The 112,397-nt window shown below is 64.8% G+C and carries 111 protein-coding genes and 2 pseudogenes (1 of these 113 only partly in view); 65 read left to right on the top strand and 48 right to left on the bottom strand.

All coding sequences use genetic code 11. The annotated features are described in order from the left end of the window. The 4 genes from ACUXH0_RS12785 to ACUXH0_RS12770 all read right to left on the bottom strand — a co-directional run. Positions 1 to 943, bottom strand: partial view of an NAD(P)H-dependent glycerol-3-phosphate dehydrogenase gene (locus tag ACUXH0_RS12785; RefSeq protein ID WP_024973709.1) — the 5' portion only. It extends 74 nt beyond the left edge of the window; the window shows 943 of its 1,017 coding nt (coding positions 1–943); it begins with the start codon at positions 941 to 943; its stop codon lies off the left edge, out of view. A 107-nt stretch (positions 944 to 1,050) separates the two neighbouring features. Further along, positions 1,051 to 1,569, bottom strand: a complete 519-nt coding sequence (gene secB, locus ACUXH0_RS12780; protein ID WP_024973710.1) for a protein-export chaperone SecB — start codon at positions 1,567 to 1,569, stop codon at positions 1,051 to 1,053. Positions 1,570 to 1,729: 160 nt separating this feature from the next. Continuing rightward, positions 1,730 to 1,987 carry a glutaredoxin 3 gene (grxC, locus tag ACUXH0_RS12775; protein ID WP_004633497.1) on the bottom strand — a complete coding sequence of 86 codons (258 nt, stop codon included), beginning with the start codon at positions 1,985 to 1,987 and terminating at the stop codon, positions 1,730 to 1,732. A gap of 18 nt (positions 1,988 to 2,005) precedes the next feature. Next, entirely contained in the window at positions 2,006 to 2,428 is a 423-nt protein-coding gene (locus tag ACUXH0_RS12770; RefSeq protein ID WP_137911039.1) for a rhodanese-like domain-containing protein, read from the bottom strand. Between the two features lie 174 nt (positions 2,429 to 2,602). Here ACUXH0_RS12770 and gpmA point away from each other — a divergent pair, with 174 nt between their 5' ends. The 3 genes from gpmA (at position 2,603) to ACUXH0_RS12755 (ending at position 5,903) form a co-directional block, all read left to right on the top strand. Beyond that, positions 2,603 to 3,349: a 2,3-diphosphoglycerate-dependent phosphoglycerate mutase gene (gene gpmA, locus ACUXH0_RS12765; RefSeq protein ID WP_024542061.1), complete on the top strand. Its 747-nt coding sequence runs from the start codon at positions 2,603 to 2,605 to the stop codon at positions 3,347 to 3,349. Positions 3,350 to 3,467: 118 nt separating this feature from the next. Further along, on the top strand, positions 3,468 to 5,084 hold the full coding sequence (locus ACUXH0_RS12760; RefSeq protein ID WP_024973711.1) for a S41 family peptidase: 1,617 nt from the start codon (positions 3,468 to 3,470) through the stop codon (positions 5,082 to 5,084). Between the two features lie 69 nt (positions 5,085 to 5,153). Further along, a complete protein-coding gene (locus ACUXH0_RS12755) occupies positions 5,154 to 5,903 on the top strand; it encodes a HesA/MoeB/ThiF family protein (RefSeq protein WP_182594059.1) in 750 nt (249 codons plus the stop codon). A 65-nt stretch (positions 5,904 to 5,968) separates the two neighbouring features. Here the strand turns inward: ACUXH0_RS12755 and bfr are convergent, their stop codons facing one another. The 10 genes from bfr to ACUXH0_RS12705 form a co-directional block, all read right to left on the bottom strand. Further along, a complete protein-coding gene (bfr, locus tag ACUXH0_RS12750) occupies positions 5,969 to 6,448 on the bottom strand; it encodes a bacterioferritin (protein ID WP_004637092.1) in 480 nt (159 codons plus the stop codon). 148 nt (positions 6,449 to 6,596) lie between these two features. Beyond that, positions 6,597 to 6,872, bottom strand: a complete 276-nt coding sequence (locus ACUXH0_RS12745; RefSeq protein WP_004637090.1) for a (2Fe-2S)-binding protein — start codon at positions 6,870 to 6,872, stop codon at positions 6,597 to 6,599. A gap of 230 nt (positions 6,873 to 7,102) precedes the next feature. Next, complete coding sequence (ptsP, locus tag ACUXH0_RS12740; protein ID WP_004637088.1) at positions 7,103 to 8,854, bottom strand: phosphoenolpyruvate--protein phosphotransferase; 1,752 nt, start codon at positions 8,852 to 8,854, stop codon at positions 7,103 to 7,105. Positions 8,855 to 8,898: 44 nt separating this feature from the next. After that, a complete protein-coding gene (locus tag ACUXH0_RS12735; RefSeq protein ID WP_012761041.1) occupies positions 8,899 to 9,168 on the bottom strand; it encodes an HPr family phosphocarrier protein in 270 nt (89 codons plus the stop codon). Continuing rightward, positions 9,137 to 9,592, bottom strand: coding sequence for a PTS sugar transporter subunit IIA (locus ACUXH0_RS12730; RefSeq protein WP_024973713.1), 456 nt, complete (start codon positions 9,590 to 9,592; stop codon positions 9,137 to 9,139). Before ACUXH0_RS12730 ends, ACUXH0_RS12735 begins: the two co-directional genes overlap by 32 nt. Before the next feature lie 119 nt (positions 9,593 to 9,711). Further along, positions 9,712 to 10,683: a glutathione synthase gene (gene gshB / locus ACUXH0_RS12725; protein WP_004637075.1), complete on the bottom strand. Its 972-nt coding sequence runs from the start codon at positions 10,681 to 10,683 to the stop codon at positions 9,712 to 9,714. A 32-nt stretch (positions 10,684 to 10,715) separates the two neighbouring features. Beyond that, positions 10,716 to 12,011, bottom strand: a complete 1,296-nt coding sequence (gene gshA, locus ACUXH0_RS12720; RefSeq protein ID WP_004637074.1) for a glutamate--cysteine ligase — start codon at positions 12,009 to 12,011, stop codon at positions 10,716 to 10,718. Between the two features lie 365 nt (positions 12,012 to 12,376). Continuing rightward, complete coding sequence (locus ACUXH0_RS12715; protein ID WP_004637072.1) at positions 12,377 to 13,924, bottom strand: ammonium transporter; 1,548 nt, start codon at positions 13,922 to 13,924, stop codon at positions 12,377 to 12,379. 30 nt (positions 13,925 to 13,954) lie between these two features. Beyond that, entirely contained in the window at positions 13,955 to 14,293 is a 339-nt protein-coding gene (locus ACUXH0_RS12710) for a P-II family nitrogen regulator (RefSeq protein WP_004637070.1), read from the bottom strand. 46 nt (positions 14,294 to 14,339) lie between these two features. After that, positions 14,340 to 15,155: a TorF family putative porin gene (locus ACUXH0_RS12705; protein WP_009239214.1), complete on the bottom strand. Its 816-nt coding sequence runs from the start codon at positions 15,153 to 15,155 to the stop codon at positions 14,340 to 14,342. Between the two features lie 34 nt (positions 15,156 to 15,189). Between ACUXH0_RS12705 and ACUXH0_RS12700 the strand changes: the two genes are divergently transcribed. The 5 genes and pseudogenes from ACUXH0_RS12700 to ACUXH0_RS12680 all read left to right on the top strand — a co-directional run. Further along, positions 15,190 to 15,408, top strand: a complete 219-nt coding sequence (locus ACUXH0_RS12700) for a hypothetical protein (RefSeq protein WP_182594060.1) — start codon at positions 15,190 to 15,192, stop codon at positions 15,406 to 15,408. Positions 15,409 to 15,687: 279 nt separating this feature from the next. Then, the gene (locus tag ACUXH0_RS12695; RefSeq protein ID WP_004637064.1) at positions 15,688 to 15,945 is read left to right on the top strand and encodes an accessory factor UbiK family protein; all 258 of its coding nucleotides are present in this window, start codon (positions 15,688 to 15,690) and stop codon (positions 15,943 to 15,945) included. A 177-nt stretch (positions 15,946 to 16,122) separates the two neighbouring features. Beyond that, positions 16,123 to 16,635: a hypothetical protein gene (locus ACUXH0_RS12690; RefSeq protein ID WP_004637063.1), complete on the top strand. Its 513-nt coding sequence runs from the start codon at positions 16,123 to 16,125 to the stop codon at positions 16,633 to 16,635. Positions 16,636 to 16,849: 214 nt separating this feature from the next. After that, positions 16,850 to 17,728 (top strand): annotated as a pseudogene (locus ACUXH0_RS12685) (YifB family Mg chelatase-like AAA ATPase); the annotation flags it as partial. 346 nt (positions 17,729 to 18,074) lie between these two features. Further along, a pseudogene (locus ACUXH0_RS12680) lies at positions 18,075 to 18,731 on the top strand (ATP-binding protein); the annotation flags it as partial. A 60-nt stretch (positions 18,732 to 18,791) separates the two neighbouring features. Here ACUXH0_RS12680 and ACUXH0_RS12675 read toward each other — a convergent pair. Together ACUXH0_RS12675 and ACUXH0_RS12670 are read right to left on the bottom strand one after the other, a co-directional pair. After that, on the bottom strand, positions 18,792 to 19,433 hold the full coding sequence (locus ACUXH0_RS12675) for a LysE family transporter (RefSeq protein WP_004633832.1): 642 nt from the start codon (positions 19,431 to 19,433) through the stop codon (positions 18,792 to 18,794). 90 nt (positions 19,434 to 19,523) lie between these two features. After that, entirely contained in the window at positions 19,524 to 20,093 is a 570-nt protein-coding gene (locus ACUXH0_RS12670) for a hypothetical protein (RefSeq protein WP_004633831.1), read from the bottom strand. An 84-nt stretch (positions 20,094 to 20,177) separates the two neighbouring features. Here ACUXH0_RS12670 and ACUXH0_RS12665 point away from each other — a divergent pair, with 84 nt between their 5' ends. The 3 genes from ACUXH0_RS12665 to ACUXH0_RS12655 all read left to right on the top strand — a co-directional run bounded on the left by ACUXH0_RS12665 (position 20,178) and on the right by ACUXH0_RS12655 (position 22,230). Continuing rightward, positions 20,178 to 20,690, top strand: coding sequence for an O-acetyl-ADP-ribose deacetylase (locus ACUXH0_RS12665; protein ID WP_004633829.1), 513 nt, complete (start codon positions 20,178 to 20,180; stop codon positions 20,688 to 20,690). A gap of 102 nt (positions 20,691 to 20,792) precedes the next feature. Then, complete coding sequence (locus tag ACUXH0_RS12660) at positions 20,793 to 21,353, top strand: TlpA disulfide reductase family protein (RefSeq protein ID WP_004633828.1); 561 nt, start codon at positions 20,793 to 20,795, stop codon at positions 21,351 to 21,353. A 139-nt stretch (positions 21,354 to 21,492) separates the two neighbouring features. Beyond that, positions 21,493 to 22,230 (top strand): DUF2278 family protein, encoded by a 738-nt coding sequence (locus ACUXH0_RS12655; protein ID WP_137911014.1) that lies wholly within the window; start codon positions 21,493 to 21,495, stop codon positions 22,228 to 22,230. A 57-nt stretch (positions 22,231 to 22,287) separates the two neighbouring features. Here ACUXH0_RS12655 and ACUXH0_RS12650 read toward each other — a convergent pair whose 3' ends face one another. The 3 genes from ACUXH0_RS12650 to ACUXH0_RS12640 form a co-directional block, all read right to left on the bottom strand. Then, positions 22,288 to 23,604 (bottom strand): sigma-54-dependent transcriptional regulator, encoded by a 1,317-nt coding sequence (locus ACUXH0_RS12650; protein WP_004633824.1) that lies wholly within the window; start codon positions 23,602 to 23,604, stop codon positions 22,288 to 22,290. A gap of 25 nt (positions 23,605 to 23,629) precedes the next feature. Then, the gene (locus ACUXH0_RS12645) at positions 23,630 to 25,648 is read right to left on the bottom strand and encodes a sensor histidine kinase (RefSeq protein WP_004633822.1); all 2,019 of its coding nucleotides are present in this window, start codon (positions 25,646 to 25,648) and stop codon (positions 23,630 to 23,632) included. 84 nt (positions 25,649 to 25,732) lie between these two features. Then, positions 25,733 to 27,022, bottom strand: a complete 1,290-nt coding sequence (locus ACUXH0_RS12640) for a dicarboxylate/amino acid:cation symporter (protein WP_182594061.1) — start codon at positions 27,020 to 27,022, stop codon at positions 25,733 to 25,735. Positions 27,023 to 27,473: 451 nt separating this feature from the next. On the opposite strand from ACUXH0_RS12640, the gene ACUXH0_RS12635 reads away from it, so the two are divergent. The 4 genes from ACUXH0_RS12635 (at position 27,474) to ACUXH0_RS12620 (ending at position 30,101) form a co-directional block, all read left to right on the top strand. Continuing rightward, positions 27,474 to 27,803 carry a (2Fe-2S) ferredoxin domain-containing protein gene (locus ACUXH0_RS12635; protein ID WP_004633818.1) on the top strand — a complete coding sequence of 110 codons (330 nt, stop codon included), beginning with the start codon at positions 27,474 to 27,476 and terminating at the stop codon, positions 27,801 to 27,803. Positions 27,804 to 27,838: 35 nt separating this feature from the next. Then, a complete protein-coding gene (locus ACUXH0_RS12630) occupies positions 27,839 to 28,486 on the top strand; it encodes an alpha/beta hydrolase (protein WP_182594062.1) in 648 nt (215 codons plus the stop codon). A 92-nt stretch (positions 28,487 to 28,578) separates the two neighbouring features. After that, positions 28,579 to 29,781: a D-alanyl-D-alanine carboxypeptidase family protein gene (locus ACUXH0_RS12625; RefSeq protein ID WP_004633814.1), complete on the top strand. Its 1,203-nt coding sequence runs from the start codon at positions 28,579 to 28,581 to the stop codon at positions 29,779 to 29,781. Between the two features lie 20 nt (positions 29,782 to 29,801). Then, entirely contained in the window at positions 29,802 to 30,101 is a 300-nt protein-coding gene (locus tag ACUXH0_RS12620; protein WP_004633811.1) for a YbeD family protein, read from the top strand. An 89-nt stretch (positions 30,102 to 30,190) separates the two neighbouring features. Here the strand turns inward: ACUXH0_RS12620 and ACUXH0_RS12615 are convergent, their stop codons facing one another. Next, positions 30,191 to 31,153 (bottom strand): transcriptional regulator GcvA, encoded by a 963-nt coding sequence (locus tag ACUXH0_RS12615; protein WP_004633806.1) that lies wholly within the window; start codon positions 31,151 to 31,153, stop codon positions 30,191 to 30,193. A 150-nt stretch (positions 31,154 to 31,303) separates the two neighbouring features. On the opposite strand from ACUXH0_RS12615, the gene ACUXH0_RS12610 reads away from it, so the two are divergent. The 3 genes from ACUXH0_RS12610 to lipA all read left to right on the top strand — a co-directional run bounded on the left by ACUXH0_RS12610 (position 31,304) and on the right by lipA (position 33,557). Then, entirely contained in the window at positions 31,304 to 31,663 is a 360-nt protein-coding gene (locus tag ACUXH0_RS12610; RefSeq protein WP_004633805.1) for a DUF2917 domain-containing protein, read from the top strand. 160 nt (positions 31,664 to 31,823) lie between these two features. Then, entirely contained in the window at positions 31,824 to 32,513 is a 690-nt protein-coding gene (gene lipB / locus ACUXH0_RS12605; protein WP_004633803.1) for a lipoyl(octanoyl) transferase LipB, read from the top strand. Positions 32,514 to 32,555: 42 nt separating this feature from the next. Beyond that, entirely contained in the window at positions 32,556 to 33,557 is a 1,002-nt protein-coding gene (lipA, locus tag ACUXH0_RS12600; RefSeq protein WP_004633801.1) for a lipoyl synthase, read from the top strand. Positions 33,558 to 33,633: 76 nt separating this feature from the next. On the opposite strand, the gene ACUXH0_RS12595 is transcribed toward lipA, so the two are convergent. Together ACUXH0_RS12595 and ACUXH0_RS12590 are read right to left on the bottom strand one after the other, a co-directional pair. Beyond that, a complete protein-coding gene (locus tag ACUXH0_RS12595) occupies positions 33,634 to 34,095 on the bottom strand; it encodes a hypothetical protein (protein ID WP_137911013.1) in 462 nt (153 codons plus the stop codon). 493 nt (positions 34,096 to 34,588) lie between these two features. Next, on the bottom strand, positions 34,589 to 36,691 hold the full coding sequence (locus ACUXH0_RS12590) for a phosphocholine-specific phospholipase C (RefSeq protein WP_009239223.1): 2,103 nt from the start codon (positions 36,689 to 36,691) through the stop codon (positions 34,589 to 34,591). A 608-nt stretch (positions 36,692 to 37,299) separates the two neighbouring features. On the opposite strand from ACUXH0_RS12590, the gene ACUXH0_RS12585 reads away from it, so the two are divergent. Then, on the top strand, positions 37,300 to 39,267 hold the full coding sequence (locus ACUXH0_RS12585; protein ID WP_182594063.1) for an NRPS-independent rhizoferrin synthetase: 1,968 nt from the start codon (positions 37,300 to 37,302) through the stop codon (positions 39,265 to 39,267). Further along, on the top strand, positions 39,264 to 40,508 hold the full coding sequence (locus ACUXH0_RS12580; RefSeq protein WP_182594064.1) for a rhizoferrin export MFS transporter: 1,245 nt from the start codon (positions 39,264 to 39,266) through the stop codon (positions 40,506 to 40,508). Before ACUXH0_RS12585 ends, ACUXH0_RS12580 begins: the two co-directional genes overlap by 4 nt. Here ACUXH0_RS12580 and ACUXH0_RS12575 read toward each other — a convergent pair. The 5 genes from ACUXH0_RS12575 to ACUXH0_RS12555 are packed head-to-tail and all read right to left on the bottom strand — an operon-like array spanning position 40,496 to position 45,442. Continuing rightward, complete coding sequence (locus ACUXH0_RS12575) at positions 40,496 to 41,761, bottom strand: VanZ family protein (protein WP_182594115.1); 1,266 nt, start codon at positions 41,759 to 41,761, stop codon at positions 40,496 to 40,498. The genes ACUXH0_RS12580 and ACUXH0_RS12575 overlap by 13 nt on opposite strands. A 38-nt stretch (positions 41,762 to 41,799) precedes the next feature. Beyond that, positions 41,800 to 42,465, bottom strand: a complete 666-nt coding sequence (locus tag ACUXH0_RS12570) for an ABC-type transport auxiliary lipoprotein family protein (protein WP_009239227.1) — start codon at positions 42,463 to 42,465, stop codon at positions 41,800 to 41,802. A 9-nt stretch (positions 42,466 to 42,474) separates the two neighbouring features. Then, positions 42,475 to 43,443 (bottom strand): MlaD family protein, encoded by a 969-nt coding sequence (locus ACUXH0_RS12565; RefSeq protein ID WP_004633784.1) that lies wholly within the window; start codon positions 43,441 to 43,443, stop codon positions 42,475 to 42,477. After that, positions 43,443 to 44,321: an ABC transporter ATP-binding protein gene (locus ACUXH0_RS12560; RefSeq protein WP_009239229.1), complete on the bottom strand. Its 879-nt coding sequence runs from the start codon at positions 44,319 to 44,321 to the stop codon at positions 43,443 to 43,445. Before ACUXH0_RS12560 ends, ACUXH0_RS12565 begins: the two co-directional genes overlap by 1 nt. After that, positions 44,318 to 45,442, bottom strand: a complete 1,125-nt coding sequence (locus ACUXH0_RS12555) for an MlaE family ABC transporter permease (RefSeq protein WP_004633779.1) — start codon at positions 45,440 to 45,442, stop codon at positions 44,318 to 44,320. Before ACUXH0_RS12555 ends, ACUXH0_RS12560 begins: the two co-directional genes overlap by 4 nt. 185 nt (positions 45,443 to 45,627) lie before the next feature. On the opposite strand from ACUXH0_RS12555, the gene ACUXH0_RS12550 reads away from it, so the two are divergent. The 3 genes from ACUXH0_RS12550 to ACUXH0_RS12540 all read left to right on the top strand — a co-directional run bounded on the left by ACUXH0_RS12550 (position 45,628) and on the right by ACUXH0_RS12540 (position 48,275). Then, the gene (locus ACUXH0_RS12550; protein WP_182594065.1) at positions 45,628 to 46,509 is read left to right on the top strand and encodes a biotin--[acetyl-CoA-carboxylase] ligase; all 882 of its coding nucleotides are present in this window, start codon (positions 45,628 to 45,630) and stop codon (positions 46,507 to 46,509) included. After that, positions 46,506 to 47,387 carry a type III pantothenate kinase gene (locus tag ACUXH0_RS12545; protein WP_182594066.1) on the top strand — a complete coding sequence of 294 codons (882 nt, stop codon included), beginning with the start codon at positions 46,506 to 46,508 and terminating at the stop codon, positions 47,385 to 47,387. The genes ACUXH0_RS12550 and ACUXH0_RS12545 overlap by 4 nt, the downstream gene beginning before the upstream one ends. Positions 47,388 to 47,489: 102 nt before the next feature. Further along, the gene (locus ACUXH0_RS12540) at positions 47,490 to 48,275 is read left to right on the top strand and encodes an SPOR domain-containing protein (protein ID WP_009239232.1); all 786 of its coding nucleotides are present in this window, start codon (positions 47,490 to 47,492) and stop codon (positions 48,273 to 48,275) included. A gap of 4 nt (positions 48,276 to 48,279) precedes the next feature. On the opposite strand, the gene rfaE2 is transcribed toward ACUXH0_RS12540, so the two are convergent. Further along, the gene (gene rfaE2 / locus ACUXH0_RS12535) at positions 48,280 to 48,777 is read right to left on the bottom strand and encodes a D-glycero-beta-D-manno-heptose 1-phosphate adenylyltransferase (protein WP_009239233.1); all 498 of its coding nucleotides are present in this window, start codon (positions 48,775 to 48,777) and stop codon (positions 48,280 to 48,282) included. Positions 48,778 to 48,851: 74 nt separating this feature from the next. After that, positions 48,852 to 49,706, bottom strand: coding sequence for a ferritin (locus ACUXH0_RS12530; RefSeq protein WP_004633768.1), 855 nt, complete (start codon positions 49,704 to 49,706; stop codon positions 48,852 to 48,854). A 405-nt stretch (positions 49,707 to 50,111) separates the two neighbouring features. On the opposite strand from ACUXH0_RS12530, the gene ACUXH0_RS12525 reads away from it, so the two are divergent. Then, positions 50,112 to 50,807, top strand: coding sequence for a glutathione peroxidase (locus tag ACUXH0_RS12525; protein ID WP_137911008.1), 696 nt, complete (start codon positions 50,112 to 50,114; stop codon positions 50,805 to 50,807). Here ACUXH0_RS12525 and ACUXH0_RS12520 read toward each other — a convergent pair whose 3' ends face one another. The 5 genes from ACUXH0_RS12520 to ACUXH0_RS12500 all read right to left on the bottom strand — a co-directional run bounded on the left by ACUXH0_RS12520 (position 50,808) and on the right by ACUXH0_RS12500 (position 56,097). Continuing rightward, positions 50,808 to 51,992, bottom strand: a complete 1,185-nt coding sequence (locus tag ACUXH0_RS12520) for a patatin-like phospholipase family protein (protein WP_009277188.1) — start codon at positions 51,990 to 51,992, stop codon at positions 50,808 to 50,810. It abuts the gene before it with no gap. A 3-nt stretch (positions 51,993 to 51,995) separates the two neighbouring features. Next, a complete protein-coding gene (locus ACUXH0_RS12515) occupies positions 51,996 to 52,889 on the bottom strand; it encodes a PhaM family polyhydroxyalkanoate granule multifunctional regulatory protein (RefSeq protein WP_137911007.1) in 894 nt (297 codons plus the stop codon). A gap of 56 nt (positions 52,890 to 52,945) precedes the next feature. Beyond that, a complete protein-coding gene (locus tag ACUXH0_RS12510; RefSeq protein WP_137911006.1) occupies positions 52,946 to 53,764 on the bottom strand; it encodes an enoyl-CoA hydratase/isomerase family protein in 819 nt (272 codons plus the stop codon). An 80-nt stretch (positions 53,765 to 53,844) separates the two neighbouring features. Beyond that, positions 53,845 to 55,008 carry an ABC transporter substrate-binding protein gene (locus tag ACUXH0_RS12505; protein ID WP_137911005.1) on the bottom strand — a complete coding sequence of 388 codons (1,164 nt, stop codon included), beginning with the start codon at positions 55,006 to 55,008 and terminating at the stop codon, positions 53,845 to 53,847. A gap of 84 nt (positions 55,009 to 55,092) precedes the next feature. Further along, positions 55,093 to 56,097: an LLM class flavin-dependent oxidoreductase gene (locus ACUXH0_RS12500; RefSeq protein WP_137911004.1), complete on the bottom strand. Its 1,005-nt coding sequence runs from the start codon at positions 56,095 to 56,097 to the stop codon at positions 55,093 to 55,095. Between the two features lie 103 nt (positions 56,098 to 56,200). On the opposite strand from ACUXH0_RS12500, the gene ACUXH0_RS12495 reads away from it, so the two are divergent. Further along, complete coding sequence (locus tag ACUXH0_RS12495; protein WP_137911003.1) at positions 56,201 to 57,109, top strand: IclR family transcriptional regulator; 909 nt, start codon at positions 56,201 to 56,203, stop codon at positions 57,107 to 57,109. 8 nt (positions 57,110 to 57,117) lie between these two features. On the opposite strand, the gene ACUXH0_RS12490 is transcribed toward ACUXH0_RS12495, so the two are convergent. After that, entirely contained in the window at positions 57,118 to 58,110 is a 993-nt protein-coding gene (locus ACUXH0_RS12490; RefSeq protein ID WP_137911002.1) for a fumarylacetoacetate hydrolase family protein, read from the bottom strand. Positions 58,111 to 58,186: 76 nt separating this feature from the next. Between ACUXH0_RS12490 and ACUXH0_RS12485 the strand changes: the two genes are divergently transcribed. From ACUXH0_RS12485 to ACUXH0_RS12470, 4 genes are all read left to right on the top strand, one after another. Beyond that, the gene (locus tag ACUXH0_RS12485) at positions 58,187 to 59,065 is read left to right on the top strand and encodes an IclR family transcriptional regulator (RefSeq protein WP_009239240.1); all 879 of its coding nucleotides are present in this window, start codon (positions 58,187 to 58,189) and stop codon (positions 59,063 to 59,065) included. After that, positions 59,031 to 60,167 carry a DUF3108 domain-containing protein gene (locus ACUXH0_RS12480; RefSeq protein ID WP_404944691.1) on the top strand — a complete coding sequence of 379 codons (1,137 nt, stop codon included), beginning with the start codon at positions 59,031 to 59,033 and terminating at the stop codon, positions 60,165 to 60,167. Before ACUXH0_RS12485 ends, ACUXH0_RS12480 begins: the two co-directional genes overlap by 35 nt. 1 nt (position 60,168) lies before the next feature. Continuing rightward, positions 60,169 to 61,008: a 3-oxoadipate enol-lactonase gene (gene pcaD, locus ACUXH0_RS12475; protein WP_009239241.1), complete on the top strand. Its 840-nt coding sequence runs from the start codon at positions 60,169 to 60,171 to the stop codon at positions 61,006 to 61,008. 319 nt (positions 61,009 to 61,327) lie between these two features. Further along, positions 61,328 to 61,585, top strand: a complete 258-nt coding sequence (locus tag ACUXH0_RS12470; protein WP_004633745.1) for a BTH_I0359 family protein — start codon at positions 61,328 to 61,330, stop codon at positions 61,583 to 61,585. A gap of 113 nt (positions 61,586 to 61,698) precedes the next feature. Here ACUXH0_RS12470 and ACUXH0_RS12465 read toward each other — a convergent pair whose 3' ends face one another. After that, positions 61,699 to 62,091 (bottom strand): rhodanese-like domain-containing protein, encoded by a 393-nt coding sequence (locus ACUXH0_RS12465; protein WP_009239242.1) that lies wholly within the window; start codon positions 62,089 to 62,091, stop codon positions 61,699 to 61,701. 151 nt (positions 62,092 to 62,242) lie between these two features. Here ACUXH0_RS12465 and ACUXH0_RS12460 point away from each other — a divergent pair, with 151 nt between their 5' ends. The 7 genes from ACUXH0_RS12460 to ACUXH0_RS12430 all read left to right on the top strand — a co-directional run bounded on the left by ACUXH0_RS12460 (position 62,243) and on the right by ACUXH0_RS12430 (position 68,725). Then, complete coding sequence (locus tag ACUXH0_RS12460; protein ID WP_137910897.1) at positions 62,243 to 63,283, top strand: homocysteine S-methyltransferase family protein; 1,041 nt, start codon at positions 62,243 to 62,245, stop codon at positions 63,281 to 63,283. 1 nt (position 63,284) lies between these two features. After that, entirely contained in the window at positions 63,285 to 63,638 is a 354-nt protein-coding gene (locus ACUXH0_RS12455) for a bleomycin resistance protein (protein ID WP_009239244.1), read from the top strand. Beyond that, positions 63,635 to 66,373 carry a methionine synthase gene (gene metH / locus ACUXH0_RS12450; RefSeq protein ID WP_259393697.1) on the top strand — a complete coding sequence of 913 codons (2,739 nt, stop codon included), beginning with the start codon at positions 63,635 to 63,637 and terminating at the stop codon, positions 66,371 to 66,373. Before ACUXH0_RS12455 ends, metH begins: the two co-directional genes overlap by 4 nt. Positions 66,374 to 66,614: 241 nt before the next feature. Next, complete coding sequence (locus tag ACUXH0_RS12445) at positions 66,615 to 67,028, top strand: hypothetical protein (protein WP_004633737.1); 414 nt, start codon at positions 66,615 to 66,617, stop codon at positions 67,026 to 67,028. 310 nt (positions 67,029 to 67,338) lie between these two features. Beyond that, a complete protein-coding gene (locus ACUXH0_RS12440; protein ID WP_009277190.1) occupies positions 67,339 to 67,971 on the top strand; it encodes a response regulator in 633 nt (210 codons plus the stop codon). 102 nt (positions 67,972 to 68,073) lie between these two features. Then, positions 68,074 to 68,514 carry a response regulator gene (locus ACUXH0_RS12435; protein ID WP_004633733.1) on the top strand — a complete coding sequence of 147 codons (441 nt, stop codon included), beginning with the start codon at positions 68,074 to 68,076 and terminating at the stop codon, positions 68,512 to 68,514. Between the two features lie 70 nt (positions 68,515 to 68,584). Then, on the top strand, positions 68,585 to 68,725 hold the full coding sequence (locus ACUXH0_RS12430; protein WP_004633731.1) for an entericidin A/B family lipoprotein: 141 nt from the start codon (positions 68,585 to 68,587) through the stop codon (positions 68,723 to 68,725). An 85-nt stretch (positions 68,726 to 68,810) separates the two neighbouring features. On the opposite strand, the gene ACUXH0_RS12425 is transcribed toward ACUXH0_RS12430, so the two are convergent. Then, entirely contained in the window at positions 68,811 to 70,253 is a 1,443-nt protein-coding gene (locus tag ACUXH0_RS12425) for a sensor histidine kinase (protein ID WP_009239246.1), read from the bottom strand. Positions 70,254 to 70,476: 223 nt separating this feature from the next. Here ACUXH0_RS12425 and ACUXH0_RS12420 point away from each other — a divergent pair, with 223 nt between their 5' ends. From ACUXH0_RS12420 to ACUXH0_RS12410, 3 genes are all read left to right on the top strand, one after another. Then, on the top strand, positions 70,477 to 70,650 hold the full coding sequence (locus tag ACUXH0_RS12420; protein WP_004633727.1) for a DUF1328 family protein: 174 nt from the start codon (positions 70,477 to 70,479) through the stop codon (positions 70,648 to 70,650). Between the two features lie 213 nt (positions 70,651 to 70,863). Beyond that, a complete protein-coding gene (locus ACUXH0_RS12415; protein ID WP_009277192.1) occupies positions 70,864 to 71,223 on the top strand; it encodes a DUF883 family protein in 360 nt (119 codons plus the stop codon). Positions 71,224 to 71,256: 33 nt separating this feature from the next. Next, positions 71,257 to 71,814 (top strand): ferritin-like domain-containing protein, encoded by a 558-nt coding sequence (locus ACUXH0_RS12410; protein ID WP_004633723.1) that lies wholly within the window; start codon positions 71,257 to 71,259, stop codon positions 71,812 to 71,814. Between the two features lie 127 nt (positions 71,815 to 71,941). Here ACUXH0_RS12410 and ACUXH0_RS12405 read toward each other — a convergent pair whose 3' ends face one another. Next, positions 71,942 to 72,265, bottom strand: coding sequence for a DUF1840 domain-containing protein (locus ACUXH0_RS12405; RefSeq protein ID WP_004633720.1), 324 nt, complete (start codon positions 72,263 to 72,265; stop codon positions 71,942 to 71,944). Positions 72,266 to 72,439: 174 nt separating this feature from the next. On the opposite strand from ACUXH0_RS12405, the gene argS reads away from it, so the two are divergent. The 5 genes from argS (at position 72,440) to ACUXH0_RS12380 (ending at position 77,573) form a co-directional block, all read left to right on the top strand. Beyond that, positions 72,440 to 74,230 (top strand): arginine--tRNA ligase, encoded by a 1,791-nt coding sequence (argS, locus tag ACUXH0_RS12400; RefSeq protein WP_137910899.1) that lies wholly within the window; start codon positions 72,440 to 72,442, stop codon positions 74,228 to 74,230. 60 nt (positions 74,231 to 74,290) lie between these two features. After that, entirely contained in the window at positions 74,291 to 75,001 is a 711-nt protein-coding gene (locus ACUXH0_RS12395) for an SPOR domain-containing protein (protein WP_137910900.1), read from the top strand. 160 nt (positions 75,002 to 75,161) lie between these two features. Next, a complete protein-coding gene (locus ACUXH0_RS12390; RefSeq protein WP_004633713.1) occupies positions 75,162 to 75,818 on the top strand; it encodes a thiol:disulfide interchange protein DsbA/DsbL in 657 nt (218 codons plus the stop codon). Between the two features lie 112 nt (positions 75,819 to 75,930). Next, a complete protein-coding gene (locus tag ACUXH0_RS12385) occupies positions 75,931 to 76,731 on the top strand; it encodes an SDR family oxidoreductase (protein ID WP_137910901.1) in 801 nt (266 codons plus the stop codon). Then, the gene (locus tag ACUXH0_RS12380; protein WP_137910902.1) at positions 76,728 to 77,573 is read left to right on the top strand and encodes a helical backbone metal receptor; all 846 of its coding nucleotides are present in this window, start codon (positions 76,728 to 76,730) and stop codon (positions 77,571 to 77,573) included. Before ACUXH0_RS12385 ends, ACUXH0_RS12380 begins: the two co-directional genes overlap by 4 nt. Positions 77,574 to 77,638: 65 nt before the next feature. On the opposite strand, the gene ACUXH0_RS12375 is transcribed toward ACUXH0_RS12380, so the two are convergent. Further along, complete coding sequence (locus ACUXH0_RS12375) at positions 77,639 to 78,025, bottom strand: antibiotic biosynthesis monooxygenase family protein (RefSeq protein ID WP_004633708.1); 387 nt, start codon at positions 78,023 to 78,025, stop codon at positions 77,639 to 77,641. A 34-nt stretch (positions 78,026 to 78,059) separates the two neighbouring features. After that, positions 78,060 to 79,139 carry an MBL fold metallo-hydrolase gene (locus ACUXH0_RS12370; protein WP_137910903.1) on the bottom strand — a complete coding sequence of 360 codons (1,080 nt, stop codon included), beginning with the start codon at positions 79,137 to 79,139 and terminating at the stop codon, positions 78,060 to 78,062. Positions 79,140 to 79,323: 184 nt separating this feature from the next. On the opposite strand from ACUXH0_RS12370, the gene ACUXH0_RS12365 reads away from it, so the two are divergent. The 21 genes from ACUXH0_RS12365 to ACUXH0_RS12265 all read left to right on the top strand — a co-directional run bounded on the left by ACUXH0_RS12365 (position 79,324) and on the right by ACUXH0_RS12265 (position 101,110). After that, a complete protein-coding gene (locus ACUXH0_RS12365) occupies positions 79,324 to 79,821 on the top strand; it encodes a MerR family transcriptional regulator (RefSeq protein WP_009239251.1) in 498 nt (165 codons plus the stop codon). 177 nt (positions 79,822 to 79,998) lie between these two features. Beyond that, complete coding sequence (locus ACUXH0_RS12360) at positions 79,999 to 81,180, top strand: isovaleryl-CoA dehydrogenase (RefSeq protein WP_004633702.1); 1,182 nt, start codon at positions 79,999 to 80,001, stop codon at positions 81,178 to 81,180. A gap of 155 nt (positions 81,181 to 81,335) precedes the next feature. Next, a complete protein-coding gene (gene aceK / locus ACUXH0_RS12355) occupies positions 81,336 to 83,171 on the top strand; it encodes a bifunctional isocitrate dehydrogenase kinase/phosphatase (RefSeq protein WP_004633701.1) in 1,836 nt (611 codons plus the stop codon). A 23-nt stretch (positions 83,172 to 83,194) separates the two neighbouring features. Beyond that, positions 83,195 to 83,875 carry a carbonate dehydratase gene (gene can, locus ACUXH0_RS12350; RefSeq protein WP_004633699.1) on the top strand — a complete coding sequence of 227 codons (681 nt, stop codon included), beginning with the start codon at positions 83,195 to 83,197 and terminating at the stop codon, positions 83,873 to 83,875. 688 nt (positions 83,876 to 84,563) lie between these two features. Next, positions 84,564 to 85,745 (top strand): acetyl-CoA C-acetyltransferase, encoded by a 1,182-nt coding sequence (locus tag ACUXH0_RS12345; RefSeq protein ID WP_024973744.1) that lies wholly within the window; start codon positions 84,564 to 84,566, stop codon positions 85,743 to 85,745. Positions 85,746 to 85,754: 9 nt separating this feature from the next. Then, positions 85,755 to 86,468 carry an SDR family oxidoreductase gene (locus ACUXH0_RS12340; RefSeq protein WP_137910904.1) on the top strand — a complete coding sequence of 238 codons (714 nt, stop codon included), beginning with the start codon at positions 85,755 to 85,757 and terminating at the stop codon, positions 86,466 to 86,468. A 10-nt stretch (positions 86,469 to 86,478) separates the two neighbouring features. Further along, positions 86,479 to 87,609 (top strand): acyl-CoA dehydrogenase family protein, encoded by a 1,131-nt coding sequence (locus ACUXH0_RS12335; protein WP_137910905.1) that lies wholly within the window; start codon positions 86,479 to 86,481, stop codon positions 87,607 to 87,609. Between the two features lie 41 nt (positions 87,610 to 87,650). Continuing rightward, on the top strand, positions 87,651 to 88,256 hold the full coding sequence (locus ACUXH0_RS12330; protein ID WP_137910906.1) for a 2-hydroxychromene-2-carboxylate isomerase: 606 nt from the start codon (positions 87,651 to 87,653) through the stop codon (positions 88,254 to 88,256). Positions 88,257 to 88,319: 63 nt separating this feature from the next. Next, a complete protein-coding gene (locus tag ACUXH0_RS12325; protein WP_004633689.1) occupies positions 88,320 to 89,009 on the top strand; it encodes an HAD family hydrolase in 690 nt (229 codons plus the stop codon). Beyond that, the gene (locus ACUXH0_RS12320; RefSeq protein ID WP_137910907.1) at positions 89,009 to 89,449 is read left to right on the top strand and encodes a YchJ family protein; all 441 of its coding nucleotides are present in this window, start codon (positions 89,009 to 89,011) and stop codon (positions 89,447 to 89,449) included. The genes ACUXH0_RS12325 and ACUXH0_RS12320 overlap by 1 nt, the downstream gene beginning before the upstream one ends. Before the next feature lie 28 nt (positions 89,450 to 89,477). Further along, positions 89,478 to 91,085, top strand: a complete 1,608-nt coding sequence (locus tag ACUXH0_RS12315) for a carboxyl transferase domain-containing protein (protein ID WP_137910908.1) — start codon at positions 89,478 to 89,480, stop codon at positions 91,083 to 91,085. A gap of 31 nt (positions 91,086 to 91,116) precedes the next feature. After that, on the top strand, positions 91,117 to 92,055 hold the full coding sequence (locus ACUXH0_RS12310) for a dienelactone hydrolase family protein (protein ID WP_004633684.1): 939 nt from the start codon (positions 91,117 to 91,119) through the stop codon (positions 92,053 to 92,055). Next, positions 92,052 to 92,846 (top strand): enoyl-CoA hydratase/isomerase family protein, encoded by a 795-nt coding sequence (locus ACUXH0_RS12305; RefSeq protein WP_137910909.1) that lies wholly within the window; start codon positions 92,052 to 92,054, stop codon positions 92,844 to 92,846. Before ACUXH0_RS12310 ends, ACUXH0_RS12305 begins: the two co-directional genes overlap by 4 nt. A 43-nt stretch (positions 92,847 to 92,889) precedes the next feature. Continuing rightward, positions 92,890 to 93,972 (top strand): biotin synthase BioB, encoded by a 1,083-nt coding sequence (gene bioB / locus ACUXH0_RS12300; RefSeq protein ID WP_137910910.1) that lies wholly within the window; start codon positions 92,890 to 92,892, stop codon positions 93,970 to 93,972. A gap of 649 nt (positions 93,973 to 94,621) precedes the next feature. After that, positions 94,622 to 96,646 (top strand): acetyl/propionyl/methylcrotonyl-CoA carboxylase subunit alpha, encoded by a 2,025-nt coding sequence (locus ACUXH0_RS12295; protein ID WP_009239257.1) that lies wholly within the window; start codon positions 94,622 to 94,624, stop codon positions 96,644 to 96,646. A gap of 86 nt (positions 96,647 to 96,732) precedes the next feature. Then, a complete protein-coding gene (locus tag ACUXH0_RS12290) occupies positions 96,733 to 97,674 on the top strand; it encodes a 2-hydroxyacid dehydrogenase (RefSeq protein WP_009239258.1) in 942 nt (313 codons plus the stop codon). Position 97,675: 1 nt separating this feature from the next. Continuing rightward, positions 97,676 to 98,605 (top strand): hydroxymethylglutaryl-CoA lyase, encoded by a 930-nt coding sequence (locus ACUXH0_RS12285; RefSeq protein WP_137910911.1) that lies wholly within the window; start codon positions 97,676 to 97,678, stop codon positions 98,603 to 98,605. Between the two features lie 22 nt (positions 98,606 to 98,627). Then, positions 98,628 to 99,128, top strand: coding sequence for a YbaK/EbsC family protein (locus ACUXH0_RS12280; protein ID WP_027678443.1), 501 nt, complete (start codon positions 98,628 to 98,630; stop codon positions 99,126 to 99,128). Between the two features lie 10 nt (positions 99,129 to 99,138). Continuing rightward, positions 99,139 to 99,405, top strand: coding sequence for a DUF1289 domain-containing protein (locus ACUXH0_RS12275; protein ID WP_137910912.1), 267 nt, complete (start codon positions 99,139 to 99,141; stop codon positions 99,403 to 99,405). Positions 99,406 to 99,417: 12 nt separating this feature from the next. Continuing rightward, positions 99,418 to 100,371 (top strand): MBL fold metallo-hydrolase, encoded by a 954-nt coding sequence (locus tag ACUXH0_RS12270; RefSeq protein WP_137910913.1) that lies wholly within the window; start codon positions 99,418 to 99,420, stop codon positions 100,369 to 100,371. A gap of 61 nt (positions 100,372 to 100,432) precedes the next feature. Next, positions 100,433 to 101,110: a TetR/AcrR family transcriptional regulator gene (locus tag ACUXH0_RS12265; protein WP_137910914.1), complete on the top strand. Its 678-nt coding sequence runs from the start codon at positions 100,433 to 100,435 to the stop codon at positions 101,108 to 101,110. Positions 101,111 to 101,116: 6 nt separating this feature from the next. Here the strand turns inward: ACUXH0_RS12265 and ACUXH0_RS12260 are convergent, their stop codons facing one another. From ACUXH0_RS12260 to ACUXH0_RS12225, 8 genes are all read right to left on the bottom strand, one after another. Then, positions 101,117 to 102,703, bottom strand: a complete 1,587-nt coding sequence (locus tag ACUXH0_RS12260) for an AMP-binding protein (protein ID WP_137910915.1) — start codon at positions 102,701 to 102,703, stop codon at positions 101,117 to 101,119. A gap of 85 nt (positions 102,704 to 102,788) precedes the next feature. Next, complete coding sequence (locus tag ACUXH0_RS12255) at positions 102,789 to 104,783, bottom strand: acetyl/propionyl/methylcrotonyl-CoA carboxylase subunit alpha (RefSeq protein WP_182594067.1); 1,995 nt, start codon at positions 104,781 to 104,783, stop codon at positions 102,789 to 102,791. A 3-nt stretch (positions 104,784 to 104,786) separates the two neighbouring features. Then, positions 104,787 to 105,944: an acyl-CoA dehydrogenase family protein gene (locus ACUXH0_RS12250; protein ID WP_009239266.1), complete on the bottom strand. Its 1,158-nt coding sequence runs from the start codon at positions 105,942 to 105,944 to the stop codon at positions 104,787 to 104,789. 49 nt (positions 105,945 to 105,993) lie between these two features. Further along, positions 105,994 to 107,613: an acyl-CoA carboxylase subunit beta gene (locus ACUXH0_RS12245; protein WP_137910917.1), complete on the bottom strand. Its 1,620-nt coding sequence runs from the start codon at positions 107,611 to 107,613 to the stop codon at positions 105,994 to 105,996. Continuing rightward, positions 107,600 to 108,487, bottom strand: coding sequence for an SDR family oxidoreductase (locus tag ACUXH0_RS12240; RefSeq protein WP_004633659.1), 888 nt, complete (start codon positions 108,485 to 108,487; stop codon positions 107,600 to 107,602). Before ACUXH0_RS12240 ends, ACUXH0_RS12245 begins: the two co-directional genes overlap by 14 nt. Before the next feature lie 21 nt (positions 108,488 to 108,508). Beyond that, entirely contained in the window at positions 108,509 to 109,663 is a 1,155-nt protein-coding gene (locus ACUXH0_RS12235; protein ID WP_137910918.1) for an acyl-CoA dehydrogenase family protein, read from the bottom strand. Between the two features lie 14 nt (positions 109,664 to 109,677). Next, a complete protein-coding gene (locus ACUXH0_RS12230) occupies positions 109,678 to 111,450 on the bottom strand; it encodes an acyclic terpene utilization AtuA family protein (RefSeq protein ID WP_137910919.1) in 1,773 nt (590 codons plus the stop codon). Position 111,451: 1 nt separating this feature from the next. Next, positions 111,452 to 112,231, bottom strand: coding sequence for an enoyl-CoA hydratase/isomerase family protein (locus ACUXH0_RS12225; protein WP_009239271.1), 780 nt, complete (start codon positions 112,229 to 112,231; stop codon positions 111,452 to 111,454). Between the last annotated feature and the right edge of the window lie 166 nt (positions 112,232 to 112,397).

Here is a 112,397-nt window from a genome sequence, read left to right as displayed (position 1 = left end):
ACAGGACTTCGCAGACGGTAAAGGTGATCGGCATGTCCACGCCCTTGGCGCGCGCGAGCGCCGCAACGGCACGCGCACAACGCACGCCTTCGGCGACGTGACCGAGGCTGTGCAGGATGTCGTCGAGCGTGCGGCCCTGCGCAAGCTGCATCCCGACCGTGCGGTTGCGTGACAGATCGCCGGTGGCGGTCAGCAGCAGATCGCCCACGCCAGTCAGCCCCATGAATGTTTCCAGCCGACCACCGAGCGCCAACCCCAGGCGCGTCATCTCGGCCAGCCCGCGCGTGACCAGTGCGGCGCGCGCGTTCAGCCCGAGGCCCAGGCCGTCGGCGGCGCCTGTCGCAATGGCGAGCACGTTCTTAACGGCACCGCCCACTTCCACGCCGACGAGGTCATCGCTTGCATACACGCGCATCGCGTGATGGTGAAAACCGCGCTGCGTGAGCTTGCACAGCGCATCGCTGGTCGAGGCGACCGTCATGGCGCACGGCAAACCCTGCGCGACTTCCTTGGCGAAACTCGGCCCCGACAGCACCCCGACAGCGAGGTCGGTACGGCCAGACGCCTTCAGCACATCGGCGACGATGGCGTGCGGCAGTGCGCTGGTTTCGGGGTCGAACCCCTTGCACAGCCAGATCACGTTGCGCACGCCGCCGTGCGCGGCAATCGTGCGGGTCAGGTCAGCCAGCCCGGCGACAGGTGAAGCGATGACGGCGAGCGCGTCGTCGCCCGCCGCATGGTCGAGCGCGGCTTGCAGATCAGCAGAAAAATGCAACGACGCCCGCAGCGTCATGCCCGGCAAATACGGCGCGTTGATGTGTGTGGCGGCCATCTGCGCGACGAGGTTCGCGTCACGCCCCCACAGCATGACGTCGTGCGATTGCGCGGCGTGGCTGGCCAGGGCAGTGCCCCAGGCACCGGCACCCAAAACGGAAATTCGCATGCGCGTGTTCAACATCGGTCAGGCAAAGGTCGAGCAACAGGTCGGGCAAAAAAAAGCCCGCGCAAGCGTGCGGCTGGCGCGGGCCTCTGGCGCAGTGCGCCTCGTACTTAGTGGGTGGCCTTCGAGCCGTCCGGCATCACCAGACCAGCGCCACCGGCTTGGCCTTGCTGCTCCATGGCAGCGGCCAGGCGTTGTTCGTACAGCGCCTGGAAGTTGATCTCGGCCAGGTGGATCGGCTGGAAGCCGGCGCGGCCGATGGTGTCGGCAATGTTCGAGCGCAGGTACGGGTACACGATGGTCGGGCAGGCGATACCCAGCAGCGGGTCCATCTGTTCGGCCGGCACGTTGCGGATATCGAAGATGCCAGCTTGCTTGGCTTCCACCAGGAACGCCACCTTCTCTTGCACCTTGGTCGTCACCGTACCGATGACGGTCACTTCGAACACGCCTTCAGCCAGTTGCGAAGCGGCGACGTCGACCTGCACTTCCACGGACGGCTGTTCCTGCTCGAGAAAGATGTGCGGCGAGTTCGGTTGCTCCAGCGACAGGTCCTTCAGATAGACGCGCTGGATGTTGAAGAACGGCTGGCCATCCTGGCCCGGTTGCTGCTGTTGCTGGTCGCTCATGACTCGCCTTCAAATGGGATGTGGACAGTGCTTGGCGGAAGCGTCCGCCGCGCAAGACGCGTATGGTACATGACCAGATGGTGCCCGCTATGAGAGCCGGCCTGAAAGTACAACGCCCGGTCTAAGCCGGGCATTTCTGTGTGGTGCGCAGTCCGCCAAATCAGGCTGCCAGCAACGGAACCAAGCCACCTTCGCGGTCCAGCGCAGACAGATCGTCGAAGCCGCCGATGTGGCGCTCGTCGATGTAGATCTGCGGAACCGTGCGGCGGTTCGTGCGCGTCATCATCTCTTCGCGCTTTCCGGGTTCGCGGTCGATCAGGATCTTCTCGATCTGCTCAACACCGCGCTGCTTCAGGAGTCGTTCCGCTGCCACGCAATAGGGGCAGACGGTGGTGCTGTACATGACCACGTGCGCCATAACTTCAACCTCGTTTCTTTATTTCACAACCGGAAGGCCAGCTTGTTGCCAGGCGGCCAATCCGCCCTCCAGCGAATACACCTCACTGTAACCGGCCTGCCTCAGGACTGCTTGGGCCCGCCCAGCGCGCTGGCCGGTCTGGCACACGAGGATGATGGGGGTCTCTTTGTTCTTTGCAAGCCCGGCAGCCTTGCCTGCAAGCTCCCCAAGCGGCGCGTGCTTGGCTTGCGGCAGATGGCCGGCGGCGTATTCAGCGTTTTCACGCACATCCACCACCACGGCATTGCGGCGATTAATGAGCTGGGTGGCCGCCGAAGCACCTACCTTGGCGCCACCGCCGCCCGCAATGCGGCGCTGGATGGGCGCCCAGAGCAGCAGCAGACCCGAAACGATGGCGACGGCAAGCAGTGCGAGGTTGTTGTAATCGGCGAAGAACTTCACGGTATCGGTTTCCTGGGATGGGTCGAGCAAGTCTACTGGGCGAATATCAGCCGAACGATTCGGGGGCCCAATGCCCGCGGCATTATAAAATAGTTGGTTTCAGCGGCTGCACGATGACGTACGACACGTCGCCACAGCCCCGCGCAGGTTTTCTCACTTCTCATCATGGCAGTCATGCATAAGCTCGTCCTCATCCGCCACGGCGAATCGACGTGGAATCTGGAGAACCGTTTCACCGGCTGGGTCGACGTCGACCTGACCGACACGGGGGTCGCCCAGGCCCGTCAAGGCGGCAAACTGCTGCGCGAAGCCGGCTTCACGTTCGATCTGGCCTACACCTCGGTGCTCAAGCGCGCGATCCGCACGCTCTGGCACGTGCAGGACGAAATGGACCTGATGTGGATCCCGACCCGCAACGAATGGCGTCTGAACGAGCGTCACTACGGGGCGCTGTCGGGCCTGAACAAGGCAGAAACCGCCGCGCAATATGGCGACGAGCAAGTTCTCGTCTGGCGCCGCAGCTACGACACGCCGCCGCCCGCGCTGGAGCCCGGCGCCGACAACGACGCCTTCGGCAACCCGCGTTACGCGGGACTTACGCGCGAGCAGGTGCCCCTGACCGAATGCCTGAAGGACACCGTCGCACGCGTCATGCCGCTGTGGGAAGAATCGATTGCACCGGCCATCAAGAGCGGCAAGCGCGTGGTGATCGCCGCGCACGGCAACAGCATTCGCGCGCTGGTGAAGTACCTGGACGGCATCTCCGACGCGGACATCGTCGGCCTGAACATTCCCAACGGCACGCCGCTTGTGTATGAGCTGGACGCCAACCTCAAGCCGATCCGCCATTACTACCTGGGCGACCAGGAAGCGATTGCCGCGTCGCTCGCGGCGGTGGCCAGCCAAGGCAAGTCGAAATAAACCGTAACGGGCGCTGCGGCACTCCAACGCCTTTATACTGTCGAAGCCTGTAGCCCGGGATGTGCGCGAGCCGTCCCGGGCCATGTTTATCTACTGTTCCCACGTCCACGCTCGACACATGCGAACTTCGCTCAAGAACATCAGCTTGATCGCCATCGGCCTCGTCACCGGGGTCCTGGCGACGCTCCAGCTCTCCGCCACCGCGCAAAACGCGACGGTCGGCCCGCTCCCGCTGGAAAAGCTCAGGCTCATGGCGGACATCTTTGGCCAAATCAAGCGTGAATATGTCGAGCCGGTGGACGACGACAAGCTGCTGACCGAAGCCATCAAGGGCATGGTCGCCAGCCTCGACCCGCATTCGGCTTACCTGGATAAGAAGGACTTCCAGGAGCTGCAGGAAGGGACCCAAGGCCGCTTCGCCGGTCTGGGCATCGAGATCTCGCAGGAAGAAGGTCTGGTTAAGGTCATCAACCCGATCGAAGACACCCCCGCCTTCCGCGCCGGCGTGCAGCCGGGCGACCTGATCACCCGCATCGACGACAAGCCCGTGCGCGGCATGCCGCTGGAGCAAGCCGTCAAGCGCATGCGCGGTGCCCCGGGCACGAAGGTCACGCTGACCATCTACCGCAAGAAGGAAGAGCGCACGTTCCCGCTGACCATCACTCGCGCCGAGATCCAGGTGCAGTCGGTCAAGGCAAAGATGCTGGACAACGGCATTGCCTGGGTGCGCATTACCAGCTTCCAGGAACGTACTGTGCCGGACCTGGCTAAGAAGCTCAATGACCTGGCGAAACAGGACCCCCACCTCAAGGGCCTGATCCTGGACCTGCGCAACAACGGCGGTGGCGTGCTGCAGGCAGCAGTTGGGGTGTCGGCTGCATTCCTGCCGCCGGACGCGACGGTGGTGTCGACCAACGGCCAGGTGCCAGATGCCAAGCGCACGTACAAGGCGACCTTCGCAAACTACCGCTTGAGCAACTTGGATTCCGACCCTCTGGTGGGCCTGGATCCCGAGTTCAAGACCGTGCCGATCATCGTGCTGACCAACGCCTACACGGCTTCGGCCTCAGAAATCGTGGCCGGCGCGCTGCAGGATCATCACCGTGCCAAGACGATGGGCAAGACGACCTTCGGCAAGGGCTCGGTGCAGACGGTGCGTCCGCTGTCGAACGACACCGGCATCAAGCTAACCATCGCCTACTACTACACGCCGTCGGGCAAGTCGATTCAGGCCAAGGGCATCCGCCCGGATATTCCGGTTGACCAGAACCCGGACGGCGACCCGGACGACGCGCTGATCACGCGCGAAATCGACACCGAACGCCACCTGCACAACAAGCAGGAATCGGAAGAAGCCGAGATGACCGAGCGCGAAAAGCGCCGCGTTGAAGAGCTGCGTCGCCTGGAAGAAGAAAACGCCAAGAAGACGCCCGAGCAGCGCGAGAAGGAGCGCAACAAGAAGCCGATCGAGTTCGGTTCGGCCGAAGATTTCATGCTCCAGCAAGCCCTTGCCGACCTGAAGGGTCAGCCGGTCAAGCGCTCGAAGTCGGTGCTGGAAGCCGCGGCTGCCGCGGTGCCGGACAAGGCGGTGAAATCGCCGGCGGCCAAGGATTCTAGCGCCCCGGCCAAGCTGCCCAAGGGCAAGGCCACACCGGCTTCCGAGCCGACTGCACCGAAGCCCAATGTTCCGGCCAGCGGCGTGCAGCCTGCGCCGGAGCCCACCGGCGCACGATAAGACACCTGCCGGCAAACACTGGCAAACTTACGAGGCCGTGCACTGCACGGCCTTTTTCATTGCACCACCATGAACGACGATCAACTGCTGCGCTACTCGCGCCATATCCTGCTCGACGAAATCGGCATCGAGGGGCAGACGCGCCTGCTTGAAAGCCATGCGCTTGTCATCGGCGCGGGCGGGCTGGGCGCTGCGGCCCTGCCGTATCTGGCGGCGGCGGGCATAGGCACGCTCACCATCGTCGACGACGACACGGTGGACCTGACCAACCTGCAGCGCCAGATCATCCACACAACGGAATCGGTCGGGCAGCCGAAGGTGGCATCCGCGCAGGCGGCCATCGCCCGGCTGAATCCCGACGTGCGCGTGCATGCCGTGCAGCGCCGGCTCGATGCGGATGCCATCGGCGCACGCCTTGATGGCGTGAGCGTGGTACTGGACTGCTCCGATAACTTCGGCACTCGCCAGGCCACCAACCTTGCCTGCGTGCGGGCTGGCGTGCCGCTGGTGTCGGGCGCAGCCATCCGTTTCGACGGACAGATCAGCGTGTTCGACAGCCGCGCCGGCGGCCCCTGCTACGCCTGCCTGTTCCCACCCGACGAGCCCGCGCCCGACGTGGCGTGCGCAACGATGGGCGTGTTCTCGCCGCTGGTGGGCATGGTGGGTACGGTGCAGGCCGCCGAGGCACTCAAGCTGATCGCCGGCATCGGCAGTTCGCTTGCCGGCCGCCTTCTGATGCTCGACGGTTTAACGATGGAATGGACGACGATGCGCATCGCTCGACAGCCGTCCTGTCCGGTCTGCGGGGGCATGCACTGACGCGCCGGTACACGCACGACAAAAAAGGAGGCCGAGGCCTCCTTCTTTTTTGCGGCTGACGAGCCTTATTCGCCCTCAGGCTCCATCTGCGATTGCAGGTAGTTCTGAATGCCGACCTTGTCGATCAGCTCAAGCTGCGTTTCCAACCAGTCGATGTGCTCTTCGGTGTCGTCCAGGATGTCGACCAGAATTTCGCGGCTGACGTAATCCTTGACCGATTCGCAGTAGGCAATGCCCTCGACCACGGTGCCGTGTGCTGCGCGCTCAAGCTTCAAGTCGCATTCGATGATCTCTTTCGTGTCCTGGCCGATGAAGATCTTGCCCAGGTCCTGCAGGTTGGGCAGGCCGTCGAGCATCAGGATGCGCTCGATCAGGCGATCGGCATGCTTCATCTCGCCGATCGACTCCTTGTATTCGTGGTCCCCGATGCGCTTGAGCCCCCAGTGGCCGTACATGCGCGCGTGGAGGAAATACTGGTTGATGGCGGTCAGCTCGTTCTTGAGCTGGGCGTTCAGATATTGGATGACCTTCTTATCGCCTTTCATTCTTGGGGCTCCAGCAAAGTGCAACTGCGGTGATGGACGCACGCACGCGTCCGTTCAAGGCGAGCCCCGTGCCTGACTAGAAAGCAACAAATGCCACCGAGGCTCAGCGCCTGGGCGGCAATTCGCGGCGACAGGAAAAGACGGGAGATCAGGCAGCCAATGCACCAGCCACGATGGCCTGATCATTGGCGACGGGCTCGTCGCGACGTTCGATTATGGCATGCGTGCTGGCACGGCCCAAGGTCTGGTCGACAGGGATGCAGCTCACCGCCTCGGCGAGCACCTGCTTGGCGCAGTCCCGGCATTGTCCGCAGCACGTTCCCACGCCGAGCGTTTCGGCGAGTTCGTCCATCGTCGACACGCCCAGACGGGCGGCGCCATGGATTTCGCGGTCGGTCACTTGGTTGCAAATACAGACGTACACGGGATTCCTCCGCAGCGCTCAGAACGCGCTGTGGAACCAGAATAACAGAGAATGGAAATGAGAACAATTCTTGTTCTACCCCATTTCGTGCGGAGGGCCATGCAGGTGCATGTGGGCCGTCTTTTCAGAGAAAGACGTGCAATTTCAGTCACTTAGAGCGAGGTCATGCCCGTGGAAGGCGATGCGCCGGTGCGACACTCGGTGCAGCCGGCGCTTTTGAGATGCGCGCATCAAGCCCGCGCCAGCGCGCCGAGCGCCTCTTCGATTTCGGCCGGCTCGCAGGCGTGCAGCAGGCGGTCGGCCTCGCGCATCAAGCGCGGGCGGTCCGAGCGCAGGATCTGCTGCTTGACACTCAGCAACTGCGACGGATGCATCGAGAATTCGGTGAGGCCCATGCCGAGCAGCAGGCGCGTCATGGAAGCGTCGCCCGCCATCTCGCCGCACACGGAAACGGGCTTGCCCGCCTGATGCGCTTCGCGGATGGTGCGCGCGATCAATTGCAGCACCGCTGGATGCAGCGGGTCGTACAGATGCGCGACGGCGTTGTCGGCGCGATCGATGGCGAGCGTGTACTGGATCAGGTCGTTCGTGCCGATCGAGAGAAAATCCATGCGGCGCAGGAACACCGGCAGGATCAGCACGGCGGCCGGTATCTCGATCATGGCACCGACCTTGATGCCCGGATCATAGGCCAGGCCGTCGGCGTCGAGCGAAGCCTTGGCGCGTGCCAGCAATTCGAGCGTCTGGTCGATTTCGCGGGCGTGCGCAAGCATCGGCACGAGAATCTTGATCGGCCCAAACGCAGATGCCCGCAACAGCGCACGCAACTGCGTCAGGAACATCGCCGGCTCTGACAGCGACCAGCGGATCGCCCGCAAACCCAGCGCCGGATTGGGCGCGGTCTCGAACACGTCGTCGCGGATGTCCAGCGGCTTGTCGGCACCGATGTCGATGGTGCGGATGGTGACGGGCAGGCCCATCATCGATTCAACGGCGGTACGGTACGCGCGGAACTGTTCTTCCTCGTCAGGTAGCGCGCCACGACGGTTCATGAAGAGGAATTCGGAGCGGAACAGGCCCACGCCCACGGCGCCGGCTTTGACAGCGGCAGCCGCATCTTCGGGCATTTCGATGTTCGCCTGCAGTTCGATTTGCGTACCGTCGAGTGTAACGGTAGGCGTATGACGCAGACGTTCGAGACGCTTCTTCTGCAGCTCGCCTTCGCTGCGGCGGTGGCGGTATTCCTCAAGGATGGACGTGCTCGGATCGACAATGACGATGCCGTTGTCGCCGTCAATGACGACGATGTCATCCTGCCGAATCAGCGTACTCGCGTTATGCACACCTACCGCCGCCGGAATGTCGAGGCTACGCGCCACGATGGCGGTGTGCGAGGTGCGGCCGCCCAGGTCGGTCACGAAGCCGGCGAAGGTCTGGCCGCGGAACTGCAGCATGTCGGCCGGCGCAATATCGTGCGCGACGACGATCATGCCGGCATCCGGATCGCAACCAACCGCCACCGGAGCCGGTGCCAACGCGGGCGCGCCGGCCAGTACCTTCAGAATGCGTTCAACCACCTGCTCGATGTCGGCCTTGCGCTCGCGCAGGTATTCGTCTTCGATTTCACCGAACTGGCGGATCAGCTCTTCAAGCTGCGTTGTGAGCGCCCACTCTGCGTTGTAGCGTCGCTGGCGAATCAGCGTCTCGGGCACCTGCGAGAGCAACGCGTCATCCAGAATCATCGCGTGCACATCGAGGAAGGCGCCCATCTCTTCGGGCACATCGCTGGGGAGGTCGCGCTTGAGTGCGGCCAGTTCGGAGCGCACGGTGGCGCGGGCACTGCGCAAGCGCTCGACCTCGGCGTCAAGCTTGTCTTCGTCGACCAGGTAGTGCGACACATCGAGCGCCGCACGCGCCAGCATGTGGGCGCGGCCGATGGAGATGCCGCGCGAGACCGGAATACCGTGAAGGGTAAAAGGCATAGACGCTGGCCGGAGCGGCGTTGAAGTGGAGTGCGGCGGGCGCTTTATTCGCCTTCGCCGAAGCGATCGTTGATGAGCGCGACGAGACCATCCATGGCGTCGTGCTCGTCCGGGCCTTCGATCTCCAGCGTGACGGTAGAGCCAATGCCCGCGGCCAGCATCATCACGCCCATGATGCTCTTGGCGTCGACCTGACGGCCGTTGCGCGACATCTTGATCTGGCTGTCGAACTTGCTGGCGAGCTGCGTGAGTTTGGCGGAGGCTCGGGCATGCAGCCCGAGCTTATTGATGATGGTGATATCCCTCTGCAGCATATTTGTCCGGATGGTTGGCAACCTGGTTCTGAACGGCTGTCGAGCCGACCTGCAGTACGCCTTGCGCGCCGCCGGCCAGGGCCTTGGCGGCAAGTTGTTCGAGTTTTTCGGAGCGATAGCAGATGGCGCGCACGAGCATCGGCAGGTTCACGCCGGCCAGCACGCGCACGCGGCCCGGATCAGCCAGGCGCGAGGCGATATTGGCGGGCGTGGCCCCGAAGATGTCGGTCAGCACCAGCGCGCCGTTGGCTTCAATGAGTTCGGCGAGCTTGTCGCGCGCCTGGGCCAGCACGGCAGCCGGCTCGGCATCGGGCAGGACATCGATTGCGCCCAGCCCTTCAGGCTCTCCGCAATAGACGTGTGCAGCGCAATCGCGCAGTGCGCTGGCCAGCGGCGCATGAGCGATGATCAGAATCCCTGCCATGATTGAAAAGCGAATCGGTGTAACGCCGATTGTATCAGGGCCATTTGGCGCAATTGTGCAGCCGTGCTCCAGACTTCCCCCTTGTGGAGGACCCTCGGCGGAAGGGCCATGCCGCCCAATCAGGCGGGCTTGCGGCCCAATCCGCTGCTCTTGCCTGCGGCGCGCTCCAGCGCGTCGATGAACATTCCGGCCACATTGAAGCCCGTCTGCTGCGTGATTTCCTGGAAACACGTCGGACTGGTGACGTTCACCTCGGTGAGGTAATCCCCAATGACGTCGAGGCCGACGAGCAGCAGACCGCGTTGCCACAGCACGGGCGCAAGTGCGTGTGCGATCACCTGATCGCGCTCAGACAGCGGCTGGGCCCTGCCCGTACCGCCAGCCGCCAGATTGCCACGTACCTCGCCCGCCATCGGCACCCGCGCCAGCGAATGCGGCACCGGCGACCCGCCGATCAGGAGAATGCGTTTGTCGCCCTCACGGATCGCCGGAATGTACTGCTGAGCCATGATCGTGCGCGCGCCGTTGTCGGTAAGCGATTCGATCACCGCCCCGAGGTTCAGGCCATCCGGTCCCACGCGGAAGATGCCCGCACCGCCCATGCCGTCGAGCGGCTTGAAGATGACGTCGCCCTGCTCGGCGTGGAATTCGCGCAGACGCTTGGCATCGCGGGACACGATGGTCGGCACGGTGAACTCGCGGAACTGCGCGATGGCGAGCTTCTCCGAATGGTCACGAATCGCCTGCGGCTTGTTGAACACGCGCGCGCCCTGCCGCTCGGCAATCTCCAGCAGCCACGTGCTGGTGACGTATTCCATGTCGAATGGGGGGTCCTTGCGCATCAGCACGGCGTCAAAGCCGGTGAGCGGGAGCAGGCGAGCATCGCCGGCGCGATACCAGTCGTCCTCATCGCCGGTCAGTGCGATAGGCGTGGCAACGGTTTCGACCACGTTGTTCGCCAACGTGAGCTGCGACTGCAGGCACGTGTAGATGGCATAGCCGCGCGCCGCCGCCTCGCGCATCATCGCGAAGGTGGAATCCTTGTAGGTCTTGAACGTCGACAGCGGATCGACGATGAACAGGATGCGCATGGCGGTTCCTTCTGCAGCGGGGATACGGCCGATCAGATCAGCGGGTTCGGGTCGGTCTTCTCAAGCTCGAGCGATGCAGCCAACAGCGCCAAGCGCGCCACGACGCCGTACATATAGAAGCGGTTCGGCTCACCGGCGCCCGGCTTGGCATGGCTGTCCGGCAGCGAATTCGACGCAAACGGCAGCGGCACGAAATGCATGCCTGGCGCGTTGAGATTCTCGTCCACGCCGCGGCCCGTGTGAACCCGGTAGAAACCGCCCACCACATAGCGGTCGATCATGTAGACGACGGGCTCGGCCACGGCTTCGTTGATCTTCTCGAAGGTGTGCACGCCTTCCTGCACGATCACTTCGGAGACCTCCAGGCCCTCCTTGACCACGCTCATCTTGTTGCGCTCCTTCCGGTTGAGGCCCTTGACCTCGGAAGGATCGCGCACGGTCATCACACCCATGCCATAGGTGCCGGCGTCGGCCTTGACCACCACGTAGGGGGTCTCGGTCACGCCGTATTCCTTGTACTTCTTGGCGGTTTTCTTCAGCACCGTCTCGACCGCGTGAGCGAGTTCCTCCTCGCCGGCGCGCTCATGGAAGTCCAGTCCGCTGCATTTGGTGAAGTACGGGTTGACCATCCACGGGTCGATGTCGATCAGCTTGGCGAACTTCTTGGCCACTTCATCGTAGGCGGCAAAGTGGTTGGTCTTGCGGCGCTGCGACCAGCCGGCATGGAGTGGCGGCAGCAGATATTGCTCGTTGATGTTCTCGAGGATGGGCGGCACGCCGGCTGACAGATCGTTGTTCAGCAGGATCGAGCACGGATCGAAGTCTTCCATGCCCAAGCGACGGCCCTTGGTACCGATGCGCTTGATCGGTTCGACCACTAGGCGCTGTCCATCGGGCAGATCGATCGGGGTCGGCTCGGTGATGTCTTCGGAGAGCGAGCCGAGACGCACATTCAGCCCCGCTTGGCGCATGATCTGCGACAGGCGCGCCACGTTCTGCAGATAGAACATGTTGCGCGTGTGGCGCTCGGGGATCAGCAGGAGGTTCTTGGCGTCGGGGCAGATTTTTTCGATGGCGGCCATGGCGGCTTGCACAGCCAGCGGCAGCATCTCGGGCGCGAGGTTGTTGAAGCCGCCCGGGAACAGGTTCGTGTCGACCGGCGCCAGCTTGAAGCCGGCGTTGCGCAAATCGACGGAACAGTAGAACGGCGGCGTGTGTTCCTGCCATTCCAGGCGGAACCAGCGTTCGATGGCGGGCGTGGCGTCAAGAATCTTCTGCTCGAGCTCAAGCAGCGGCCCGTTCAGCGCGGTGATCAAGTGCGGAACCATACCCTTCCTATTGATGTTATTTATCGCCCACTCCAATTGTAGAGGAACAGACAATAGCTTGCAGACGACAGCGGGCTATCGATATGCGGTCAGGAAAGAGGATTCGCAAGAGGCGCTGTGCGGCAGTGCAGCAGGCCACACAAAAAAACCGGACAAAAAAAAGCGCGGGGCTGCCGCGCTTGGGGAATAGCCTGACAGATACGGGGAGCGTTCTGCAGGTGGAGGAAACCACGTCTGCAATGTAAGCGCCCGCATAACGAGAGGCAATTGAAGCTTTTTTACATCGGACTTAAGGACGTCCGGCTCAGGTGGCGACACAAAAAACCCGGCGCGCGGCCGGGTCTTTTGCGGGATGACGCAGACGATCAGTCTTCGTAGGCAGTTTCGCCGTGGGACGTGATGTCCAGGCCCTCGCGCTCCTCTTCTTCCGGCACGCGCAGGCCAACAATGGCATCGACGATCTTGTACGAAATGAACGCCACCACTGCAGACCAGATGACCGTGGTCGCCACGCCCTGGAACTGGATCCACAGCTGGCCGCCGATCGAGTAATCGTCGGCTACCTTGTTGGCGACATAGTCGTAGATGCCGGTGCCGCCCAGGCTCGGCGCCGCGAAGACGCCGGTCAGCAGCGCGCCGAGGATACCGCCCACGCCGTGCACACCGAACACGTCCAGCGTGTCGTCCATGCCCAGCATGCGCTTGAGGCCATTCACGCCCCACAGGCACAGCAGGCCGGCGATGATGCCGAGCGCGATCGAACCCATCGGGCCGACAAAGCCGGCGGCCGGGGTGATGGCCACCAGGCCAGCCACGGCACCCGATGCGGCACCCAGCATCGAAGGCTTGCTCTTGCCGAACCACTCGCCGAAGCTCCACGACAGCACGGCAGCGGCGGTCGCCAGCAGCGTGTTGACGAAGGCCAGCGCGGCGCTGCCGTTGGCTTCCAGGGCCGAGCCGGCGTTGAAGCCGAACCAGCCGAACCAGAGCAGCGAGGCACCGACCATCGTCAGCGTCAGGCTGTGCGGCTTGAGCGCCTCACGGCCAAAGCCGATGCGCTTGCCGAACAGGAAAGCGCCCACCAGACCCGCCACAGCAGCGTTGATGTGCACCACGGTGCCACCGGCAAAGTCCAGCGCGCCCTTCTGGAACAGCCAACCCGACTTGGCCGTCATCACCTCGGCCGCCTTGGCGTCGGTAAAGCCGTCCGGACCCGGCCAGAACCAGACCATGTGGGCGATCGGCACGTAGCTGAAGGTGAACCACAGCACCACGAACAGCAGCACGGCGGAGAACTTCGCACGCTCGGCGAAAGCACCGATGATCAGAGCGCAGGTAATCGCCGCAAACGCGCCTTGGAAGGCGAAGTACGCGTATTCCGGCACCACCACGCCTTTGCTGAAGGTGGCGGCAACCGAATCGGGCGTCAGACCCTTCAGGAACAGGCGATCCAGCCCGCCGAAGAACGCGTTGCCCTCGGTAAACGCAAAGCTGTAACCGTAGATGGCCCACAGGATGATGATGAGCGAGAAGATGCCCATGCACTGCATCAGCACCGACAGCATGTTCTTCTTGCGCACCAGGCCGCCATAGAACAGCGCCAGGCCCGGCAGCGTCATCAAGATGACGAAGGCGGTGGAGACCAGCAGCCACGCCGTGTCGCCCTTGTTGGGGACGGGCGCAGCAGCGGCGGGCGCAGCGGCAGCTGGAGCAGCTGCGGCGGCGGGGGCTGCAGCCGGAGCTGCGGCTGCCGGTGCGGCAGCGGCCGGCTCGGAAGCGGCGGCCGCGGCAACCGGCGCCGAAGCTTCAGCCGCCGGCTTGTCCTGTGCGGCGGCCGGCGCCGAGATCACGGCGCCTGCGAGCACGGCAGCGACGGCCCCAGCCGTCAGGAATCGTGTGAACCAGGTTTTCATGTTTTGACCTCTTCCTTGGCGGATTGGGGCTTATAGGGCGTCGCCACCGGTCTCACCGGTGCGGATGCGGATGACTTGTTCGACGTCGGCCACGAAGATCTTGCCGTCGCCGATCTTGCCGGTGCGCGCAGATTTTTCGATGGCCTCGACGGCGCGCTCGACCACGTCGTCAGGCACGGCCACTTCGATCTTTACTTTAGGCAGGAAGTCGACGATGTACTCCGCGCCGCGGTAAAGCTCGGTATGACCCTTCTGACGTCCGAAGCCTTTGACTTCCGTGACGGTAATGCCCGATACACCCACTTCGGACAATGCCTCGCGGACCTCGTCGAGCTTGAACGGCTTGATGATGGCCATGATGAGTTTCATGCTGGTTCCTCCTCGGTCGGCGGCACCGGGGCGCCGCCCCGCATCGTTATTGGAAAGTCTTGGTGATCGACAGCAGGGCCGTGGCCTTGCCCATGTAGTTGCCGCGCGTGTTCGTATAGAACGCGCGCGAAGCGTTCGTATCGATGTAGGCCAGCGACGCCGCCCAGCCGTTGCCGAAGTCTTTCGTCACGCCGACCTTCCAGTCGGCATACGAAGCGCGCACGGTCTGATGGGGCACTTGCTGGTAGCCCGCATGCAGGTTCAGCGTCAGGCCCCAAAAGCCGGTATCGAAGTTGCCCGACAGATCGAAGTACTGGCTGTGATGCGAATCGGGCGTGCCGAACAGGTTCGAAAACGCGTGCGAATACTTGAACGTGACCGGGCCGTAGCCGATCTGCGCATAGCCTTCGGTCGTGTGCGGACGCGTGAAACCGTCGGGATAGCTGCCCGGGTAGTAGTACTGGAGCACGCCCACGTCGATGGGCACGTCCTTGACGATCTCGGTCTTGTAGCCGCCGTAGAAGTCCATCTCGATCGGTGCGGAGACGTTCGAGTTGGAATCGCTCAACCAGCTGATCGACGAGTTCCAGTTACCGATGTAGAAACCCTCGGGCAACACACCGCCAGGAATGGCGTAGTCAAAGCCGCCCTGAATGGCCGGCTTGTTGTTGGTCTGCATGATGCCGCGGTAGCGGTATTGGCTGGCCAGCGTGACGTTGGCCGTGAGTGCGGCCGGCGCGGGCGCCGGTGCGGCGGCCGGTGCATCAGCCGCGGGTGCGGACTGCGCGATGGCGGTTTGGCTGACACCGGCAACGGCACCGGTCAGCAGTACCAGACTGGCTGCGTACGCAAACTTCTTCATAACGGCTCTCCCCCTTTAGACAGTCGCAACGGAATTGAAAAAAATCGCACCAGTTCTGCAACTGTCATGCCATGTCGATGTCGTCAGCTTGGAGGGCGCCTTCGGTTACGGCCTCGCGTTGCGCCATAGCGCAAAGGCGGAGGAAATTGGGGACGGGTTTCACCTGGCAACGCCTGCTGCCCGTGAACAGTTGCCGCAGGCGGGTTCACGCCATGGCGGCCTACGCCGTCATGGCGCGATAAAAACCATGTGATAGAGTGATTTGAGCCCCATGCGGTGGCGCACAGGGCGCGGCGCGGAAGCTGCGACCATCCGTTCTGTCCCCATTTGGATGGGGACGCCAATGCCGCATCGCAGCGAGATTTGACGCAAGGTGTGCCGTTCACAGCGCTCAGCCGGTACCATCTCGGCCAGCAGCACCGAAACCACGCGCCTGACGCGGGCCTTCGCACCACGACACAGCAATTCACGCGCACGGTTACGGTGCATGCACCGGCCTGGCGCAGACAGCACGACCCACGGAGCAAACGACATGAAACCGACCGATCTCTTTTCCGACTTCCAGAACCGCGTCAGCGAAGCCCTGCGCAACTCGCCGGCGGCCGACATCGAAAAGAACGTCCGCGCGATGATGACCCAGGGCTTCTCCAAGCTCGATCTGGTGACGCGCGAGGAATTCGACGTGCAATCGCAGGTCCTGGCACGTACGCGTGCGCGTCTGGAGGAACTGGAAACGCGCGTGGCCGCACTGGAAGCTCAACTCAAGTCCGCCGCCCCCGCAGATCAGTAAGCAGCGAGCTGCCGCCGGGTGTTGCGCGGGGCGCGCATCTGCCTGGCCGCTGTGCCGACCGCTGCACCCTTGCTGCGGTGCACAGCGAAAAGATTGATGCACCGCCTTGTTGCGGCTGGCGAACTGATCTAGAACGTCCTTAAGACGCATCGCGCAGCTGCGCTTGAGGAGAAGATCATGCAGCATCGCCTCTACTTCCTGATGCCGGACGTCGTCAGCGCCCGGCGCGTGATGAACGACCTTCTGCTGGCGCGCATCACCGAACGCCACATCCACTTCGTCTCCAAGCCCGGCGTCGACCTCACTGGCCTGCATGAGGCCAATATCCTCCAGACTTCCGACATCGTCCACGCCACCCAGAACGGGCTCGTGATCGGCGGGGGTGCAGGGGTGCTGGCGGGCATTGTGGCGGCCATCTTCCCGGTCATTGGCGAAGGGCCGCAGTGGGGCATGGTCGGCATTACCACCGTGGTTGGCGCGCTGTTTGGCGCGTGGGCTTCGAGCATGATCGGCAGTTCGGTGCCCAACAGCCGCCTGAAACCGTTCAAGCAGGCAGTGGAGGATGGGCAGATCCTGCTGATGGTCGATGTGCCGCGCTCGCGCGTAAGCGAGGTACGCGCGCTGCTGCAGAGGACGCATCCCGAAGGCCGCTTCAGCGGCGAAGACTCGGCCATGCCGGCCTTCCCCTGAATTGATCTGCCGACAACAAAGCCGGAGCCCAGTGCTCCGGTTTTTTTGTGCCCGTTTCTCATACCAAAGCGATCGTCAAATTTGGATGCCGATGGCCATGGCAGCGCAACGCGGCTGGCACAGTGGAGGGTTCCGCAACCGTCACACTCCGTCACGCCATGCACCGATGCCAAGCCTTCTGCCTTGCTCGTGAGTTCTCCCGAAGGACTGCGCAATGAGCCTCGCTGTACTGCGTTCGCGCGCGCTCTCGGGTATCGATGCGCCAGCCGTCTCGGTGGAGGTCCATCTGGCGAATGGCCTGCCATCGTTCACCATCGTCGGCCTGCCTGATACCGAGGTGAAGGAAAGCAAGGATCGCGTACGGGCAGCGATCCAGAACAGCCGCTTCGAGTTTCCGGCGCGGCGCATCACCGTCAACCTCGCCCCGGCCGATCTTCCAAAAGAATCGGGCCGGTTCGACCTCGCTATCGCGCTGGGGATTCTCGCTGCGAGCCGGCAGATTCCGCACACGCACCTGGACGCGCACGAGTTTGCGGGCGAGCTGTCGCTGTCCGGCGATCTGCGGCCGATTCGCGGTGCGCTGGCGATGGCGTATGCGCTGTCGCGCAACCCCGTCTCCGCCGATGGCGACGCACCACTTGCCCGCGCCTTCGTGCTGCCCGCCGAGAACGCCGCCGAAGCTGCGCTAGTAAGCGGCACCAAAGTCCTGCCCGCGCGCACGCTCATCGAGGTGTGCGACCACCTGAGCGCGCCGGATCGCAAGCTCGCGCCCGCGCTGCCCGCGCTGGTCGACGCGGACATCCGCTATCCCGACTTGGCGGACGTGCGGGGGCAGCCGCAAGCGCGGCGCGCGCTGGAAGTGGCCGCCGCCGGCGGTCATTCCATGTTGATGATCGGGCCGCCCGGCACCGGCAAGTCGATGCTCGCGCAACGGTTTCCCGGCTTGCTGCCGGACATGAGCGATGACGAAGCGCTTTCCGCCGCCGCGGTGATGAGCCTGACCACGCGCGGCTTCGACGCACGGCGTTGGAAGGTGCGGCCGTTCCGTTCGCCACACCACACAGCATCTGCGGTGGCGATGGTGGGCGGGGGCTGTCATATCTCACAATAGTTGCGACATATTCGAAATAAATGCGACGCTATGATCCGGCCCGGACTCTTATGACTTGCAGGAGATAAGTCAGCACAGCCCGAACATGAGAGTCGTAGAGCACTCGATCGTGAAACATGCTTACCAAAACAGCAGGATGGTCGCAGGGTTGGTGAAACCAACGAACGGGACAACGCTGTACTTCTTAGTCGGCATGCCAGTCGGGGTGACCTGGGCGGACTCCGTCGCACTTATTGATATGCAATGCGTCGCAGAAATTGATGCAGAAACGCCCGCAGAGTCGCATCGTTACGTGTGAATTGTCGCAGCAATTGTTGTAGCTTACAGGGGCAATACGCCAAGGCCGGGCGAAATCTCGCTGGCGCATCAGGGCGTGCTCTTCCTCGACGAGCTTCCCGAGTTCGAGCGCCGTGTGCTCGAAGTCCTGCGTGAGCCATTGGAAACCGGCCACATCACCATCTCACGCGCAGCGCATCAGACAGACTTCCCTGCCAGCTTCCAGCTGATTGCCGCAATGAACCCGTGTCCGTGCGGCTATCGCGGGCATCCGCTGCGGGCGTGCCGCTGCACACCGGATCAGGTGGAGCGATACCAGGCGCGCATTTCGGGGCCACTGCTTGATCGCATCGATGTGCAGATAGAGGTCCCGACGCCCTCGCAGGAGGAGTTGCTCGACGGGCCGCCTGGTGAACCGACGCGCAACGTGGCCGAGCGTGTCTCTGCCGCGCACGCGCGACAGCTCGCACGACAAGGCAAACGCAACGCCTTGCTGGGCGGCCATGAAATCGATCTGCATTGCAGCCGCACCGATGCGGCGGATGGCTTGCTGCGCCACGCGATGACGCGCTTCTCGTGGTCCGCCCGCGCCTATGCGCGTGTGCTCAAGCTCGCCCGCACGATTGCCGATCTGGCAGGCGACGAGCAGATCGACGCGGCGCATGTGGGCGAGGCCATTCAGTATCGGCGCGGGGTGAAGGCGGATTAGCGCGCATCCCCACGCTGTGCCCTCAACGACTTGGCGGGCAGCCCTGCGGCGGTGTGAAGCTCACGCAGTCTGGCGCTTCACGAAGAACAGCGCTGCGCCGATGCTCATCAGCATGCCGCCAAAGAAGCGGCTCTGCCAACGCAGTGCGCGCGGATTGCGGAACAGGCGCTGCGCGCGCGAGGCCAGCAGCGCATAGCCGTGCATGACGATCAGGTCGACGAACACCATCGTCGCCGCCAGGATGCCGAGTTGCGAAAGCAGCGGCTTGGCCGGATCGATGAACTGCGGCAGCACGGCCACCATGAACAGGATGCCCTTCGGGTTCGTCAGATTGGTCAGCAATCCAACCAGGAACCGACGGCGCGCACCGCTGCCCGAGACCTTCAGGGGCTCGCCCTCAGTGGGCTTGGCGATCTGGATGGGCGTGCGCCATTGCACGATACCCAGGTAGATCAGGTACATCGCACCAATGATCTTGATGGCCGTAAAGGCGTGCTCCGACGCGATCAGCAGCGCGCCCAGCCCGGCACCCGCTATGAACAGGATCACGACAATGCCCAGCTCCAGCCCGGCAATCGTGACCGACGTGCGGCGCACGCCATGCGTCAGGCCGTGGCTCATGCACAGGATGGCGCCCGACCCGGGCGAGATGGCGATCACCCAGGCAGCCAAAAAGAAGGCCAGCCAGACTTGCAACGTCATGATGGTTCCCCGTGATGCGTTGTGTTGCGGTAAAGCGCAAAACGATAATTGTGCACCGGCTGCGGCCAGTTCGCCCAGGTCTGTGCGGGCCTAGTACGGATGGAAGCTGGCAAGGAACTGGTCGACCTGCTCCTGCTGGCGCGCGTCGCGGGCGGCATCGCCCGATTCCAGCACGACGGCCTGGTAGGCGTGCTTTCCCGTGGCGACCACGCGGGCGGTCAGCCGGCGCGGCGCGGGATCGTCTCCGCCGGCACCGAGCGCAATCAACTCTAACGCTGGCAATGACAGAGGCGGCTGCGCGGCGGTCTGCACGGCGATGTCGCGCTCGGTCACGTGGCCCTTCAAGTTGGCGGACAGGCCGTTGCGCAGCGCCTCCACGGCGCGCTGGCGCCAGACCGGATCATCCGCGGGCAGTTCCACCACGCCGATGGCGAACAGCGTGCCGTCGACGCTGGCGGCCTGCATCGTCATCGGCATGCGTTGGCCGTTGATGGCGATGGGGCGGGCTTCTGCGGTGGGCTTGGCGGGGTAGTCCACGGCGTAGGCGCCCTCGTTGGAATGCACCGTGCGCCAGTCGTACTTTGGCGAACAGGCCACCAGCAGGGCACAGGCCAACGCACCCAACCCGATCCGCCAACCTGCCGTTACTTTGACTGCCACATCGCCTCCTGTCGGTTTCCGGCCGGTTTCTGAGCCGCCTATTATCCGACACAGACGTCCGCTCTCCCTGTCAAGGACCGCGCCATGCCAATCTCTGTCACCGTCCGTGCCCTGCGTGCCGACATCACCACGCTCGACTGTGATGCCATCGTCAATGCGGCGAACAGCTCGCTGCTCGGCGGGGGCGGCGTGGACGGCGCCATCCACCGCGCGGCGGGGCCAGAACTGCTGGAGGCGTGCCGCGCACTCCATGGCTGCCGCACCGGTGAAGCGAAACTCACGCCGGGTTTTCGCCTGCCTGCCCGCTACGTCATCCACACCGTCGGGCCGATCTGGCACGGTGGCCGGCAGGACGAGGCGGCGTTGCTGGCCGCGTGCTATCGCAACAGCCTGGAACTGGCGCGCAAGCACGAGGTGCGCAGCATCGCGTTTCCGTGCATCAGCACCGGTGTGTATGGCTTCCCGCCGCAGTTGGCTGCACCGATTGCCGTACGTGCCGCGCGCGAGCATGGCGCCGGCTTGGACGCAATCACCTTTTGCTGCTTTTCCGCCACTGACCTCGCTCTGTACGAAGCCGCCCTCGCCAGCGATAAGTGACGCACGCATCGCGCCATGGACGGATTGTCGCGGCGGACATGCGGCGCCGGCGCGTCGGGCCTACAATAGATGCTTGATTTTTCTTCCTGACCCGTTGCCGACATGGCCTCGACCCTGACTTCCTCCGCAGCCCCAGCAACTGCCACCGCCACGTCCGGCGGCCGCCGCTGGCTGCTGCCCGTGATCATGCTGGTGCTGGCTGTGGGCGGCTGGTTCGGCTGGCGTGCGTTCTCGCCGTCGCAGCAGGTCCCTGCTGCCACGTTCACGCTGCTGGATGGGCAAAAGCTTTCGACGCAAGACCTGAAGGGCAAGGTCTATCTCGTCAACTTCTGGGCCACGAGTTGCGCCACCTGCATCAAGGAAATGCCCAACATGATCCAGACGTACAACAAGTACAAAGGCGAAGGCCTGGAATACGTGGCCGTGGCGATGAGCTACGACGCGCCGATGTATGTGATGAATTTCAGCCAGACGCGACAGTTGCCCTTCAAGGTTGCCATGGACGCGGACGGCTCCGCCGCCAAGGCGTTCGGCGACGTGCAGCTCACGCCGACCACGTTCCTGGTTGACCGCGAAGGCCGCATCCTCAAGCGCTATGTGGGCGAACCGGAATGGTCGTCGTTCGATGCTCTGCTCAAGCAGGCGCTGGACAAGCAGGCTTAAGCGGTCCGCGCCCCCGATTCAAGCGAAACGCCCGGTCGATGCCGGGCGTTTTTGTTTTCGGGCGATACAGGTTCCACACTAGGTTCACGCGAGCCTGTTGTAATGACGGTCCATCAGTGCCTGGTTCGATGGAGTGCGCATGGTCAATCACTACTGCATGTTCAAGGGCAAGCTGAAATTCGGCGTGCCCTACCTGGAGGGCTACAACGGCAATCCGCATTACGCCATCGTGCTGGAAGCGCCGGATGGCGCGGACTTTGTGGTGCTCGCCAATGTGAAATCCGACTCGAGCATGCCAGGTGCGGGTGCTGCCGGCTATCACGTGCTGTATCAGTGGACAACGGATCTGCAGTTGCCGATCACCGCCGACCTGACTGCGCTCGCCCCCGGGCTGCACGCAGGCGGCTTCCCACGCCTGGACTACCTGCGCGACGCCGGGCTCGTGGACTTCCCGAACATGCGGCCGATCGCGCTGGACACCGAAACCGAACACAACGACATCAACGCGCTCGTTGACGACATGCTCAACCTCGACCGCACCGCCACGCCGATCGACTACGTCTACCACGGCAGTTCTGGCGACGACGACCGTAAAGGCTGGCCGCCGCGCACCGACGTCAAGGTCTACGGCTTCGGTTTCTTGTTCGAGCCGCAGCACAACGGACTGCACGAGACGCACATGAACCAAGGCAACCCGGTCGTGCATACACCGGGCGTGAAGGACCATTCGCGCGAAAACGGCACGCAGCAGGACGGTGCTGTCATCGTGGAAATCGACGGCAAATTTCAGGCGCTGCTGATCGCGTTTCAGACGCAGCGGATTCCGACGGATGACCGTGGATATCCGGTGGCGGATGCGCATCCGATCCCGAGTTGAGCGCGAAAAGACAACGCCCGGTTTGTGCCGGGCGTTGTCGCGTGCGGGCGTGCCAAGTCAAAGGCCGTACCGCTTGATCTTGTCATACAGCGTCGCACGGCCGACCTGCAGAATGTCCGCCGCCTGGTGGACCGAGCCGCCCGTGCGCGCCAGTGTTTCGGCAATCACCGTGCGCTCGTAGCGCTCGACGCGCTCCTTGAGCGGCATGCCGTCTTCCGAAGCATCCGGCACGACCGGCATGCGGCCGACGCCAAGCACAAGACGGTCGGCCGCATTACGCAGCTCGCGCACGTTGCCGGGCCAGTTCGATTGCATCAGCTCGTGGCGCTGACGCTCGGCCAGCATCGGCAGCGGACGCTGATAGCGCACAGCGGCTTCGAGCAGGAAATGTTCGAACAGCGGGATGATGTCTTCGCGGCGTTCGCGCAGCGGTGGCAGGTCGATGACGACGACATTCAGGCGGTAGTACAGATCGCGCCGGAAACCGCCCGCCTCGATCAGCGCTTCCATATCGCCCTTGGCGGCCGCAACGATGCGCACGTCGATGCGCACCGAAGCATTCGAGCCCAGCCGCTCCAGCGCGCCCTCCTGCAACACGCGCAGCAGCTTGACCTGCAGCGCGATCGGCATGCTCTCGATTTCGTCGAGGAACAGCGTGCCGCCCGATGCGTGCTCAAGCTTGCCGATGCGCCGCTTGCCCGCACCGGTGAAGGCACCGGCCTCGTAGCCGAACATCTCGCTCTCGAAAATCTGTTCAGGCACGGCGCCGCAGTTCAGCGCGATGAACGGCTTGTCGTGACGCGGCGAGAGCATGTGCAGACTGCGCGCGACGAGTTCCTTGCCCGTGCCGGTCTCGCCGTTGATGAGCACCGGCGCATCGGTGGTCGCGACGTTCTCGATCAGCGCGCGTACGGCGGCCATCGCTGGTGAGCGCCCGATGATGCGCGTGCCAGCCGCCGGGCCGGCCAGTTCACGACGCAGTGCGCGGTTTTCCAACTCCAGCGCGCGGCGTTCGACGGCGCGACGCACCGTCTCGGTCAAGCGTTCGGCGGGAAACGGCTTCTCGATGAAGTCGAACGCGCCTTCGCGCATGGCCTGCACGGCCATCGTGATGTCGCCATGGCCGGTGACAAGCACCACGGGAATGCCCGTGCCAAACGACTGGCAGTGCGTGAGCACGTCCAGGCCGCTCGCGCCCGGCAGGCGCAGGTCGCTCACGACCACGCCGGGAAAGTTCGCGTCGATCTTGCCGACGGCTTCTTCGGCGCTGCCGAACGCCTGCACATTGAAGCCGGCCAGTTCCAGGCTCTGCGCGGTGGCCTGGCGCACAGGCGGGTCGTCTTCGATGAAGAGAACGTTCAAGCCTTCGGACATGGTTCGTATCTGTGTGGAAAACGGATCAGGTGGTTGCCGCGGAGGTGACGTCGGCGCGTACCAATGTCAGCGTAAATTGGGCCCCGCCGCCCGGCATGTTGGCCGCCGACAGCGAGCCGCCAAAGTCGCGCGCGATGCTGGTGGAAATCGCCAGTCCAAGGCCGAGCCCCTGGCCGATCTCCTTGGTGGTGAAGAACGGCTCGAACAGGTGCGGCATGGCGTCGGGCGGAATGCCAGGGCCGTTGTCGCGCACGGCGATGGTCAGTTGATTCGATTGCGCCTGCGCTCCCTCGGTGGGGCCGATGGTGATGTCGATGCGGCCGGCGCGTACCGGTTCATTGGCGTTGATCGCATCGAGCGCGTTGCCAATCAGATTGATCAGCACTTGCTCCAGCTTCAGTTCATCTGCGCGAACGACGGCCTCTGTCTCGGGGATGCGCCAGTGCAGTTCGACCAACACGTCGCCCAGGCGAGGGCGCAGCAGCGCGAGCGTGTGATCCAGCGCCACGCGCACCTGCACATCCACCACCTTGCGCCGTGAGCGTCCCGCAAACAACTTGAGCTGTGCGGTGATCTTGCCCATGCGCTCGGTCAGGTCGGCAATTGCCTGCAGGTTATCGGTGGCAGCGCCGTGCTGGCCGCGTTCGAGCAGGATACGGGTGTTGTCGGAGAACGTGCGCAGCGCAGCCAGCGGCTGGTTCAGTTCGTGCGTGATGCCGGCGGCCATCTGGCCCAGCGCGGCAAGCTTGCTGGCCTGCACGAGTTCATCCTGCGTGGCGCGCAGTTCGGCCTCGGCACGCGTGCGGTCGACGATCTCGTGCTGCAGTTGTTCATTGGTGGCCATCAGGTCGGCCGTGCGGTCTTCGACACGGCGCTCGAGCTGGTCATATGCGGCTTCCAGCAGGCGGCGGCTACGCAGCATCTCCATCATGCGCAGGCGCCGCTGACGCCAGTAGAAGAGCAGCAGGCACGCGAACGCAAAGGCAAATGCGGCCGCCACGGTGGCGCTGCGCGCAGCACTCATCACGGGCTCCACCGGCGTGAGATACATCAGCGTCCAGTCCGGCTCGACCAGTTCACGCGAAACCTGCAGATAGCGCGTGGCGTTCGTGCGCTCGCCAACGCGAATCAGTTCTGCGCCTTCGGGCAATCGCCCGGTCAATCGCAGGAAGGCCGGCGCCTCGGGCTGCAGCGGCAGCGGCGTGATCTGCTTGCGGTAATACTGGCGCGTCGCCTCCAACTGCGCCTGCAGTTTGGACGTGAGCGGCTCCACCGTGCGGTACTGCCACGCGGGTACGGACGACAGGAAAATCACGCCGTTCTCGTCGGCCACCATCACCGGTTCCGACGCGTCGTGGCTGGCGCGGCCGAACCATTCGAGGTTGAGTTTGACCACCGTCACGCCGATCACGCGGCCATCCTGCATGACCGGCTGGGAGATGTAATAGCCGGGCTCTTCACGCGTAATGCCAATACCGTAGAAGCGCCCGACGTGGCCTTCCGCTGCCTGCTGGAAATACGGCCGGAACAGATATTCGGCGCCGACGAAGCTGTCGGGCTGGTTGTAGTTGGATGCTGCCAGCGCCTTGCCGCTGGGGGCGATCACGTAGGTGGCAGTGGCGTGCGCGCGATCGTTGACTTCGCGCAGATAGCGGTTCGCGCGGTCGACGTTGGCAGGTGTCGGATTGGCGAGCAGATCGTGGATGAACGGATGCAGCGCCACCAGGGCCGGCAGGTATTCGTAGCGATCGAGCGTGCTCTTGAGGTTGGCGGCATAGCGGTCGACCCGCCCGCCGGCGGCCTGCTGGGCCTGCGTGAGGCCCCGGTTCCACGCGACCACAAAGGTGGTCGCGCACACTACGGCCATCACCACCACGAGCCCGAGCGCCACCAGCCACCAGAAGCCGCGTCGCGAGCCGGAGGCGCTGGTGAAGGAGAAATCGGGATCGGACATCGGCTGGAGGTCGGCGGCAGAGAGTGTTGCCGTGCCTTCCAACGCCGTGCCCGCAGTCGGCATGTCGCCGAGGTGCTTCACGAGGTGCATCCCAAAAAAACGCGGGGCCGTCTGGAAGGACAGGCCCCGCAATCATACGCTTTGCGCTTTCAGGCGCCGGCTAGAACCGATCGATCAAACTGCCGGGGTGGCCGGCACGCCCTCGTCGCTGCGGTCGCCCGACAGCACGCGAGCCAGTTTGGCGCGATCCAATTCACGCTCCCAGGCCGAGATCACCACGCAGGCCACGCCGTTGCCGGTGATGTTGGTCAGGGCACGGCATTCGCTCATGAAGCGGTCGATACCGAGAATCAGCACCATGCCCGCCACCGGAATATCCGGCACCACGGCCAGCGTTGCGGCCAGCGTGATGAAGCCCGCACCAGTGATGCCCGATGCGCCCTTCGACGTCAGCATGGCAACGGCCAGGATGGTCAGCTGCTGCGTCCAGGTCAGCTCGATGTTCAGTGCTTGTGAGATGAAGATCACCGCCATCGTCATGTAGATGTTGGTGCCGTCCAGGTTGAACGAGTAACCGGTCGGAACCACCAGGCCCACCACCGACTTCGAGCAGCCCAGCTTCTCCATCTTTTCCATCAGGTGCGGCAGCGCCGATTCCGACGAGCTGGTGCCGAGCACGATTAGCAGTTCTTCCTTGATGTACGCAACGAAGCGGAAGATGTTGAAGCCGACCACCCGCGCGATGGTGCCCAGCACCACCACGACAAAGATGATCGCCGTGAAGTAGAACGTGCCGACCAGCTTGAGCAGCGGCACCAGCGAGATCACGCCGTATTTGCCGATGGTGAAAGCCATGGCGCCAAAGGCACCGATCGGGGCCACACGCGTGATGACGTGCACGATGCGGAAGAACACGTGCGAGATCTGGTCGATGAAGTCCGTCACCATCTGCGCGCGCTCGCCCATGGCAGAAAGCGCACCGCCAAACAGCAGCGCGATCAGCAGGATCTGCAGGATGTCGCCCTTGGCGAAGGCATCCACCACCGTGCTCGGGATGATGTTGAGCAGGAAGTCGACCGTGCTGGCCGAGTGCGCCTTGGCGGCGTACTGCGCCACAGCCTTGGCATCGATGGTGTTGACGTCGACGTTAAAGCCCGCGCCGGGGTTGAAGATGTGGCCCGCCGCGAGACCGATGATCAGCGCGAAGGTCGAGACGACCTCGAAGTAGAGCAACGCCTTGCCGCCCACGCGGCCCACCTTCTTCATGTCGCGCATGCCGGCAATGCCGGAGACGACAGTACAGAAGATGATCGGGCCGATCACCATCTTGATCAGTTGGATGAAGCCATCGCCGAGCGGCTTCATCTTGACGGCGAGTTCGGGCGAGTAATGGCCCAGCAGAACGCCGATGACGATGGCCGCCAGCACCTGTACGTACAGGATTTTGTAGAACGGTTTTTTCATGTCTTCCTCGAGTGTCACAGACCGGCCGTGCGCTCAGCTGCTCGCCCGGTCCGACCCGCCCTGGTGTGGTCTCTCTCCTGCCTCGATACGCTGATGTGTCCGGCATCTCCCGCAGCAGGTCGCTCTTAATTGCAAGGGCTATGCCAACCTCAATTTCAGACACTGACGGCCCGCCAGCCCTTGTACCAGCTTGGTGTGACTACGATGGCACCCGCCCCAACCGTCGTCAATCCCGGAATCCGCGCACAGCGGATGTCCGGACATCCGGATAACGTGTTGCAACGCAGCATCGCGCGGTTGCCTCGCGCCCGCCTGCTGGGGGAGAGGAGACATCGGGGCCGTATAATGCCGGCTCGTTACGCAAATCCACATGTGTGCGCGACGCCAGGAAGCTATTCGCGTCCTGCCGTGCGCGCTGTCACGCAGCCCTCCCAGCCTTCTCGGTCCGCCCATGAGCAGCCACTACCAGCACCACGTTTTCTTTTGCCTGAACGAACGCGAGGACGGCTCGCGCTGCTGCGCCGACTTTGGCGCCAAGGCCATGCAGGAATACGCCAAGAAGCGCTGCAAGGAACTCGGCATCAACGGTGAAGGCCGCGTGCGCATCAACAAGGCCGGCTGCCTGGACCGCTGCGAACTCGGTCCGGTCATGGTGGTCTACCCCGAGGCCGTCTGGTACACCTTCGTCGACAAGGAAGACATCGACGAGATCATCCAGAGCCATCTGATCGAAGGCAAACCGGTCGAACGGCTGATGGTCGACCGCCCTGCCAGCGCGTGAGCCCGCGCTTTACTGCATCTGCTTTTCCCTTCTCCATGAACGTTCATACCGAAGAACGCCGAATTCCCGGCCCGGTCGGACAGATCGACCTGTCGATCGACCGGCCAGACACCGCGCCGCGCGGCTTGGCCCTCATCGGCCATCCTCATCCGCTGTTCGGCGGCACCAAGGACAACAAAGTCGCGCAGACGCTGGCACGCACCTTCGTCGGCCTCGGCTATGTGACGGTGCGCCTGAACTTCCGCGGCGTAGGCAAGACCGAGGGCACGCACGACAACGGCATCGGCGAGCAGGACGACATGCTGGCCGTGCTCGACTGGATGCGTACACAGACCGAATGGTCCGCCGATGTGGCCACACTGCCGCTGGCACTGGGCGGCTTCTCCTTCGGCAGCTTTGTCGTGTCTCAGGTGGCACGCCGCCTGGCCGAGGCCGGCACGCCTGCCGAACGCCTGGCGCTGGTCGGCACCGCCACCTCGCGCTGGGATGTCGCCCCGGTGCCGGCCGACACCATCATCATCCACGGCGAACAGGATGACACCGTGCCGCTGATCGACGTGCTCAACTGGGCGCGGCCGCAGGAGCTGCCCGTGATCGTCATCCCGGGCGCCGATCATTTCTTCCACCGCAAGCTGCATCTGATCCGGCAGCTCATTACAGGCGCCTGGGCGCCAAAACCGTAACACCCACCCGTTGATTTTCCGGACGCCGCGCCTCCCCCCCTTTTTTCTGGCAGGCGGCGCCATTGAATTCCAAGCAGACCGCAGGACCCGACATGCAGACCCGCTTCGCCCATTTCACGCCCTTCGCCTTCCATTCCGCCGCCGCAACCGCCGTGGCGGCCGCCGTGCTGGTCACTGCGCTACCCGCTATGGCGCAGCCGGTGCCCGCACCGCAGGTCGCGGCCCGCTCATGGATGCTGACCGACGTGACCAGCGGCCAGGTGCTCGGCGGCACCAACATGGACGAACGCATCGAGCCCGCCTCGCTCACCAAGCTGATGACGGCCTATCTGGTCTTCGAAGCCGTGCGCGACGGCAAGCTCAAGTACGACCAGATGATCACGCCCACCGAGACCGTGCGCTCCGTCAAGACCGACGAATCGCGCATGTTCCTGGAAGCCGGCAAACCGGCCTCGGTGCGGGAGATGACGCAAGGCCTGATCATCCAGTCTGGCAACGATGCAGCCCTCGTGCTGGCAGAGGCCGTAGGCGGCACCGAGACGAACTTCGTGATGCTGATGAACCGCGAAGCCGAGCGTCTGGGCATGAAGAACACGCATTTCGCGAACGCCGCGGGCCTGCCTGATCCGAACCACTACTCCACGGCACGTGATCTTTCGATCCTGACCGCGGCGCTGATCAAGGATTTCCCGCAGGACTACAAGTTCTACTCGCAGAAGGAATTCACCTATAACAACATCAAGCAGTCCAACCGCAACCGCCTGCTGTGGCTCGACCCGACCGTCGACGGCGGCAAGACGGGCCACACCAAGTCGGCCGGGTACTGCCTCGTCACCTCTGCCAACCGTCCGCTGCCGGACGTGCCCGGCGCGAACCGTCGCTTGCTGTCGGTCATCATCGGTACCAAGAGCGACGCTATCCGCACACAGGAGAGCCTGAAAGTTCTGAACTACGGCTATCAGTTCTTCGATACCGTGCGCCTGTACAAGGCCAAGGAAGCGCTGCAGACGCCCGACGTGTACAAGGGCCAGGCCAAGAGCGTGAAGCTGGGCGTGCCGGAGGACAAGTGGATCACCGTGCCCAAGGGCGCAGGTGCGCGCCTGAAGCCTGTGCTCGAGCGCAAGGACCCGCTGATCGCCCCGATCGCACAAGGCCAGCAGCTGGGCACTGTGAAGGTGATGGACGGTTCGACCGTGGTGTCGGAGTTCCCGGTGGTGGCGCTCGAAGCGGTGCCGGAAGCCGGCTTCGTCGGCCGCACGATCGACGCGGTCAAGCTGTGGTTTAAAAAGAAGTAGTCGTCCCCACTTACTTCGACATGACCTCCTCTCACACGCCCCCGCCGGGCCATATTCCGCCCGAACAGTCGCTCATCGAGTACCCGAGCGATTTCCCCATCAAGGTGATGGGGCCGATGCATGACGACTTTGCCGCGACCATTGTCGAGGTCGTCCGCCTGCACGATCCGGAGTTCCACGAAGGGCGCCTGGAAAAGCGTCCGTCCTCCAGTGGCAACTACCTGGGCCTGACGGTGATCGTGCGTGCGACGAGCCGCGAACAGCTCGACGCGCTTTACCAGGCGCTGACGAGCCATCCGATGGTAAAAATCGTGCTGTAACGCACCTCCGCAGCACTCAGCAGAACGCAAAACGCCCCGGTCATGCCGGGGCGTTTTGCTTTGTGGAGGATTTTTTCCGATGCCCGGGCTCAGCCCTTGGACACGTGCCCCAGGCACACCGCGTTGTCGTTCATCAGCCCCGCCAGCTTGAGCTTGAACGCCGCAATCTCCGGCAGCAGCCACGTGCGGAACGCCTGCATCTTGGGCGTCTGCAGCGCGCTGTGTGGACAGACGAAGTAGTAGTTCCACGGACAGGGGATCGTCGTCTCGAACAGGCGCACCACGCGGCCGGCCAGCAATTCGTTGAACGCCAGCGTCGGGCGGATCAGCGCAATGCCCTGCCCCGCTGCCGCGGCCTGCAACAGCAATGACGAATCCTGGAACATCAGCCCCCCGCGCGGCTCCACAAACCCCTCAAGGCCGGCCGCATCGAACCACGGTTTCCATGCCTCGCCCTCGCTGCGCAGCAGGGTCATGCTTGCCATCTCGGCCAGCGTGCGCGGCAGGCGTCCGCCGTTGAACGACGGGCTGCAGATCGGGAAGAACACATCGTCGAGCAGCTTTTCCACGTACAGGCCCGGATAGTTGCCCGAACCCATGCGCAGCGCCACGTCCACCTCTTCGCGCGCAAAATCGACCAGCGCGGGGCTGGAGAACAGTTCCACTTCCAACTCGGGATGGCGCTCGATGAAGGTGCCGATATGCGGCGTCAGCCAGCGCGCCGCAAACGACGGCATCGTGCTGATGGCCAGGCGGTTGTCGCGGTTACCGGCGCGCAGTTGGTGCGTAGCCTGGGCGATCTGGTCGAGCGCCTCGCGCACGCGATCGGCATAGGCGCGGCCCGCGTGCGTGAGCATGACGCGCTTGCCCCGCCGCTCGAACAACGGCACGCCCAGCTCGTCTTCCAGAGTGCGCATCTGATGGCTGACGGCGCCGTGCGTAACGAACAGCTCCGTCGCTGCACGCGAAAAACTCTCATAGCGGGCTGCCGCCTCGAACACCCTCAGCGCGCCAAGTGACGGCAAGCGCATCGGTTCGCGGATTTCGGTCATCTTTCCCTCCGGATTTTCGTAGCGCCGGGTGATTTTTATGTGAGCTGCACTATCAAGAAACGCAATATATATCGTTTGGTACTAGGCAACCAAGCGCCTAGACTTCCTTCAACGGCAAGGCCCCATCCCGATGCCGTGAAGGAGCCGATCATGAAAGCTGTACTAACAAAAATTGTATTCACTCTGCAGCCCGGCGAAGTGGTGGCATTGCGCATGCCGGCCAACCAGAATCTGCGCGTCGAAGAAGCCTGCGGTCGCGACGTATGGGTCACGCACGAGAACAAAGCCGGCGACGAATGGCTGCGCGCGGGCGGCAGCGTTGCCGTGAAGCGCGGCGAAGAAATCGTCGTCTCGGTAGACCCGAAAGCCCTTGGCCCAGTGGCATTGGCAGTAGAAGCCACCGACGGCCACATGCCGCGCAAGCCGTGGCACGTCACGAACGGCTGGCGCCACACGCTCGCGGCGCTCGGCTGGAACGAGCACGCCGACACGCCCATCGTGGCGGCCTGAGCGCGAAATCTGTTTCAAGCCTCCTTTTGCGGCATCTGCCGCAAAAGCCGATGCCGGCGCCGATGCCTCCCATCGCGCCGGCATTTTTTTGCCCGACCCTGCGACCGAAGCGGGCAAAGGCGCACGGCGACATCGACGGCCCTGCGCTACACTCGCGGGCATGATTCCGATTGACATCGTCGAACGCGGCCTGCAGGACTACGCCGCTTGCTTCGACGAAATGCAGACATTTACCGCGCGGCGCGGGCCCGATACTCCTGACACGATCTGGCTGGTCGAACACCCGCCGGTGTTCACGCTCGGCCTGGCCGGTGATCCCGCGCATCTGTTGGCCCCCGGCAACATTCCGCTGGTGAAAGTCGACCGTGGCGGTCAGATCACTTATCACGGCCCCGGCCAAGTTGTCGCTTACCTTTTGCTGGATTTGCGCCGACGCGGGCTGTTCGTGAAGGCGCTGGTCGATGCCATCGAGGCGGCCGTCATCCAGACGCTCGCCACGTATAATGTTGCCTCCGAACGTAAGGCTGGCGCCCCCGGCATCTACCTGTCGAGCGGGCCGCATGCCGGCGCCAAGATCGCCGCGCTGGGACTGAAGATCCGCAACGGCTGCAGCTACCACGGCGTGAGCCTGAACCTGGCGATGGACCTGTCGCCCTTCACGCAGATCAACCCGTGTGGCTATGCCGGCCTGGAAACCGTCGATATGGTGACCGCCGGCGCCCGTGATGCGTCCGGACGCGCCGTCGATGCGAACGACTGGCAAACCGTTTCCCGCGACCTGGCCAATGCGCTGGTCGCTCAATTGCAGCAACGCGCGCAAGCGCACCCCGCCGAGGCCGCTACCGCATAGCGCCCGGATATGCACGAGCCGCAAGCCCGTGCGGAGAACACGATGACCGATTCCGCCGCCGGCGCCACTGAAGTCGCCACCCCTGCCACCCCGTCGAACAAACCGTACGACGCGACGGCCAAGCAGAAGTCGCTCGACAAAACCGCACGCATCCCCATCAAGATCGTGCCGGCCGAGAAGCTCAAGAAGCCGGATTGGATTCGCGTGCGCGCCGCCACCGGCAACTCGCGCTTCTACGAAATCAAAGACATCCTGCGCGCCAACAACCTCGTGACGGTGTGCGAAGAGGCCAGCTGCCCGAATATCGGCGAGTGCTTCGGCAAGGGCACGGCCACGTTCATGATCATGGGCGACAAATGCACGCGCCGCTGCCCGTTCTGCGATGTCGGGCACGGCCGCCCGGATCCGCTCGACGTGAACGAGCCGGAAAACCTGGCCAAGACGATCGCTGAACTCAAGCTCAACTACGTCGTCATCACCAGCGTCGACCGCGACGACCTGCGTGACGGCGGCGCCCAGCATTACGTCGATTGCATCTCGCGCACGCGCGCCCTGTCGCCGGCCACGCGCATCGAAGTGCTGGTGCCGGACTTCCGCGGCCGCCTGGAGAAGGCGCTGGACATCCTGCAGGAATGCCCGCCCGACGTGATGAACCACAACCTCGAAACGGTGCCGCGCCTGTACAAGCAGGCGCGCCCGGGTGCGGATTACGCGCACTCGCTGAAGCTGCTGAAGGACTTCAAGGCCCGCAACCCGAACGTGCCGACCAAGTCCGGCCTGATGGTCGGCCTGGGCGAGACGGATGAGGAAATCCTGGAAGTCATGCGCGACATGCGCGAGCACGACATCGACATGCTGACCATCGGCCAGTATCTGGCGCCGTCGGGCCACCATCTGCCGGTGCTGCGCTATGTGCACCCGGACACCTTCAAGATGTTCGAAGAGAAGGCGTACGAGATGGGCTTCACGCACGCGGCCGTGGGCGCCATGGTGCGCAGTTCGTACCACGCGGATCAGCAGGCACACGAAGCCGGCGTGGTCTGATTACCGCCGGAACGCTGCAGAAACAAAAAGGGCCTTGGGGTAGAACCCAAGGCCCTTTTGCTTTGGTACGGCTCGATCAGGCTTGCGAAGCGGCGGCCTTCGGATACGAGGCATCGCCGTTCCACGACAGATAGCCGTAGGTGTCGGCCTGGCGATCGGCACCCTGCGTGTAGACGTCGTACTTGGCAGCAGCGCCGTCGGTGTACGGATCAGCCTTGGCGATGGCGCCATCGGTGTATGGATCAGCCTTGCCGACGGCACCTTGGGTGTACGGATCGAAGCGATCGTTCTTCCACGACAGATAGCCGTAGGTATCAGCTTGACGGTCCGCACCCTGGGTATAGACGTCGTACTTGGCGGCAGCACCCTGCGTGTAGGGGTCAGCCTTGGCAACGGCGCCTTGCGTGTACGGATCGGCGCTGCTTTGGACCGCTGCAGCTGCCGGCTGGGCCGATAGCAGAGCGGCGGAAGCGGAAACTGTGGCCACCAGGGCCACCAGGGTGTGACGGGAGAAAGCGATTGCGAGGCGGGTGTTCATGATGGGCTCCTGATCTGTCTGGATATTCGGTTGCGCTCAGTTCGTTGCGCTTGTGATCAGAATAGATCGTTGCCCTTGATGGATAAATACAAGATTGAAGAAAATACTGTTCTCCATATATCAACAATCGTTTGGCACACTTGCCGGGAAGAAGAGGCACTTGAGCCGAGATGGTGTCGGAGAGCGCGGAAAACCTGGAGGTCATCCGCGGCGGTGTCCCTCCTGAGGCCACGGAGACGCCACCGAGTTCGGCCGTCAACGTATGGCCGATACCGGCCTGCTTGACCCCGAACCGAGGGAGACCACGCAATGACGCACTATTGGGGCTATCCGTTTGCCGATGTCTTGGCGATCGTGGTGATCGTCGGGCTGAGCGCGCTGGCGCTGCATCAGGCACACACGTACACGATGCAACTCTGACGCTGAGCGTCGCAAGAAAAAAAAGTGGCCCGCTGGCAAATCAAGCCAGCGGGCCGTTTTGCTTGGGTCTCGCTTATGCGCTCAGCGCTGGATCGGACGCGCTGACGCGGCCGGTTTCAACGTGGCCGGCAAGGCGACGCGCGAAACCGGCATCGGTGCTGGCCGTGACGGTCAGGTCGTACCAGGCGTGGTGGCTGCGCAAGTCGAGGTACACCGACGCATCGTCACCGCCGCGCACTTCGCGTTGCACGCTTTCGCCCGTGTAAGCGCTCTTGATGGTGAAGACGGTCGGCGCACGGCCGTGATTGATGAGGCGCAGTTGCAGGTTGCCGTTGGCCACGTCGTAGCCTTCCTTCACTTCCAGCGCGTGACCGTGCGGACTCAGCAGGCCCGACAGCGTGAGCTTGCCGACAAAGCGGCGCAGGAAGCCGTTCGGGCCGTGCACCGTGAAGTCGTAGGCACCGCCTGCGTTCACGGCCAGCTTGTCCGACAGCCGCTTGCCTGCCTCGACCGTGTAGGTGCGCGGCGCATCCGTGCTGCCGGCGGTGTAGACGAGGAAGGCAGCCCCCACGTCCCCGGTGTTCACGAATTCAAGCTGGAACTTGCCGGCGGCTTCGTCCTGGCGCCCGCGCACGAACAGTTCGTACGGCAGCGCACGCGACGCTCGCACGCCGGCTTCCTGCTTCGGCACGGCCTGCACCAGCGGGGGCAGCGGCACGTAGCTGGCGTGGCGCAGCTTGTCCTTCGGCACGTAGGCCGCGGTGCTAGGCAATGCAGGCACCACCTCGTTGGGCGTGGCGAAGTTGAACGCCGACGTCAGATCACCGCAAACGGCGCGACGCCACTTCGAGATGTTCGGCGAGCGCACGTTGTGCGTGCGCTTGAAGCGCTGCTCGATGAAACGAATGATCGACGTGTGGTCGAACGTTTCAGAGCACACGTAGCCGCCCTTTGACCACGGCGATACCACGAGCATCGGCACGCGCTGGCCCAGGCCGTAGCTGCCGGCGCCGTACGTGCTGTTGCCCGGAAAGTACTCGCCCGTGGTGTCGACCGTCGACAGGCCATTGCTGCCCGATGAGGCAAACGGCGGGACGAGGTGGTCGAAGAAACCGTCGTTCTCGTCGTAGGTAACGAACACCGCGGTCTTGCTCCACACCTCGGGGTTGGAAGTCAGGATCTGCAGGACTTGGTCGATGTACCACGCGCCGTAGTTGGCCGGCCAGTTCGGATGCTCGGAGAACGCTTCCGGCGCGGCAATCCACGACACCTGCGGCAGCGTGCCGTTCTGCACATCGCGCTTGAGGATGTCGAAGTAGCCCTCTCCGGCCGCTGCGTTGGTGCCGGTGCGCGCCTTGTCGTACAGCGGGTTGCCAGGCTGCGCGTTCTGATATTGCTTGAAGTACAGCAGCGAGTTGTCGCCGTAGTTGCCGATGTAGGCGTCGCTCGTCCAGCCCCATGAGCCTGCGGCGTCCAGGCCCGTACCGATGTCCTGGTAGATCTTCCACGAGATGCCGGCGGCTTCGAGCACTTCGGGATACGTCGACCAGCCGTAGCCGGCTTCTGCGTTGTCGATCACGGGGCCGCCGCCGACGTTGTCGTTACCGACATAGCCGGTCCACATGTAGTAGCGGTTCGGGTCGGTCGACGTGGGCGTGGCGCAGTGATAGGCGTCGCAGATGGTGAAGGCGTCGGCCAGCGCATAGTGGAACGGAATGTCCTGGCGCGTCAGGTACGCCATCGTCGTGGTGCCCTTGTGTGGGACCCAGCCATCGTAACGCCCGCCGTTGACGGCAAGGTGCGTGTCGTTCCAGCCGTGCGGCAAGTCTTGCAGGAACTGCAGGCCGAGATCAGGCGCGCTCGGGCGGAACGGCAGCACCTCGCCCGCGCCGCCGGCCACCGGCTGATGCCACACGCTCTTGCCGCTCGGCAGCGTGACGGTACGCGTATCGCCATACCCGCGCACGCCACGGAGCGTGCCGAAGTAATGATCGAACGAGCGGTTTTCCTGCATGAGGATCACGATGTGCTGCACATCTTCGATATTGCGGTGCGCGTTGTGGGCGGGAATCGCCAGCGCCTGGCGAATGCCTTCGGGCACCGCGCCCATGGCTGCCGATGCAGCAGCCAGTTGGGCAGCGGAACGGAGAAAACCACGGCGACTGTTGGAGGTCATGTTCTCGTCCTGATGTCTGTGTATTTGGGAGGTTGGGGGGGACAACACGGGGCAACGCCTGACTGAGCGCGAGCAACGAAGTCAGTCGACGGTATGGATCACAGGAGGCGCCAGGCCGTCTCGCGAAGCAACCGATTGAGGCGGCGACGCAGGCAACGCGGGGGCGCCCGCAGACACCACGAGCAATCGACGGGTAGCGTGGGCCTTTCGGGTGGCAGACACGGATGACCTCCTGATGACATCAGCGAGCCGGACCGAGCAGCGCGCGCCGTCAACTCACCACGCGCTAAGGTAGAAAGGATTCATGTCGGTTGCGTGAAGACGGCACGCGCCGGTGCTGTCACTCGATCGCCTTAAGTTGATGGAATAATTTTGCAAGTGGGAATCATTCTCATCTAAACTGCAGCACACCAAATGATGCCTTCATGCAGCCGACCAGGCTGCCTGCACTGCGCACATACCTAGAAGAGAACAAGCCTCCCGTGCAGCTTCGTCATGGGAGCGTTGCATTCCCGCCTGTCTCTGAAGCGGCCCCTACATCTGGACCCCCTGTGCTGCAGGGTCGAGCCCCGCTCGCCTGCACACGCTCATGTCCCGTAGGAGCCCTCGTGCAACGTCGATCTGATACCGCCGCCCACACCGAAACCGCATCCGCTGCCGCTGCAGCCGGCAACCTCCGTCTTGAATCCATTCCCGCGCTGCGCGATGCCGGCGTGCAGACCGAACATTGGTCGGCGGCGCAGCAGTTGGCACGCTGCCGGGTGCTGTCGCGCCTGCTGCAGGCGCTGTTTCGTGAAGCGCTGCTCAGCGCAGATCGACTCATCGCCGATACGCGCGCCGATGTGACGTTGCTGCCGATCTGGCAGCAGCGCGTGCTGTTACGCTTCACTGGCTTGCGGCCGGGCGCACTCGGCAGCTGGACATTGACGGGCGACGTCGCTGTGCTGGCGCACGATCGCCCGCCGACGCCGATTGAACGTCCATCAGCCCTGCTCCACTGGCTCGCGCCCATGCTGGACATGGGCGATGCCGCCGAGGCCCATCGCCTCGCCGCCATCGACCGGCTCGCGGCAGAACTCGACAACAGCCAGGACAACGACACGCTGTGCCAGGCCTATCGACTCGCCTGGGGCGCACGTCTCGCTGCCGAGCACCGCACCGCCGCGTGGCAAGACGCGCTGGCCCTGCTCTGCGGCGACGGCACGCCCCACGCCTTGGCGCGCACCGAGCAATGGGGCACCGGCGGCCACCCGTGGCATCCGGCCTACAAGACACGGCTGGGACTGGCTCCCGACCAGGTGATTGCGCTGTCGCCAGAGTTCGAGGCACAGGTGCCCCTCGGCGTGGTGGCGGTGGCGGCGCATCGACTGCAGGTCACGACGATGGACGGAGTGCAGCCGTACGCCAATTGGTTCGCGGCGACGTTCCCGGAGACCATGGCGGCGTTTCGCAAAGCCCTGTTGGCGCGCCAGCTTGCGCCCGAAGCGTGGCTGCCGCTGCCCGTTCACCCGTGGCAGCGCGACACGACACTCGGTGAGACCTTCGCCGCAGAATTTGCCGCAGGCGAATTGATCCGTTTGCCGGACATCAACATTGCCGCCCGGCCAACGATGTCATTCCGCACCGTGGCCGCGACCGACGCGCCGGGCGGCCCGATGCTCAAGCTGCCGGTCAGCATGCGGCTGACCAGCGTTGAGCGCACCGTATCGCCCAAATCGGCGGTGATGGGCCCGCGCGTGAGCGCCCTGCTGGAACGCATCCTCGCGAACGACGCAGCATTGGCGAGCGTCTTGTCGATCGTGCCGGAGCGCCATGGCATCCATTTGACCGGCACCGACGACGATCGCGCCCGGCATCTCTCGATGATCGTGCGCGACAACCCGACCGCACGCATTGCCGGCAACGAACGGCTGCTGCCGGTCGGCACCCTCTTCACGCCCGACTTCACCGCCGACATGACGCACGCAGCAGCACCGCTGCTGCTCGACACCGTGCTGGCGCGCCAGGCCGACGGCACGCGCGCCGAGCGGGCTGCGCGCTTTTTCGATGCGTACCTGCACGTCGCCATTCCGGCCATCGTCGGCCTGTATCTGCGTTACGGCATCGCTTTGGAGGCGCATCAGCAGAACACCTTCGTCGTCATCGACGAGGCCGGTATGCCGGTGCGCCTGGTGGTGCGTGACTTTGGCGACGTGAAGATCGCGTTGCCGACGCTGCAGACGCAAGGCTTCTCGATCACGCCGTTCCGCGCCGGCCACACCACGTATCCCGATCGGGACAATCCGCGCAAGAAGCTGATCCACGCCTTCCTGCTGTGCCATATCGGTGAGCTGGCGCTGGCGCTGTTTCCCGAACACGGTAGCGCCGTCGGGCTACGCCAGTGGCATGACGCCATGCAGGTCGTGTTCGAAGCAAACCGCTCGGCGCTGGATGCCGACACCTGGAAGCAGGAGCGTCACGCGCTGCTCGAAGCGCCATGGTCGTTCAAGACGTTCGTTCGCATGCGCCTGCGCGACCAGTCTGACGACATGCACGCCGCGCTGCCTAACCCGCTGGCCGACGCGGTTCGGACATGAGCCCCGCAACGCCCGTGGACGCGTGGCGCGAGGCCATTCGGTGGCTCCTCGTCATCCAGGCCCTTTCAATGGGCGCGATGGAAATGACAGGGCCGTTCTGGCCACTGTTCCTGCGCGAGCTGTCGCCTGTGCCGCATGTGCCGTTCGCGTGGGTGGCGAGCGCAGCGTACTTCGCGCCGATGGCCGCCACGCTTGTCACCGCGCCCTGGTGGGGCCGCCTGGCTGATCGCGTCGGGCCCAAGCCGATGATCTTGCGAGCGCTCATCGCGCTGGCAGCGTCGCAGCTGTGGTCGGTCCATGCGGACTCGGCGGCCAGCGTGCTGCTGGCGCGCACCGTGCAAGGCGGGCTGGCCGGCTTTCTGGCAGCCGCACAGATCTATGCGATGCGCGTGGCACCTGCCGACATGCGCCGGCGCGTCTTCGCCGATCTGCAGACCGTCACGGCGTGCGGCAGCTTCATGGCTCCGCCGGTCGGCGCATGGCTCGTCTCGTGGATGGGCTTCCGGATGGCCAACACGGCGGGCGCGGTGGTGATTCTGGCGTGCATTCCGCTGGCGATGTTCTGCTTGCCGGGCATCGGCCCCGCCCCGCGCAGCGCGTCGAAATCGACCTCCGACATGCTGCAATCACGGCACGCGCCCTTGAGCGGCCTAGTGATCGGCTTGTTGCTCGGGACGGTAGCTGTGCAGGCGGCGCGCGTCATGCCCCAAGGCTTTCTCGCGCCGTACATCACCGAGACACTGCATGGCTCGGTGATACTGGCAGGTCTCGCCTACAGCGCGACGGCGGCAACACTGGCGCTGTCTGCGCGCTGGTGGGCAAAGCGGTTTGCCGGACTGCCCGTGCATGTCACGCTGGGGCGCGTGTGCGCATTGACCGCGGTATGCGGCGTCACCGCGCTCTGGCAAGGCCTTGCGCAAGAGGAAGTCGGCTTCATTGCCGCACGTTTGGCCTGGGGCCTGTGCCTTGGCGGCCTGCTGCCGGTCCTCAACAGCCTGGTCGCTGAGACAAGCCCGGAAGATCGTCAAGGTTTTGCGTTGGGATTGTGTAGTAGCGCAGCCAAGGGCGGTGCCCTCGTCGGCTTGGGCGTGGCCGCCTGGTCGACAGGCGTGTTCGGGTGGCGCGCGGGTTTTATCGCCATGGCGGCGATGTACCTGGCGGCGCTGGCAGCACTGATTGCGGTGCGGCGCGCTGCCTCACCGCATCCCGCATCTGCTGCGGCGGGCACTCAACGCGCGTGACGTCCGGCGCGCCGCTGCAGCTGCGTCTGCTCGGCGCGCCAGGCGAGATAGCCGAGGCCCAGAAACGGCCACAGCCAGCCGATCCATTGCGACAGGCTGTTGAAATGGACGAAGCGCCCGAGCCGCCAGCTTTGCGCCGACACCCACGAATACGGGCTCGGCGGCAGCACATTGGACAGGATGATCAGCGCGATCAGCAGCGTCATGGCCAGCGCGCCGCGCAACCAGCGCGGCAGCCGCACCAGCAGCACGAGCACCAGCGAGCCGACAATCAACCCGAAACGCGCGCCGGACGAAAGCCAGTCCCACGCGCCGCCCAGCGGAAACTGCAGCACCGTCGCCCCCGCCTTGACCAGCAGCGCGCCGGCCAGCAGCGCAGCCAGCAGGCGCAGCATGGGCGCACCGCTGCGCATGGCCACGCTGGCCAGCAGCCCCGTGCCGATCCAGCTGCAGGCGGTGATGAGCGCTTCCAGCAGTTCCTGGCGCTGCAGTGCTTCCGGGTGCGCCGTCAGCTTGTCCTGCCAGTCGAACAGCTCGGGAAACCAGCCGTTAACGAGATTGACCACAAACGCATCCGGCGATGGATCGAGCAGGATGCTGCGGATCACTCCGCCCATGCTGAAGAGGAATTCCTGCGGAAAAATCTGTGCGAACGGCCACACCAGCATCAGCAGGATGGCAAAGGTCGCATGTGGCTCGAACCACCGGCGGCGCAGGCGGCGCAGCCCGCCGCGGTCGATCAGCCGCGCCGCAAAAGGCAACATGACGAGGCCGCCCAGCAAGGCGCCCAGCGTGTTCGTCGCCAGATCGACATTGGAGGACACGCGCGTGGGCAGATAGGTCTGGATCGCCTCCATCGCGCCGGAGAGCAGCAACCCCGCCAGCAGCGCCAGCAAGACCGCGCGCCAGCCGGTGATGCGCGGGTGCAGCGCCAGCACCGTCAGCATGCCCAGCGGCATGTAGCCCCACACGTTGGTGAGCATGTCGAAGGCGGTGTTGTAGCGCGGCAGCGGTGCGCTCAGGAAGGCGAACGGCGACACGCCGGTGTCTGTCCAGCCGGCAAACGGATACAGGCTTGCGTAGACGACCAGCAGCACGAACCACCCCAGCCCGGCGCGCGCAAGCGGCGAGTGGCGATGCTGGGTGGGTGCAGCGGGTTGCGCGTGGAAGTCCGTCACCGGAAGGAGCGAGCTAGAAAGAGGAGCGGACGTGGCCGGAAAAAACAGTCCATCATAGCGTCCGATGCCGCGCATCACGGATGGTTCCTCCATCCGGTTCAGAGGTGGCGGTATTAGCGCCGGCGCGTGCCAAGTGCAGCGCCGGGCGTTGCCGGTGTCGAAGAGGCGGACGCCGCGAGCGGCAGGCCCGCCACCCAGTCGAGCACCTCGCCGATGGCCTTGTCCGATGCCTGCGTGAGGGCGGCCACGCCGCCTGCAGCGTCCGGGCTCGGGGCCGGCGCGTCAGCCTGTACCACGCGCTGGTCGATCACACCGCGCGCCAGTGACACGGTTGCACGCAGGCGCACCACGCCGCGGCTGGCATCGGGCCTGTCGAATACCTGTGAAAAATCGACCAGCTCGACACGCAGGCTCGGCACATCGGGCGTGGGATAGCCGATCACCTGGCCGCGCCCTGCCGCCGCATTGCGCAAACGGGCATCGAACAGACTCACGGGCGATTCCACCCAGCGGCTGTTGGCGTAGGCGTCGGTACGCTGGCCTTGCGCATAGGCGAGGCGGTAATAGATGGCGTTGCCGTCCATCCAGCCCGGGCCGGCCACGTCGGCCACGCGCAAGGCGGTGGGCAGGCGCGCGCCAGCGCTTGCGGCAGGCGCGAGTCCAAAGTCATAGAGGGCGGCGGGCGCCACCGGCGCGCTGGAGCAAGCTGCCAGGAGCGATAGCGCCATCAGGGCAGGCAGCGCGCACGCGCGGCGGAACACAGCGGACAACATCGGCATGGAATCTCCTCAGGGCTGAGCCGAAGCGCGGGCGGCGGGCGCGGTGAAGCCGGTTTCACCGGGGCCGGGCGCGCCGGGTGCGGGGCCAAACAGCACGCTTTGCGGCCGGGCGTTGAAGTCGGTCACGGCATGGTCGAATCCGCGCACGGCCTGGCGGGCCTCGCGTGCAAAGCCATTGAGCTGCGGCAGCGTTTCGTAGGTCAGCACATTGGCGGCGGATTGCATCGACTGCGTTGCCGCCGTCAGATCCGTCCCGGCGCCCGAGAGCGTCGACATCAACGGCCCCTTCGGGTCGGACAGCGACTGCGTGAGCTTGCGCGTGGCCACCAGCGTGGAATCAAGGTTGTCGGCAATCTGCGGCAGGCGGCGCATCGTCGGCTCGGCCTGCTGTGCGAGCGTGCTGTAGGCGTCCATCGTCTTCTGGAACGATTGCAGCGACGCCGTGACCTGCTGGCGGTGCTCGTCGTCAAACATGATCGACAGCGAGTTCAGCGTCTGATCGAGCTTGGAGAGCATCTGGTCGCCGCGCTTGTCCAGCTCGTCGAGGAAGCCGGCTTCCATGCGGATGCGGGCAGGGTCTTTGTCCGACGTGGCCAGGCGCACAGGACTGGGCGCGCGCTTGCTGTTGTCAAAGCCGCGGTCGTCGAGCTGCACATAGGCGAGGCCCGTCACGCCCTGATAGGCCAGCCGGCCGTACGTGGTCGTGGTGATGGGCGCATCCTTGTCGACCAGCACGCGCACCACGATCTGCCCTGGCACCTTGTCGTCAAAGCGGATGCTGTCGACCTTGCCGACGTCCAGGCCGCGGTATTTCACGGAAGCCTGCGGATTCAGCCCGTTGACGGTCGAACGCGTGACCACGTCGTACGGCAAGCGCACGGTCTGGTCTCGGTTGAACCACATGACGGCCAGGCCGATGAAGATGATCAGCCCGATCGTAAACAGCCCGGCCAGGAATGCGTGGGCTTTGTTTTCCATCAATCCTCCTGCGTCGAAAGCGAGGCTGCAGCCACCGCCTCCGTCATCTGCGAGCCCAGCGCCAACAGGGCCCGTTTGCCCCGCTCACCCAGGAAATACTCCTTGATGAACGGATGATCAATCTGAATGATCTGGTCCAGCGGCTTGGCCGCCACCACCTTGCGATCCGCCAGCACCGCAATGCGGTCGGACAGCGCCACCAGGGTGTCGAGATCGTGCGTCACCATCACCACGGTCAGGCCCAGTTCCTGGCGCAACTCGCGGATGAGCGCGACGTAATCGTCCGACGCGCGCGGGTCCAGCCCGGCGGTCGGCTCGTCCAGAAACACCAGCTCCGGCTCCAGCGACAACGCCCGCGCGAGCGCCACGCGCTTGATCATGCCGCCCGACAGGTCCGACGGCATCTTGTCGGCATCGGTGGATTTGAGCCCCACCATCTGGAGCTTGAGCATCGCCACGCGCTGGATGAACGCGTCGGGCAGTGTGCGCAATTCGCGCATCGGCAACGCCACGTTGTCGATCACGGACAGCGCCGAGAAGAGCGCACCGTGCTGGAACTGCATGCCCCAGCGGTTACGCATCGACTGCAGATCGTTGCCCACCTGGCAGGTCAGCTCTTCGCCAAAGATGTGGATCGTGCCCGAGGAGGGTTTCTCCAGCCCCACCACCTGGCGCAGCAATGTCGTCTTGCCGCTTCCCGAACCGCCCACGATGGAAAGCACCTCGCCGCGAAATACGTCCAGATCGATGTTGTCGAGCACGGTCACCTTGCCGTAGCGCTTGGTGACGTTGCGCATCTCGATCACGCGTTCGCGCGCGGGCGTAATTGCCGCCGGTTCCGCTGCGTGCTTGATGTGAGGATGGCGGGGCCGCGTCATATCCCGACGTCCTTGAAGAGGATGGCAAACACCGCGTCTGCCAGGATGACGATGGTGATCGACACCACGACGGACGTCGTCGTGCCCTCGCCCAGGCTCTGCGTGTTGGGCTGGATGCGCAGGCCGAAGTGGCAGGCCACCAGCGCGATCAGCATGCCAAACACCACGCCCTTGCCAATGCCGAGCCACAGGTTGGCCACCGGCACAGCATCGGGCAACGAGGTGATGAAATACGTCGGGCTGATGTCGAGCTGGAACTTGGCCGCGAGAATACCGCCCGCCAGCGCGAGTAGATCCGTCCACGCCACCAGCAGCGGCATGGCGATCGCCAGCGCAATCACCTTGGGCAGGATCAGGCGGAAACCGTGCGAGATGCCCATCACGCGCATCGCATCCAGCTCTTCGGTCACGCGCATCACGCCGATCTGCGCAGTGATGGCTGAACCCGAACGCCCAGCCACCAGAATCGCCGCCAGCACCGGCCCGAGCTCCCGAATGATGGCCATCCCCAAAATGTTGACGATGAAGATGCTGGCCCCGAATACGCGCAACTGGTTGGCCGACAGGTAGCTGAGCACGATGCCGATCAGGAAGCCCACCAGCGCGGTGATGCCCAGCGCCTTGTAGCCCGTGCTGTAGATGTTGGCGGAGATCTCGCGCCACGGCCCGCGATGCGGCGCGCGCACGAACCTGCCCAGGTCGAACACGAGCTGGCCGACCATGGCGATGCCATTGCCCGCGTGATCGAAAAAATCGAGCATGCCCTCGCCGAGGATCGCCACGGGGTTCATGCGGGGCGCCAGGCGCTGCTTCCAGCCGCCGGGGTCGAGCTTGGCAACACGATCGAGCATGCGGCGCTGGTCGGGCCGGGCATCCAGATGTTCGGGCCACTGATTGCCCCAGGCACGCCAGAGCAGTTGCGCGCCAAAGTGGTCGATACGGCCGACTTCGGTCAGGCACCATGCGTTGGCGTTGTCCAGCCCGGCGCGGATCTGCTGGCGGGCGCTGCGCACGCCGGCGCGTTCGGCCAGGGCAAGCGTGGTCCAGTCGCCAGAGAGAAAGGCGACGGAGCGTCCATCGACAACGCGCACCTCAAGCTGCGGTGTACGGAAGGTGATCAAACGGGTCTCCGTAAGCGGTGATGCCGGCTATCGGTCGAATTGTAGCCAACGCGTCGCCAAACACTGTCACACTGGCTGCCACACTGTGAGGCCTTTGCGTCGCTTGAAGCAAGCACCAGACCCGTGTTTGCGGCACCGCTCGTACAATGCGCGCATTCTTAGCGCGAACCTGATCGCCCATCTTTATGTCTCTTGCCGAACCCTCCGCGGGGTGGCGCCTTGCGCGCGAGCGTATCCAGCCCAGCGGCCCGGCTGCCGGCTGGCCCGTCGATGTGGTCGAGGCCACCGGCTCCACCAACGCCGATCTGATGGCCGCCGTGCGCGATGCCACGTGGCCTGCCTACACGGCGACGCCCGCCCATGCCGGCAACGCGCCGCTCGTGGGCGCGCGTGTGCTGGCCGCGCAACGCCAGACCGCAGGACGCGGCCGACAGGGCCGCCCGTGGGATGGCGACCACGGTTTGACCTTCTCCATCGCCTGCGCCTTTGCGGGTGAGCCCGCGCAGCTCGGCGGACTGAGCCTCGCTGTGGGCGTGGCCGTGGTTGAGGCCGTGGCTGGGTACGCGGAAGCCCGCGGCGGCAGCGGACAGGCCCTCAGCCTCAAGTGGCCCAACGATGTGCAGATCGCCGGGCGCAAGCTGGCCGGCATCCTGGTCGAGACCGTGCGGACAGCGCCGGGCCGGACCTGGACCGTCATCGGCATCGGCCTGAACCTGGAACGGCCGCACGTGCTGGAAACCACGCTCGGCCGGGGCCTGTCGGGCGTGGAAGAACTGGTGGATGCGCCGGAGGCGAACGCCGTGTTTTCGGCGCTGCTCACATCGCTGGGTGAGCACCTGCAGCGCTTCGGCTTACAGGGCCTGGCGCCGTTCGTTGCGCCGTTTGCGGCCCGCGATGCCTTTGCCGGCGAGCGCGTGCGCCTGTGGCAGGACGGCACCGTGGTGCTCGAAGGCGTGGCGCATGGCATCGACGCACAAGGCCGCCTGGCGATTGAATCGGGCGGACGTGTGCAGTGGATTCACAGCGGCGAGGTCTCCTTGCGCAGCGCAGATGCGGAGCAGCCATGACGCGCCTGAAGGTGTCCGCCGCGCACGCCGCCCCCGCCCGTCCGCTCTTGCTGATCGACGCAGGGAACACGCGCATCAAATGGGCGTGGATTGCCGGCGGTGCCGATGCCGAACCCGCGCTGCCCGAGGAACCCGGCGGCACGCCCTGGCAGCATGCCGGCGCCCGCGCGCATGATCGATTGGCCGAGCTGGTGGAAGACTGGCGCGATTGCCACGCCTCCGGCGTTGCGCCGCCCGAGGTATGGATCAGCGCGGTGGCTGGCCCCGCACTGCGCGATGCGCTCACCGCACGCATCGCCCGCGTGTTCGACGGAGCGCGCGTGAGCATTGCGGCATCGGAAGACACCACCGCCGGCCTGCGCAATGGGTATCGCGACCCAACGCAACTCGGCACCGACCGGTGGATCGGTGCGGTCGGTGCACGCCATCTGTGGCCCGACACCGCCCTGCTGCTCGTGACGGCCGGCACGGCCACCACGCTCGACATCGTCACACCCGATGGCCTGTTTGCCGGCGGCCTGATCCTGCCCGGCCTCACATTGATGATGCGCGCGTTGTCACGCAACACGGCGCAGTTGCCCGAAGTGGACGTCGGCTACCTGAGCGCGGGCGACGTTGTGGCGCCGCCCTGGGCCGACAATACGCAGGACGCCATCGCGCTGGGCTGCGTCATCGCCCAGGCAGGTGCAATTGCACAGACGTGGCAGGCACTGCAGAAGCAATACCCCGGCCCGGCACGCTGCGTGCTGAGCGGCGGGGCGCGCGCCGCACTGGGGCCGCATCTGCGCATGCCGTTCCAGATGCACGATAATCTCGTGCTGCTCGGCCTGCAGGTGCTGGCGCGCGCGCGCCGGGAAGGCGCCGCGACGCTGGCCTAGCCTCAGTCGGCCGGGCTGCAGTTTCCCATCTGACGTCTTATCGTTGTTGCCGCTGTGTTCCTGCATTCCGAGCCCCCGTCCGAATCCACGTCCGTTCGCACCATGACGCTTCGCCTCGCCCTGCTGATCCTGCTGCTCGTCAACGGCGTTCTGCTCGCGGCCAATACCGGCGTGTTCGGACCGGAAGTGTCCAAGGCGTGGTTCGAGAGCGAGCGCGAGCCCGATCGCATGCGCCGCCAGATCCGCACCGAAGAGATCCGTATTCTCGAACCCGCACCCGCTGCTGCACCGGCCGCAGGCGTACCCAAATCGGCGCCGGGGTCGTCGCCCGCTGGTTCCGCACCAGCCGCATCGGGCTCGCAAGCCAACATCGAGCCTGCGGCTCTGACCACCGCTGCCATCGCTGAAAGCGGCGGCAGTTGCACCGAGTTGGGCGGCCTGACCGAAGCCCAAGCCACGCGCGGCATCGATCAGCTCAAGCAACTGGCGGGCGTGCAGGTCGAGCGCATCACGCGCCAGGAAGACAACCGCTGGTGGGTCCACATGCCGGCCCGCGACACACGCGACGACGCCGAGCGCAAGGTGGCCGAACTCAAGCGCCGCAACGTGGCGGATTCAGCCATCGTGCAGGAAGCCAATACGTTTGTGGTGTCGCTGGGTCTGTTTCGCGACAAGGAGCGCGCGCAGCAGCGTCTGGACGAACTGCGAGCCAAGGACGTGCGCACCGCCGTGGTCACGCAAACGCGCCGGCTTGGCTCGCAGACCTCGCTTCGCGTGAGCGCTACCGCCGATGCGGCTTCGGGCGTCGCAGCCCAACTTGCCGCGCTCAAGAAAACCCTGGGCGCAGAAGACCTGCACGCATGCGCGGCAGTCACTGCATCGCGCTAAGCAGTCAGGACGTCGCGCGCACGCGCTTGAGCAGCGCCGTCGTCGAGCGGTCGTGCTCGAACGGAATCGCCAGCGCCGTGCCACCCCAGCTACGCACCACGCGCGTTTCTTCCAGCGCATCGATGTCGTAATCGCCGCCCTTCACGTAGATGTCGGGGCGCACGCGCTGGATGAGTTCGACCGGGGTTCGCTCGGCAAACAACACCACCAGACTCACCGCTTCCAGCGCGGCCAACACGGCCAGGCGATCGTCTTGCGTATTGAGCGGGCGGTCGTCGCCCTTGCCCAGCATCCGCACCGAGGCATCGGTGTTCACGCCCACCACGAGCGACGCGCCCAACGCACGCGCCTGCGCCAGATACGTGGCGTGACCGCGATGCAGGATGTCGAACACCCCGTTGGTGAAGACCAGCGGGCGCGGCAAGGCACGCACGCGGGCTTGCACATCGGCGGAGTCGCAGATCTTCTGCTCAAAGGCGGGCGCGGGCTGGCGAGCGGTCATGGTGGATCCGAAATCGGGGTGGAAAACAAAACGGCCCATCGAATCGATGGGCCGCTTGCTGCCAATGGCAAGGATCAGGCAGCTTGTTCGGCCGAGCCGAGCAGACGTGCGTTCAGTTCCTTGCGGTAGCGGTTCAGGTCTTGCACGGTTTCGAAGGTGCGCTCGAACAGCAGACCCATGTTGTGCAGGATGCGCTCGATGACCTTCTTTTCCCAGCCGGCGTCGAACTTGATCTGCTCGTCAAGCCAGTGCTCCAGCCAATCCGGGTTCGGCAGGCGCGACTGCACGGTGTCTTGCGGGAACAGCGCCTTGTTCACGTGCAGGTTGGTCGGGTGGAGCGGCTTTTCGGTGCGACGCGCCGAGGCCATCAGCACGCCGATCTTGGCGAATGCGCTGCGCGCGCTGTCGCCGAACTGGCCGAGGTATTTCTTCATGTAGCGCAGGTAGGCGCCGCCGTGGCGGGCTTCGTCCTGCGACAGATGCTTGTAGATCGCCTTGATGACCGGCTCGGTGTGCCATTCGGAGGCACGGCGGTACCAGTGGTTCAGACGGATTTCACCGCAGAAGTGGAGCATCAGCGTTTCCAGCGGCGGGGCCGGATCGAATTCAAAGCGCACGTTGTGCAGCTCTTCTTCGGTCGGCACGAGGTCCGGGCGGAAGCGGCGCAGATACTCCATCAGCACCAGCGAATGCTTCTGCTCTTCAAAGAACCACACGCTCATGAACGCCGAAAAATCGGAGTCGTGACGATTGTCACGCAGGAACATCTCGGTGGCCGGTAGGGCTGACCACTCGGTGATGGCATTCATCTTGATGGTCTGCGCTTGCGCGTCGGTCAGCAGCGACGCATCGAACGTGTCCCACGGAATATCCTTTTCCATATTCCAGCGGACCGCTTCCAACGACTTGAACAATTCGGGATAGAGCATGGTAAGCCTTTGAATTTGCAGGCGGATTCTAGCAGACATGCTTGACCAGCCCCCGATTTTCGGGGTTGCCGGAGCAAAGTTCTCGGTCTGCCCGTTTCCTCGTCACAACAGGCCCGCCGCGGCCACGGTTGCAACATGGCCCGGCGACCCCCTCACGCGCGATACAGTCGCGCGTTGTCTCGCGGTACGCCGCGATGTGATCGGCAGCACGCAGGCTGCCGTCTTTTGTATCGGACCGGACTACCACCCGGCGAGTTCTTCAGTATAGGAAGCGCTGCAAGCCGTGCGGCGAGGGATATGCAACGCATAACGCACATTTCACCCGGTGCGACCCCGGGGCGTTATACCCTAAACTGAAGACACACTCCGGTTCGCCGGCTGAGCGTCCGCTTTTGGAGATTCCCCATGTTGTTTCCCGCCACCGTTTCCATGCGTCGCCCGCGCCTGCAATTGCACGCGTCGGGTGTGCTGCGTCGGCACCATCTGCTGATGATCGCCATTGCGATTGCCATTACCGTCATCGCGTTGCTGCTGCCGCGCACGGGGCATGCTGTTACGGCCGGCGTCGCACCGGCTGCACAAACCCCGACCACCACGGGCGCCTGCCCCGCCAACCTGAATTTTCGCGTCAAGCGCCTGCAGGACGATGCGCCGCAAGACCTTTGCCAGTACGCCGGCCGCGTCGTGCTGGTGGTCAACACCGCCAGCTATTGCGGCTACACGCATCAGTACGAAGGGCTCGAAGCGCTGTACGCAAAGTATCGCGACAAGGGGCTGACGGTGCTGGGCTTTCCGTCCAATGACTTTCAGCAGGAACCCGGCAACAGCAAGCAGATCGCCGACTTTTGCTACAACACGTACGGCGTGAAATTCCCGATGTTCTCGAAGACGGCAGTGGTGGGTGCGGGCGCATCGCCGCTGTATGCGTGGCTCGCGACGCAGACGGGCCAGCCGCCCAAGTGGAACTTCCACAAATACCTGCTGGACCGCACCGGCCGCGTGGCGGCAGTGTTCCCCAGCAGTGTCGAGCCGAGCGACCCAGCGCTCATTAAACGCATCGACGCACTGCTGGCTGAACCATCGACCCGCTCGTCCCGCTGATCAGGCTGCGCGCATCGTGTCCGGAATCGCGCCGTACAGGAACGCGGCCAGTTCGTCGCGGCGGGCCTGCACATCGCGCTCGCCCAGGTCGATCAGTTCCTGCGTGAACTCGGGTTCGAAGAGCAGATAGCTCGCAAATGCCGCCCCGCGCGCCTCGGTGCCGCCCAGCGGCTTGAGCAGCGCGCGCACCGTGCCAGGCAGGCGCTGCACGTGGCGCGAGGCAATCAGTTCGATGCGCTCGGACGGCGCCATCACCAGCACTTCGATCTTGCGCCAGCCGTCGCGCGCGTCGGCAATCTCGGGGTTTCGGGCCACCATGGCGTTGACGTGCTGCAGCCGCTCGATATCGGCCGAAAGCCCGTCGAGGAAGATGCTTGCCAGCGCCTGCCCCGCAATCTGCGCAAGCGACGGATACCCGGACGCCGGCACCGTGTCGTACCAGCCCGGCTGCGAGCGGGACGCGGCGCCCACCACCAGAATGCGATTCGCGCCCAGATGAATGGCGGGGCTCAACGGCGACATCTGGCGCATCGTGCCGTCGCCGAACCATTCGTCGTTACCTTCGAGCGGCACCGGCTCTGCCGGGAAGACGAACGGGATGCTCGACGACGCCAGCATGTGCGACACGCCGATCTCGTCCGACACCGCAATCCGCTGCGACCGCCGCCACGGCAGCACGACATGCGGCGATTGATAGAACGTGACGTGGCGCCCGGTAGTGTATGACAGCGCAGTAATGGCCAGCGCGCGCAGCGCTCCAGCGTCGAAGGCGGCCTGCACCTGCTCGCCGTCGTGTTGCGATTCGAGCAGCTCGCGCAGCGGCGTGTTGTCGAACAGGGCGCGCGGCGTGTGGCCAGTCATCCAGCCGAACGCCAGCGCGGTCAGCCAGCGCGCGCCGCTGGAGCCCACGCGGCCGACGTCCGTGCGATAGACACGATCGGCATGCAGGGTGCCCCAGAGCTGGGTGAGCGCCTCGGTGGCAAGCGTGAAATCCTGCGCGCCGCGGGCCAAGCCCAGACTGTTGATCGCACCCGCCGATGTCCCGCAAATGACGTCGAACGGCGTACGTGCCACGCCCGGCGCATACTCGCGCGCCAACCCCGCGATGCCGCGCAGCACTCCGACCTGATAGGCGGCACGCGCACCGCCGCCCATCATCAAGAGTGCAGTGCAGTCTGTCGACATCGATCAGGGGGTGTCGTTGGTGGGCTTGCGCGGCGCAGATTTCGCCGGCGCTTTCTTGGCAGCAGTCTTCTTGGTGGCCGGCTTGGCTGTGCGCCCTGCAGACGCCTTGGCGGCCGGCTTCGGCGTGGCCTTGGCGGCAGCGCGCTTGGGCTTGGCTGGCGCTGTCGGCTCTTCGATGTCTTCCGGCGCCGCATCGAGCCCTTCCGCGCCCGGGGCGCCGCCAAACCCGGGGAAGCCGCCCGGGAAGCCCGGCATCAGGTTCTGCGGCATCGGCATGGCGGCGGCGGCAGAGCTGGCGATCTGGTTGAACTGCTGCTGCAGCATGTTCCACCACGGCGAGGGGTCCAGCGCAGCCGCGGCGGCGCGTGCGGCCGCTTGCGCCTGCGCAGCGGCCTGTGCCTGAGCGTGGGCAGCCTCGGCGCGGGCTTCGGCCTGATCGTCGTCCGTGTCTTCTTCCGCCTCGTCCTCGTCTTCGGGCGGCGGTTCGTCGTCCGGCTTGGCTGTGGCGGCGGTGTGGGGCCAGACAGGTTGGGATTCCTCGCCGGAAGACGACGAAGATGAAGACGACGACGCGCTCGGCGTCAGGCCGTCGAACGCAGACTTCATGGCCTCGGGCGACAGTGCGGAGCCGAACGTCTGCAAGGCCACCAACGTGGCGCGCTGCACCTCCAGGCCCTGAATTGCCGTACGCAGCAGGCTGGCGTTCAGTTGCAGCCAACTCTCCACCGCGCGCAGGTCGTGGATACGCTTGTCGATTTCCTCAAGGTCCATCGGCGGCGCGGCAAAGCTCGCCATGTTGGGCATGCCGCCACCGGCCATCCCGGCAAAGCCGCCGCCCCACAGCTTGCGCAGGAAATCGAAACCGCCTTCGGCAAAATTGGGCATCTGGGTGAACATGGTGTCTCCTACAAATCGGTCTGGGGTCGGACGCGCATGCGTGTTTTCATCTTCAATCAGGCGCCATCAAACGTGGGCGGACGCTTCTGGCGCAGGCTCGCAATGCCCTCGCGCACGTCGGGGCCCGCAAAACCCATGAATTCAAGCGCCAGCGACGTATCAAAACTCGGGCCCGCCATGCGCAACCAGTTGTTCAGCGCGTACTTGGTCCACCGGATGGCCGTCTGCGAACCCGCCGCCAAGCGCTCGGCGACCTCGAATGCGCGGTTGACGAGTTCCGATTCCGGCACGGCCAGCGAAATCAGCCCAATGCGCTCGGCCTCTTCGCCGGTCATGGACTCGCACAGCAGCAGGTAATACTTGGCCTTGGCCATACCACACAACAACGGCCAGACAATGGCCGCATGGTCGCCCGCCGCCACGCCCAGGCGCGTGTGGCCGTCGACGATGCGGGCGTCCTTCGCGGCGATCGAAATATCGGCCAGCAATCCGGCAACGAGCCCTGCCCCCACGGCCGGGCCGTGCATGGCGCTGACAATCGGCTTGTCGCAGTTGATGACGTTGTAGACAAGGTCGCGCGCCTCGTGCCAGACGCGCGTGCGCACGTCAAAGTCATCAGCCATCTGCTCGACGAGGTGCAGATCGCCGCCAGCCGAGAAGCCCTTGCCCTCACCGCGGATGAGCGCGACGCGCACGGAGGGCTCGGCGGACACATCGCGCCAGATTTCCGCCAGTTCGCGGTGCAGGCCGGCATCGGCCGTGGACAGCTTGCGGTTGGCCGACTGCGCCGCGCCCATCACGATTTCGAGGATGGGGCCGTGCTGGATGAGCGTCAGCGCCTGGTAGCGGGCAAAGCGGGGGGCGAGCGAGGTCATGGCGTCCAAGGTAATGGTTCAAGCATAGCGGATGAGATCGCGCGTGCAATGCGGGATGCGCTCCGTCGTCATCGTCACTTTCACTTCGCGGCATCGGCCAGGTGCCATTGGCCACGACGGATCTGCGCCATGACGCGGGCACGCTGGTCCAGGCCAACGTGGTCCTGCGGGCTCATGTTGACCACCCCGGTGCTGGTGGGCAGATCGTGCACCTGCTCCAGTGCGTCGCGCAGCGCCTCGCGAAAGGCCGGCGTGCCCGGCTTGGCCCGCTTGAGTGCCACCGGCACCGCGCGCTGCAGCAGCAAGCCGATGTCGCCCGTGTAGGCGGCGAAGATCGACACGCTGCCACGGCCAAAGGTGGCCTCATAACGGCGCGCAAAATCCAGCGCCTGCCGCTTCGCCGGATTGGTGTCGGGCAATTCGGCGGCGACCATCACGGGGCCGGTCGGCACATAGGCGCCTTCGCAATCCTTGCCGCACAGCCTGACGAAATCGTTGTTGGATACGCCGTGATTGAAGTAGATCTTGCCGGTGTAGCCGCGCTCGGCCAGCGCGCGGGCCGGCAGGGCGGCCGGCGTTCCGGAACCGCCAATCACCACCGCGTCGGGCTTGTTGGCCAGCAGACGCAGCACCTGCGCCGTCACGCTGTTGTCCGTGGGCGAAAAACGCTCGGTATCGGTAATACGGATGTGCTTGAGATCGGCAAAGCGCTGCACCTCCGTCAGGAAGGCCTCGCCCAGTGCATTTGCAAAGCCGATGTAAGCAATGGTCTTCACGCCGTGCGCTGCGGCGTGCTCGGCAATCATCGAGGCCATGTGCGAGTCCGAATGCGGCGTCTTGAAGATCCAGCGCCGCTTGGCATCCATCGGCTCGATCAACCGGGCGGATGAGGCCAGCGAAATCACGGGCGTCTTGCCCTCGGCCGCCGCGTCGATCATCGCCAGCGTATTCGGCGTCGTGGACGAGCCGACGATCACGTCAACGTTCGACTCGCTCATCAGCTTGCGCGTGTTGGTGACCGCGCGCGTGGTGTCCGACGCATCGTCAAGCACGATCACGTCGACCTTTTCGCCGCCAATCTCGCTAGGCCACAGCGTGGTGGCGTTCTTCTCGGGCTGCCCCAGCGAGGCCTGCGGCCCGGTGGCCGACACCGTGACCCCGACGCGGATGTCCGCCAGTGCGGCGGAAGACAGCAAAGCCAGACCAGCCAGTACGCCTGCGTGCCGCCACTTCGGTCGCTGCATTGGGGGTCTCCTCCCGTGGTTTGGCAAAGAGCGTAGCGGTTTTGCGGCGGTTTGGCGATGCGGAGTCGCCCAGGCTGGACAGGTTCAGGCAGCGAGCGCCGTGATGCGGGCGCGCGGCAGCGCATCCTCCACGAACGCGCGCATCGATTCGAGCACAGCCGATTGCGGCATCAACCCGAAGTTGTGCAGCGCCATCACGTGATCGACGCCCATGTCGGACAGCTGCGCGAGCTTCTCGGCCACCGCGTCGGGCGTGCCGAACAACGACAGGCCGCTGGCGAGCACATCGTCGTACGTCTGGCGACGCGCGTAGAGCCGCGTGGCGACATACAGGTCGAATGCGTCGGCGGCCGTTGCACGCACGGCGGCTTCGGTCGGGCCCACATGCGTATGCAGCGCGACGGCCGCCATGCCGCGCGTGTCGGCAATGCCTGCTTCGGCCAGGCCACGGCGGTATTCGTCCATCAACGTGCGGATGTCCTCAAAACTTTCAACCGAGGCATACGGCACGAACAGCATGCGCCGGCCCTGCCGGCCAATGTGATACGCCGCCTCGCGCCGCAGGATTGCCACGTGGATCGGCACGCGAGCCTGCACCGGCAGAACGTTGAGGCGCACGTCGCGCAGCGTGTGGAACTGGCCCGCGTGGTGCACACGCTCACCTGCAAGTAAGCGCTCGACAAGCATCAGCGCTTCGTCAAAGCGCTCGCGCTTGATAGCGGGATCGACGTCGTAGCCTTCGAACTCGTGCTTGAGGTAGCCGGAGCCCACGCCCAGCGACAGCCGCCCGCCGGAAAGCGCATCGACCATCGCGTAGTTCTCGGCCACCGTGGCCGGGTGGTGGAAGGTCAGGATCGAGATGGCCGTGCCCAGTCGCAGCCGCTGTGTCTGCGCGGCCAGATGCGACAGAAAGACTGCCGGGTTGGGGACAGCGCCGTACTCGTGAAAGTGATGCTCGGCCACCCAGAAGGTGTCGTAGCCAAGCGCTTCGGCGTGGCGCGCCTGGGCGATGACGTCTGCGTAGAGTTGCGGCAGACTGCGGGGCCGGTCGGGGTAGTGGTCCTGCACGGAAAAGATCGACAGCTTCATGGCGTCTCCGGGTTCGAGGTCTTTTCCAGCGCGCAGGGCCGCCGCGCCGGTTGTATCTTTTTACGTAACGCGTATCTTATAAAGCGACACCCGAGACTTCAAGATGCCCATCGACGCCCCCCTGCCCCCGGAAACATCGCCCCACGAACTGGCCGCAGAAGACGCCACGCCTGAACGCACCAGCGCCGGCATCCAGTCCGCTGAGATCGCGTTGAGCGTGCTTTCGGCGATGGCGCATGCCGGTGGCGCACACGCCGTCTCCGAACTCGGGCGGCAGTTGGGCATGCCGCGCGCGAAGGTGCACCGTTACCTGGTGTCGCTGGAACGCATGGGGTTTGTCGAGCAGGACCCCGCTTCCGCCCGCTACCGGCTGGGGGCGCAGGCGTTGCAGGTGGGGCTGTCGGCGCTGTCCGACGTGGATTTCGTGCGCGAGGGCAGCAACCTGCTCCCCAAGCTGGCCGAGCGGCTGAACGAAAGCGTGTTTCTGTCGATCTGGACCGCGCGCGGCCCGGTCATCGTGCGCTGGGAAGACAGCGGCAGGCCGGTGGCGGTCAATGTGCGGGTGGGGTCTGTCATGCCGCTGTTGAACTCGGCCACGGGTCAGGCATGCGCGGCATGGATGCCCGAAATCCAGATCGTCTCGCTCATCGACCGTGAATTGCGCGGGCCGGGTGCCGGCAAGGCGGGCCTGACCGACTGGCTGAACTGCCGCGCGCGCTGGCAGGCGGTGCGGCAAGAAGGCGTGGCGCGCATCGGCGGGACATTGGTGCACGGCATCGATTCGGTGGCCGTGCCGGTGCTTGATTCCCAGGGCAAGCTGGCCGGGGCGATCACGGCGCTGGGCTTGTCCAGCGTGTTCGATTCGAGCCTGGAAGGGCCCGCCGCGCGGCTATTGCGCGAGGCCGGGCGGACGCTATCCCTTCGTCTGGGGTATCACGGGCAGGCGCTGATGGCCGGTGCCGCTGCGCCAAAGCGGGGGCGCCGTCCGCGGACGACGCCCGAATCCGCGTAGGGCAAGGCTTACGCCTGCGTGCCCGGCGCGACAACTTCCTGGTCGATCGCCCCGAAAATCGACACGCCGTTGGCGTCGAACATCTCGATCTTCACGGTGTCGCCGTAGCGCATGTATTCGGTGATGGGCGCACCGGATTCGATGGTTTCCAGCATGCGTTTCTCGGCAATGCACGCGTACCCCTTGCTGCGGTCCACGTTGGAAATCGTGCCCGAGCCGACGATGCTGCCCGCACGCACGTTGCGTGTTTTGCAGATGTGCGCGATCAGCTGACCGAAGTCGAACACCATGTCGGTGCCGCACTCGGGCTGGCCGACCTTCTTGTTGTTCCAGCGCACCGTCATCGGCAGATGTACCTTGCGTTCGCGCCAGGCGTCGCCCAATTCATCGGGCGTGACGGCGACGGGCGAGAACGACGTGGCCGGCTTGCTCTGGAAGAAGCCGAAACCCTTGCCCAGCTCCGCCGGAATCAGATTGCGCAGCGACACATCGTTGGCCAGCACGATCAGGCGGATGCCCTCGGCAGCGGCGGCCGGCTCGGTGCCCATCGGCACGTCGCCGGTGATGACAGCCACCTCGGCTTCGAAATCGATGCCGAACGCCTCGCTGCGGCAGACGATGGGATCGTGCGCGCCGGCCAGGTCGTCCGAGCCGCCCTGGTACATCAGCGGGTCGGTCCAGAACTCGGGGGGCATCTCGGCGCCGCGCGCCTTGCGCACCAGTTCAACGTGATTCACATACGCCGAGCCATCCGCCCACTGGTAAGCGCGCGGCAGCGGCGCCATGCAGTTGGCGGCATCGAACGCAAACGGGTGGCGTGCGCGGCCCGCGTTGAGCTGGTCGTACAGATCCTGCAGCTGCGGCGCGTGGAAGGCCCAGTCGTCCAGCGCGCGCTGCAGCGTGCCGGCGATGTGCGTGGCGAAGTGAGCGGTCTTGAGGTCGCGCGAGACCACGGCCAACTGGCCGTCGCGCGAGCCATCCTTGAGGGTGGCGAGTTTCATGTGCGTTGTGTGGAGAAAAGCTGCGCGGATGGTACACCTTGCATCGGCTAAACTGGCCCGAACCGATCCATCGCCCATGACCATGCCACCGCTGCCCGCCGACACCGATCTCGACCTGGAGCCCGATGCCGACGGTGAATTGGATGCGCCCGCGCGCTCGGGCATCCAGTCCATCGAAGTCGGCTTCCGGCTGCTGGAAGTGCTCACGCACACCACCGGCCCGATGATGCTGCGCGACCTCGCGCGTGCCGCGCCCATGAACCCCGCCAAGGCGCACCGTTATCTGGTGAGCTTTGCGCGCCTGGGGCTTGTCACGCAAACGCCCGAAGGCCGTTACGATCTGGGTCCGTTCGCGCTGGAAATGGGGCTGGTGAGCCTGAACCGACAAGACCCGATGCGCCGCGCCCGGCCCGCCGCCGCCGCGCTGCGCGACGAGATCGATCACACTGTCGGCCTGGCCGTCTGGGGCAACCAGGGCCCGGCCATCGTCCACTGGGAAGAAGCCAGCCATCCCGTGACGGTCAGCTTGCGCCTGGGGGATGTGATGCCGATGCTGAACTCGGCCACCGGCCGCGTGTTCGGCGCGTACTTGCCGCGCGCGCAGACGCGCTCGTTCATCCAGCGCGAACTCGATCGCATTGCGGCCCAGGGCGAGTCCGCCGACTCCGAGAACCCGGAGCTACCGCAAACGCTCGAAGCCTACGATGCGATCTGCGCCGACGTGCGCCTGCGTGGCGTCTCGCGCATCCACGGTGGCGTGCTGCCCGGCATCAACGCGATGTCGCTGCCGGTGTTCGACGCCAACGGCCAATTGTGTCTCGTGCTGATCGCGTTGGGCGCACAAAGCACCTTCGACACCACTTGGAGCAGCCCGCTGGAGCGGCGCTTGCGGCTGGCCGCACAACAACTTTCCGCCGATCTTGGATACGTTGCACCCAACGCCCCGCAATGCTGACGAACTGAATACCGACCGCGTGCAACCCCGCAGGCGTCGCTTCTATCGGCTTGGCCGGTTCGGGCTCGTGCTGCTGGCCGTGCTCGTGCTGCACGTCGTTGCGGTCGTGTGGATCACGCGCAGCCGTCAGGTGACGTGGCTGCCGGCCCCCGAGCAGATCATCCCCGCGCTGTTGCTGCATCCCGAGCCCGTGCAGCCGCCCCCGCCCCCGGCTGCGCCCAAGCTGCGCCCGGCTCCGCCCCGTCCGCGTTCTCAGACCCCGCCTGCTCCGGCGCCGACACCCACGTCGCCGGCGCCCGATCTGGCAAGCATGGACCCGTCCAAGTTCACCAGCGCTGGCGCTCAAGCCTCGGGCGATACCGGCGTGGTCAAGGATCTGAGCGGCGAAGGCCCGGGCGGGCCGCCTGCACCGCCGGGCGACGCATTCTCGCTGCCACCATCGACCACGCTGCGGTACGCCACTTACGTCAACGGCGTGCGCAACGAAGATGGCGTGATCCGCTGGGCCACCGATGGCAAAAGTTACACGCTCGCCGTGGAAATTCCGTTGCCGCTCTTCTTCGGCAAACTCGCGTTTCGCAGCGCCGGCACCGTCGGCCCGTATGGTCTAACCCCCGCGCGCTACGAAGAAGAGCGCGGGCGCCGACAACCCGACGTGACGACGTTCCATTACGCGACCGACTCCATACCGGCATCCGGCGCACAGAGCGCACCCACGGTCACTTTCACCCGCTCGCCGGCCGTGCTTCCGTTGCCCGAAGGCACGCAAGACCGCTTCAGCGTCTTCCTGCAACTGACCGGATTGGCCCGTGGCGGCCCCGCGCGCATCGCCAGCCCGGGCCTCACGCTGGAATTCCCGATCGCCGATACCGACAGCGTGGAAGTGGCCCGCGTCCAGCATGTCGGCGAGGAAACCATCGACACGCCGAACGGCACGATTCGTGCGCAACACTTCATACGACTGCCGCGCCGCGCGGATGACAAACGGCGTGTAGAGATCTGGCTGTCCCCCGATCGCGGCTGGCTGCCGGTACGCCTGCGCCAGACCGAGCCCAACGGCATGCAGTTCGATCTGGTCTACCAGTCCCAGGAAGGAGGCTGACATGGATACCAACGCCCTCTCCGATTCCGGCACGGTGCACGCCAACCACATCGACATCCACCACCGCACCGAGGGCGCCGATGGCCCGTGGGTCGTGCTTGCGCACGCCTTGGGCGTAGACCACCAATTGTGGGACAGCGCCGCCCGACGCCTGGCCAGCCGCTATCGCGTGCTGCGCTACGACGCACGTGGCCACGGCAAGACCAGCGCCCCGCACGGCCCCTACACGCTGTTCCAGATGGCGGACGATGTGGCCGGCCTGCTCGATGCGCTATCGATCGGACAGGTGCATTTCGTTGGCCTGTCGATGGGCGGCATGGTCGGGCAGGTCCTGGGCGTGCGGCACGCGCAGCGGCTGCTCTCGCTGACGCTGTGCGACACCGTGTGCTACACGCCGGCGTCAGCGCATGTCATGTGGGACGAGCGCATCGGTCAAGTCGAAGCGCACGGTATGAGCGGCATTGTCGAGCCCACGATACAGCGCTGGCTGACCACGCCGTTTCGTGAAGCCCATCCCGACGTCGTTGAACGCATCCGCGGCTTGCTGCGCGCCACACAACCGCACGGCTATGTCGGTACATGCCTGGCCATCAAGGCGCTCGACACACGCAGCGCGCTGGCGCGCATCGCCTGTCCCACGCTCGTCATGACAGGCGACCAAGACACCGGTGCCCCGGTGGAAGCGGCACGCGAGATCGCCACGCACATTCCCGACGCCCGTTTGAAAGTGATTCCGCACGCGGCGCACCTGGCCCCCATCGAACAGGAGGAGGGCTTCCTCGCCGATCTGGATGAGTTCCTCGGGCACGCTGGATGCGGGAGTCAATGCGACACGCCATAAGGCCTGCCTGCCTTGCCGATAGTTGCACGCGCCCCGCACACGGCCCGTCGTCTACTGGCCGAATGGCGGAAGGCCGCTTGCTTCTTTTGATGCAGAAACGGAAAGGTCTTGTTACGCGATCACAACGCACGTCACACATTTCGCCTCGCGTTCGCGAACTTTGTGACCGATCATGAAGCCCAAGGGGTAGATGGGGCAGAACGGTCATGAGGCGGGAATTGATCGGCCCTTGAAGTCATGATGGTGGGCCCCATCTACCCGGTGCAGCAGTAGAGCAGTCCCCACAACAGCAAGACGATTGACGCCTCGGAGGTGCACCATGCAGATGATCTACAACAGCGACAACTACTGTGTTGTCGAGTTCGGTGTAGACGGCCAACACGCCATGCTGTCAGCGGGCGGCTACGAGATCGTGGACAAGAACCTCAAACGTGAGATCTTCCTGGGCGGCGAGTTGGCCGAGCATTTCCGCGAGGACGTGAAAAAGCTCATCGCCAGCGAACCGACCGTTGAAGAAGTCGACGATTTCCTCGGCAAATTCGACACGGTGATGACGCAGCCGGTCACAATGCATTGACGTACCGTGCGGGCAAAACCGCCCGCTGGACGGATCAACAAAAAACGCCCGGAGCATGGCGCTGCCGGGCGTTTTTTCATGTGTCGATCGACTATCGCGTCGATAGCGTCCTTCTAGCATTGCTCCCATGGCAGGCCGGCATGGCGCCAGCCGTTGAGCGTGTTGCGGTGGCGCGTGCTGTCGAGGTCGCCCTCAAAGCCGTGGCGCACAACGTAGACATCACGAAAACCCGCCTCTTCCAATGCATGCGCCGCAGCCGCCGAGCGATTGCCGCTCCGGCAGATCAGCACAACGGGGCGCTCGATGCCGTGACCGGTCAGTTTGCGCACGGTCGGCACGAACTCCGGATTCACCTCCCAATGCGGGCCGTCGTTCCACGAGACGTGGTGGGCGCCGGCTGGATGCCCCACGAAGAGGTGTTCCATTTCGCTGCGGCAGTCGACAAAAAGCGCGGCGGGCGTGCGCTCCAGGAAGGCGTGGGCGTCTGGGGGATCGAGCAATTGCATGGCGAGTGTCAGGGCGGGCAAAGGGCGTGATGTCGATTATAGAGGCGCGATTGCCCACAACGGCGGCAAGTCATTGATGCGACTGGTAAAATTCCGCTTTGGCCGCAAATTCTGAATATTCGACCGGCCGCTGCACCTCGGAGTCCCTTCCATGACCGCGCCCCTGCCCTACACCCGTGCCGCCAACCTGCCCGCGCTGCTGCGCGAGCGCATCCTGATCCTGGACGGCGCGATGGGCACCATGATCCAGCGCTACAAGCTGAATGAGGCGCAATACCGTGGCGAGCGCTTTGCCAACCACCCGATCGATGTGAAGGGCAACAACGAGCTGCTGCTGCTCACCCGCCCCGACGTCATCCGTGAAATCCATGAGCAGTACCTAGCTGCCGGCGCGGACCTGATCGAAACCAACACCTTCGGTGCGACGACCATCGCTCAAGAAGACTACAAGATGGCGGAGCTGGCCTACGAGATGAACGTCGTGGCCGCCCGCCTGGCACGCGAAGCCTGCGACAAATACAGCACGCCCGACAAGCCACGCTTTGTTGCCGGCGCCTTTGGGCCGACGCCCAAGACCGCCAGCATTTCGCCCGACGTGAACGACCCGGGCGCTCGCAACGTCAGCTTCGACCAACTGCGCGACGCCTACTACGAGCAGGGCAAGGCGCTGCTCGAAGGCGGCGCGGACGTGTTTCTGGTCGAGACCATCTTCGACACGCTCAACGCCAAGGCAGCGCTGTTCGCCATCGATCAGCTGTTTGAAGACACCGGCGAGCGCGTGCCCGTGATGATCTCCGGCACCGTCACCGACGCCTCGGGCCGCATTCTCTCGGGCCAAACCGTCGAGGCGTTCTGGAACAGCCTGCGCCACGCCAAGCCGATCACCTTTGGCCTGAACTGCGCGCTGGGCGCCGCGTTGATGCGTCCGTACATCGCCGAGTTGGCGAAGATTTGCGATACGGCCGTCTCGTGCTACCCCAACGCCGGCCTGCCCAACCCAATGAGCGACACGGGCTTTGATGAAACGCCAGAGGTCACCTCCAGCCTGGTCGACGAGTTTGCTTCGGCCGGCCTGGTGAATCTGGTGGGCGGTTGCTGCGGCACCACGCCGGAGCACATCAAGGCGATCGCCGACCGCGTGGCCAACCGCAAGCCGCGTGCATGGCCCGGCCAGTATCTCGAAGCCGCCTGACATGAAGGCGCGCATCGACAGCACCATCCCCGTGCTTGCCTCGCTGGACCTGCAGGAGTCGGCCCGCTTCTATACGGAGCGGCTGGGGTTCACGCAGGCACTGATCGCAGACGACTACCTGATCGTGCAGCGCGATGGCACTGAAATCCATTTCTGGCTGTGCGACGACCGCCGCATTGCCGAGCACACCTCGTGCTACCTGCGTGTGCCGAGCACGCAGGCGCTGTTTGAAGAATTCACCGCGCGCGGGCTGGAGCTCGCGCCGCCGGCGGTGCGTCCGTGGGGCATGAAAGAGCTCTACGTGATCGACCCGCACGGCAACCTGTTGAAGCTCGGCGAATACGCCCCCGCCTGACCGAACCCCGCACCATCATGACCGACCACCCCATGCGCCTCTCTGGCCTCGAGCCGTTCAACATCGGCGAGAGCACGCTGTTCGTCAACGTCGGCGAGCGCACCAACGTCACCGGGTCCAAGGCGTTCGCGCGCATGATCCTGAACAGCCAGTTCGACGAGGCGCTGGCCGTGGCGCGCCAGCAGGTCGAAAACGGCGCGCAGGTCATCGACATCAACATGGACGAGGCGATGCTCGATTCCAAGGCGGCGATGGTGCGCTTCCTGAATCTGATCGCCTCGGAGCCCGACATCGCGCGCGTGCCGATCATGATCGACTCGTCCAAATGGGACGTGATCGAGGCGGGTCTGAAGTGCGTGCAGGGCAAGGCGATCGTCAACTCGATCTCGCTCAAGGAAGGCGAAGAACAGTTCGCGCACCACGCCAAGCTGATCAAGCGCTACGGCGCCGCTGCCGTGGTGATGGCGTTTGACGAGCAAGGCCAGGCTGACACCTATGCGCGCAAGACCGAGATATGCAAGCGCAGCTACGACTTCCTCGTCAACAAAGTCGGCTTTGCGCCGGAAGACATCATCTTCGACCCGAACATCTTTGCGGTGGCGACCGGGATCGAGGAACACAACAACTATGCGGTGGACTTCATCGAAGCCACGCGCTGGATCAAGCAAAACCTGCCGTACGCGAAGGTGAGCGGCGGCGTGTCGAACGTGTCGTTTTCGTTCCGCGGCAACGACGTGGTGCGCGAGGCGATCCACACCGTGTTCCTGTACCACGCAATTCAGGCGGGCATGGACATGGGCATCGTCAACGCCGGGCAGTTGGGCGTGTACGAGAACCTCGACCCCGAACTGCGCGACCGCGTGGAAGACGTGGTGCTCAACCGCCGCCCCGATGCCACCGACCGCTTGCTGGAAATTGCGGACCGCTACAAGGGCGGCGGCACCAAGCGTGAAGAAAACCTCGCCTGGCGTCAGGAGCCGGTGGAAAAGCGCCTGGCACATGCGCTCGTGCACGGCATTACCGACTACGTGGTCGAAGACACCGAAGAAGTTCGGCAGAAGATCTTTGCCGCCGGCGGCCGCCCGATCCAGGTCATCGAAGGCCCGCTGATGGACGGCATGAACATCGTCGGTGACCTCTTCGGCGCCGGGAAGATGTTCCTGCCGCAGGTGGTGAAATCCGCCCGCGTGATGAAGCAGGCGGTGGCCCACCTGATTCCGTTCATCGAAGAAGAGAAGCGCAAGATTGCCGCGGCCGGCGGCGACGTGCGTTCGCGTGGCAAGATCGTCATCGCCACGGTCAAGGGCGACGTGCACGACATCGGCAAGAACATCGTCACCGTCGTGCTCCAGTGCAACAACTTCGAAGTCGTGAACATGGGCGTGATGGTCCCGTGCAACGACATCCTGGCCAAGGCGAAGGTGGAAGGCGCGGACATCATCGGCCTGTCGGGCCTGATTACGCCGTCGCTCGAAGAAATGGCCTACGTGGCGTCGGAAATGCAGCGCGACGAGTACTTCCGCGTGAAGAAAATCCCGCTGCTGATCGGTGGCGCGACGACGAGCCGCGTGCATACCGCCGTGAAGATCGCCCCGAATTACGAAGGGCCGGTGGTTTACGTGCCGGACGCCTCGCGCTCAGTGAGCGTGGCGTCGAGCCTGCTGTCCGACGAAGGCGCCGCGCGCTACGTCGAAGAACTGCACGCCGACTACGACCGCATCCGCACGCAGCACGCCAACAAGAAAGCCACGCCGATGGTGTCGCTGGCCGCAGCGCGCGCCAACAAGACGAAGATCGACTGGAGCAACTACACGCCGCCCAAGCCGAAGTTCATCGGCCGCCGCGTGTTCCGCAACTACGATCTGAACGAACTCGCCCAGTACATCGATTGGGGCCCGTTCTTCCAGACGTGGGACCTGGCCGGTAAATTCCCGGACATCCTCAACGACGAGATCGTCGGCGAATCGGCCCGCAAGGTATTTTCCGACGGCAAGAGCATGCTCGCGCGCCTGATCGCCGGGCGCTGGCTCACGGCCAACGGCGTGATCGCGCTGCTGCCCGCCAACACCGTCAACGACGACGACATCGAGATCTACACCGACGAATCGCGCTCGGAAGTCGCGCTCACCTGGCGCAACATCCGCCAGCAGAGCGAGCGCCCGATCATCGACGGCGTGATGCGCCCGAACCGCTGCCTGGCCGATTTCATCGCGCCCAAGGACACCGGCATTGCCGACTACATCGGCCTGTTTGCCGTCACCGGCGGCATCGGGGTGGAAAAGCGCGAGAAGCAGTTCGAAGCCGACAACGACGACTACAGCGCGATCATGCTCAAGGCGCTGGCCGACCGCTTTGCCGAAGCCTTTGCCGAATGCCTGCACGCCCGCGTGCGTCGCGACTTGTGGGGCTACGCACCGGATGAGACGCTCGACAACGATGCGCTCATCCGCGAGGAATACAAGGGCATCCGCCCCGCGCCCGGCTACCCGGCCTGCCCGGAGCACACCGTCAAGCGCGACATGTTCCGCGTGCTCGACGCGCAGGAGATCGGCATGGACCTGACCGAGGCGCTGGCCATGACGCCGGCCGCTTCCGTCTCGGGCTTCTACCTTTCGCATCCGGACAGCACGTACTTCACGCTCGGCAAGATCGGCCAGGATCAGGTGGACGACATGATCGCCCGCAGCGGTGAAGACCGCGCCTTTGTGGAGCGCGCCCTCGCCCCGAATCTCTGATTCTGTGACAAGACGTTTAAGACATAGTGTGAATCACGCTGTGTCTTACGTCCGCAAACCCTCACCGGCATTGGCTTTGCCGGGGTTTCAAGAGGGGCGATCCTGACATTACAAAGGCTTACACCCCCTAACAGTCGTAACCGAAAGGGCTCCATAGACTGAACCCATTCACTCAACACACACAGAGTGATGCCGCGACGAATCCCTCGCGTGGCCGTTCAGAACGAAAGGAGTCTCTTCCATGAACAAGCTGCTGATCTCCCTGTCCGCCATCGCCATCGCTGCTGCTTCGGCTTACGCCAACGCGCAAACCCCGTCGGCCGGCGTATCGCTGCAATCCAATGGCACTGCGGCCGTGGCACCGGCACAAGGCAATGCCGGCGTGGGCCTGAAGGCCGATACGGGGGCCAAGCTGGACACCGAGTCCGCCAAGAGCCAACTGAACACCAAGGCTGAGCACGGCGCCAAGGCCGCGCACGAGCACAAGGCGAAGACGGAAGCCGGCGTCGACAAGACCGCAGACAAGGTCGGCAAGTCGGTCAGCAAGACGGAAAAGTCGGCCGAGAAGTCGGGCAAGGCCGCAAAGGCTGACACCGGCGCCGGCCTGAGCGCCGACGCAGGCGCGAACGCCGCCGCCACGACCCAGACGAAGTAACACGTCACTGCGCGGAAAAACCGGGGCCGCCCGGCAATTCCGGCTACCCTCGGGGCGGAACTCTTCCGCCCCGTTTTCTTTGGCCGCACGCGCCCAGGCACGCCGATTGCTGATCGGGGAGGCATCGACATGTTGCGATTCATGCACATTCCCGAGGTCTCTTATGGAAACGCAGATAACGCCTTCTCAAACCGCCAGCACGAGGGGCCCCGTTTTGGCGCAACAGTCCGATACAATTGCTGTCGTATCGAACCAACAAGCGCAGCGCACGGAGTCGGGCAATCCGCCCAGCGCGCTCATAAGGAGCAGCATGATTCGCGTCCTGATTGCGGACGACCACGAGATCGTTCGCGCCGGCCTTCGACAGTTTCTGTCCGAAGAGCGGGACATCGAAGTCGCGGGGGAAGCGGCCAGCGGGGAAGAGGTGATGGAGCAACTCCGCACCGGGGCCTTTGACGTCGTGGTGCTCGACATTTCCATGCCCGATCGCAACGGCATCGACACCCTCAAGCTGGCTCGCCAGCGCCATCCGGATCTGCCGGTGCTGATCCTGTCGACCTTCCCGGAAGACCAGTACGCCATCAACCTGATCCGCGCAGGGGCATCGGGCTATCTGACAAAAGAAAGCGCGCCGGACGAGCTGGTCAAGGCCATCCGTACCGTGTCGCAAGGCCGTCGCTATGTCAGCCCGACCGTGGCCGAGCTGCTGATTGGCGGCCTGGAAAAGCCGACCGACCAGCCGCTGCACCAGACGCTGTCCAAGCGTGAGTTTCAGATCTTCTGCAAGCTGGCGCGCGGGCAATCGGTATCGATCATCGCGGAAGAGCTGTTCCTGAGCGTCAAGACGGTCAGCACTTACCGCACGCGGATTCTGGAAAAGATGGGCATGAAATCCAATGCCGATCTGACGTATTACGCCATCAAGAACGGCCTGGTTGAGTAGCACCTGATGGGGCGCCAAAACCCCTTGGCGCACCGCAAACCCAACTGGCATGTAGGACAACGCCTGATACCACCTCGGCAACCCGCTGGCTAACATCAACCCATGCTGGATCAAGCCGTCACCCTCTCCGCCCGTGGCCTGCGCGTCCTCCTGATCGAGGATTCCCCGGTGCTTCGCGGCATGGTGCTGGAATACCTCAAGGCCTCCGCCTTCGTGGCGACGGTCGAATGGGCAGACACCGAAGATTTAGCGCTGGGCCTTCTGGGGCAGGGCCACTACGACGTCGTGATCGTCGACCTGCAATTGCGGCAGGGCAATGGCTTCAAAGTCCTCCAAACGCTGCGCGATCAAGCGTCGCCCAGCGTACGTATCGTCTACACCAACCACGCTCAGGTTCCGACCTACCGGCAGCGCTGTTTTGAAGCCGGCGCCAACTATTTCTTCGACAAATCGCTCGAACTCGACAAGGTGTTCGAGGTGATCGAAGAGCGCGCCGGTGTCGGCCGCCCCCGTCCACAGCCCGCGCAGCATTTCCACCCCTGAGATTCCTAGCGCGCCGCATCTGCCGTCGCGCCACGCGCCCAACGCCATTTCTCACCCCAAGGAGCGTTCGATGAAGACCTTGTGTGCCGCACTTGCAGTGACGTGTATGTTCCTGGCCGGCTGCAACACCATGGCCGGCGCCGGCAAGGACATCCAGACCGGTGGTCAGAAGCTGGAGAACTCGGCCGACAACGCCAAGCAGAAGATGTAACGTCAGCGCCAGCGACGCCGGCATCAAAAACAAAAAGCCCCCGCGATGGGGCTTTTTGTTTGGGCGATGCGTTACGGCGAGCGACTTACACCGTCGCGCCGCCGCGGCCCGGGGCAGGCGCAATACCGCCAGTCAGCGCCTGCATGCCCGACGGTTCGTTAGCCGCGCCTCGGTCGAATACGGCATCGCTGGGAGGCAGCTCGACGATGATCGTCACACCGCCGCCTGGCATTGAGTCGATGACGAGCGTGCCGCCCAGCGCAATGGCGCGCTGCTCCATCCCCAGCAGGCCGTGGTGGCCGACCATGCGGCGCCGCTCGATATCGGCGGGGAACCCACGGCCGTTGTCGCGCACGCGCAAGCGCACGCCCTCTTCACCCACATCGAGCGCCACCGACACCGTGGTCGCATGCGCGTATTTCGATGCGTTGGTCAGCGATTCCTGCACGATCCGATACAGCGCGATGGCCGCATCGTCGGTCAGCTTGGGCATATCGTCGGGCAGGCTCACTTCCGTATGCCAGCCATTGCGCGTGCCCACGTCCTCCGTCAATTGCGAGAGCGCTTCCACCAAACCCAGGTTGAGCAGGATCGTCGGGCGCAGGTCTTCGATCAGGCGGCGCTTGATCTGGATGCCCTGATCGACGTGGGCCATCACGCGCGTGATCTTTTCGCTTACCGCAGGCTCATTGGCATGAATGCGTGAACGCAGCCAGTGGAGGTCCATCTTGGTGGCGGTGAGGATGGCGCCCAGCTCGTCGTGCAGCTCGCGCGCGAGGCGCGTCTTCTCATCTTCGGTCACACGCTGCAAGTGCGCAGCCAAGTCGGACAACTGACGCGTGCGCTCACGCACCATACGGTCGAGCTTCTGGCTTTCCTCCTCCGCCATGTCGCGCTCACGCTCCGTCACGGCAAGGCGCTTGGCGTGCTGCATGCCCAATACCACCAGCAGGATGATGTTGACCGCCGTGATGAGCGCAATGCCGTAGCGCGAGAGCGCCAGGTCGCGCTCGGCGTGTTCAAGGCTGCGGGCCACGGTGGCGATCTCACGCTGACGCAGTCGATCCAGCCCCTGCCGCACCGCTTCCATCGATGCCTTGCCAAAATCGGTGCGCACGAGATCGAGCGCCACTTCCAGATCACGCTTGCCGTAAATGAGCGTGAGTTCCATCTCGGTGAGCTTGCGGCTCACCTGGAGCGCCGTCTCCGAGAACAGCTTCAGCGCGTCCGGATCGTTGGCGTAGTGATCGCGAATTTCAGCCATCAACGCGTGGATGTGCGGGATGGCCTTGTTGTATGGATCGAGGTATTCGTCCTTGCCCGTGAGCAGGAACCCGCGTTGCCCGGCCTCGGCGTTCACCAGCTCGGCAAGCAGTTCGTTGATGGCGGTTTCGGCCTGCTGCGACTGAATCACCTGCCGATAGCCCTGGCTCAGGCGGATGTTGCCCGTCTCCGAGGCAATCAGCACCCCGAGCGTCAGCAGAATGCCGCCGGCGAGCAGCAGAGTGGAGCGCAAGGATGACCGCATGGCATGCAGACCCATAGGAAACGCGTCAAACCGCCCGACGCGGCGCGCGTTGCGTTTGTGTTTTTTTGGCAATTCGGATGATACCGCGTGGGCGCCCCGGGCGACACTTGGGGCGCACCCCGGTCAGGCACGCGATGTGCGTAGGGATACGCGACAGGGCGTCGGCCTCATCCAATGCTCCGCTGCCCTGCATTCCCATCCCATCCGAACCGGAGACGACAACATGCTGAAATGGGCACTCATCTTCGCCATCATCTCCCTGGTGGCCGGCGTCCTGGGCTTTACCGGCATTGCCGCAGGCGCGGCGAGTATCGCCAAGGTCCTGTTCTTCATCTTCGTAGTGCTGTTCGTGCTGTTTCTGGTGTTGGGCGTCACGGTCTTCAAGGCCGTCGATTAGCGCAGCCAACCCAGTGGGAAGCGCGGCCCGTGTCTTGCTAAGGGGTTTGGCATGCGGCCCGCTTTCGCAAAAACTGAAACCGCGCCCGAACCAACCGCGCCGCCGGAGTACGCCTTCCGGGGCGTCACGATGAGGAACTTCACCATGTCACTCTTTGCCAGCCACCGCGTCCGAAGCCGAATTGATGACGTCAATGATCGCGCGCACCGCGCCATGAACAGTGCCAGCGACGCCGTCGACCACGCCCGCTATGCCGCTCGCCCTGCCGTGGAAGACGTGCAGAGCCTGCTGCGCTCGCTTGAAAACGCCATCCATACATTGACCGACGAGGGCAGCGCAGAAGCCGACCGCGCCAGTCGCACGCTGCACGCGCGCGCCGACCAACTGCGCCGCGCCGCCAATGAGCGTGCCCATCAGGCCCGCGAACGCATGGACTGGGCGCTCGATCGCACCGAAGAAACCATCACGGCGGCACCGTTCAAGTCGGTGGGTGTCGCTGTGGCGATTGGGGCAGCGATCGGGCTGGTGGTGGCGCTGGCCGGCGGAAGCAGCCGACGCGACGCCAGCGAATAAAACCAACCCGCAATCACCCGCAGGAGCAACCACATGAGCCGGACCAACGTCGCCGCCCCCTCGGAAAGCAGCTTCCTCACCGACATCAAAACCTTGCGCGAACGTGCCCGCAAGCACATTGAGGAAGGTGCGGTGACCGAAGATTACAAAGCCGATCGGGAGACCGTGCTGCGGCTGCTGAATGAGGCGCTGGCGACCGAGTTGATCTGCGTGCTGCGCTACCGGCGCCACCATTTCATGGCCAAGGGCATCAACGCAGAACCGATCGCCGCAGAATTCCTGGTGCACGCCAACGAGGAACAGGCACACGCCGACAGCATCGCCACGCGCATCGTGCAACTGGGCGGCGAGCCCAACTTCAACCCGGAAGGACTATCCACGCGCAGCCATTCCGAATACGTGGAAGCCGACGGCCTGGTCGACATGATCAAGGAGAACCTGGTGGCCGAGCGGATCGCGATCGACAGCTACCTGGAGATGATCCGTTACATCGGGGATCGAGACCCCACCACGCGGCGCGTCCTGGAACAGATTCTGGCCGTTGAGGAGGAACACGCGGACGAGTTGTCCGACATGCTCCACGACCAATAAAGCGAAAGCAGTCGGACGAGATACCGGCCAGCGCGCCAGCCCCCCCTCCCCCGCTCCCGGCCCGCTGTGGCCGGATGCCCGGACCGCCCCGTTTGGCGGCCGGGCATTTTTTTGGCCCGCTCCGTCCTCAGACGCCCCAGAGCACGCTGGATTGTTCGACCAGCGATTCTTCCAGCATGTGCAGCAGCGGATAGGCGCGCTGCCCGAGGTGCGGCGGCTCTTCTTCGCCGTTTTCGTCCAGCTCGGCCGCCGACAGTTCGGCCACCTTGATATGTGCCTGGTGCGTGTCATCCTTGATGGCCCGCTTGAGGCGGTCGATGGCGTGGGGCATTTCTTCGGGCGTGATGACACCGCGCTCGCCCAGCGTCTTGCCGATCACGCCCAGCAGCACCATGGCGAGATCCTTCTGCATCGAGAATTTCTGCGAAGCGTGCGAAGTAAAGGTGATCATGATTTCTTGTTTCCCTTGGTTGGGTGGGGGCCGCGGATTGCCGTGACTGGGGCGGATACCTCTGAGACCGCGGCTCACCTGATAAAATTTCGTACTTTTCCCCGAACAACGCAACTGGCGGCGCCAGAACTGGATTTCAATCCAATTCAGCACTGCCGGCGTCATGGTTTCTTTATGCTGCCCTCCCACAAACAGACGATCGCCCAATTGCTGTCCGACGCCGTCGGCTCCCTGCTGCCCGAGGGCCAAGCCCGGCCGGAGATCGTCCTGGAGCGCCCCAAGCAGGCCGCGCACGGCGACATCGCCTGCAACGTCGCGCTGCAGCTCGCTAAGCCGCTGGGCACCAACCCGCGCGAGCTGGCCGGCAAGATCGCCGGTGCCATCCGCGCCGATGCCCGCGGCCAGCGCTTGGTGGCCGCCGTGGAGATCGCTGGCCCCGGTTTCATCAACCTGCGCCTGTCCGCCGCCGCGCGTGCCGACGTGATCGCCGCCGTGTTTGCAGAAGGCGACCGCTATGGCGCCGCAAACACGCATGACGGCGCGCCGGTGCTGGTGGAGTTTGTCTCGGCCAACCCGACCGGTCCGCTGCACGTCGGTCACGGCCGCCAGGCCGCGCTGGGCGATGCGCTGGCGAGCCTGCTCGACTGGCAGGGCCACAAGGTCCACCGCGAGTTCTACTACAACGACGCCGGCGTCCAGATCCACAACCTCGCCGTCTCCGTCCAGGCCCGCGCACGCGGCTACAAGCCGGGCGACGCCAACTGGCCCGAAGCCGCTTACAACGGCGACTACATTGCCGACATCGCCGCCGATTATCTCGCCGGCAAGACCGTGCGCGCCTCCGATGGCGAACCCGTGACGGGCGAGCGCGATGTCGAGAACATCGAAGCCATCCGCCGCTTTGCCGTCACGTATCTGCGCAATGAGCAGGACATCGATCTGCAGGCCTTCGGCGTGAAGTTCGACCGCTACTACCTGGAGTCTTCGCTCTACACCGAAGGCAAGGTGCAGCAGACGGTAGACGCGCTCGTTGCTGCAGGCAAGACCTACGAGCAGGAAGGCGCGCTGTGGCTGCGCACCACCGACGACGGTGACGACAAGGACCGCGTCATGCGCAAATCCGACGGCGCCTACACCTACTTCGTGCCCGACGTTGCGTACCACACGACCAAATGGGGACGCGGCTTCACGCAGGTCATCAACGTGCAGGGCAGCGACCACCACGGCACCATCGCCCGCGTGCGCGCCGGCCTGCAGGGCCTGAACATCGGCATCCCGAAGGGCTACCCCGATTACGTCCTGCACAAGATGGTCACGGTGATGAAGGACGGCGCCGAGGTGAAGATCTCCAAGCGTGCCGGCTCGTACGTGACGGTGCGCGACCTGATCGAATGGTCCAACGGCGACGCCGACAGCGAAGCCGGCGTCGACACCATCCGCGCCTGCGTGGAAGCCGGCGAGCCGAACTGGCCGGCGCGCTTCACGCGTGGCCGCGACGCCGTGCGCTTCTTCCTGCTGTCGCGCAAGGCCGATACCGAATTCGTCTTCGACGTCGATCTGGCGCTCAAGCAAAGCGACGAAAACCCGGTGTACTACGTGCAATACGCCCACGCGCGCATCTGCTCGGTGTTCGAGCGTGCCGGCGTTGACCCGGCCTCGCTCACCAGCGCCGATCTGGCTGCCGTGACGGGCCCGGACGTCAGCCCGCAGGCGACCGCCCTGGTGCAACGCCTGGCTGCATTCCCCGACATGCTGGCCGACGCCGCGCGCGAGCTGGCCCCGCACGCCGTGGCCTTCTACCTGCGGGACCTCGCGGGCGATTTCCACGCGTTCTACAACGCCGATCGCGTGCTGGTCGACGACGAGGCCGTCAAGCGTGCCCGCCTGGCGCTGCTGGCTGCCACGCGTCAGGTGCTGCGCAACGGGCTGGCGGTGATCGGCGTGTCCGCGCCGCAAAAGATGTAAACGCGCACGATTTGGCATCACACGGCGCTCTTATAATCGGGCGCTTCTAGAAGGATCGACATGGCACGCAATACGCAATTTTCCCGTGCCCGCTCGCAACGGGGCGGCACGTTTCTGGGTCTGGTGCTGGGCTTGATCGTCGGTTTGGCGATCGCCGTGGTGGTGGCGGTGTACATCACCAAGGCGCCGGTGCCCTTCGTGTCGCGTGGCGGCGCGCAACCCAAGCCGAGCGAAGCGGGCAACGTGGTCAACACGCTGCCGACGCCGGTGCAGCCCGCGCCGCAAGCCAGCGCGCCGCAGGCAGCAGACCCGAACGCGCCGTTGTGGAGCCGTGTGCCGGCCAAGCCGGTCGATCAGGCCGCCGAGCAGAACAATCCGCCGCCGGGCATCACCATCCATCCGGCCCAGCCGGGCTCGGCCCCGCAGGTGGCAAGCGCGCCCGCCGCCAAGCCGCCCAAGGCGCCGGTCACCGCCTCCAACGAAAAGCCGGTGACGGACCCGATTGCCGAGATCGCCCGCCAAGATGCCGCCAAGACGGGCTACTTCCTGCAAGTGGGCGCTTACAAATCATCCGAAGATGCCGAGCGTCAGAAGGGCAATCTCGCCATGCAAGGCTTTGAAGCCAAGGTGACGCAGCGCGAGGTGAACGGCACCACGATGTATCGCGTGCGCCTGGGGCCGTTCAATTCGCTGGATGAGATGACCGCCGTGCGCGGCCGCCTGCAGTCGACGGGCGTGGAATCGTCGGTCATTCGCTTCGCTCGCCAGTAACGTCAAGTCGTGCAGCCCGCTGTGAACCCGGCGGGCTGTGATCGGTCAGAAACTTCAGTCTCAGTTACGCTGATAGCGGCATCTGTCGGTTCTGCGCTGGATTTCGCTGGTTTTTCCGTCGCTTCGTCCAGTTCGTCGTCTAATTCGTCGTCCATCCACCATGAAAAAACTCGCTGCTTTCCTGATCGCCCTCGCCACCGGCGCCGGCTTCCTGATGACCGCGCCGGCCAACGCCGCGCCCACCGCCGGCAAGGAATACAAAGTGCTGCAAACGCCGCAGCCCGTGCCCGCAGGCAAGATCGAAGTGACGGAGTTCTTCTGGTACGGCTGCCCGCACTGCTACGACTTTGAAAACACCTGGACGGCGTGGGTCGCCAAGCAAGGCAAGGACGTCGTGATCAAGCGCGTGCCGGTGGCCTTCAATGCCAAGCTGGAACCGCATACGCGCATCTATTACACGCTGGAAGCGCTCGGCAAGCTCGACGCCAAGGACGCCAGCGGCAAGACGCTGCATGACCGCGTGTTCGACCAACTGCACAAGAACTACCGTTCGATGTCCGAATTGGATGACATTGCGAAGTTCATGGCTGCAAACGGCGTCGACGAGAAGCAGTTCCGCGACACCTACAACTCGTTCAGTGTGAACGCCAATACCAAACGCGCCGCGCAGCTGGCCGATCAGTACAAGATCGAAGGCGTGCCGACCGTCGTTGTGCAGGGTAAATACACCACGTCGCCGGCAGATGCCGGCAGCAACGTGGGCGCTGCCCAGACGCTCGACTACCTCGTCGACCAGGTGCGCAACCGCAAGATGTGACGGGTTGACGCGTTTCCGGGCATTCGCCCGGGCGTGACACCGCCATCGACGCCCGCCCCTGTGCGGGCGTTTTTTGTGCGTCGGCCTTTTTCACACCTACCAGGACATCGACATGAGCGAGATCGTCTTCATCACCGGCGCTTCCAGCGGCATCGGCCAAGCCTTGGCACGTCAGTACGCAGCGCAGGGCGCCATGATCGGGCTGGTCGCGCGGCGTGTCGACGTGCTCCACGAGTTTGTCCAGACGCTGCCTGCCGGCATCCAGAGCCGCTGCCATTGCTACGCCGCCGACGTGCGCAGCGCCGAATCGATGCGCGACGTGGCCAACGCCTTTATCGCCACGGTCGGGCTGCCCGATGTGGTGATCGCCAACGCCGGCATCTCGGTCGGCACGGACTTGCGCGAACCCGGCGACCTGAAAGCCTTTGCCGCCGTGATGGACACCAACTGGATGGGCGTGCTCAACACGTTCCAGCCGTTTGTCGGGCCGATGCTGGCACGCGCCAAGCCTGGGCAGCCCGGCGGCACGCTGGTCGGCATTGCCAGCGTGGCGGGCGTGCGCGGGCTGCCGGGTGCGGCGGCGTACAGCGCCTCCAAGTCGGCGGTGATCAAGCTGATGGAGAGCCTGCGCGTGGAATTCGGCCCGCTTGGGCTGCGCGTGGTGACGATCGCCCCCGGCTACATCCGCACGCCGATGACCGAACACAATCCTTATCCCATGCCCTTCCTGATGCCGGTGGACCGCTTCGCGCTGAAAGCCGTGAATGCGATCCATCGCGGCGTGCGCTTCACGGTGCTGCCATGGCCGATGGGCATGGTCGCCAAGCTGCTGCACGTGCTGCCGCGCGGGCTGTATGACTTTGCGTTTGCGCGCGCCGGGCGCAAACCCCGCAACCCCGAGATTTCGTCATGACTTACACCGATGCGGCTGGGCTCGCCCACGCCCCTGTCGACACCACACCGCGCATCGCCAGCCTGGTCCCTTCGATTACCGATCTGCTGTTCTCGCTCGACCTGGGCGATCAGCTTGTGGCCCGCACCGGCTTCTGCATCCACCCGCGCGAAGTGGTGCGCAACGTACCGAAGGTCGGTGGCACCAAGACCGTCAAACTGGACAAGTTGCGTGAGCTGGCGCCCACGCACGTCATCGTGAACATTGACGAGAACACGCGTCCGACCGTCGACAAGCTGCGCGAGTTCATCCCGCACATCATCGTCACGCATCCTTGCTCGCCGGAAGACAACCTCGCGCTATACGAACTGCTGGGCGGTATCTTTCGCCGCGAAGCGCAGGCGCAGAAGTTGTCGGATGCGCTGACGCAGGAGCTGGAGGCGCTGCGCGGTCGCCACTTCCTGCCGCACCGCGTGCTGTACGCCATCTGGCAAGACCCGTGGATGACCGTGTCGCGCGACACGTACATCTCGCGGATGCTCAAACTCGTCAACTGCCATACGTGGCCCGACGATCCGGCGCCCGTGGAATGCGGCACCAACAAGAGCGGCGATTGTGCCCGCCCCAACCGGCCCGACACGCGCTACCCGACGTTCCGCTGGAGCAATGATGTTGTGCGCAACATCGACTGCGTGCTGCTCTCCACCGAGCCTTACAGCTTTACCGAAGAGCACGTCGATGCGCTCGAAAAGCAGATCGGCAAGCCGGTCTACCTCGTTGATGGCGAGATGGTGTCGTGGTACGGCAGCCGCGCGATTGATGGCGTGCGGTATCTGGGGCAATTTGCGAAGACGCTGCGTTAGGGCCAAGTCTTCAGGCCGAAAAAAACCCGCCGGTTGGCGGGTTTCTTGTTGGCCGCAGCGATACGTTATCGCTCGAACCCATAGTCGTACTCGACCTTGGCAATGCGCAGGTGGTACGACGCATACCACTGCTCACGCCCCAGCTTCTGGGCGGCAAGGTGGTCGCTCTGGTTCTTCCACTCGCGAATGGCCTCCAGCGACGACCAATACGACACGGTGATGCCCGGCCGCCCCTGGTCGCCAGCCAGCTCATCGCGTACGGATTCGATGCCGAGGAAACCCGGCATGCTGCGCGCCAGTTCCACCATGCGGTCGGCCATGGCGCCGTAGCCGTTGTCGCCGTCGGTTCGCGTGGAGGCGAAGATCACGGCGTAATACGGTGCAGTCGGCGTTTGCGCGGGAAACGGCAGGACAACGGCGCTGTCGTCGAGAACGTCATGCTGGTCAGCCATGGGCGGCTCCGTTGAAAGGCACGGGTCGTGCGGTTTATGCAGCTGCGTGGAATCGAACGATACCGTCCGCGCCGGTTTCGCGCACCAGTTCGCCTTGATGCCACAGCGCATGCAGGTGAGCAAGCGCCTCGCCCATCGCGAAGGTCATCTGGTGCACATCGAACTGACGCTTGAAGATGACGTTGACGATGTCGCGTGCCGATTGCGGCGCGGCCTTGCACGCGGCCAACGTTTCGGTCAGGCGATCCGCATGGTGATCGCGCAGTTGCCGAATGCGCGTATGCAGCCCCCGGAACGGCCGCCCGTGCGACGGCAGAATCAGCACATCCGCGGGCAGCGGCTCGTACTTGCCCAGCGAATCCAGATACAGCGTGAGCGAATCCGCTTCAGGCTCCAGATCGAACACGCTCACGTTGGTAGAAATGCGCGGCAAGACCATGTCGCCGGAAATCAGCACGTTGGCCTCTTCACTGTAGAGCGCGACGTGCTCGGGCGCGTGGCCGAAACCGGTGATGACACGCCATGTGTGCGCGCCGATGGTGACGACATTGCCGTCCATCAGGCGGCGGTACTGGCTGGGCACGCCTGGCACGAGCGTGCTGTAGTAATCCTTGCGGTTACGGATGCCTTCGATGGAAGTCGGGTCGGTCAAGCCGTGGCGCTCGAAATGGCGCGCGGCAAATTCGCCGCCGGCATTCGACGCGCCCGTGCCGCCCACCAGCATGCGCGCGAAGGCGTAGTCGCCCAGACTCATCCACAGGCGCACGTTCCAGCGTTTCTCGTCGCCGCCTTCGCACAGCCAGTTCGACAGGCCCACGTGGTCCGGATGGCAGTGTGTGACCAGCACGCGCAGCACCGGCAGGCCGTCGAGGTGGTTCGCGAAGATCGTTTCCCAGTACCCGCGAATCGCTTCGTGGTTGATGCCGCAATCGATGATCGTCCAGCCGTCCTGCCCGTCCTGCCGATCGCGCAGCAGCCAGAGGTTGATGTGATCGAGCGCAAACGGCAGCGGCATGCGCAGCCAGTAGACGCCAGGGGCGACTTCAAACCGCGTGCCGCCTTCGGGAAGCGTGTCGCCAAAGGGATAGTCGAGTTGGTGTTCGAGCGCGTTCATGTGGGTGGGGTCTCGGTCGCCGCCTTGAGCTGCTGTGCGGCGGTCTCTGCGATTGCGGTTTGGCGCCATTGACGCTAACGTAAACGTCAATTCGCCGCCGGTCATCCATCTTAAGCGAAAACTTAATGTCGCTGCCCGGCGTGCATGTGTCATCACTCCTCTGCCGTTAGCCCGTTCCCGCCGTATGTCCGCCTCCACTCCGTCTGCCGCCGCCGCGCTTGCCGCCGATCTTGAATCGGGCGATGCCGGCGCGCTTGCCGACGCAAGCTTCACCATCACCGATCTTGCACGCGAGTTCGACATCACGCCGCGCGCCATCCGCTTCTACGAAGACCAGGGTCTGCTGGCGCCGGATCGCCAAGGCCCGGGCGGACGTCGGCGGGTGTACTCGGCCGGCGAGCGCACGCGCCTGAAGCTCACCTTGCGAGGCAAGCGGCTCGGCCTGTCGCTGGGCGAGATCAAGGAGATCCTGGACCTGTATGAGTCGCCGCGCGATACGGTGCCGCAGCTGGAGCGCTTCCTGGCGTCGCTGGCGCAACACCGTGCGGTGCTGACGCAGCAGTTGGAAGATTTGAACGCCCAACTGGCCGAGATCGACCAGCACGAACGCCAGTGCCGGCGCCTGCTGGAAGACGCGCAGGCCGGCACGGTCAAGCCGACCAAGCGTCGCAAGGCCGCCTGATTCCGCAAATCTACGTAATGGACGGTCATTGACGTTTACGTAAACGTCAATACAATACGCAACACCCTGCAGCACCCTCCCGGCACCGCGGCGCCCGCCATAAGCGACGCGCACCGCACAGCGCCAGACCACTGACTAGAGACACCCGCGGCTCGAACCGCGCCCAAGGAGACCACCATGATTGATCTGCCCGGCCTGAAATTCGACTTGGGCGAAGACATCGAGATGCTGCGTTCGGCCGTGCGCGATTGGGCGCAGGGCGAGCTGGCACCGCGTGCCGGCGAAATCGACCGCACCGACCAGTTCCCGATGGACGCGTGGCGCAAGATGGGCGAGCTGGGCGTGCTCGGCATCACGGTGGCCGAGGAGTACGGCGGCGCCAACATGGGCTACCTGGCGCACATGATCGCCATGGAAGAAATCAGCCGTGCGTCGGCGTCAGTGGGCCTGTCGTATGGCGCGCACTCGAATCTGTGCGTGAACCAGATCCATCGTAACGGCACGGCGGCCCAGAAGGCCAAGTACCTGCCCAAGCTGGTCTCGGGCGAATGGGTGGGCGCGCTGGCAATGAGCGAGCCGAATGCCGGGTCGGACGTCGTCAGCATGAAGCTGCGCGCGGAACTGAAAGGCGACCGCTACGTGCTCAACGGCACCAAGATGTGGATCACCAACGGCCCCGACTGCGACGTGCTGGTCGTCTACGCCAAGACCGAGCCCGAACTGGGCGCGCGCGGCATGACGGCGTTCATCGTCGAAAAAGGCATGAAGGGTTTCTCGGTGGCGCAGAAGCTGGACAAGCTTGGCATGCGCGGCTCGCACACGGGCGAACTGGTGTTCGAGAATGTAGAAGTGCCGGTGGAAAACATCCTCGGTCAGGAAAACGGCGGCACCAAGGTGCTGATGAGCGGCCTGGATTACGAGCGCGCGGTGCTCTCCGGCGGCCCGATCGGCATCATGCAGGCCTGCATGGACGTGGTCACGCCGTACATCCACGACCGCAAGCAGTTCGGCCAGAGCATTGGCGAATTCCAGCTCATCCAGGGCAAGATGGCTGACATGTACACCACGCTGCAGGCTTGCCGCGCGTACCTGTACACGGTCGGCAAGAACCTCGACTCACTGGGCCGCGACCACGTGCGCCAGGTGCGCAAGGACTGCGCCGGCGTGATCCTCTACACCGCCGAGAAGGCCACCTGGATGGCCGGCGAAGCCATCCAGATCCTGGGCGGCAATGGCTACATCAACGAATTCCCGGTCGGCCGCCTGTGGCGCGACGCCAAGCTGTACGAGATTGGCGCCGGCACGTCGGAAATCCGCCGCATGCTGATCGGCCGCGAGCTGTACGCAGAGACGATGTAACTGGCGAGAGCAGGCGGGGCTGGGGCACGGGGCCATCAGCCAAACGGATAAGGAGGCGCAACGGTTTCAGGACGCGAACACGGTACCGAAGACCCTACAATCTAGGTCTGCCTGGTTTGCTGGTTTTGCCGCTTCCCTGCCCCCGCGCACACGCCATGTCCCATTTCCCCAAGCTCCTCTCGTCGCAGATCGCCTTCGACGTTGCCCGCACGATGCTCGACGGCTTCGACAAGCACTATCGCTTGTTCCGCGAGGTCAGCGTACAGGCCAAGACGGCGTTCGAGACCGGAGACTGGGCCGGCCTGCAGCAGTTGCAGCGCGACCGCATTGCTTATTACGACGAGCGCGTGCGTGAAGCCTCGGTCATCCTCGAAGACGAATACGACGCCGAGAACATCGACGACGAGATCTGGCGCCAGATCAAGCTGCACTTCATCGGCCTGCTGACCAACCATCATCAGCCCGAGTGCGCCGAGACCTTCTTCAACTCGGTGTGCACGCGCATCCTGCATCGTTCGTACTTCAACAACGATTTCATCTTCGTGCGCCCGGCCATCTCGACGGAGTACATCGAGAATGAAGAGTCGCCCACCAAGCCGACGTACCGCGCGTATTACCCCGGCACACGCGATGGCCTGGGCGCCTGTTTCGAGCGCATCGTCCACAACTTCCAGCTCAACGCGCCGTTTGAAGACCTGGAGCGTGATATCGGCTACGTGGTGCGCGCGGTGGGCGAGCACTTCGGCGATTTCCGCATCGCGCCGAATTTCCAGATCCACGTGCTGTCGTCGCTGTTCTTCCGCAACAAGGCGGCGTACATCATCGGGCGCGTGATCAACGGCGACAAGACGTTCCCGCTGGCCGTGCCGATCCTACGCAATGCCGCCGGCCAGCTCTCGCTCGACACGGTGCTGCTGCGGCAGGAACAACTGCTGATCCTGTTCTCGTTCACGCACTCGTATTTCATGGTGGACATGGAGATTCCGTCTGCCTACGTGACCTTCCTGCGTGACCTGATGCCGCGCAAGCCGCGCGCCGAGATCTACACCTCGCTGGGTCTGCAGAAGCAGGGCAAGAACCTCTTCTATCGCGATTTCCTGCATCACCTGCAGCACTCATCGGACAAGTTCATCATCGCGCCGGGCATCAAGGGCCTCGTGATGCTGGTGTTCACGCTGCCGTCGTACCCGTACGTGTTCAAGGTCATCAAGGACTACTTCCCGCCGCCCAAGGAAACCACGCGCGAGCTGATCAAGAGCAAGTATCAGCTTGTGAAGCGTCACGACCGCGTGGGACGCATGGCCGATACGCTGGAGTATTCCGACGTGGCCTTCCCGCTCTCGCGCTTTGACGACGACCTGATCAAGGAGCTGGAAAAGCACGCGCCTTCGATGGTCGAATACCAGCGCAGCGAAGACGGCGGCGAAGAGATCGTCATCCGCCACGTCTACATCGAGCGCCGCATGACGCCGCTGAACATCTGGCTGCACGAAGGCACCGATGCGCAGGTCGAGCACGGCATCATCGAATACGGCAACGCCATCAAGGAACTCATTGCCGCGAACATCTTCCCGGGCGACATGCTGTACAAGAACTTTGGCGTGACGCGCCACGGCCGCGTGGTCTTCTACGACTACGACGAGATCGAATACCTCACCGACTGCAACATCCGCACCGTGCCCGAACCGCGCACGGAAGAAGAAGAAATGTCCGGCGAGGTCTGGTACAACGTCGGCCCGCACGACATTTTTCCCGAGACGTACCGCACGTTCCTGCTGGGCGACCCGCGCGTGCGCGAAGCCTTCCTCAAGCACCACGCAGACTTCTTTGAAGCTTCCATGTGGCAGGGGTACAAAGAGCGCCTGCTCTCCGGGCAGATGCACGATTTCTACGCGTATGACGCAGCCGAACGCTTCGTCAATCGCTACGGCGCGAGCGCGCCCGACAACGCAGCACAAGACAACACGACGCTGCAGCGCGCCGCCGCTTAACCCTCTCAACACGACGGGAAACCATGCCACAACGCATCAAAGAGCTGTTCGAGAACAACCGGAAGTGGGTCGAGCGGGTCAACGCTGAAGACCCGGCGTTTTTCTCGAATCTGGCCAATCAGCAGAACCCGGAATACCTCTGGATCGGCTGCTCGGATTCGCGCGTGCCGGCCAACCAGATCATCGGCTTGCCGCCGGGCGAGGTGTTCGTCCACCGCAACATCGCCAACGTCGTGGTGCACTCGGACTTGAACTGCCTGTCGGTGCTGCAGTTTGCGGTGGAAGTGCTGAAGATCCGGCACATCACGGTGGTGGGCCATTACGGCTGTTCGGGCGTGAAGGCCGCGCTGACGAAGCAACGCTTCGGCCTGGCTGACAACTGGATTCGTCACGTGCGGGATGTGGCCGAGCAGCATGAGACGTATCTGGGCACGGTGGTCCGCGAGCAGGATCAACACGACCGGCTGTGCGAGCTGAACGTGATCCATCAGGTCAATAACGTGTGCCTGACGACGATCGTGCAGGACGCCTGGGATCGCGGGCAGCCGCTGACGGTTCATGGCTGGATCTACGGCGTGAAGGACGGGATGCTGCGCAATCTTGGAATGGCGGCGAGTTCCAATGAGGAACTGCATGCGCAGCTTGCTGATGCTTGGTTGAACTATGGGAAGGAAGGGAGTGTGCCTAGTCCGGTGGGGTTTTGATTTCTTTTGAGTTTGGGGTGGGTTGTTTTGTTTTGGGTTCATCCCTTGTTTCATCCCCTGCCGGGGCTGACTCACTTTCTTTGTCTTGCCAAAGAAAGTCAGCAAAGAAAGGCGCGCCCGAGATGGCGAAAGACTCCTTGAATTTATGTCGCAGGGAGGGAGGGGAGGCAAACTCGCTTCGCTCAGACAGCCTCCCCTCTTTTTCCTCCCTGCAACAGAAATTCAAGGCGCCATCTAGGGCAGGGTACGGCCACACCCTCGAGGTTCAAGCGCAGTGGTGGGTACGCAGCAAGACGCGGAGCGAAGCAAACGGCAACAAGCAGCAAGCAACAGCAACAAACAAGAGCCTGATGGGGCACGCACACCAACGGTTTGGCCGTTGACGTTCCTGCCCTTGATGGCGCCTTGAATTTTCGTAAGCGGGCGGAAACAAGACGGGAAACTGTTTGAGCGCAGCGAGTTTTTCCCGTCTCCGCCCGGTTACGAAAATTCAAGGGATGGGTCGCCATCTCGGGCGCGCCTTTCTTTTGCCTACTTTTGTTTGGCAAGACAAAGAAAAGTAGGTCGTGCCCGGCAGAGTACGAAATAGGGGTGAACCACCAACAACGACCCCACTAGCAAGAGACACACAACCCCTGCACCAAAAGTGCAGAACATGTCCCAAGCACAGTTCCAGGAGATTGCAGCAATGTCCGACCGAATCGTCATCGCCTCCGCCGCCCGTACCCCGATGGGCGCCTTCCAGGGCGAACTCGCCAGCCTCACCGCTCCGCAACTCGGCGCCGCTGCCATTCGCGCGGCGGTCGAACGTGCGGGCTTGAAACCGGAACAGATCGAAGAAGTCATCATGGGCTGTGTTCTGCCTGCGGGCCAGGGGCAGGCACCGGCACGCCAGGCCGCATTGGGCGCGGGCCTGCCGCTGTCGGTCGGCTGCACCACGGTCAACAAGATGTGCGGTTCGGGCATGCGCGCGGCCATGAACGCGTATGACGCACTGCTCGCGGGTTCGGTCGACGTGGTGGTCGCGGGCGGCATGGAAAGCATGACGAATGCGCCGTACCTGATCCCGAAAGGCCGCGGCGGTTATCGCATCGGCCACGGCATGATCTACGACCACATGATGCTGGACGGCCTGGAAGACGCATACGACAAGGGCCGCGCCATGGGCACCTTCGGCGAGGACTGCGCCGAGAAGTACGGCTTCACGCGCGAAGCCCAGGACCACTTCGCGATGACGTCCGTGCGCCGCGCGCAAGAGGCCACCGAATCCGGCGCATTCCGCTGGGAAATCACGCCCGTTACCGTGTCGAGCAAAGCGGGCGACACCGTCATCGACACCGATGAAGGCCCGCGCCGCATCAAGGTCGACAAGATCCCCTCGCTCAAGCCCGCGTTCAAGAAAGACGGCACGGTGACGGCCGCGTCGTCTTCGTCGATCAACGATGGGGCGGCTGCGCTGGTGATGATGCGCGAGTCGACTGCCAAGCAACTCGGCATCACGCCGCTGGCGGTGATGCTGGGCCACACCACGCACGCACAGGCACCGGGCTGGTTCACCACGGCGCCGGTCACAGCCATCGACAAGCTGTTCAAGAAGCTCGACTGGAACTCGGGGAACGTCGACCTGTTCGAGATCAACGAGGCGTTTGCCGTGGTGCCGATGGCCGCGATGCACGACCTGAAGATCCCGCACGAGAAGGTGAACGTGAACGGCGGCGCATGCGCGCTGGGCCATCCGATCGGCGCATCCGGCGCGCGCGTGATCGCGACGCTGCTGGGCGCGCTGCAACACCGTGGCGGCAAGCGCGGTGTGGCCAGCCTGTGCATCGGCGGCGGTGAAGCCACGGCCGTCGGCATCGAACTCTACTAAGGCACGCGCATGACGAACGCAACGTCCCGCCGCACGCGTACCGCGCTCATCCTGGGCGCGTCGCGCGGCATCGGTCTGGAGACCGTCAAGCAATACCGATCGGATGGCTGGCGCGTGATCGCCACCGTGCGCTCGCAAGCAGCCGCAGAAGAATTGCAGGCGCTGGGCGCGGAAACGCACGTGCTTGATCTGACTGACGCCAACGCCGTCGCCGGCCTCGCGTGGAAGCTCGACGGCGAAGCGCTGGACGTGGCGATCTACGTGGCGGGCATCTACGGCCCGCGCACGCAGGGTGCCACGCCCGTCAGCCAGGCCGATTTTGATGCCGTGATGCACACCAACGTGTGGGCCCCGATGGGCGTGCTGCCCGCCGTGCTGCCGATGGTGGAAGCCGGACGCAATGGTGCGGACGAGCCTGGCGGCGTGCTCGCCGTCATCTCCAGCCGCATGGGCAGCATCGGCGACATGGCGGGCAACGGCGGCTGGCTGTATCGCGCGAGCAAGGCGGCGGTGAATGCCGTGCTGCGCGGGGTATCGATCGACGCCAAGAACGCCACGTGCCTGACGTTCCACCCCGGTTGGGTACAGACCGACATGGGCGGCGCGGACGCGGCCATCACGCCGCAGGAGAGTGTGGCTGGCATCCGCCGCGTGATCGCCGGCGCCACGCGCGCCGACAACGGCGGGTTCCGCAACTACGACGGCAGCGTCATTGAATGGTGAGGCCGGAACGATGCTGCTGACCCAAGAGCAAGAGATGATTCGCGACGCCATCCGCACCTTCGTGCGCGAGGCGATCGCGCCGCATGCAGCCGCGTGGGACCGCGATGCGACGTTCCCGAAAGACGTGCACCGCCAACTCGGCGAGCTTGGGGCCTATGGCGTGGCCGTGCCGGAAGAACTCGGCGGCGCGGGACTCGACTACCTGTCGCTGGCGCTGATCCTGGAAGAAATTGCTGCCGGCGACGGCGGCACCTCCACCGTCATCAGCGTGAACAACTGCCCCGTGTGCAGCATGCTGATGGCGTTTGCGAACGGCGCGCAGAAGCAGCAGTGGCTCGTGCCGCTGGCGCGCGGCGAGATGCTCGGCGCGTTCTGCCTGACCGAGCCGCATGTCGGCTCCGATGCATCGGCGCTGCGCACCACGGCCGTGCGGGATGGCGACCACTGGGTCCTCAACGGCGTGAAGCAGTTCATCACCAGCGGCAAGCATGCCGACGTGGCGATCGTCATGGCCGTGACGGACAAGACCGCAGGCAAGCGCGGCATCAGCGCGTTCCTGGTGCCGACCAACACACCGGGCTACGTCGTCGCGCGGCTCGAAGACAAGCTGGGCCAGCACTCGTCCGACACGGCGCAGATCGTGTTCGAAGACTGCCGCATCCCCGCCGATTGCCTGCTGGGCGAAGAAGGCGCGGGCTACAAGATGGCGCTGTCCGGGCTGGAAGGCGGGCGCATCGGCATTGCCGCGCAGAGCGTGGGCATGGCGCGTGCGGCCTTTGAAGCCGCGCTGGCATACGCCAAGGAGCGCGAAAGCTTTGGCCAGCCGCTGTTTGCGCACCAGGCCGTGCAGTTTCGGCTGGCAGAGATGGCGACGCGCGTGGATGTGGCGCGGCAGATGGTCTGGCATGCCGCCAGCCTGAAAGACGCCGGGCTGCCGTGCCTGAAAGAGGCGGCCATGGCCAAGCTCAACGCCAGCGAGATGGCCGAGCGCGTGTGCTCCGATGCCATCCAGGTCTTTGGTGGTTACGGCTATGTCAGCGACTTCCCGGTGGAGCGCATCTACCGCGACGTGCGCGTGTGCCAGATCTACGAAGGCACGAGCGATATCCAGAAAATCTTGATCGCCCGCGCGCTGGCGTAGGCAGTTTTGGGGAAGGCGCAGCACAACAAGGGGAGCACACCATGAACGGGGCCATCGATTTCTACTTCGACTTCTCATCGCCGTACGGCTACTTCGCCAGCACGCGCATGGAGGAGCTCGCCCAGCGGTACAACCGGGCGACGGCATGGCACCCGATCCTGCTGGGGGTCGTCTTCAAGACCACCGGCGGCTCCCCGCTGCCGCAGGTGCCGCTCAAGGGCGATTACGCGTGGCGCGATTTCGAGCGTACCGCGCGCTTCAACGGCATTGAATACCGCAAGCCGACGCACTTCCCGCTGCCCACGCAATACGCCGCGCGTGCCACGCTGTGGGTGCATGACCATCACGGTGGGGACCGCGCGATCGACTTCGCACGGGCCGTCTACCGCGCACTGTTCGTTGACGACATCAACATCGGCGAGCCGACCGAGGTCATGAAGATTGCCGACGCGATGGGCATCGACGGCGCCGCACTCAACGCCGGCGCAAGCAGCCAGCAGATCAAGGACCAGCTCAAGGCCGAGATCGACCTGGCGATGTCGCGCGGCGTGTTCGGCTCGCCCTACGTGATCGTCGACGGCGAGGCGTTCTGGGGCTTCGACCGCTTTGACCAGATTGAAGCGTTGCTGCGCGACGGACGGATATAAGGCCACATCCACAACGGCGGCAGATGCACGAACCGCCGCCAACGAACCAACAACGAAGAGCGCATGACTGCAGTGACCTCCTCTGTTTCAAACCACCCGCGCTTTGACGCGATCCTCTTCGATTGCGACGGCGTGCTGGTCGACAGCGAACCCATTGTCAACCGTCTGATCTGGGAGATGCTGATCGAGCTTGGCATCGACATCAGCCTGGAAGATTCCATCCAGCGTTTCCTCGGCAAGGCCATCCGCGAAGAGCTGGATGCGATTGCCGAGATGCGCGGCGCACCGCTGCCGCCGAACTGGTTGTCCACCTTCCAGGCGCGACGCAACGTGCTGCTCGAAGCCGAAGTGGAAGCCGTGCCGCATATCGGGCACGCCATCGATGTGCTCTCCAGGCTCGGCCTGCCGATGGCCGTGGCTTCCGGAGCGGACCGCATGAAGGTGGAGCTGCAACTCAACCGCACCGGGCTGATCGAGCATTTCCAGCCGACGGACGTGCGCATCTTTTCTGCCACGGAAGTCGCACGCAGCAAGCCCGCACCCGACGTGTATCTGCTCGCCGCCAGCAGCCTCGGGGTATCGCCCTCGCGCTGCCTGGTGATCGAAGACAGCCCCACGGGCGTTACCGCCGGGCACGCAGCCGGCATGACGGTGCTGGCGTACGCGGGCCGCAATGCACCAGGCCCGCTGATTGCCGCCGGCGCCACACGCACGTTCACCGACATGCGCGAACTGCCGGAGTTGCTGGCCTGATGCCTGCTGCACATCCACAGCCCATCGGCGCGGCCGACGCTTGCCCTTGCGGCAACGGCGCCTATGCGCGCTGCTGCGGCCCGTTCCACGCGGGCGAGGCCGTGGCGGCTACGGCTGAGCAGCTCATGCGCTCGCGCTACAGCGCTTATGTGCTGGGCGACACGGCCTACCTGCGGCGCACGTGGCATCCGTCCACCTGCCCTGTCGACCTGGAAACCAGCGAAGCAGACGCCGCCGCCACGCGCTGGCTCGGCCTGGACGTCAGGCGCCACACGCCGCAAGACGCCACGCACGCGACGGTGGAATTCGTCGCCCGCTACAAGGTGGGCGGCCGCGCGCATCGCCTGCACGAAACCAGCCGCTTCGTCCGCCTGGACGCCAGCGGCGCTGAATCCGCCGAAGGCCGTTGGCTGTACGTCGACGGTACCTTCCCTGACTGAACCGCACCGACCTTCCCGCACTGCTGCCATGCCGACGCTAGAGACCAAGCTGAACCCCCGCGCTGAAGACTTCAAGGCCAACGCCGATGCCATGCGCGCACTCGTCGCCGACTTGCGCGACAAGGTTGCGCGCATCGCCCAGGGCGGCGGTGACGACGCCCGTGCCAAACACCTCGCCCGCGGCAAGTTGCTGCCGCGCGACCGCGTGCAGCAACTGCTCGATCCTGGCACGCCGTTCCTGGAGTTCTCGCAACTGGCGGCGTATGGCATGTACGACAACGCCGCGCCCGGCGCCGGCATCATCACCGGTATCGGCCGCATCTCGGGGCAGGAATGCGTGATCGTCTGCAACGACGCCACGGTCAAGGGCGGCACCTACTACCCGATGACCGTGAAGAAGCACCTGCGCGCGCAGGAGATCGCCGAGCAGAACCACCTGCCCTGCGTCTATCTGGTCGATTCCGGCGGCGCCAACCTGCCGAACCAGGACGACGTGTTCCCCGATCGAGATCACTTCGGTCGCATCTTCTACAACCAGGCCAACCTGTCATCGAAGGGCATTCCACAGATCGCGGTGGTGATGGGCTCATGCACGGCGGGCGGCGCGTATGTGCCGGCCATGAGTGATGAGTCGATCATCGTCAAGGAACAGGGGACGATCTTCCTGGCAGGCCCGCCGCTGGTGAAGGCCGCGACCGGCGAAGTGGTGAGCGCCGAAGACCTCGGTGGCGCCGATGTGCACACGCGGCTGTCGGGCGTGGCGGATTACTTTGCCAACAACGATTCGCACGCGTTGGCGCAAGCCCGCAGCATCGTCGCGCACCTGAACCGCCGCAAGCCGGAGCAGCTGCAGATTCATGCGCCCGTCGAGCCGCGCTTTCCCGCAGAAGAACTCTACGGCGTGATCCCGACCGACACGCGCAAGCCGTTCGACGTGCGCGAGGTCATCGCCCGCATCGTCGACGATTCCGCCTTCGATGAATTCAAGGCGCGCTACGGCACGACGCTGGTCTGCGGCTTTGCGCGCATCTGGGGTTACCCGGTCGGCATCATCGCCAACAACGGCATTCTTTTTTCAGAGGCGGCACTCAAGGGCGCGCACTTCATCGAGCTGTGCTGTCAGCGCAAGATCCCGCTGGTGTTCCTGCAGAACATCACCGGCTTCATGGTGGGCCGCAAGTACGAAAACGAAGGCATCGCCAAGAACGGCGCGAAAATGGTGACGGCCGTGGCAACGGCGCAGGTGCCCAAGTTCACGGTCATCATCGGCGGCTCGTTCGGCGCGGGCAATTACGGCATGTGCGGCCGGGCGTATTCGCCGCGCTTCCTGTGGATGTGGCCGAACGCGCGCATCTCGGTGATGGGCGGCGAACAGGCCGCAAGCGTGCTCGCCACCGTGCGCCGCGACGGCATCGAAGCCAAGGGCGGCCAGTGGAGCGCCGATGAAGAGGCCGCGTTCAAGGCGCCGATCCGCGACCAATATGAGCGCCAGGGCCATCCGTACTACGCCAGCGCACGCCTGTGGGACGACGGCGTGATCGACCCGGCTGATACGCGCAGCGTGCTGGGCCTCGGCCTGTCGGCGAGCCTGAACGCGCCCATTGGCGACATGAACTTCGGCGTGTTCCGCATGTAAGCGGGCCGTCAATCGGACAGGAATATTTGCAGTGAACAGCAACACCGCGCGAACGTGGCGCAGCGCCTTGGCAGCCGTTGGCTGCGCGCTGCTGCTTGCGGCCGCGCATGCGAGCGAAACCGCTCAGTCCGGCATCAGCGAGATCATCGTGGAGGTGCCCAAGTCTGCGGGCATCTTCACCCTCAAGCTGGAGACGACCGTCTACAAGCCGGCCGGCGACGGCCCTTTTCCGCTCATCGTGCTCAATCACGGCAAGGCGCGCGGCAAGGCGGCATTCCAAGCGCGTGCCCGTTACAGCGAGCAGGCTGCGGCGCTGGTCGCGCGCGGCTACGTAGTGGCCATCCCGATGCGGCAAGGGTTCGCCAAATCCGGCGGCGCGTATATCGGCAGCGGTTGCAACGTGGAAGCCAACGGCATCATCCAGGCCGAAGACGTGGTGGCCACGCTCGACTACATGACCGCGCAGCCGTACGTGGACCGCAACCGCATCGTCGTCATGGGCCAGTCGCACGGCGGCCTAACCACGCTGGCCTTCGGTACCATCGCCTACCCGGGCGTGCGCGGGCTGGTGAACTTTGCCGGCGGCCTGCGCAACGACACCTGCGTCGATTGGGAAGGCAACCTAGTGCGCGCGTTCGAGACGTACGGCCGCCAGTCGCGCTATCCGTCGCTCTGGTTCTACGGCGACAACGACAGCTACTGGCCCAAGCCGATGCCCGACAGGATGTTCGCGGCCTACACGAGTGCGGGCGGAAAAGGCCGGCTGGTGGATTTCGGCACCTTCAAGAGCGACTCGCACGGCATGTTCGCAAGCCACGCGGGGTTGGGCATCTGGCTGCCGCAGGTCGACGCCTTTCTGCGCGAACTTGGCTTGCCCGCCGGCCCGGTGCAAGCGGTGGCACCAGGCAGCAACGCTGAAGCATCCGGCGCAGACGACCCCAAGTCCGACACCAACAAGGACCCCGAATGAACACTTTCGAGACCCTCGCCTTCGCACAGAACGGCGCCGTCGCCACGCTCACGCTGAACCGGCCCGACGTGCGCAACGCCTTCAACGAGACCGTCATCGCCGAGCTGACCGGCGCGTTCCGCGCGCTGGCCGATGAGCCGGGCGTGCGCGCCATCGTCCTGACGGGCAACGGCGCGGCCTTCTGCGCGGGTGCCGACCTGAACTGGATGAAGAAGATGGCCGGCTACTCCGATGACGAGAACCGCGCCGACGCCCTGCGCCTGGCCGAAATGCTGCGCGCCATCTACACGTGCCCCACGCCCGTGATCGCGCGCGTGCAGGGCGACACCTATGCCGGCGGTGTCGGCCTGGTCGCCGCGTGCGACATCGTCGTCGCCGTCGACACGGCCAACTTCTGCCTGTCGGAAGTGAAGCTCGGCTTGATCCCGGCCACCATCAGCCCGTACGTGATTCGCGCCCTGGGCGAGCAGGCGTCGCGCCGCTACTTCATCACCGCAGAACGCTTTTCCGCTGCCGAAGCGCATCGCCTCGGCCTCGTGCATGAGCTGGTGAGCGCAGACGCCCTCGACGCCAAGGTGGCCGACATCACCGCCGCGCTCGTCGCCAACAGCCCGAACGCGGTGCGCGAGAGCAAGCGCCTGGTGCGTGAAGTCTCTGGCGCCGCCGTCAACGACGCCTTGCTGGCGGATACCGCTGAGCGCATCGCCGCCATCCGCGCTTCGGAAGAAGGCCGCGAAGGCGTGCAAAGTTTCCTGGGCAAGCGCAAGCCGAACTGGCTGCTGCCGGCCTGACCCGCATAACAACGAAACCACGCATCACTCGAAGGAAGTCCTCATGCAATCCACTCCGCTCAACTTCGTTCCAAACGCTGCCAAGGCGCCCGTCACGCCCGGCCAGGCGCCCGACGCATGCTGGAGCCGCGAAGCCATCGAAGCGCTGTTCGCGCTGCCGTTCAACGACCTGCTGTTCCAGGCGCAGCAGGTGCACCGCGCCAACTTTGACGCGAACGCGGTGCAGCTATCGACGCTGCTGTCGATCAAGACCGGCGGCTGCCCGGAAGATTGCTCGTACTGCCCGCAATCGGCGCGCTACGACACGGGTGTCGAGGCTGAAAAGCTGATGCCGATCGACGCCGTGCTGGAAGCCGCATCGCGCGCCAAGCAAAACGGCGCAAGCCGCTTCTGCATGGGCGCCGCGTGGCGCAACCCCAAGCCGCATCAGCTCGATGCCGTGGCCGACATGGTGCGCGGCGTGAAGGCGATGGGGCTGGAGACCTGCGTGACGCTCGGCATGCTCAAGCAGGAACAGGCCGCGCAGTTGAAGGAAGCGGGCCTGGACTACTACAACCACAACCTCGACACCGCGCCCGAGTTCTACGGCGAGATCATCACCACGCGCACGTATCAGGACCGGCTCGACACGCTCGAGCACGTGCGTGACGCCGGCATCAACGTGTGCTGCGGCGGCATCGTCGGGCTGGGGGAATCGGTGCACGAGCGTGCGGGTCTGATCGCCGAACTGGCGAACATGGAGCCGTATCCGGACTCGGTGCCCATCAACAACCTGGTGAAGGTGGAAGGCACGCCGCTGGCGGGCAACGAAGAACTGGACCCGTTTGATTTCGTGCGCACGATTGCCGTAGCGCGGATCACGATGCCTAAGGCGATGGTGCGGCTCTCCGCTGGCCGCGAGGCGATGGACGATGCCTTGCAGGCGCTGTGCTTCATGGCGGGCGCCAACTCGATCTTCTATGGCGAGAAGCTGCTGACGACGGACAACCCGGAGGCGGATGCGGATCGGAAGCTGCTGGCGCGGTTGGGGATGCGGGTTGAAGTGCAGGATCACATGCACCAAAGCGCTGATGCTGGACACTCGCATTCTTCGCATTGTCATATCGACATTACGCCTGCCGACTGATGGGTTTTGTGGGAGGCGGTTTTTGTTTTTGTGTTGGTGGTCTGCCTCCCTTTTGTCCCCTGCCGGGGCCGACTCACTTTCTTTGTCTTGCCAAAGAAAGTAAGCAAAGAAAGGCGCGCCCGAGATGGCGAAAGATTCCTTGAATTTATGTCGCAGGGAGGGGAAGGGAAAAACTCGCTTCGCTCAGACAGTTTCCCTTCCTTTTTCCTCCCTGCAACAGAAATTCAAGGCGCCATCTAGGGCATCAACGGCTACACCATCGAAGTGCAAACGCAGTGGTGGGTACGCGGCAAGACGCGGAGCGAAGCAAACGGCAATACAGCAACACAGCAACACAGCAACACAGCAACAAGCAAGGGCCTGACAGAGCATGCACACCAACGGTTTGGCCGTTGACGTTCCTGCCCTTGATGGCGCCTTGAATTTTCGTAAGCGGGCGGAAACAAGACGGGAAACTGTTTGAGCGCAGCGAGTTTTTCCCGTCTCCGCCCGGTTACGAAAATTCAAGGGATGGGTCGCCATCTCGGGCGCGCCTTTCTTTTGCCTACTTTTCTTTGGCAAGACAAAGAAAAGTAGGTCGTGCCCGGCAGGGTACGAAACAAGGGATGCACCACAAGTGCAAAAACAAACAAGGAGACGTAACAACACCATGATCACCAAGCTCCTCATCGCCAACCGAGGCGAAATCGCCTGCCGGGTCGCCGCCACCTGCCGCAAGCTCGGCATCCGCACGGTCGCGGTCTACTCCGATGCCGACGCCAACGCCCGCCACGTCGCGGCCTGCGACGAAGCCATCCACATCGGTGAGCCCGCCGCCCGCGACAGCTACCTCCGCGCTGATCGCATCCTCGAAGCCGCACGCGCCACGGGCGCGCAAGCCGTCCATCCCGGCTACGGCTTCCTCTCAGAGAACGAAGCTTTCGCAAAAGCCTGCGCAGACGCCGGCATCATCTTCGTCGGCCCGCCGGCCTCGGCCATCGAAGCGATGGGCAGCAAGAGCGCGGCCAAGGCGCTGATGGAAACGGCGGGCGTGCCGCTCGTGCCCGGCTACCACGGCGACAACCAGGACGCGGCCTTCCTGCGCACGCAAGCCGATCGCATCGGCTACCCCGTGCTCATCAAGGCCAGCGCCGGCGGCGGGGGCAAGGGCATGCGCGTGGTGGAGTCAGGCGATGCGTTCGAAGCCTCGCTGGCTTCCGTCAAGCGCGAGGCGTCTTCCAGCTTCGGTGACGACCGCGTACTGATCGAGAAGTACCTCACGCGTCCGCGCCACATTGAAATCCAGGTGTTTGCCGACAGCTTCGGCGACGCTGTCTATCTGTTCGAGCGCGACTGCTCTGTGCAGCGCCGCCACCAGAAGGTGCTGGAAGAAGCCCCCGCCCCGGGCATGACGCTGGACCGCCGCCGCGCGATGGGCGAAGCGGCCGTGGCGGCCGCGCGCGCCGTGGGCTACGTGGGTGCCGGCACGGTCGAGTTCATCGTCGACGAAGACGGCACGTTCTACTTCATGGAGATGAACACGCGCCTGCAGGTCGAGCACCCCGTGACCGAAATGATCACGGGCGAGGACCTCGTCGAATGGCAATTGCGCGTGGCATCCGGCGAGCCGCTACCACGCACGCAGGACGAGCTGCACATCCACGGCCATGCGCTCGAAGCACGCATCTACGCCGAAAACCCCGACCGCGATTTCCTGCCCTCCATCGGCACGCTGAAGGTGCTGCGCACACCAGCGGCGGTGGAGTTCACCGTAGGCGCGCAAGCCAATGGCGAACCGGCTGCCGTGCGCATCGATGCCGGCGTGCGTGAAGGCGACGCCATCAGCCCGTACTACGATCCGATGATCGCCAAGCTCATCGTCTGGGGCCGTGACCGTGAAGAAGCGCTCGCGCGCATGCTGCAGGCGCTGGGCAGCTTCCACCTGGTGGGGCTGTCGTCCAACGTGGCTTTCCTGCGCCGCCTGGTCGCATCGAAGCCATTTGCGACCGCCGATCTGGATACCGGCCTGATCGCCCGCAATCACGACACGCTGTTCCCCGCTGCACCGGACGTGCCGCTAGACGCCATCGCCCTGGCCGTGGCTGCGCTGCTCGCCCGCGAGGCACGCAGCCTGCGCACCGACACGCGCGATCCGCATTCGCCGTGGGCGCGCGGCAGCGGCTGGCGCCTGAACGGCGCGGCTGAGCGCACGCTGCGTTTCACGCATGGCGATCAGTCCATCGATGCCACGCTCATCTACGGCCGCTACGGCTCGCGACTGAAAGTTGGCGGCAGCGAAGCGCCCTTCACCTCACAGCGCCATGCAGAGACCTTCACCGTCACGCTCGGCACGCACAAGGCGACCGGCCAGGTGCATGCCGATGGCGACACGTTCCACGTCTTCACCGGCGGTGCGCACTGGACGCTGGAGCGCCACGACCCGCTCGCCCATGCCGGCGAGGCCGACGACGAAGGCGGCAAGCTGACGGCGCCGATGCCCGGCAAGGTCATCGCCGTGCTGGCCGCCCCGGGGCAAACCGTCACCAAGGGCGCACCGCTGGTCGTCATGGAGGCCATGAAGATGGAGCACACGCTCACGGCACCTGCCAACGGCGTCGTCGAATCCGTGCTGTACGGCGTGGGCGATCAGGTGACGGAAGGCGTGCAGTTGCTGGCGTTCAAGCCCGCCGAATGAAGCCCAAGGGGGCTGCCACACGCCTTGGCGGCCCCTGCTACACTGCTTGACGTATACGTCAATCACCCGCATTGAAGTCGCCCCACATGCACATCCAGATCTACACGCCCGACGGCAAGCCCCAACCCTGGCTCGACGGTTTCGCGCAGGCACTTCCTGAGGCACGCCTGTCGGTGTGGGAGCAAGGCGCAGTGCAGGACGCCGACTACGCCGTGGTCTGGCAGCCGCCCGCCGACATGCTGCGCGATCGCCGCGATTTGCGCGCCGTGTTCAACCTCGGCGCGGGCGTCGATGCCATCCTGGGCCTGCGTGCGCAAGCGCCCGATGCCATCCCCGAAGGCCTGCCGATCGTGCGGCTGGACGACGCCGGCATGGCCGCGCAGATGGGCGAATACGTCACGCACGCCGTCCTGCGCTTCTTCCGCCGGCTCGATGAATACGAGCGCCAGCAGCAAGCGAAGATGTGGCGCTTCCTCAAGCCGTTCAACCGCGATGAGTTTGTCGTCGGCGTGCTGGGCCTCGGCGTGCTCGGTACGCACATCGCCAGGACGCTGGCGGGCTTCGGCTTTCCGGTGCGCGGCTGGAGCCGCTCCGCCAAGCACGTCGAGGGCGTCGATTGCCGCTCAGGCAGCGATGCCCTGCCCGGCTTCCTCGCCGGCACGCGCGTGCTGGTGAACGTGCTGCCGCTGACGGCAGACACCGAAAACGTGATCGACGCGAAACTGCTCGCGCAACTCGCACCGGGCGCATTCGTCGTCAACGTGGCGCGCGGTAAGCATGTCGTGGAAGACGACCTGCTGGCCGCCGTGCGCAGCGGCCACATTGCCGGCGCCGCGCTCGACGTATTCCGCACCGAGCCGCTGCCCGCCGACCACCCTTTCTGGACCGAACCGCGCATCCACATCACGCCGCACATTTCGGCGCTGACGCTGCGCGAGGTCAGCATTGCCCAGATCGCGCGCAAGATCCGAGCGCTGGAAGCAGGCGAGCCGATTGCCGGCATCGTCGATCTGCAACGAGGGTACTGAGATGAGCATTCCGAATTTTGTGAAGGTGGTCGAGGTCGGCCCGCGCGATGGTCTGCAGAACGAGAAGTCGCCAGTTTCGACGGACACCAAGGTCGAGCTGGTGAACCGCCTGTCCGAGGCCGGCTTCGTCAACGTGGAAGCCGCCTCGTTCGTGTCGCCCAAATGGGTGCCGGCGATGGCCGATGGCGCCGACGTGATGGCGCGCATCCAGCGCCGGCCGGGCACGCTGTACTCCGTGCTCACGCCCAACATGAAAGGTTTCGAAGGCGCTGCTGCAGCAGGTGCGGACGAGATCGTGATCTTCAGCGCCGCCAGCGAGGCCTTTGCGCAGAAGAACATCAACTGCACGATCGCCGAGTCGATCGAACGCTTTGCGCCAGTGGCCAAGGCCGCCAAGGATGCGGGCATTCGCGTGCGCGGGTCGATCTCGTGTTCGCTGGGCTGCCCGTATCAGGGCGAGGTGCCGGTGTCGTCGGTGGTGGACGTCATCAAGCGCATGGCCGACCTCGGCTGCGACGAGATCGACATTGCAGACACCATCGGCGTGGGCACCGCGGGGCGGGTGAAAACCGTGATGGAAGCCGCTGCAGCGACGTTCCCGATCGACCGCCTCTCGGGACACTTCCACGACACATACGGCCAGGCGCTGGCCAACATCCTCGCCAGCCTGGAAGTCGGCATCGCCATCTTCCACGCCTCAGTTGCGGGGCTGGGCGGCTGCCCGTATGCCAAGGGTGCGACCGGAAACGTCGCCACCGAAGATGTGCTGTACCTGCTGCACGGCCTGGGCATCCGCACCGGCATCGACCTGGACAAGGTGGTGCTGGCGGGCGACTTCATCTCGCAAGCCATCGGCCGCCCGACTGCCTCGCGTGCGGGTCGCGCGCTGCTGCTCAAGCTGCAGGACCAGATCGCCCAGGCCTGCATCTGAACCCCCATCAAGAACAACGACGATGACCGCGACCGATACGAACGCCCCGCTGCCTGAATCCGCCCAACGCGTGGCTGACCACCTGCGCACGCTGGGCTACGAGAAAGCTATCGTGATGCTGCCGGCCACCGGCAAGACCTCGGCCGAAGCGGCTGCCGGCCTCGGCTGTTCGGTGGCGGAGATTGCCAAGTCGATCATCTTCCGCCGTGCGGAAGACGACGTGCCGGTACTGGTGATCGCCAGCGGCACCAATCGTGTCGACGAAGCAAAGGTTTCCGCGCACGTGGGCGCACTGGCCAAGGCCGACGCGAAGTTCGTCCGCGAGAAGACAGGTTATGCCATCGGCGGCGTGTGTCCGGTCGGCCATGCGGTCAAGCCCGTGATGCTGCTCGATCAAGACCTGTTCCAATACGACAGCGTGTGGGCCGCGGCCGGCCACCCGCATGCCGTGTTCAACCTGACGCCTGCCGAACTGGAAGCGATGACGGGCGCGCCCGTGGCCGACATCGCCCAGCGCGACTGATCGCCCAAGCATGGACGCCTGCACCCGCGCGCAACTGAAGCTGTCGCTCGGCAAGTTGCGCAACAGCCGCCAGCAGGCGGAGCGTGCGCAGCCGGTGTCGTCGCCGTGCATCAGCGTCTGCAAGATGGACGAAGCGCGCGGCCTGTGCATCGGCTGCATGCGCACGATCGACGAAATTACCTCGTGGTCGACCATGAATGACGCGGCTCGTCTGGCCGTGTGGAAAACCTTGCCCGAGCGCGCCTGCGCCTGGCTCAACGACGCGCCCTGCGCCTGACCGCTCATCACCATGGCCGAACACGACGTCGTCACCTTGCCCAATTCGATGCGCGTGTTCGAGCGCGGCTGGCTGTCGTCCAACAACATCCTGTTCTTCGATGACGAAGCGCGCGGCGGTTGCGCGCTGGTCGACTCCGGCTACCTCACGCACGCGCCGCAAACCGTGGCGCTTGTGCAGCACGCGCTGCAAGGCCGGCCGTTGCGCCGTCTGCTGAACACGCACCTGCATTCCGACCACTGCGGCGGCAATGCAGCGCTGCAGGCCATCTACGGCAGCCACACGCGCGTGCCCGCCGCGCAGATCGACGACGTGCGCCGCTGGGATACCGACGCCCTCAGCTACGGCCCCACCGGCCAGGAATGCGCACGCTTCGCGTTGCCTGACAGCGATGCCGACGCGGGGCTGTCGGACGGCATGACGGCCCGACTGGGAGGCTTCGACTGGCAGGTCATCAGCGCGCCGGGGCACGACCCGCACGCGGTCATTCTGTTCAGCCCCGACACGCGCGTGCTGATTTCGGCCGACGCCCTATGGGAACGTGGCTTCGGCGTGATCTTTCCCGAGCTGGAAGGCGAGAGTGGCTTTGCCGAACAGCAGGCCATTCTTGAGCGCATCGTGCAGCTCGATGCGCGCGTGGTGATTCCCGGACACGGCCGGCCGTTCACCAACGTCAACGCCGCGATTGATGCATCGCTCGGGCGGCTTGCGTATCTGCGGGCAGACCCGGAACGCAACGCGCTGCACGCCATCCGCGTGCTGGTGAAGTTCAAGCTGCTGGAGCAGCAGGCGCTGTCGCACGAGGCGCTGTTTGCGTGGTTCACACAGACCACGCTGATGCCGCGCTTGCACGCACGCTTCTTCGCAGCCCAATCGATGGAGACGTTGCTGGATGCTGCGATTGCGGCGCTGGTCAAGGCGGGCGCCGCCACCGTCGAACACGGCCGCATCCTGAACCGCGATTGACGTGCCGCGCGGTGGCAGTGCCCCGCTACAATGCAGCGACGCCTCTTCTCTTCGCCTGGGCATGCCGAAACCCGCCACATCCAATCCGCCCGAATCTGCCACCGAAGCCGCCCCTGAAGCCGAAGCACCGCGCCGCAAGCGCGGCCGCCCCGCGCAGGACGCCAACGAGGGCTTGCGCCGCGCGCTGATCGAGCAATCGGCCCGACTGTTCCGGGAGAAGGGCTACGGCAACACCACGGTACGCGACATTGCGGCGGCCACGGGCGTGCATGCGGGCAGCTGGTTCTACTACTTCAAGACCAAGCAGGACATCCTGCAAGCCGTGATCGAACATGGTCTGACCGTGGCGCTGGCGGATATCGAAGCCATCGATATCGAAGACCTGCCCCCGCGCGAGGCGATGCGCCAGCTCGTGCGCGCGCACCTCCACACGATCCTTGCGCCCCACCAGGATTTCATTCCGGTGATGCTGTACGAGTGGCGCTCGCTCGACGCGCAGGCGCAAGAACGCATCATCGCGCTCAAGGATCGGTATGAAGACATCTGGACGCGCGTGATCGACCGCCTGCGCGCCTCCGGCGAATGGGCCCACCCAACGCCTGTCGATCGGCTGCTGATGTTCGGTGCGCTGAACTGGACGGCGCAGTGGTATCAGGCCGGCGCGGGTATCAGCATCGATGCACTCGCCGATCAGGCGGTGCTGTTCATCCTGCGTACGCCGCCCCAGCCGGTGGCTTAGTCCACGTTAGCGCGCATCGCCCTCGAACAGCGTCTGGTTGGCGCTGCGCAGAACGTGCTTCTGGATCTTGCCGGTCGCCGTCATGGGCAACTTGTCGACCACGGCGATGTGCTTGGGCACCTCAAAGCTACCGAGATGCGCTCGACAATGCGCCTGCAGCGCGGCGGCATCGGCGTGAGCATCGGGCTTGAGGCAGACGAACGCCGCCACCGCTTCCACCCAGTGCGCGTGCGGCAAGCCGACCACTGCCGCATTCGCCACGGCCGGGTGCCGTAGCAACACTTCTTCCACCTTGACCGAAGGGACGTTCTCACCGCCGGTCTTGATCATGTCCTTGATGCGGTCCTTGAACTGAAGCTGGCCGTCGGCATCCCACATGCCGAGGTCGCCCGTGTGGTGCCAGCCGAAGCGGCGCGCATTGGCCGTGGCCTGCGGGTCCTTGTAGTAGCCGAGCATGACGTTCGGGCCGCGGTGCACGATCTCGCCCAACTGGTTCGGGCCGAGCAGATTGCCTTGATCGTCCATCACCGCTGCTTCGTTCACCATGCACGGCTGCCCCCAATAGTTGCCGGTGCGCTGCAGTTGCTGGTCAGGCGCGAAGTACATCGTCATCGGGAAAATCTCGGTCTGCCCGGAGCCGAGGGCAAAGTTGGGGCACACCTCGGCAATCAGGCGTTCGAGCAGCGGCCTGGCCATCGGCGCCATCGCATAGAGGCACAGGCGCAGGCTTGAGAGATCCCGCTGCGCACGCAGCGGATGGTGCAGTAACGCGGCGTACATGAGCGGCAAGCCGAACAGTTGCGTGATGCGTTCGTTGGCAATCACATCGAGCAGCGCCGCCGGATCAAAGCCGCGCTGGATGACGAGCGTGGCGCCCACCATCATCGCGGACGCGGCCGTTGCAAACTGCGCGCAGTGGAACATCGGCAGCAGGCACGAGAACACGTCGGTCTCATTCAGATTCAGGCCGGCGACGTTGGACATCAACGCGGCATGCACCGAGCGGTGCGAATGCATCGCGCCCTTTGGTCGGCCGGTCGTGCCGCTGGTGTACATGATGAGCGCGAGATCGCGATCGTCGATCACCACGGCGGGCAGCGTATCGGCGTGGCCTTGCAACGCTTGCTCCACCGGTTGCGGCCCGTCGGCAACCGGTTCACCGAAGCATTGGTGCGCCGGGAGCCCGAGCGTCGCCAGCGTGTCGCGCAGCGCCGGGTACAGCGCCGCGTCGATCACCACGTGCCGCGCCTCGGCGTGTTCGAGGATGTAGCGCACGTCGTCCGGGCCGAGCATCGCGTTGATCGGCACCCACACCAGCCCCGCCTTGAAAATGCCGTACGCGGCCACCAGGAACTGCGCCGAGTTCCCGCACACCATCGCGACCTTGTCGCCGGGCTTGAGGCCGCTTGCAAGCAGCGCGTGCGCGTAGCGATTGCTGTCTGCGTTAAGTTCGCCATGCGTCATGCGGCGGGCGCCATCGACCAGCGCGACCTTCGCGCCGAACTTGCGCGCACTGCGATGCAACGTATCGCCCAACGTCACCCGGTTCAGCAGGTTGGCTTCAAGCGCGGTGTCTGGCGTGGCTTCGGACATGGGACGTCTCCTAAGGACTGCATTGACTGCATTGACCGCATGAACAGCACGACAAAACGATGGGATCAGGACGGCAGTGCAGCCGTTAGGCCGCGGCAATCTCCATCAGCAACCCACCAGGCGCAACCTGGGCCCCGACCTGGGTGAACAGCCCCTTCACCTCGCCAGCGAGCGGCGCGGCAATGCTGTGCTCCATCTTCATCGCCTCGACCACCAGCAGCACCTGACCGGCGCTGACGGCCTCGCCTTCGGCCACGTGTACGGCAACCACGCGACCGTTCATCGGTGCACTGATGCGGCCGCTGCCGGTTTGCGCGCCGCTGCGCTCGGCCTTGGCGTAGGTGGTGTCGATGGCGGTGTGTTCGATGCCATTCAGCACGAAGTGGCAAGCGCTGGCCGTGACGGCGTAATCCACCGCGCGGAATGTGTCGCCCAGCGCGAGCGTGATGCGCCCTTCGCGCCCAGACACAAGCGCCACCTGCGTGGCACCGCCGTCCCAGGTCAGTTCCCATTGCTGCGCACCGAGCGCACGCACGCGCATCTCAATGGCTTCACCGTCGAGCGTGAAGCGGCACAGCGTGGGATACGTGCGGCTGCTGGCCCAGCCATGCAGCTCTGCGGGATAGCGGCGTGCGGTGTCCTGGCGCAGGTACGTGAGCAGCACGGCAGCCGCTTGGCAAACCGCTGCATCGGGTACGGCCGCCTGACGCATCGCCGCCGGGAAATGCCGGTCGATGAACGCGGTCGACACATCGCCGGAAAGGAACGCCGGATGCGCCACGCAATCGCGCAAAAACGCCCGGTTGGTCGGCAAGCCAAGCAGCAGGCAATCGTCCAGGGCGTGCGCGAGACGCCGGCATGCATCGGCGCGGTCGGTGCCGTGCGCGACGATCTTGGCGAGCATCGAATCGTAGTACGGCGAGACAACCAGCCCGTCGGCCAACGCATGGTCCGTGCGCACGTCTCCGGGTGCACGCCAGCGCGCGACGGTGCCGCTTTGCGGCAGGAAATTCTGCTGCGGGTCTTCTGCGCACAGACGCACTTCGATGGCGTGGCCGCCTTGTGCACGGCGGGCGTCGATGACGTCTTGCGCAAGCGGCAACGGCTCGCCCAGCGCCACGCGCAACTGCCACTCGACCAGATCGACGCCCACGATCGCTTCGGTCACCGCATGCTCGACCTGCAGGCGCGTGTTCATCTCCATGAAGTAGAACGCGCCGTCCGGGGCGAGCAGGAATTCCAGCGTGCCCGCACCCACGTAGCCGATCGCGCGCGCCGCCGCCACCGACACCGCGCCCATGCGCGCGCGCAACTCGGGCGATACGGCTGGTGACGGCGATTCTTCAATCACCTTCTGATGCCGGCGCTGCACCGAGCAATCGCGCTCGCCCAGGTGAACCACGTTGCCATCTGTGTCGGCAAATACCTGAATCTCGATGTGGCGCGGCTCGACGATGGCTTTCTCGAGGATCAACTCGCCCGAGCCAGACGCGTTCTCCGCTTCGGAGCGGGCAGACTGCAGCGCCGCCGCTAACGCCTCGGGCCGGTCTACGCGCCGCATGCCGCGCCCGCCACCGCCAGCGGCCGCCTTGATCATCACCGGGTAGCCGATGCGCGCCGCTTCGTCCGCCATGCGTGTGGCGGATTGGTCCTCGCCCTGATAACCGGGCACGCACGGCACGCCGGCCGCTTCCATGAGGCGCTTGGCGCCAGCCTTGTTGCCCATCGCTCGGATGGCCCCCGCAGGCGGCCCGATGAAGACGAGGCCGGCATCCGCGCATGCGCCGGCAAAGGCATCGCTCTCTGCAAGGAAGCCGTAACCCGGATGGACCGCCTGCGCACCCGACTTGCGCGCGGCCTCCAGCAACGCCGCAACGTTCAGGTACGACGCCTGCGGTTGCGACGCGCCGATCGGCAACGCCAGATCGGCCGCGCGGCAATGCGGCGCATCGCGGTCAGCGTCGGAATACACGGCAACGGTGCGCATGCCAAGGCGACGCGCCGCGCGCATGATGCGCAAAGCGATCTCGCCCCGGTTGGCGATGAGGATCGAGCGGAAGGCGGCATGCGGGGCGGTCATCTTTCAGCCCTTCTTGCCCGGCAGCGTGTTCATGTACTTGCAGATGATGCCGAGCATCACCTCGTCCGCACCGCCGCCAATCGAGCCCAGGCGCCCATCGCGGTAATAGCGCGAGACCGGGTTGTCCCACGTGAAGCCCATGCCGCCCCAGAACTGCAGGCAGGCATCAGGCACGATGCGCGCGAGGCGCCCGGCCTTGAGCTTGGCCATCGATGCCAGCTCCGTCACGTCCTGCCCTTGGATGTACAGATCGCACGCGCGATACGTGAGCGCACGCAGCGCTTCCACTTCCGTCTTCAGCTCGGCCAGCTTGAAGTGCACCCACTGGTTGTCGAGCAGGCTGGCGCCGAAGAGCTTGCGCTCGCGTGCGTACTCGGCGGTGGTCTCGATGCACATCGTCATCGTCGCCAGGCTGCTGGCCGCGGCCCACAGGCGCTCTTCCTGGAATTGCAGCATCTGGTACGTGAAGCCCTTGCCTTCCTCGCCGATGCGATAGCGCTGCGGCACGCGCACATCGTCAAAATAGATGAGGCCCGTGTCCGACGAATTCATGCCGATCTTGCGGATCTTCTTGCCGACCGACACGCCCTTCGTGTTCATCGGCACGATGATGAGCGACTTGTTGCGGTGGGCAGGGTCGTCCGACGTGTTGGCCAGCAGGCACATCCAGTCGGCCTGCAGGCTGTTGGTGATCCACATCTTGCTGCCGTTGATGATGTAGTCGTCGCCGTCCTTGCGCGCCGTGGTCTTGATGCTTGCCACATCGGAGCCAGCGCTCGGCTCCGATACGCCAACGCACGCCACCGCATCGCCGCTGATGGCGGGGGCGAGAAACTGTGCGCGCAGCTCGTCCGAACCGAAGCGTGCGAGCGCGGGCGTCGCCATGTCGGTCTGCACGCCAATCGCCATCGGCACGCCGCCGCAGTGGATGTGCCCCAGCGTCTCGGCCATCGCCATCGCATACGAATAGTCGAGCCCCAGGCCGCCAAACTCGGTCGGCTTGGCGATGCCGAGGAAACCCAGCTCGCCCATCTTCTTGAAGAGCTGCTTGGCGGGAAACATCTCCGCCGCTTCCCATTCATCGACGTACGGGTTGATGTCGCTGTCGATGAAGCGTTTCAGGTTGCGCTGCAGTTCCTGGTGCTCGTGGGTGAAGTGCATGGTGTCTCGCTCCGGTTGTCCTGGGCTGTTCGTGTATGGGTCGGGATGGCTACGGGCGCGCAACGCCAAACTGGATCGGATGCAACGTGCGGCGGCGCGCTTCGTCGCACACCCCGAGCACGCAGGCCAGCACCTTCCGTGTGTCGCGCGGGTCGATCACGCCGTCGTCCAGCAATCGGCCCGAAACGGTGAACGCATCGGACTGCCGCTCGAACGTGTCGATCACTTTGGCGCGCATCGCTTCGATGGCTTCGTGGTCAACGGTCTGTGTCTTGCGCTGCATGCTCGCGGCCATGACCGTCGCCATCGTGCCGGCGGCCTGCTCGGCGCCCATCACGGCGGTCTTGGCATTGGGCCAGCTGAAGCAGAAATCCGGAAAGAAACCGCGCCCCGACATGCCGTAGTTGCCCGCGCCAAACGACCCGCCGCAATGCAAGGTGATGCGCGGCACGGTGGCGTTGGCCATGGCCTGGATCATCTTCGAGCCGTGCTTGATCATGCCGGCCTGTTCCGACGCCTTGCCGACGATGAAACCGGTGGTGTTTTGCAGATACAGCAGCGGCGTGTCGGACTGGCAGCACACCTGAATGAAATGCACCACCTTGGTCGCGCCCGCCGGGTCCAGCGGCCCGTTGTTTGTGATGACGCCGACGCGCATGCCACAGATGGCCGCGTGCCCGGTGACGGTGCCGGAGCCGTAATCGCGCTTGAACTCCAGGAAATCCGACCCGTCGGCAATGCGTGCAATCACCTCGCGCATGTCGAGCGGTTTGCGGTGATCGGTGAGCGCAATGCCAAGCAGTTCTTCCGCATCAAAGCGCGGCGGCGCGTATGGCCTGTCCGGTGCCGGCACATCGCGGTTCCAGTCGAGCGCGGCAACAACTTCGCGCGCGATGCGCAGCGCATCGGCGTCGTCTTCGGCCAGGTATTCGGCCAGGCCCGAAGTGGTGGCGTGCATCTCGGCGCCGCCCAGTTCCTCTTCGGTGGCAATCTCGCCCGTGGCGGCTTTCAGCAACGGCGGCCCGGCAAGGAACGCGCGCGCCCGGTGGCGCACCATCACCACGTAGTCCGACAGGCCCGGCATGTAGGCGCCGCCCGCCGTGCTGGACCCATGCACCACGCTGATCACCGGAATGCCCGCCGCCGACAGCCGCGCGAGCCAGTAAAAGCCGCTGCCGCCGTGGATGAAGGTCTCCACGCGATACGTCAGCAGGTTGGCGCCGGCCGATTCGACAAGGTGGATGAACGGCAGCTTCTGCTCCAGCGCAATGGCCTGGGCACGCTGGAACTTCTCGATGCCCATCGGCTGCACGGCCCCTGCGTCGATGCCCGCGTCGTCGACAATGATCATCGCGCGCACACCGCTCACCCAGCCGATGCCCGCGATGAAGCCGCCGCCAGGAATCGAGCGCGCCGGGTCTGCGTGGTCGAGGCAAAAGCCCGCCAGCGTGGATAGCTCAAGAAACGGCGCGCCGGCGTCGAGCAGGCGGCCAAGCCGGTCGCGCGGCAGGAGTTGACCGCGCTGCTCGAAGCGGGCGCGCGAGGCTTCGGACTTGTCGCGTGTGCGATCTTCCAGCGTGCGCAACCGGCCGACGAGTTCCGTGAGCGCGGCATGGTTCTGCCGATATGCGTCGCTCTGCGGCACGATGCGCGATTCAAGCGCCGGCATGGCGGCCCTCCTCGCCTTGCAGCACCTTGGGCGTCACGGCCAGGTGGAAGCCGTTGAACGGCTCGGCGCCATGACGCGGAGCCGGCATGGGCGAACCGGGCCGCACGTTCGGGCGCCCACCGTCCATGCGCAACGTGGTGCCGGTAATGAACGCGGCCGCTTCCGACAACAGATACACGATCGCCGACGACACTTCCGCCTCGGTGGCAAAGCGCCCGAGTGGCACCGTCGACGGCATGCTCCGGATGGTCTCGGCCATCCAAGGCGGATACGCATCCATGCCCGACGACGCGACGTAGCCCGGCGCTACCGCGTTCACGCGCACGCCGTATTGCGCCCACTCGAATGCGGCCGTCTCCGTAAAGTTCACCATGCCCGCGCGCGCGGCGCCGGAGTGGCCCATGTTGGGCATGCCGCCCCACATGTCCGCCACGATATTGACGATGGCGCCGCCGCGCTGCTGCATCGCCTGGTTGAGGCACTCGCGCGCCATCAGGAAGCCGCCGGTCAGGTTCGTCTGCACGACGGCTTCCCAGCCCTTGGCGGAAATGTCCTTGAGCGGCGAGGGAAACTGCCCGCCCGCGTTGTTGACGAGCGCGTCGATGCGGCCGTGCTCGCCGTAGATTTGCGCGACGGTGGCTTGCACGGCAGCCTCGTCGCGGATGTTGCAGACGTAGGCGTGCGCGGTGCCGCCCGCTTCAACGATCTCCGTGCGCACGGCGGCGAGCTTCTCTGCGTTGCGCCCCACCAACGCGACCGCCGCACCCAGCGACGCCAACTCATGCGCGGTACACCGGCCGATGCCGCTGCCGCCACCCGTCACCACGGCCACCTGCCCCTGGAACAGCCCCGGTCGAAAGACTGAGCGATACATGGTTCTCTCCCTGAATGCGCGTTAGGTCCAGCCGAGCTGGCGCGCGGCAAGGTCGCTGAGAACTTCCTCCGCGCCGCCGCCGATCATGTAGACCTTCACTTCACGATAGATGCGCTCCGACTTGGTGCCGCGCATGAAGCCCATACCGCCAAGCAGTTGCACGGCCGTGTCCGCGCAGAACTGCAAGCTCTGCGTTGCGAAATTTTTCAGCATGCACAGCTGCGCGACCGGAGAATCGCCGGCCTGCATGCGCCGCATCAGGTCTTCCAGCAACGCCCGGGTGGCTTCGATGCGCGTGGCCATCGTCACCAGCTTCTGACGCGCCACCTGGTGCTGCACGAGGCGCTTGCCGAAGGTCTCGCGCTGGGTGGCCCATTCCACGGCTTCGATCAGACACGTGCGCGCCAGGCCGTAGGCCTGCATCGCCAGCGCGAGGCGTTCGTGGTTGAAGTTGCGCATCACCAGCTCGAAACCGCGGTTTTCCGCGCCGAGCAGGTTGCCGACCGGCACGCGGCAGTTGTCGAAATGCAGTTGCGCCGTGTCAGAGCACCACCAGCCCATCTTCTTGAGCGGCGTGCGCGACAGCCCAGGCGTATCGCCCTCCACCAGCAGCGCGGAGATGCCGCCCGCGCCCGCCTCACCGGTGCGCGCGGCCACGGTGATGTAATCGGCGCGCATGCCGGAGGTGATGAAGATCTTGCTGCCGTTGACGACGTAGTGATCGCCGTCGCGCACCGCGCGTGTGGTGAGGCTGGCGACATCCGAGCCGCCCGAAGGCTCGGTGATGGCAAGCGCGCTGATCTTCTCGCCCGACAGAATCGCCGGCAACACGCGCGCCTTCAGCTCGGCCGATCCGCCCGCCACGATGGGCGGCGCACCGATCGTATGGCTGAACAGCGATGCGAGTAGACCGCCGCTGGCCGCTCGCGTCAGCTCTTCGATCATCGCCAGTTCAAGAAACAGGTCGCCCGGCGTGCCACCGTATTCCTCGGGGAAACCAATGCCGAGCAAGCCAAGGTCGGCCGCTTCGCGATACAGCGCACGCGGAAACGTCTCGGCCTCTTCCCACGCATCGATGTGCGGCAGCACGGCCTTGTCGACAAAGCGGCGCACCGTCTCGCGAAAGGTATCGTGATCGACGTCGAACAGCGCAGACGGCAGCAGGCCTGGGAACATGATCGCCTCGTCAATCAAGGGTGGTCGACCGGCACGCGCACCGGCATCGTCAGCAGCACCTGCGCCATGCCCTTGCCGAGCGGATCGTTGCGCAGCGATGCCATGCCGCCACCGCCCAACGCCTGTTCGCACACGAAGTTGAGCGCGTGGATGCCGGGCAAGTCGTACCGCGTCACGCGCCCTTTCACGACGTGCGCGAGGTACGCCGCGACGGCATCTTCCGTCAGTTGCGCGCGCAGCAGCGGCAGGTCTTCGGGCCGACGCGCGATGACGCCGATATTGGAAGTGTCGCCCTTGTCGCCGCTGCGGGCATAGGCGAGTTCGATGAGAGACACCTCGCGCGTCGGGCCGGGGGGCAATGCAACGGAGGCCTGCGCCGCAGCGGATGGTTCAAGCGCGGCGCCACCCGTTGGCACGTCGATGTCGATGCTGTCGCCACCCAGCAATGTCACGCGCGCCTGCACGCGCGCTTTGTCGATCAAAAAAGCGTATTGCTTGATGGCAGGCACCACGCTCGGCCGCCCACCTGCGCCCGTCGTGCCGGGCGCCCACGACGTGCCGGCCGGGGCGATCTCGCGCGCGAACAGTTCCAGCGCCTGCTTGTTCGGATGCGTCACCGCCAGCCACATCACCGATTCAAATCGCGGCACGTTCGGCTGATGCGGCCCGAACAGATACGCTGAACCGAGCGTTTCGATATGCGTTGCACTGTAATCCGGCAGGCCGAGCTGGCGGAATAGGCCGCGCGTGCGCTCAAGAATCGCCTCGGCTGTGCGGCGCGCCTTGCGGTCGGCGTCGATGCCGACGATGGTAAGTTGGCTGGTCGCCCGATAGCCATCGGCATACGTTGCGCTCACCTTGTAATCGGGCGTGGGCGCGAGGCCGCGTGCGCCACGCACTTCAACGCGATGCTCGCCGGTCTTCGTCATCGTCACCTGCGTGAAGTCGCACACCACATCCGGCAGCACGTAGCGCGCCGGGTCGCCGATTTCGTAGAGCAGTTGCTCGCTCACCGTAGCAGTCGTCACCAGCCCGCCCGTGCCCTCGGGCTTGGTGACGATGAAGCTGCCGTCGGCCCGGCATTCGGCGATCGGGTAGCCGCTGTGCGCCCAGTCGGGCACGGCTTCCCAATCGGTGTGCAGACCGCCCGCACCCTGGCAGCCGCACTCAAGGATGTGCCCGGCGAGGCTGCCGGCGGCGAGCCGATCGTAGTCGTCGGCACGCCACTCGAACGCGTGCATCAAGGCGCCCAGGGTAACCGCGCTATCGACACAGCGGCCAGTGATGACCACCTGCGCGCCGGCATCGAGCGCCGCTTTGATCGGCAACGCACCGAGGTACGCGTTGGCACTCACCACCTTGTCGGGCAATGGGCGTGCGCTCTGTAGTTCGCGCACGCCTTCGCCGCGCAAGGCAGGCAGCAGCGCCATGACATCGTCGCCTTCCACCACGGCAATGCGCACGCTCACGCCCAACTCAGCGGCCAAGGCTTGCAGCGCCGCCGCACATCCGCGTGGGTTCACGCCCCCCGCGTTGGCGATGATGCGGATGTTCTGCGCCAGCGCATCCTTGAGCACCGCGCGCATCGCCACGCTCACAAAGTCGGTGGCGTAACCCAACTCGGCGTTCTTCATGTGCGCGCTGGCCAGCAACGACATGGTCAGCTCGGCCAGGTAATCGAAGACGAGGAAGTCGAGACGGCCGGAGGCCACCAGCTGCAGCGGCCCGGTCACGCTGTCGCCCCAGAAGCCGCTGGCCCCGCCGATGGAAACGGTGTCATTGCGCATGTCAGCGGCCCCTCCAGTTCGGGGCGCGCTTTTCGCGAAAGGCGGCTTGGCCTTCCTGCGCGTCTTCGGTCAACGCAAACAGACCGATCTGGCTTTCGGTAAAGGCCATGGCCTGCTCGAAGCTGAGCGATTCCACGTGCTTGAGCGTGTACAGGCCGCGCCGGATGGCCGACGGCGATTTGTCGACCAGCCGCGCAAGCAATGCATCGACAGCCCCATCAAGCGCTTCGGGCTCGGTGACTTCGTTGACGAGGCCAGCGGCGAGCGCGCGGTCTGCGTTCATCGGTTCGCCCGTCAAGCACAACTCGTTCAGCACGCGGCGTGGCAACTGGTGCTGCAGCACGGCCAGCACCTGGGCGGGAAACACGCCGACCTTCACCTCCGGCAAGCCGAACGTGGCGCTGTGGCTTGCCACCGCCAGATCGCACATCGCCAGCAAACCCATGCCGCCCGCCATGCAAGCGCCATTCACGCGGGCGATGAGCGGCACGGTGCAGCGGCGCGCCTGGCGAAACAGATCCGCCAGGGCTTGGTACGGCTGGGAATAGTCGAAGCGGAAGGACTGTCCGGTCTGCAGATCGGCGCCGGCACAGAAGGCACGCGTGCCGGTGCCGGTCAGCACCACGGCCCGCACGGCGGCGTCACGGCCGGCGTCGACCAGCGCGGCAGTCAGCGCTTCCAGCACGGCGGCGTTGATCGCGTTGCGGCGGTCTTCGCGCTGGATGGTCAGCCACAGCGCTTGGCCGCGCCGCTCGATGAGGAGTTCCGGGTCCGTGCTCACGCGACGCTCGCCTTGAAAGGGAATTCGGTTGGACAGCCTGCCCGGCAATACTAAATCATTTGATTGAAAAAATGGAAGCGTTCGCGTGCTGTGGGTCCTCAACGATTTTCTACAGCGAAGCCGGATCGTCATAACCCCATGATTTATATGACGATCCCACTGCGGC

The organism is Ralstonia sp. 110700041-2 (assembly GCF_056280165.1).
This window is presented reverse-complemented; position numbering and strand designations above follow the sequence as displayed.

Coding starts and splice junctions, on each gene's coding strand:
- ACUXH0_RS12690 (WP_004637063.1), top strand. CDS start 16,123: ATGCAGCATCGCCTCTACTTCCTGATGCCGGACGTCGTCAGCGCCCGG.
- gshB (WP_004637075.1), bottom strand. CDS start 10,683: ATGCGCATCCTGTTCATCGTCGATCCGCTGTCGACGTTCAAGACCTAC.
- ACUXH0_RS12420 (WP_004633727.1), top strand. CDS start 70,477: ATGCTGAAATGGGCACTCATCTTCGCCATCATCTCCCTGGTGGCCGGC.
- ACUXH0_RS12330 (WP_137910906.1), top strand. CDS start 87,651: ATGAACGGGGCCATCGATTTCTACTTCGACTTCTCATCGCCGTACGGC.
- argS (WP_137910899.1), top strand. CDS start 72,440: ATGCTGCCCTCCCACAAACAGACGATCGCCCAATTGCTGTCCGACGCC.
- ACUXH0_RS12620 (WP_004633811.1), top strand. CDS start 29,802: ATGACCTCCTCTCACACGCCCCCGCCGGGCCATATTCCGCCCGAACAG.
- ACUXH0_RS12560 (WP_009239229.1), bottom strand. CDS start 44,321: ATGACGCGGCCCCGCCATCCTCACATCAAGCACGCAGCGGAACCGGCG.
- lipB (WP_004633803.1), top strand. CDS start 31,824: ATGATTCCGATTGACATCGTCGAACGCGGCCTGCAGGACTACGCCGCT.
- ACUXH0_RS12530 (WP_004633768.1), bottom strand. CDS start 49,706: ATGCTCTATCCCGAATTGTTCAAGTCGTTGGAAGCGGTCCGCTGGAAT.
- ACUXH0_RS12380 (WP_137910902.1), top strand. CDS start 76,728: ATGACTTACACCGATGCGGCTGGGCTCGCCCACGCCCCTGTCGACACC.
- ACUXH0_RS12395 (WP_137910900.1), top strand. CDS start 74,291: ATGGCACGCAATACGCAATTTTCCCGTGCCCGCTCGCAACGGGGCGGC.
- bioB (WP_137910910.1), top strand. CDS start 92,890: ATGCAATCCACTCCGCTCAACTTCGTTCCAAACGCTGCCAAGGCGCCC.
- ACUXH0_RS12660 (WP_004633828.1), top strand. CDS start 20,793: ATGGCCTCGACCCTGACTTCCTCCGCAGCCCCAGCAACTGCCACCGCC.
- ACUXH0_RS12465 (WP_009239242.1), bottom strand. CDS start 62,091: ATGCAATTGCTCGATCCCCCAGACGCCCACGCCTTCCTGGAGCGCACG.
- ACUXH0_RS12525 (WP_137911008.1), top strand. CDS start 50,112: ATGTTGTTTCCCGCCACCGTTTCCATGCGTCGCCCGCGCCTGCAATTG.
- ACUXH0_RS12295 (WP_009239257.1), top strand. CDS start 94,622: ATGATCACCAAGCTCCTCATCGCCAACCGAGGCGAAATCGCCTGCCGG.
- ACUXH0_RS12255 (WP_182594067.1), bottom strand. CDS start 104,783: ATGACCGCCCCGCATGCCGCCTTCCGCTCGATCCTCATCGCCAACCGG.
- ACUXH0_RS12615 (WP_004633806.1), bottom strand. CDS start 31,153: ATGACCGAAATCCGCGAACCGATGCGCTTGCCGTCACTTGGCGCGCTG.
- ACUXH0_RS12320 (WP_137910907.1), top strand. CDS start 89,009: ATGCCTGCTGCACATCCACAGCCCATCGGCGCGGCCGACGCTTGCCCT.
- ACUXH0_RS12335 (WP_137910905.1), top strand. CDS start 86,479: ATGCTGCTGACCCAAGAGCAAGAGATGATTCGCGACGCCATCCGCACC.
- ACUXH0_RS12410 (WP_004633723.1), top strand. CDS start 71,257: ATGAGCCGGACCAACGTCGCCGCCCCCTCGGAAAGCAGCTTCCTCACC.
- ACUXH0_RS12760 (WP_024973711.1), top strand. CDS start 3,468: ATGCGAACTTCGCTCAAGAACATCAGCTTGATCGCCATCGGCCTCGTC.
- ACUXH0_RS12575 (WP_182594115.1), bottom strand. CDS start 41,761: ATGCGCGGCATCGGACGCTATGATGGACTGTTTTTTCCGGCCACGTCC.
- ACUXH0_RS12705 (WP_009239214.1), bottom strand. CDS start 15,155: ATGAAGAAGTTTGCGTACGCAGCCAGTCTGGTACTGCTGACCGGTGCC.
- ACUXH0_RS12455 (WP_009239244.1), top strand. CDS start 63,285: ATGAAGGCGCGCATCGACAGCACCATCCCCGTGCTTGCCTCGCTGGAC.
- ACUXH0_RS12515 (WP_137911007.1), bottom strand. CDS start 52,889: ATGTTCACCCAGATGCCCAATTTTGCCGAAGGCGGTTTCGATTTCCTG.
- lipA (WP_004633801.1), top strand. CDS start 32,556: ATGACCGATTCCGCCGCCGGCGCCACTGAAGTCGCCACCCCTGCCACC.
- ACUXH0_RS12275 (WP_137910912.1), top strand. CDS start 99,139: ATGGACGCCTGCACCCGCGCGCAACTGAAGCTGTCGCTCGGCAAGTTG.
- ACUXH0_RS12385 (WP_137910901.1), top strand. CDS start 75,931: ATGAGCGAGATCGTCTTCATCACCGGCGCTTCCAGCGGCATCGGCCAA.
- ACUXH0_RS12270 (WP_137910913.1), top strand. CDS start 99,418: ATGGCCGAACACGACGTCGTCACCTTGCCCAATTCGATGCGCGTGTTC.
- ACUXH0_RS12640 (WP_182594061.1), bottom strand. CDS start 27,022: ATGAAAAAACCGTTCTACAAAATCCTGTACGTACAGGTGCTGGCGGCC.
- ACUXH0_RS12570 (WP_009239227.1), bottom strand. CDS start 42,465: ATGCCGATGTTGTCCGCTGTGTTCCGCCGCGCGTGCGCGCTGCCTGCC.
- ACUXH0_RS12415 (WP_009277192.1), top strand. CDS start 70,864: ATGAACAGTGCCAGCGACGCCGTCGACCACGCCCGCTATGCCGCTCGC.
- ACUXH0_RS12285 (WP_137910911.1), top strand. CDS start 97,676: ATGAGCATTCCGAATTTTGTGAAGGTGGTCGAGGTCGGCCCGCGCGAT.
- gshA (WP_004637074.1), bottom strand. CDS start 12,011: ATGGTTCCGCACTTGATCACCGCGCTGAACGGGCCGCTGCTTGAGCTC.
- gpmA (WP_024542061.1), top strand. CDS start 2,603: ATGCATAAGCTCGTCCTCATCCGCCACGGCGAATCGACGTGGAATCTG.
- ACUXH0_RS12375 (WP_004633708.1), bottom strand. CDS start 78,025: ATGGCTGACCAGCATGACGTTCTCGACGACAGCGCCGTTGTCCTGCCG.
- ACUXH0_RS12470 (WP_004633745.1), top strand. CDS start 61,328: ATGCAGATGATCTACAACAGCGACAACTACTGTGTTGTCGAGTTCGGT.
- ACUXH0_RS12595 (WP_137911013.1), bottom strand. CDS start 34,095: ATGAACACCCGCCTCGCAATCGCTTTCTCCCGTCACACCCTGGTGGCC.
- secB (WP_024973710.1), bottom strand. CDS start 1,569: ATGAGCGACCAGCAACAGCAGCAACCGGGCCAGGATGGCCAGCCGTTC.
- ACUXH0_RS12730 (WP_024973713.1), bottom strand. CDS start 9,592: ATGGCAGGGATTCTGATCATCGCTCATGCGCCGCTGGCCAGCGCACTG.
- ACUXH0_RS12625 (WP_004633814.1), top strand. CDS start 28,579: ATGCAGACCCGCTTCGCCCATTTCACGCCCTTCGCCTTCCATTCCGCC.
- can (WP_004633699.1), top strand. CDS start 83,195: ATGCCACAACGCATCAAAGAGCTGTTCGAGAACAACCGGAAGTGGGTC.
- ACUXH0_RS12240 (WP_004633659.1), bottom strand. CDS start 108,487: ATGTATCGCTCAGTCTTTCGACCGGGGCTGTTCCAGGGGCAGGTGGCC.
- ACUXH0_RS12360 (WP_004633702.1), top strand. CDS start 79,999: ATGATTGATCTGCCCGGCCTGAAATTCGACTTGGGCGAAGACATCGAG.
- ACUXH0_RS12500 (WP_137911004.1), bottom strand. CDS start 56,097: ATGAAGCTGTCGATCTTTTCCGTGCAGGACCACTACCCCGACCGGCCC.
- ACUXH0_RS12315 (WP_137910908.1), top strand. CDS start 89,478: ATGCCGACGCTAGAGACCAAGCTGAACCCCCGCGCTGAAGACTTCAAG.
- ACUXH0_RS12430 (WP_004633731.1), top strand. CDS start 68,585: ATGAAGACCTTGTGTGCCGCACTTGCAGTGACGTGTATGTTCCTGGCC.
- ACUXH0_RS12630 (WP_182594062.1), top strand. CDS start 27,839: ATGAACGTTCATACCGAAGAACGCCGAATTCCCGGCCCGGTCGGACAG.
- ACUXH0_RS12580 (WP_182594064.1), top strand. CDS start 39,264: ATGAGCCCCGCAACGCCCGTGGACGCGTGGCGCGAGGCCATTCGGTGG.
- ACUXH0_RS12345 (WP_024973744.1), top strand. CDS start 84,564: ATGTCCGACCGAATCGTCATCGCCTCCGCCGCCCGTACCCCGATGGGC.
- ACUXH0_RS12290 (WP_009239258.1), top strand. CDS start 96,733: ATGCACATCCAGATCTACACGCCCGACGGCAAGCCCCAACCCTGGCTC.
- aceK (WP_004633701.1), top strand. CDS start 81,336: ATGTCCCATTTCCCCAAGCTCCTCTCGTCGCAGATCGCCTTCGACGTT.
- ACUXH0_RS12565 (WP_004633784.1), bottom strand. CDS start 43,443: ATGGAAAACAAAGCCCACGCATTCCTGGCCGGGCTGTTTACGATCGGG.
- ACUXH0_RS12435 (WP_004633733.1), top strand. CDS start 68,074: ATGCTGGATCAAGCCGTCACCCTCTCCGCCCGTGGCCTGCGCGTCCTC.
- ACUXH0_RS12235 (WP_137910918.1), bottom strand. CDS start 109,663: ATGTTCCCAGGCCTGCTGCCGTCTGCGCTGTTCGACGTCGATCACGAT.
- ACUXH0_RS12590 (WP_009239223.1), bottom strand. CDS start 36,691: ATGACCTCCAACAGTCGCCGTGGTTTTCTCCGTTCCGCTGCCCAACTG.
- ACUXH0_RS12425 (WP_009239246.1), bottom strand. CDS start 70,253: ATGCGGTCATCCTTGCGCTCCACTCTGCTGCTCGCCGGCGGCATTCTG.
- ACUXH0_RS12280 (WP_027678443.1), top strand. CDS start 98,628: ATGACCGCGACCGATACGAACGCCCCGCTGCCTGAATCCGCCCAACGC.
- ACUXH0_RS12230 (WP_137910919.1), bottom strand. CDS start 111,450: ATGCGCAATGACACCGTTTCCATCGGCGGGGCCAGCGGCTTCTGGGGC.
- ACUXH0_RS12445 (WP_004633737.1), top strand. CDS start 66,615: ATGAACAAGCTGCTGATCTCCCTGTCCGCCATCGCCATCGCTGCTGCT.
- ptsP (WP_004637088.1), bottom strand. CDS start 8,854: ATGCCTTTTACCCTTCACGGTATTCCGGTCTCGCGCGGCATCTCCATC.
- ACUXH0_RS12485 (WP_009239240.1), top strand. CDS start 58,187: ATGACCATGCCACCGCTGCCCGCCGACACCGATCTCGACCTGGAGCCC.
- ACUXH0_RS12405 (WP_004633720.1), bottom strand. CDS start 72,265: ATGATCACCTTTACTTCGCACGCTTCGCAGAAATTCTCGATGCAGAAG.
- ACUXH0_RS12460 (WP_137910897.1), top strand. CDS start 62,243: ATGACCGCGCCCCTGCCCTACACCCGTGCCGCCAACCTGCCCGCGCTG.
- ACUXH0_RS12370 (WP_137910903.1), bottom strand. CDS start 79,139: ATGAACGCGCTCGAACACCAACTCGACTATCCCTTTGGCGACACGCTT.
- ACUXH0_RS12715 (WP_004637072.1), bottom strand. CDS start 13,924: ATGAAAACCTGGTTCACACGATTCCTGACGGCTGGGGCCGTCGCTGCC.
- ACUXH0_RS12695 (WP_004637064.1), top strand. CDS start 15,688: ATGAAACCGACCGATCTCTTTTCCGACTTCCAGAACCGCGTCAGCGAA.
- ACUXH0_RS12635 (WP_004633818.1), top strand. CDS start 27,474: ATGAGCAGCCACTACCAGCACCACGTTTTCTTTTGCCTGAACGAACGC.
- ACUXH0_RS12665 (WP_004633829.1), top strand. CDS start 20,178: ATGCCAATCTCTGTCACCGTCCGTGCCCTGCGTGCCGACATCACCACG.
- ACUXH0_RS12650 (WP_004633824.1), bottom strand. CDS start 23,604: ATGTCCGAAGGCTTGAACGTTCTCTTCATCGAAGACGACCCGCCTGTG.
- ACUXH0_RS12610 (WP_004633805.1), top strand. CDS start 31,304: ATGAAAGCTGTACTAACAAAAATTGTATTCACTCTGCAGCCCGGCGAA.
- rfaE2 (WP_009239233.1), bottom strand. CDS start 48,777: ATGACCGCTCGCCAGCCCGCGCCCGCCTTTGAGCAGAAGATCTGCGAC.
- ACUXH0_RS12340 (WP_137910904.1), top strand. CDS start 85,755: ATGACGAACGCAACGTCCCGCCGCACGCGTACCGCGCTCATCCTGGGC.
- ACUXH0_RS12755 (WP_182594059.1), top strand. CDS start 5,154: ATGAACGACGATCAACTGCTGCGCTACTCGCGCCATATCCTGCTCGAC.
- ACUXH0_RS12655 (WP_137911014.1), top strand. CDS start 21,493: ATGGTCAATCACTACTGCATGTTCAAGGGCAAGCTGAAATTCGGCGTG.
- ACUXH0_RS12710 (WP_004637070.1), bottom strand. CDS start 14,293: ATGAAACTCATCATGGCCATCATCAAGCCGTTCAAGCTCGACGAGGTC.
- ACUXH0_RS12510 (WP_137911006.1), bottom strand. CDS start 53,764: ATGACCTCGCTCGCCCCCCGCTTTGCCCGCTACCAGGCGCTGACGCTC.
- ACUXH0_RS12675 (WP_004633832.1), bottom strand. CDS start 19,433: ATGACGTTGCAAGTCTGGCTGGCCTTCTTTTTGGCTGCCTGGGTGATC.
- ACUXH0_RS12325 (WP_004633689.1), top strand. CDS start 88,320: ATGACTGCAGTGACCTCCTCTGTTTCAAACCACCCGCGCTTTGACGCG.
- grxC (WP_004633497.1), bottom strand. CDS start 1,987: ATGGCGCACGTGGTCATGTACAGCACCACCGTCTGCCCCTATTGCGTG.
- ACUXH0_RS12260 (WP_137910915.1), bottom strand. CDS start 102,703: ATGTCCGAAGCCACGCCAGACACCGCGCTTGAAGCCAACCTGCTGAAC.
- ACUXH0_RS12390 (WP_004633713.1), top strand. CDS start 75,162: ATGAAAAAACTCGCTGCTTTCCTGATCGCCCTCGCCACCGGCGCCGGC.
- ACUXH0_RS12440 (WP_009277190.1), top strand. CDS start 67,339: ATGATTCGCGTCCTGATTGCGGACGACCACGAGATCGTTCGCGCCGGC.
- ACUXH0_RS12520 (WP_009277188.1), bottom strand. CDS start 51,992: ATGTCGACAGACTGCACTGCACTCTTGATGATGGGCGGCGGTGCGCGT.
- ACUXH0_RS12540 (WP_009239232.1), top strand. CDS start 47,490: ATGACGCTTCGCCTCGCCCTGCTGATCCTGCTGCTCGTCAACGGCGTT.
- ACUXH0_RS12490 (WP_137911002.1), bottom strand. CDS start 58,110: ATGAAACTCGCCACCCTCAAGGATGGCTCGCGCGACGGCCAGTTGGCC.
- ACUXH0_RS12645 (WP_004633822.1), bottom strand. CDS start 25,648: ATGCACCTCGTGAAGCACCTCGGCGACATGCCGACTGCGGGCACGGCG.
- ACUXH0_RS12250 (WP_009239266.1), bottom strand. CDS start 105,944: ATGCACTTCACCCACGAGCACCAGGAACTGCAGCGCAACCTGAAACGC.
- ACUXH0_RS12505 (WP_137911005.1), bottom strand. CDS start 55,008: ATGCAGCGACCGAAGTGGCGGCACGCAGGCGTACTGGCTGGTCTGGCT.
- bfr (WP_004637092.1), bottom strand. CDS start 6,448: ATGAAAGGCGATAAGAAGGTCATCCAATATCTGAACGCCCAGCTCAAG.
- ACUXH0_RS12305 (WP_137910909.1), top strand. CDS start 92,052: ATGAACACTTTCGAGACCCTCGCCTTCGCACAGAACGGCGCCGTCGCC.
- ACUXH0_RS12265 (WP_137910914.1), top strand. CDS start 100,433: ATGCCGAAACCCGCCACATCCAATCCGCCCGAATCTGCCACCGAAGCC.
- ACUXH0_RS12550 (WP_182594065.1), top strand. CDS start 45,628: ATGTCTCTTGCCGAACCCTCCGCGGGGTGGCGCCTTGCGCGCGAGCGT.
- ACUXH0_RS12545 (WP_182594066.1), top strand. CDS start 46,506: ATGACGCGCCTGAAGGTGTCCGCCGCGCACGCCGCCCCCGCCCGTCCG.
- ACUXH0_RS12735 (WP_012761041.1), bottom strand. CDS start 9,168: ATGCTGCAGAGGGATATCACCATCATCAATAAGCTCGGGCTGCATGCC.
- ACUXH0_RS12245 (WP_137910917.1), bottom strand. CDS start 107,613: ATGCCGGCGCTTGAATCGCGCATCGTGCCGCAGAGCGACGCATATCGG.
- pcaD (WP_009239241.1), top strand. CDS start 60,169: ATGGATACCAACGCCCTCTCCGATTCCGGCACGGTGCACGCCAACCAC.
- ACUXH0_RS12365 (WP_009239251.1), top strand. CDS start 79,324: ATGTCCGCCTCCACTCCGTCTGCCGCCGCCGCGCTTGCCGCCGATCTT.
- ACUXH0_RS12495 (WP_137911003.1), top strand. CDS start 56,201: ATGCCCATCGACGCCCCCCTGCCCCCGGAAACATCGCCCCACGAACTG.